The 115,343-nt window shown below is 68.9% G+C and carries 95 protein-coding genes and 2 pseudogenes (1 of these 97 running past the window's edge); 57 read left to right on the forward strand and 40 right to left on the reverse strand.

Annotated elements, in window-relative coordinates:
- On the forward strand, positions 1 to 5,919 hold a 5,919-nt coding region (locus ACI2K4_RS28220; RefSeq protein WP_404515699.1), incomplete at its 5' end, for an amino acid adenylation domain-containing protein.
- Between the two features lie 73 nt (positions 5,920 to 5,992).
- Here the strand turns inward: ACI2K4_RS28220 and ACI2K4_RS28225 are convergent.
- A complete protein-coding gene (locus tag ACI2K4_RS28225; protein WP_404515701.1) occupies positions 5,993 to 7,249 on the reverse strand; it encodes an MFS transporter in 1,257 nt (418 codons plus the stop codon).
- Positions 7,250 to 7,294: 45 nt separating this feature from the next.
- Positions 7,295 to 7,507, reverse strand: coding sequence for an MbtH family protein (locus ACI2K4_RS28230; protein WP_404515703.1), 213 nt, complete (start codon positions 7,505 to 7,507; stop codon positions 7,295 to 7,297).
- 288 nt (positions 7,508 to 7,795) lie between these two features.
- On the opposite strand from ACI2K4_RS28230, the gene ACI2K4_RS28235 reads away from it, so the two are divergent.
- Entirely contained in the window at positions 7,796 to 8,566 is a 771-nt protein-coding gene (locus ACI2K4_RS28235) for a thioesterase II family protein (protein ID WP_404515705.1), read from the forward strand.
- A gap of 96 nt (positions 8,567 to 8,662) precedes the next feature.
- Positions 8,663 to 8,779: a hypothetical protein gene (locus ACI2K4_RS28240; protein ID WP_404515892.1), complete on the forward strand. Its 117-nt coding sequence runs from the start codon at positions 8,663 to 8,665 to the stop codon at positions 8,777 to 8,779.
- An 86-nt stretch (positions 8,780 to 8,865) separates the two neighbouring features.
- Here the strand turns inward: ACI2K4_RS28240 and ACI2K4_RS28245 are convergent, their stop codons facing one another.
- From ACI2K4_RS28245 to ACI2K4_RS28255, 3 genes are all read right to left on the reverse strand, one after another.
- Positions 8,866 to 9,189: a hypothetical protein gene (locus ACI2K4_RS28245; protein WP_404515707.1), complete on the reverse strand. Its 324-nt coding sequence runs from the start codon at positions 9,187 to 9,189 to the stop codon at positions 8,866 to 8,868.
- 160 nt (positions 9,190 to 9,349) lie between these two features.
- A complete protein-coding gene (locus ACI2K4_RS28250; RefSeq protein ID WP_404515709.1) occupies positions 9,350 to 10,054 on the reverse strand; it encodes a hypothetical protein in 705 nt (234 codons plus the stop codon).
- 341 nt (positions 10,055 to 10,395) lie between these two features.
- Complete coding sequence (locus ACI2K4_RS28255; RefSeq protein ID WP_404515711.1) at positions 10,396 to 11,007, reverse strand: TetR/AcrR family transcriptional regulator; 612 nt, start codon at positions 11,005 to 11,007, stop codon at positions 10,396 to 10,398.
- Positions 11,008 to 11,098: 91 nt separating this feature from the next.
- Here ACI2K4_RS28255 and ACI2K4_RS28260 point away from each other — a divergent pair, with 91 nt between their 5' ends.
- On the forward strand, positions 11,099 to 12,148 hold the full coding sequence (locus tag ACI2K4_RS28260) for an aldo/keto reductase (RefSeq protein ID WP_404515713.1): 1,050 nt from the start codon (positions 11,099 to 11,101) through the stop codon (positions 12,146 to 12,148).
- A gap of 79 nt (positions 12,149 to 12,227) precedes the next feature.
- The gene (locus ACI2K4_RS28265) at positions 12,228 to 12,764 is read left to right on the forward strand and encodes a hypothetical protein (RefSeq protein WP_404515715.1); all 537 of its coding nucleotides are present in this window, start codon (positions 12,228 to 12,230) and stop codon (positions 12,762 to 12,764) included.
- 97 nt (positions 12,765 to 12,861) lie between these two features.
- On the opposite strand, the gene ACI2K4_RS28270 is transcribed toward ACI2K4_RS28265, so the two are convergent.
- The 5 genes from ACI2K4_RS28270 to ACI2K4_RS28290 all read right to left on the reverse strand — a co-directional run bounded on the left by ACI2K4_RS28270 (position 12,862) and on the right by ACI2K4_RS28290 (position 17,584).
- Positions 12,862 to 14,196: a DUF6745 domain-containing protein gene (locus tag ACI2K4_RS28270; protein WP_404515717.1), complete on the reverse strand. Its 1,335-nt coding sequence runs from the start codon at positions 14,194 to 14,196 to the stop codon at positions 12,862 to 12,864.
- Position 14,197: 1 nt separating this feature from the next.
- Positions 14,198 to 14,536 carry a hypothetical protein gene (locus ACI2K4_RS28275; RefSeq protein WP_404515719.1) on the reverse strand — a complete coding sequence of 113 codons (339 nt, stop codon included), beginning with the start codon at positions 14,534 to 14,536 and terminating at the stop codon, positions 14,198 to 14,200.
- 228 nt (positions 14,537 to 14,764) lie between these two features.
- Positions 14,765 to 15,223, reverse strand: a complete 459-nt coding sequence (locus ACI2K4_RS28280) for a hypothetical protein (RefSeq protein WP_404515721.1) — start codon at positions 15,221 to 15,223, stop codon at positions 14,765 to 14,767.
- 204 nt (positions 15,224 to 15,427) lie between these two features.
- Entirely contained in the window at positions 15,428 to 15,865 is a 438-nt protein-coding gene (locus ACI2K4_RS28285) for a hypothetical protein (RefSeq protein ID WP_404515723.1), read from the reverse strand.
- A 513-nt stretch (positions 15,866 to 16,378) separates the two neighbouring features.
- Positions 16,379 to 17,584, reverse strand: coding sequence for an MFS transporter (locus ACI2K4_RS28290; protein WP_404515725.1), 1,206 nt, complete (start codon positions 17,582 to 17,584; stop codon positions 16,379 to 16,381).
- Positions 17,585 to 17,880: 296 nt separating this feature from the next.
- On the opposite strand from ACI2K4_RS28290, the gene ACI2K4_RS28295 reads away from it, so the two are divergent.
- Entirely contained in the window at positions 17,881 to 19,128 is a 1,248-nt protein-coding gene (locus ACI2K4_RS28295; protein WP_404515727.1) for a hypothetical protein, read from the forward strand.
- 238 nt (positions 19,129 to 19,366) lie between these two features.
- Here ACI2K4_RS28295 and ACI2K4_RS28300 read toward each other — a convergent pair whose 3' ends face one another.
- Both ACI2K4_RS28300 and ACI2K4_RS28305 read right to left on the reverse strand, forming a co-directional pair.
- Positions 19,367 to 20,221: an alpha/beta fold hydrolase gene (locus ACI2K4_RS28300; RefSeq protein WP_404515729.1), complete on the reverse strand. Its 855-nt coding sequence runs from the start codon at positions 20,219 to 20,221 to the stop codon at positions 19,367 to 19,369.
- Positions 20,222 to 20,233: 12 nt separating this feature from the next.
- On the reverse strand, positions 20,234 to 21,070 hold the full coding sequence (locus ACI2K4_RS28305; RefSeq protein WP_404515730.1) for an alpha/beta fold hydrolase: 837 nt from the start codon (positions 21,068 to 21,070) through the stop codon (positions 20,234 to 20,236).
- Between the two features lie 209 nt (positions 21,071 to 21,279).
- On the opposite strand from ACI2K4_RS28305, the gene ACI2K4_RS28310 reads away from it, so the two are divergent.
- The 3 genes from ACI2K4_RS28310 to ACI2K4_RS28320 all read left to right on the forward strand — a co-directional run bounded on the left by ACI2K4_RS28310 (position 21,280) and on the right by ACI2K4_RS28320 (position 28,404).
- Positions 21,280 to 24,153, forward strand: coding sequence for a BTAD domain-containing putative transcriptional regulator (locus ACI2K4_RS28310; RefSeq protein WP_404515731.1), 2,874 nt, complete (start codon positions 21,280 to 21,282; stop codon positions 24,151 to 24,153).
- 53 nt (positions 24,154 to 24,206) lie between these two features.
- Positions 24,207 to 24,683: a LuxR family transcriptional regulator gene (locus tag ACI2K4_RS28315; RefSeq protein ID WP_404515732.1), complete on the forward strand. Its 477-nt coding sequence runs from the start codon at positions 24,207 to 24,209 to the stop codon at positions 24,681 to 24,683.
- Positions 24,684 to 25,269: 586 nt separating this feature from the next.
- Complete coding sequence (locus ACI2K4_RS28320; RefSeq protein ID WP_404515733.1) at positions 25,270 to 28,404, forward strand: amidase family protein; 3,135 nt, start codon at positions 25,270 to 25,272, stop codon at positions 28,402 to 28,404.
- 235 nt (positions 28,405 to 28,639) lie between these two features.
- Here ACI2K4_RS28320 and ACI2K4_RS28325 read toward each other — a convergent pair whose 3' ends face one another.
- Together ACI2K4_RS28325 and ACI2K4_RS28330 are read right to left on the reverse strand one after the other, a co-directional pair.
- The gene (locus ACI2K4_RS28325; RefSeq protein ID WP_404515734.1) at positions 28,640 to 29,572 is read right to left on the reverse strand and encodes an aldo/keto reductase family oxidoreductase; all 933 of its coding nucleotides are present in this window, start codon (positions 29,570 to 29,572) and stop codon (positions 28,640 to 28,642) included.
- A 691-nt stretch (positions 29,573 to 30,263) separates the two neighbouring features.
- Positions 30,264 to 31,640, reverse strand: a complete 1,377-nt coding sequence (locus ACI2K4_RS28330; protein ID WP_404515736.1) for an FAD-dependent oxidoreductase — start codon at positions 31,638 to 31,640, stop codon at positions 30,264 to 30,266.
- Positions 31,641 to 31,710: 70 nt separating this feature from the next.
- Between ACI2K4_RS28330 and ACI2K4_RS28335 the strand changes: the two genes are divergently transcribed.
- Positions 31,711 to 32,628 (forward strand): cupin domain-containing protein, encoded by a 918-nt coding sequence (locus ACI2K4_RS28335; protein ID WP_404515737.1) that lies wholly within the window; start codon positions 31,711 to 31,713, stop codon positions 32,626 to 32,628.
- Between the two features lie 543 nt (positions 32,629 to 33,171).
- Here the strand turns inward: ACI2K4_RS28335 and ACI2K4_RS28340 are convergent.
- The 3 genes from ACI2K4_RS28340 to ACI2K4_RS28350 form a co-directional block, all read right to left on the reverse strand.
- Entirely contained in the window at positions 33,172 to 35,211 is a 2,040-nt protein-coding gene (locus ACI2K4_RS28340; protein ID WP_404515738.1) for a peptidase M6, read from the reverse strand.
- Entirely contained in the window at positions 35,208 to 37,034 is a 1,827-nt protein-coding gene (locus ACI2K4_RS28345; protein WP_404515739.1) for a S8 family serine peptidase, read from the reverse strand. The genes ACI2K4_RS28340 and ACI2K4_RS28345 overlap by 4 nt, the downstream gene beginning before the upstream one ends.
- Before the next feature lie 273 nt (positions 37,035 to 37,307).
- Complete coding sequence (locus tag ACI2K4_RS28350; RefSeq protein ID WP_404515740.1) at positions 37,308 to 38,219, reverse strand: CDP-diacylglycerol diphosphatase; 912 nt, start codon at positions 38,217 to 38,219, stop codon at positions 37,308 to 37,310.
- A 324-nt stretch (positions 38,220 to 38,543) separates the two neighbouring features.
- Here ACI2K4_RS28350 and ACI2K4_RS28355 point away from each other — a divergent pair, with 324 nt between their 5' ends.
- The gene (locus tag ACI2K4_RS28355) at positions 38,544 to 38,915 is read left to right on the forward strand and encodes a DUF302 domain-containing protein (protein ID WP_404515741.1); all 372 of its coding nucleotides are present in this window, start codon (positions 38,544 to 38,546) and stop codon (positions 38,913 to 38,915) included.
- Positions 38,916 to 39,026: 111 nt separating this feature from the next.
- Here ACI2K4_RS28355 and ACI2K4_RS28360 read toward each other — a convergent pair whose 3' ends face one another.
- The gene (locus tag ACI2K4_RS28360; protein ID WP_404515742.1) at positions 39,027 to 39,515 is read right to left on the reverse strand and encodes an ArsI/CadI family heavy metal resistance metalloenzyme; all 489 of its coding nucleotides are present in this window, start codon (positions 39,513 to 39,515) and stop codon (positions 39,027 to 39,029) included.
- Between the two features lie 76 nt (positions 39,516 to 39,591).
- Here ACI2K4_RS28360 and ACI2K4_RS28365 point away from each other — a divergent pair, with 76 nt between their 5' ends.
- From ACI2K4_RS28365 to ACI2K4_RS28400, 8 genes are all read left to right on the forward strand, one after another.
- On the forward strand, positions 39,592 to 39,972 hold the full coding sequence (locus ACI2K4_RS28365; protein WP_404515743.1) for an ArsR/SmtB family transcription factor: 381 nt from the start codon (positions 39,592 to 39,594) through the stop codon (positions 39,970 to 39,972).
- Positions 39,969 to 40,739, forward strand: coding sequence for an aquaporin (locus ACI2K4_RS28370; protein WP_404515744.1), 771 nt, complete (start codon positions 39,969 to 39,971; stop codon positions 40,737 to 40,739). The genes ACI2K4_RS28365 and ACI2K4_RS28370 overlap by 4 nt, the downstream gene beginning before the upstream one ends.
- Positions 40,740 to 40,824: 85 nt before the next feature.
- Complete coding sequence (locus ACI2K4_RS28375) at positions 40,825 to 41,253, forward strand: arsenate reductase ArsC (protein ID WP_404515893.1); 429 nt, start codon at positions 40,825 to 40,827, stop codon at positions 41,251 to 41,253.
- 208 nt (positions 41,254 to 41,461) lie between these two features.
- On the forward strand, positions 41,462 to 42,964 hold the full coding sequence (locus ACI2K4_RS28380) for an FAD-binding oxidoreductase (RefSeq protein ID WP_404515745.1): 1,503 nt from the start codon (positions 41,462 to 41,464) through the stop codon (positions 42,962 to 42,964).
- A gap of 260 nt (positions 42,965 to 43,224) precedes the next feature.
- Positions 43,225 to 43,974: a hypothetical protein gene (locus tag ACI2K4_RS28385; protein WP_404515747.1), complete on the forward strand. Its 750-nt coding sequence runs from the start codon at positions 43,225 to 43,227 to the stop codon at positions 43,972 to 43,974.
- Between the two features lie 13 nt (positions 43,975 to 43,987).
- Entirely contained in the window at positions 43,988 to 45,334 is a 1,347-nt protein-coding gene (locus ACI2K4_RS28390; RefSeq protein WP_404515749.1) for a 7-cyano-7-deazaguanine synthase, read from the forward strand.
- 212 nt (positions 45,335 to 45,546) lie between these two features.
- Positions 45,547 to 46,482, forward strand: coding sequence for an aldo/keto reductase (locus tag ACI2K4_RS28395; protein ID WP_404515894.1), 936 nt, complete (start codon positions 45,547 to 45,549; stop codon positions 46,480 to 46,482).
- Between the two features lie 68 nt (positions 46,483 to 46,550).
- The gene (locus ACI2K4_RS28400) at positions 46,551 to 47,393 is read left to right on the forward strand and encodes a helix-turn-helix transcriptional regulator (RefSeq protein ID WP_404515750.1); all 843 of its coding nucleotides are present in this window, start codon (positions 46,551 to 46,553) and stop codon (positions 47,391 to 47,393) included.
- Between the two features lie 45 nt (positions 47,394 to 47,438).
- Here the strand turns inward: ACI2K4_RS28400 and ACI2K4_RS28405 are convergent, their stop codons facing one another.
- Both ACI2K4_RS28405 and ACI2K4_RS28410 read right to left on the reverse strand, forming a co-directional pair.
- Positions 47,439 to 48,176 (reverse strand): isocitrate lyase/phosphoenolpyruvate mutase family protein, encoded by a 738-nt coding sequence (locus tag ACI2K4_RS28405; protein ID WP_404515751.1) that lies wholly within the window; start codon positions 48,174 to 48,176, stop codon positions 47,439 to 47,441.
- A complete protein-coding gene (locus ACI2K4_RS28410; protein WP_404515752.1) occupies positions 48,173 to 48,847 on the reverse strand; it encodes a hypothetical protein in 675 nt (224 codons plus the stop codon). The genes ACI2K4_RS28405 and ACI2K4_RS28410 overlap by 4 nt, the downstream gene beginning before the upstream one ends.
- A gap of 64 nt (positions 48,848 to 48,911) precedes the next feature.
- Here ACI2K4_RS28410 and ACI2K4_RS28415 point away from each other — a divergent pair, with 64 nt between their 5' ends.
- The gene (locus ACI2K4_RS28415) at positions 48,912 to 49,610 is read left to right on the forward strand and encodes an ArsR/SmtB family transcription factor (protein WP_404515753.1); all 699 of its coding nucleotides are present in this window, start codon (positions 48,912 to 48,914) and stop codon (positions 49,608 to 49,610) included.
- 14 nt (positions 49,611 to 49,624) lie between these two features.
- Here ACI2K4_RS28415 and ACI2K4_RS28420 read toward each other — a convergent pair whose 3' ends face one another.
- From ACI2K4_RS28420 to asnB, 5 genes are all read right to left on the reverse strand, one after another.
- Positions 49,625 to 50,251, reverse strand: a complete 627-nt coding sequence (locus ACI2K4_RS28420) for a vitamin K epoxide reductase family protein (protein ID WP_404515895.1) — start codon at positions 50,249 to 50,251, stop codon at positions 49,625 to 49,627.
- 20 nt (positions 50,252 to 50,271) lie between these two features.
- On the reverse strand, positions 50,272 to 50,937 hold the full coding sequence (locus ACI2K4_RS28425) for a DsbA family protein (RefSeq protein ID WP_404515754.1): 666 nt from the start codon (positions 50,935 to 50,937) through the stop codon (positions 50,272 to 50,274).
- A 278-nt stretch (positions 50,938 to 51,215) separates the two neighbouring features.
- Positions 51,216 to 51,683, reverse strand: a complete 468-nt coding sequence (locus ACI2K4_RS28430) for a hypothetical protein (RefSeq protein ID WP_404515756.1) — start codon at positions 51,681 to 51,683, stop codon at positions 51,216 to 51,218.
- A gap of 166 nt (positions 51,684 to 51,849) precedes the next feature.
- Entirely contained in the window at positions 51,850 to 53,802 is a 1,953-nt protein-coding gene (locus ACI2K4_RS28435; protein WP_404515757.1) for a LamG-like jellyroll fold domain-containing protein, read from the reverse strand.
- Between the two features lie 336 nt (positions 53,803 to 54,138).
- A complete protein-coding gene (gene asnB, locus ACI2K4_RS28440; RefSeq protein ID WP_404515896.1) occupies positions 54,139 to 56,025 on the reverse strand; it encodes an asparagine synthase (glutamine-hydrolyzing) in 1,887 nt (628 codons plus the stop codon).
- 304 nt (positions 56,026 to 56,329) lie between these two features.
- Here asnB and ACI2K4_RS28445 point away from each other — a divergent pair, with 304 nt between their 5' ends.
- From ACI2K4_RS28445 to ACI2K4_RS28460, 4 genes are all read left to right on the forward strand, one after another.
- Positions 56,330 to 57,619 (forward strand): M20 family metallopeptidase, encoded by a 1,290-nt coding sequence (locus tag ACI2K4_RS28445; RefSeq protein ID WP_404515758.1) that lies wholly within the window; start codon positions 56,330 to 56,332, stop codon positions 57,617 to 57,619.
- 625 nt (positions 57,620 to 58,244) lie between these two features.
- On the forward strand, positions 58,245 to 59,558 hold the full coding sequence (locus ACI2K4_RS28450; RefSeq protein WP_404515759.1) for a hypothetical protein: 1,314 nt from the start codon (positions 58,245 to 58,247) through the stop codon (positions 59,556 to 59,558).
- A gap of 200 nt (positions 59,559 to 59,758) precedes the next feature.
- Positions 59,759 to 61,315 (forward strand): alkaline phosphatase D family protein, encoded by a 1,557-nt coding sequence (locus tag ACI2K4_RS28455; RefSeq protein ID WP_404515760.1) that lies wholly within the window; start codon positions 59,759 to 59,761, stop codon positions 61,313 to 61,315.
- A gap of 61 nt (positions 61,316 to 61,376) precedes the next feature.
- On the forward strand, positions 61,377 to 62,549 hold the full coding sequence (locus ACI2K4_RS28460) for an MFS transporter (protein WP_404515761.1): 1,173 nt from the start codon (positions 61,377 to 61,379) through the stop codon (positions 62,547 to 62,549).
- 43 nt (positions 62,550 to 62,592) lie between these two features.
- On the opposite strand, the gene ACI2K4_RS28465 is transcribed toward ACI2K4_RS28460, so the two are convergent.
- The gene (locus ACI2K4_RS28465; RefSeq protein ID WP_404515762.1) at positions 62,593 to 65,022 is read right to left on the reverse strand and encodes a CehA/McbA family metallohydrolase; all 2,430 of its coding nucleotides are present in this window, start codon (positions 65,020 to 65,022) and stop codon (positions 62,593 to 62,595) included.
- Positions 65,023 to 65,460: 438 nt separating this feature from the next.
- Here ACI2K4_RS28465 and ACI2K4_RS28470 point away from each other — a divergent pair, with 438 nt between their 5' ends.
- A complete protein-coding gene (locus ACI2K4_RS28470; protein ID WP_404515763.1) occupies positions 65,461 to 65,949 on the forward strand; it encodes a hypothetical protein in 489 nt (162 codons plus the stop codon).
- Between the two features lie 104 nt (positions 65,950 to 66,053).
- On the opposite strand, the gene ACI2K4_RS28475 is transcribed toward ACI2K4_RS28470, so the two are convergent.
- Positions 66,054 to 66,749: a TetR/AcrR family transcriptional regulator gene (locus ACI2K4_RS28475; RefSeq protein ID WP_404515765.1), complete on the reverse strand. Its 696-nt coding sequence runs from the start codon at positions 66,747 to 66,749 to the stop codon at positions 66,054 to 66,056.
- Positions 66,750 to 66,837: 88 nt separating this feature from the next.
- On the opposite strand from ACI2K4_RS28475, the gene ACI2K4_RS28480 reads away from it, so the two are divergent.
- Positions 66,838 to 68,226, forward strand: coding sequence for an MFS transporter (locus ACI2K4_RS28480; RefSeq protein WP_404515767.1), 1,389 nt, complete (start codon positions 66,838 to 66,840; stop codon positions 68,224 to 68,226).
- 156 nt (positions 68,227 to 68,382) lie between these two features.
- The gene (locus tag ACI2K4_RS28485) at positions 68,383 to 69,654 is read left to right on the forward strand and encodes an MFS transporter (protein WP_404515768.1); all 1,272 of its coding nucleotides are present in this window, start codon (positions 68,383 to 68,385) and stop codon (positions 69,652 to 69,654) included.
- A gap of 57 nt (positions 69,655 to 69,711) precedes the next feature.
- Here ACI2K4_RS28485 and ACI2K4_RS28490 read toward each other — a convergent pair whose 3' ends face one another.
- Positions 69,712 to 70,638 (reverse strand): NADP-dependent oxidoreductase, encoded by a 927-nt coding sequence (locus ACI2K4_RS28490; RefSeq protein ID WP_404515769.1) that lies wholly within the window; start codon positions 70,636 to 70,638, stop codon positions 69,712 to 69,714.
- Between the two features lie 102 nt (positions 70,639 to 70,740).
- On the opposite strand from ACI2K4_RS28490, the gene ACI2K4_RS28495 reads away from it, so the two are divergent.
- The gene (locus tag ACI2K4_RS28495) at positions 70,741 to 71,718 is read left to right on the forward strand and encodes a GlxA family transcriptional regulator (protein ID WP_404515770.1); all 978 of its coding nucleotides are present in this window, start codon (positions 70,741 to 70,743) and stop codon (positions 71,716 to 71,718) included.
- A gap of 81 nt (positions 71,719 to 71,799) precedes the next feature.
- On the opposite strand, the gene ACI2K4_RS28500 is transcribed toward ACI2K4_RS28495, so the two are convergent.
- Positions 71,800 to 72,063 (reverse strand): hypothetical protein, encoded by a 264-nt coding sequence (locus tag ACI2K4_RS28500; protein WP_404515772.1) that lies wholly within the window; start codon positions 72,061 to 72,063, stop codon positions 71,800 to 71,802.
- A 97-nt stretch (positions 72,064 to 72,160) separates the two neighbouring features.
- On the opposite strand from ACI2K4_RS28500, the pseudogene ACI2K4_RS28505 reads away from it, so the two are divergent.
- Together ACI2K4_RS28505 and ACI2K4_RS28510 are read left to right on the forward strand one after the other, a co-directional pair.
- A pseudogene (locus tag ACI2K4_RS28505) lies at positions 72,161 to 74,170 on the forward strand (hypothetical protein).
- Positions 74,171 to 74,200: 30 nt separating this feature from the next.
- On the forward strand, positions 74,201 to 74,596 hold the full coding sequence (locus tag ACI2K4_RS28510; RefSeq protein WP_404515774.1) for a hypothetical protein: 396 nt from the start codon (positions 74,201 to 74,203) through the stop codon (positions 74,594 to 74,596).
- A gap of 141 nt (positions 74,597 to 74,737) precedes the next feature.
- Here ACI2K4_RS28510 and ACI2K4_RS28515 read toward each other — a convergent pair whose 3' ends face one another.
- Both ACI2K4_RS28515 and ACI2K4_RS28520 read right to left on the reverse strand, forming a co-directional pair.
- Positions 74,738 to 75,361, reverse strand: a complete 624-nt coding sequence (locus ACI2K4_RS28515; protein WP_404515775.1) for a hypothetical protein — start codon at positions 75,359 to 75,361, stop codon at positions 74,738 to 74,740.
- A gap of 337 nt (positions 75,362 to 75,698) precedes the next feature.
- The gene (locus ACI2K4_RS28520) at positions 75,699 to 76,358 is read right to left on the reverse strand and encodes a TetR family transcriptional regulator (protein ID WP_404515776.1); all 660 of its coding nucleotides are present in this window, start codon (positions 76,356 to 76,358) and stop codon (positions 75,699 to 75,701) included.
- Positions 76,359 to 76,710: 352 nt separating this feature from the next.
- Here ACI2K4_RS28520 and ACI2K4_RS28525 point away from each other — a divergent pair, with 352 nt between their 5' ends.
- The gene (locus ACI2K4_RS28525; RefSeq protein ID WP_404515778.1) at positions 76,711 to 77,664 is read left to right on the forward strand and encodes a zinc-binding alcohol dehydrogenase family protein; all 954 of its coding nucleotides are present in this window, start codon (positions 76,711 to 76,713) and stop codon (positions 77,662 to 77,664) included.
- 192 nt (positions 77,665 to 77,856) lie between these two features.
- Here the strand turns inward: ACI2K4_RS28525 and ACI2K4_RS28530 are convergent, their stop codons facing one another.
- Both ACI2K4_RS28530 and ACI2K4_RS28535 read right to left on the reverse strand, forming a co-directional pair.
- Entirely contained in the window at positions 77,857 to 78,249 is a 393-nt protein-coding gene (locus ACI2K4_RS28530; protein WP_404515779.1) for a hypothetical protein, read from the reverse strand.
- A 541-nt stretch (positions 78,250 to 78,790) separates the two neighbouring features.
- Positions 78,791 to 81,037, reverse strand: coding sequence for a penicillin acylase family protein (locus ACI2K4_RS28535; RefSeq protein ID WP_404515780.1), 2,247 nt, complete (start codon positions 81,035 to 81,037; stop codon positions 78,791 to 78,793).
- Between the two features lie 486 nt (positions 81,038 to 81,523).
- On the opposite strand from ACI2K4_RS28535, the gene ACI2K4_RS28540 reads away from it, so the two are divergent.
- The 5 genes from ACI2K4_RS28540 to ACI2K4_RS28560 all read left to right on the forward strand — a co-directional run bounded on the left by ACI2K4_RS28540 (position 81,524) and on the right by ACI2K4_RS28560 (position 86,945).
- Positions 81,524 to 82,522, forward strand: coding sequence for a CHAT domain-containing protein (locus tag ACI2K4_RS28540; RefSeq protein WP_404515781.1), 999 nt, complete (start codon positions 81,524 to 81,526; stop codon positions 82,520 to 82,522).
- A 23-nt stretch (positions 82,523 to 82,545) separates the two neighbouring features.
- Positions 82,546 to 83,256 (forward strand): hypothetical protein, encoded by a 711-nt coding sequence (locus ACI2K4_RS28545; RefSeq protein WP_404515782.1) that lies wholly within the window; start codon positions 82,546 to 82,548, stop codon positions 83,254 to 83,256.
- A 17-nt stretch (positions 83,257 to 83,273) separates the two neighbouring features.
- On the forward strand, positions 83,274 to 83,885 hold the full coding sequence (locus tag ACI2K4_RS28550) for a hypothetical protein (protein ID WP_404515783.1): 612 nt from the start codon (positions 83,274 to 83,276) through the stop codon (positions 83,883 to 83,885).
- The gene (locus tag ACI2K4_RS28555; RefSeq protein WP_404515784.1) at positions 83,882 to 86,269 is read left to right on the forward strand and encodes a hypothetical protein; all 2,388 of its coding nucleotides are present in this window, start codon (positions 83,882 to 83,884) and stop codon (positions 86,267 to 86,269) included. The genes ACI2K4_RS28550 and ACI2K4_RS28555 overlap by 4 nt, the downstream gene beginning before the upstream one ends.
- Before the next feature lie 298 nt (positions 86,270 to 86,567).
- The gene (locus tag ACI2K4_RS28560) at positions 86,568 to 86,945 is read left to right on the forward strand and encodes a hypothetical protein (RefSeq protein WP_404515786.1); all 378 of its coding nucleotides are present in this window, start codon (positions 86,568 to 86,570) and stop codon (positions 86,943 to 86,945) included.
- Positions 86,946 to 87,031: 86 nt separating this feature from the next.
- On the opposite strand, the gene ACI2K4_RS28565 is transcribed toward ACI2K4_RS28560, so the two are convergent.
- From ACI2K4_RS28565 to ACI2K4_RS28575, 3 genes are all read right to left on the reverse strand, one after another.
- Positions 87,032 to 87,226 carry a hypothetical protein gene (locus ACI2K4_RS28565; RefSeq protein ID WP_404515787.1) on the reverse strand — a complete coding sequence of 65 codons (195 nt, stop codon included), beginning with the start codon at positions 87,224 to 87,226 and terminating at the stop codon, positions 87,032 to 87,034.
- Between the two features lie 328 nt (positions 87,227 to 87,554).
- Entirely contained in the window at positions 87,555 to 88,010 is a 456-nt protein-coding gene (locus ACI2K4_RS28570) for an NUDIX domain-containing protein (protein ID WP_404515788.1), read from the reverse strand.
- Between the two features lie 104 nt (positions 88,011 to 88,114).
- Positions 88,115 to 88,606, reverse strand: a complete 492-nt coding sequence (locus tag ACI2K4_RS28575; RefSeq protein WP_404515790.1) for an SRPBCC family protein — start codon at positions 88,604 to 88,606, stop codon at positions 88,115 to 88,117.
- Positions 88,607 to 89,195: 589 nt separating this feature from the next.
- Between ACI2K4_RS28575 and ACI2K4_RS28580 the strand changes: the two genes are divergently transcribed.
- The 9 genes and pseudogenes from ACI2K4_RS28580 to ACI2K4_RS28620 all read left to right on the forward strand — a co-directional run bounded on the left by ACI2K4_RS28580 (position 89,196) and on the right by ACI2K4_RS28620 (position 95,940).
- Positions 89,196 to 89,372, forward strand: a complete 177-nt coding sequence (locus ACI2K4_RS28580) for a hypothetical protein (RefSeq protein WP_404515792.1) — start codon at positions 89,196 to 89,198, stop codon at positions 89,370 to 89,372.
- A gap of 431 nt (positions 89,373 to 89,803) precedes the next feature.
- Complete coding sequence (locus ACI2K4_RS28585; protein ID WP_404515794.1) at positions 89,804 to 90,271, forward strand: hypothetical protein; 468 nt, start codon at positions 89,804 to 89,806, stop codon at positions 90,269 to 90,271.
- A gap of 55 nt (positions 90,272 to 90,326) precedes the next feature.
- On the forward strand, positions 90,327 to 91,214 hold the full coding sequence (locus ACI2K4_RS28590; protein WP_404515795.1) for a fructosamine kinase family protein: 888 nt from the start codon (positions 90,327 to 90,329) through the stop codon (positions 91,212 to 91,214).
- A 219-nt stretch (positions 91,215 to 91,433) separates the two neighbouring features.
- On the forward strand, positions 91,434 to 92,426 hold the full coding sequence (locus ACI2K4_RS28595; RefSeq protein WP_404515897.1) for a DUF1152 domain-containing protein: 993 nt from the start codon (positions 91,434 to 91,436) through the stop codon (positions 92,424 to 92,426).
- 164 nt (positions 92,427 to 92,590) lie between these two features.
- The gene (locus ACI2K4_RS28600) at positions 92,591 to 93,391 is read left to right on the forward strand and encodes a hypothetical protein (protein WP_404515796.1); all 801 of its coding nucleotides are present in this window, start codon (positions 92,591 to 92,593) and stop codon (positions 93,389 to 93,391) included.
- A 177-nt stretch (positions 93,392 to 93,568) separates the two neighbouring features.
- On the forward strand, positions 93,569 to 94,087 hold the full coding sequence (locus tag ACI2K4_RS28605) for a DUF6650 family protein (RefSeq protein WP_404515797.1): 519 nt from the start codon (positions 93,569 to 93,571) through the stop codon (positions 94,085 to 94,087).
- Between the two features lie 87 nt (positions 94,088 to 94,174).
- Positions 94,175 to 94,738, forward strand: a complete 564-nt coding sequence (locus tag ACI2K4_RS28610; protein WP_404515798.1) for a putative immunity protein — start codon at positions 94,175 to 94,177, stop codon at positions 94,736 to 94,738.
- Between the two features lie 27 nt (positions 94,739 to 94,765).
- A pseudogene (locus ACI2K4_RS28615) lies at positions 94,766 to 95,146 on the forward strand (putative immunity protein); the annotation flags it as partial.
- A gap of 92 nt (positions 95,147 to 95,238) precedes the next feature.
- A complete protein-coding gene (locus tag ACI2K4_RS28620) occupies positions 95,239 to 95,940 on the forward strand; it encodes a VOC family protein (RefSeq protein ID WP_404515800.1) in 702 nt (233 codons plus the stop codon).
- Between the two features lie 138 nt (positions 95,941 to 96,078).
- Here ACI2K4_RS28620 and ACI2K4_RS28625 read toward each other — a convergent pair whose 3' ends face one another.
- Positions 96,079 to 97,152, reverse strand: coding sequence for an LD-carboxypeptidase (locus ACI2K4_RS28625; RefSeq protein ID WP_404515802.1), 1,074 nt, complete (start codon positions 97,150 to 97,152; stop codon positions 96,079 to 96,081).
- A gap of 609 nt (positions 97,153 to 97,761) precedes the next feature.
- Here ACI2K4_RS28625 and ACI2K4_RS28630 point away from each other — a divergent pair.
- From ACI2K4_RS28630 to ACI2K4_RS28645, 4 genes are all read left to right on the forward strand, one after another.
- On the forward strand, positions 97,762 to 99,333 hold the full coding sequence (locus ACI2K4_RS28630) for a polysaccharide lyase family 1 protein (RefSeq protein WP_404515803.1): 1,572 nt from the start codon (positions 97,762 to 97,764) through the stop codon (positions 99,331 to 99,333).
- A 291-nt stretch (positions 99,334 to 99,624) separates the two neighbouring features.
- Complete coding sequence (gene soxR / locus ACI2K4_RS28635; RefSeq protein ID WP_404515804.1) at positions 99,625 to 100,110, forward strand: redox-sensitive transcriptional activator SoxR; 486 nt, start codon at positions 99,625 to 99,627, stop codon at positions 100,108 to 100,110.
- 257 nt (positions 100,111 to 100,367) lie between these two features.
- Positions 100,368 to 100,772, forward strand: coding sequence for a superoxide dismutase, Ni (gene sodN, locus ACI2K4_RS28640; RefSeq protein WP_404515805.1), 405 nt, complete (start codon positions 100,368 to 100,370; stop codon positions 100,770 to 100,772).
- A gap of 61 nt (positions 100,773 to 100,833) precedes the next feature.
- On the forward strand, positions 100,834 to 102,138 hold the full coding sequence (locus tag ACI2K4_RS28645; RefSeq protein WP_404515807.1) for a radical SAM protein: 1,305 nt from the start codon (positions 100,834 to 100,836) through the stop codon (positions 102,136 to 102,138).
- A 55-nt stretch (positions 102,139 to 102,193) separates the two neighbouring features.
- Here ACI2K4_RS28645 and ACI2K4_RS28650 read toward each other — a convergent pair whose 3' ends face one another.
- Positions 102,194 to 103,549: an FAD-dependent oxidoreductase gene (locus ACI2K4_RS28650; protein WP_404515809.1), complete on the reverse strand. Its 1,356-nt coding sequence runs from the start codon at positions 103,547 to 103,549 to the stop codon at positions 102,194 to 102,196.
- A gap of 321 nt (positions 103,550 to 103,870) precedes the next feature.
- Here ACI2K4_RS28650 and ACI2K4_RS28655 point away from each other — a divergent pair, with 321 nt between their 5' ends.
- The 5 genes from ACI2K4_RS28655 (at position 103,871) to ACI2K4_RS28675 (ending at position 110,628) form a co-directional block, all read left to right on the forward strand.
- Positions 103,871 to 104,617: a TMEM175 family protein gene (locus tag ACI2K4_RS28655; RefSeq protein WP_404515810.1), complete on the forward strand. Its 747-nt coding sequence runs from the start codon at positions 103,871 to 103,873 to the stop codon at positions 104,615 to 104,617.
- Between the two features lie 552 nt (positions 104,618 to 105,169).
- Complete coding sequence (locus ACI2K4_RS28660) at positions 105,170 to 106,108, forward strand: ABC transporter permease (protein WP_404515811.1); 939 nt, start codon at positions 105,170 to 105,172, stop codon at positions 106,106 to 106,108.
- Positions 106,105 to 107,097 (forward strand): ABC transporter permease, encoded by a 993-nt coding sequence (locus ACI2K4_RS28665; RefSeq protein WP_404515812.1) that lies wholly within the window; start codon positions 106,105 to 106,107, stop codon positions 107,095 to 107,097. Before ACI2K4_RS28660 ends, ACI2K4_RS28665 begins: the two co-directional genes overlap by 4 nt.
- Before the next feature lie 118 nt (positions 107,098 to 107,215).
- Complete coding sequence (locus ACI2K4_RS28670; RefSeq protein ID WP_404515814.1) at positions 107,216 to 108,889, forward strand: ABC transporter substrate-binding protein; 1,674 nt, start codon at positions 107,216 to 107,218, stop codon at positions 108,887 to 108,889.
- Positions 108,886 to 110,628: an ABC transporter ATP-binding protein gene (locus ACI2K4_RS28675; RefSeq protein WP_404515815.1), complete on the forward strand. Its 1,743-nt coding sequence runs from the start codon at positions 108,886 to 108,888 to the stop codon at positions 110,626 to 110,628. The genes ACI2K4_RS28670 and ACI2K4_RS28675 overlap by 4 nt, the downstream gene beginning before the upstream one ends.
- A gap of 26 nt (positions 110,629 to 110,654) precedes the next feature.
- Here the strand turns inward: ACI2K4_RS28675 and ACI2K4_RS28680 are convergent, their stop codons facing one another.
- Together ACI2K4_RS28680 and ACI2K4_RS28685 are read right to left on the reverse strand one after the other, a co-directional pair.
- Positions 110,655 to 111,962 (reverse strand): flavin-containing monooxygenase, encoded by a 1,308-nt coding sequence (locus ACI2K4_RS28680; RefSeq protein WP_404515898.1) that lies wholly within the window; start codon positions 111,960 to 111,962, stop codon positions 110,655 to 110,657.
- The gene (locus tag ACI2K4_RS28685) at positions 111,907 to 112,455 is read right to left on the reverse strand and encodes an OsmC family protein (protein ID WP_404515817.1); all 549 of its coding nucleotides are present in this window, start codon (positions 112,453 to 112,455) and stop codon (positions 111,907 to 111,909) included. The genes ACI2K4_RS28680 and ACI2K4_RS28685 overlap by 56 nt, the downstream gene beginning before the upstream one ends.
- Before the next feature lie 82 nt (positions 112,456 to 112,537).
- Here ACI2K4_RS28685 and ACI2K4_RS28690 point away from each other — a divergent pair, with 82 nt between their 5' ends.
- The 3 genes in view from ACI2K4_RS28690 to ACI2K4_RS28700 are tightly spaced (at most 20 nt apart) and all read left to right on the forward strand, a layout consistent with a single transcriptional unit that may run on beyond the window.
- The gene (locus tag ACI2K4_RS28690; RefSeq protein WP_404515818.1) at positions 112,538 to 113,752 is read left to right on the forward strand and encodes a homoserine O-acetyltransferase; all 1,215 of its coding nucleotides are present in this window, start codon (positions 112,538 to 112,540) and stop codon (positions 113,750 to 113,752) included.
- 20 nt (positions 113,753 to 113,772) lie between these two features.
- Positions 113,773 to 115,098: an O-acetylhomoserine aminocarboxypropyltransferase/cysteine synthase family protein gene (locus tag ACI2K4_RS28695; protein ID WP_404515819.1), complete on the forward strand. Its 1,326-nt coding sequence runs from the start codon at positions 113,773 to 113,775 to the stop codon at positions 115,096 to 115,098.
- 7 nt (positions 115,099 to 115,105) lie between these two features.
- Positions 115,106 to 115,343: the beginning of a CoA-binding protein gene (locus ACI2K4_RS28700; protein ID WP_404515820.1), read on the forward strand. 251 nt of this gene lie beyond the right edge of the window; the window shows 238 of its 489 coding nt (coding positions 1-238); it begins with the start codon at positions 115,106 to 115,108; its stop codon lies beyond the right edge, outside the window.

The raw sequence follows: 115,343 nt of genomic DNA on the forward strand, positions 1-115,343 counted from the left end.
ATCACGTACGCCACCGACCTGTTCGACCACCACACCGCGACCGGGATCGCCGAACGATTCACCCGGGTCCTGCAAACCGTCACCGCACAGCCGTCGGCGCCGGTCAGCCACGTGGAGATACTCGACGCCGCCGAACGCGACCGCATTCTGGGGGAGTGGAACGACACGGCACGCGACGTCCCGGCGGGAACGCTGCCCGATCTGTTTCAGGGGCAGGTGGCTCGTACCCCCGACGCGACCGCCGTCGTGTTCGGCGACGTCGAGGTGTCGTACGCGGATCTGAATGTCCGGGCCAACCAACTTGCCCGTCTGCTGGTCTCGCGCGGTGCCGGGCCGGAGGTCATCGTCGCCCTGGTGCTGCCGCGGTCGGTCGATCTCATCGTCGCCATCCTGGCCACAATTAAGGCGGGAGCCGCCTACCTGCCGATCGATCCGCGTTACCCCGCTGACCGGATCGCCTACATGCTCACCGACGCCCGACCGGCAGTCCTCGTCACCGACGAGGCCGGGCCGGACGAGCTGCCAGGTACCGGCATGATCCGGCTGTCGCGTACGGACTTGGCGGGCTACCCCGACCACGATCTGACCGACACCGAACGCCACAGCCCGTTGCTGGTCGGCCACCCCGCCTACGTCATCTACACCTCCGGCTCCACCGGCCGCCCCAAGGGTGTCATCGTCACCCATCGCGGCGTGCCGAACCTCGCCGCCGACCACATCGAGCGGCTCCGGATCGGACCCGAGAGCAGGCTGCTCCAGTTCGCCTCGCCCAGCTTTGACGCCTCCGTGGCCGACATGTGGCCGGCGTGGCTGGCGGGCGCGGCCGTGGTGCTGGCTTCCGAGGACCAGATGTCGCCCGGTGCGCCCTTGGCGCGGTTTGTTGCCGAGCAGCGCGTCACCCACGCGACCCTGCCGCCCGCGACGCTGCCGCTGCTCGCCGCCGCAGGTGGTCTGCCGCAGGAGATGACCCTGGTGGTCGCTGGTGACGTGTGCCCGCCGGAGACCGCCGAGTGGTGGTCTCGCGGACGGCTCATGCTGAACATCTACGGGCCGACGGAGGCGACGGTCGCCTCGCTGGCCAGCACCCCCCTGTCCGGGGCCGGCGTTCCGCCCATCGGGGCACCGCTGTGGAACATGCGTGCCTACGTGCTGGACTCGGCTCTACGACCGGTGCCGCCCGGCGTCGCCGGCGAGCTTCACCTGGCCGGCGTCCAACTGGCCCGGGGATATCTCGACCGGCCCGCGCTGACCGCGGAGCGGTTCGTCGCCAACCCATACGGCGGGCCGGGTGAGCGGATGTACCGCACCGGTGACCTGGCCCGGTGGACCACCGAGGGGCAGCTCGAATATCTGGGCCGTGCGGATCACCAGGTCAAACTTCGCGGCTTCCGGATCGAACCGGGTGAGGTCGAGGCGGCGCTCGCCTCGCACCCGGCGATCGCCCAGGCCGCCGTCATCGTCCGCGAGGACCAACCCGGCGACAAACGCCTGGTCGGCTACGTCGTCCCCCACAGCGACCTCGAGAGCACCGATCTCCGCACCCACGTTGCCGGTCTGCTGCCCGACTACATGGTGCCCTCGGCCGTGGTGGTCCTCGACGCACTGCCCCTCACGGCCAACCGCAAGCTCGACCGCAAGGCGTTGCCCGCCCCCGAGTACGGTGCCGGTGTCACCGGCCGGGCGCCGGCGAACGCGCGGGAGGAGATCCTCTGCGCGGTCTTCGCCGACGTGCTCGGCCTGCCGTCGGTCGGGGTCGACGACAACTTCTTCGAACTCGGCGGGCACTCCCTGCTCGCGGTGACGCTCGTGGAACGGGCGCGGGAGCTGGGCGTCGCCGTGGACGTCCGTTCGCTGTTCGTCAGCCCGACGGTGGCGCAACTGGCCGCGGCCGTCGAACAGACGGCCGGCCGGGTGGCTGTCCCGCCGAACGGCATCCCGGCCGGCGCCACGGAGATCACGCCGGAGATGGTGACCCTCGCCGACCTCACCGGCGAGGAGATCGATCGGGTCGTCACCGCAGTGCCGGGAGGGGCGGCCAACATCGCCGACATCTACCCGCTGGCCCCGCTGCAGGAGGGGATCCTCTTCCACTCCCTGATGGAGGGCGGACACGGCCGGGACCCCTATGTGCTGCCGATCGTGCTGGGCTTCGACTCACGGGCGCGGTTTGAGGCGTTCCTCGCCGCGGTGCAGCGGGTCGTGGACCGACATGACATCCTGCGGACCTCGTTCGTCTGGGAAGGGCTGCGCCAACCGGTCCAGGTGGTGGCGCGCCGGGCCACACTAACCGTACGGGAGGTGGACCTCCCTGCGGAGACGGCGGACCAGCTCCTCGCGGCCTGCCCGCCGCACATGGACCTCACCCGGGGCCCGCTGCTGCACGCCTACGTGGCCCGGCAACCGGGCGGCGACCGCTGGACGGCGGTCCTCCAGGTTCATCACCTGATCCAGGACCACACCGCGTTGGACGTGGTCCTGGGTGAGGTAGCCGCCATCCTCGACGGGCGGCAGCACACCTTGCCCGAGCCGCTGCCGTTCCGGGAGTTCGTCGGGCAGGCCAGGTTGGGAGTGTCCGCCCAGGAACACGAGGCGTTCTTCGCGGACCTGCTGGGGGACGTGGGTGAGCCGACGGCGCCGTACGGTCTGTTGGATGTGCACGGCGACGGTCGCGGCGTGTCCGAGGTGCGGATGCGCCTCGACGCGGAGGTGGGGTGGCGGCTGAGGGAGCAGGCGCGGCTGCTGGGTGTCAGCTCGGCGACGTTGTTCCATGTCGCCTGGGCGCGCGTCGTGTCGGTCACCTCTGGTCGGGATGACGTGGTGTTCGGCACCGTGCTGTTCGGTCGGATGAACGCCGGAACCGGCGCGGACCGGGTGCCGGGACTGTTCATGAACACCCTTCCCGTACGGGTGAACACGACTGCCGGGGGCGTGTTGGAGGCGGTGCGGGGGATGCAGCGGCAGCTCGCGGAGCTGCTGGTGCACGAGCACGCCCCGTTGGCGGTGGCGCAGCAGGTCAGCGGGGTCTCCGCTCGGGCACCGCTGTTCACCACGCTGCTCAACTACCGCCACAGCGAGGTTGCCGCGACCGGCGCCGGGCTGGACGGTGTCGATCTGGTGCAGGCGCACGAGCGCACCAACTATCCGGTCACCGTCAGCATCGACGACACCGGTGAGGGCTTTGTTGTCAAGGTCCAGACGGTCTCCGCGATCGATCCGCGCGCCCTTGCCTCGATGGTGGCCACTGCGGCCGACGCCGTGGTGTCCGCGCTCGAGACGGCGCCGTCGACCGCACTCGGTCGGGTCGAGGTGCTCGAAGCCGTCTCGCGGGATCGGCTGCTGATTGACTGGAACGGCGCCGTACGTGATGTGGCTGCGGTGACGCTTTCGGAGTTGTTCGAATCGCGGGTGGCTCGGACCCCGGATGTGGACGCGGTGGTGTTCGAGGGCCTGCGGCTCACCTACGCTCAGCTCAACACTCGGGCTAACCGGCTCGCGCGGCTGTTGGTCGGGCGTGGTGTGGGCCCGGAGCGGCGGGTGGCGGTCATGATGGACCGGTCACTGGAGCTTGTCACCACGCTGCTCGCGGTGGTGAAGGCCGGTGCGGCGTATGTGCCGATCGATCCGGAGTACCCGGCCGACCGGGTGGCTTACGTCTTGCAGGACTCTCAGCCCCTGCTGGTGGTGACCACCCGTGGACTCGAGGGCCTGCTGCCTCAACAGGTGGCACGGGTGGTGCTGGACGACGACACCATCCTGGCCGAACTCGACGGGCTGGCGGAGGGGAACCTTGAGCCCCGCGCGGCGTTGCTGCCGAGTCACCCCGCGTACGTGATCTACACGTCCGGCTCGACCGGTCGGCCCAAGGGTGTGATTGTTCCGCATGTCGGGGTGGTGAACCGGCTTGCCTGGATGCAGCACGCCTACCAGCTCACCCCGGACGACCGGGTTGTGCAGAAGACACCGTACGGATTCGATGTGTCGGTCTGGGAGTTCTTCTGGCCCCTTGTGCAGGGTGCGACTTTGGTGGTGGCTCGTCCGGGTGGACATCGTGACCCGGAGTATCTGGCGGAGTTGTTCCAACGTGAGCGGGTGAGTGTCGCTCATTTTGTTCCGTCGATGTTGCGGGTTTTTGTGTCGGTGGCTTCGGGGTGGGTGTTGCCGTCGTTGCGGGCTGTGGTGGCCAGTGGTGAGGCTTTGTCGGCTGAGTTGAGGGATGGGTTCGCCGGGGCGTTCGGTGTTCCGTTGCACAATCTGTACGGGCCGACTGAGGCGTCCATCGACGTTACCGCCCACGCCTGTGAACCGGGTTCCGGGACTGTCGTGCCGATCGGTCGTCCGGTCTGGAACACGCAGGTGTTCGTGTTGGACGCTGCGTTGCGGCTGGTGCCTGCGGGTGTGGCCGGAGAGTTGTATCTGGCCGGTGTGCAGTTGGCTCGGGGTTATTTGGACCGGCCGGGGCTGACCGCTGGGCGGTTTGTCGCGAATCCGTATGGCGGGCCGGGGGAGCGGATGTACCGTACGGGTGATCTGGTTCGGTGGGATGCGGACGGGGAGTTGGAGTATCTGGGTCGTACCGATGACCAGGTCAAGATTCGTGGTTTTCGGATCGAACTCGGTGAGGTCGAGGCTGCTCTGCTCGCTCACCCGGCCGTCGGTCAGGCTGCTGTCATCGTCCGCGAGGACCAGCCCGGTGACCCACGCCTCACCGCCTACGTCGTGCCGGCAGGCCGTCTGGACGTCGCGGAGGTCCGTGCCGGCCTGTCGGCCCTGCTGCCTGAGTACATGGTGCCGTCGGCGATCGTCGAGATGGTGGACGGGTTACCGCTGACGGTGAACGGCAAGCTCGACCGCGCGGCGTTGCCGGCCCCGGGTCACTCCACCACACCCGCGAAGAGGCAGCCGGGAAGCACTCACGAACATCTGCTGTGCGGGGTGTTCGCCGACGTTCTGGGCATTCCGGTGGTCGGGGTGGACGACAACTTCTTCGAGCTCGGCGGGCACTCGCTCCTCGCCGTACGGCTGGTGGGTGAGATAAGCAAGGTCACCGGCACACAACTGTCACTCGGGAGCGTCTTCCAGAACCCGACCGTGGCGGGGCTGGCCTCGCTGCTCGGCACCGGCTCCGAGGAGGACCTCTTCGAGCCGGTGGTCGCGCTGCGCGGACACGGAGACCGGCCGCCGTTGTTCTGCCTGCCCCCAGCCAGCGGTCTCGGCCTGTCCTACATCGGCCTGGTGCGGCACCTGGACGCGAACCAGCCCGTGTACGGACTACAGGCCCCCGGCGTCACCCGTCCGCAGACGGTCCCGCCCGACCTCGGTGAGCTGGTCACCTGGTACGTCGACCACATCACGAGCGTCCAGCCGAGCGGTCCCTACCACCTCCTCGGCTGGTCCATGGGGGGCAACCTGGGGCACGCCGTCGCGGTACGGCTCCAGGAGGCCGGGCAGGAGGTGGCTCTGCTGGCCATGATGGACACCTATCCGCCGGACACCGACGCCCCGTATGAGGAGGCCGACGACAACACCGTCATGGTGCAGCTCCTGCGTGCCCTCGGGCACCCGGTGGACGTCGCGGAAAATGCGCTCGACGTGCCCGGCACGTTGCAGATCATCCGGAGGGACTTCCCGGCTCTGCGGGAGCTGACCGAGGACCACATCCGTGGGGTGATCCAGAACACCCGCGACAACTGGCGGATGGTCCGGCACACCACGCCGGGACACTTCACCGGCGACATCCTCCACTTCCCCGCAACCGGGACCGGGTTCTCGGAAGACGAGATCCTCCAGCGGTGGGCGCCCTACTTCACCGGGCGCCTGCACATCCATCCTGTCGCCGCCGCCCATGGCGACATGACTCAGTCCGAGCCGCTGCGTCAGGTGGGCACGGTACTGGCCGCAGCCTTGGCGGAGCGTCCGTAGTGACGACCCGGCGCACGCGCGAGATCGCGCGTGCGCCGGGTCCTTGTCACACCGATCAGGAAAGGCCGCCTGCTCAGGACGGGAGTGCCGGCACCGCGGCCGCCTCGTCGACCGTGGCGTCAACGCGGGAACCGAAAAGGAAGGCGCCGGCCAGGCACAGCAGGATCGCCCCGGCGAGGAAGGAGAACCGGGGGCCGATGCCGTAGTAGACCAACCCGGTCAGCAGGACGCCCACCGCGCCCGCACTCATGTTGACCATCTGGAAGGTCATCGTTACCCGGCCCAGCAGAGCGGCCGGGACCCGCGTCTGGCGAAGCGAAGCCGCGGTGACGTTCCACACCAGGCTCACCGTTCCGTACGCGGCGACGAAGAACACCGCTGTCGTGGCCGACCCGGCCAGGCCGATGCCGGCGCCGATGACCCCCATGACCAGCGAGCCGAACAACAGCACGCGAACCGGACCGAACCGGGTCTCCAGGTAGGACGCGAGCGGCACTCCGGCGATCCCACCGACCGCGAACGCCGTCACCAACAGGGCGTAGCCGGAACTTCCCAGGTCCAGCGTCTGCCGCGCGTACAGCACCAGGACGGACATCAGGCCGGACACCACGAGATTGACCAAGGCGGAGGTAGCGCACACGCGGCGCAGCAACGTGTGCCGCCACAACCAGCGCAGACCGTCCAGGGCGTCCTGGAGCAGTGACCGCCCCGCAGGTGCAGTGTCACCGGACGCCGCCAGAGGGCTGGCCGGCATCAGCAGAATCAGCCCGGCGGAACAAATGAACGTGAACGCGTCCAGGCTGAGTGGGAAGGCCGGTGCGATCTCGAAGAGGACGGCTCCCAGCGGGGCGCCCACCAGGCTTCCGGCGACCAACCAACTGGCCTGCAGGCGCGCGTTCGCCTTGCTCAGTGATTCGGGCGCCACCAACGACGGCACAAGGCCCGACCAGGAGCCGCTGTAGAGCGTATGGCCGCAACCCAGCAGGAAGGCGACCCCGGCCAGCACGGGGACCGACAGGGCGTGGAACACCGCGAGGACCGCGACACCCACCATGATCGCCGCGCGCGCCAGGTCGACGAACCAGAGGACGCCGCGACGATCGAGCCTGTCCGCGAGGACTCCCGACATCAGGCTGACCAGGAACCAGGGAAGCTGCCCGGCGAGAGCGACCAGGGCGACCTGTCGTGCGTCGTCGGTGAGGTCGGCGGTGAGCAGAGGAAGCGCGACCTGCCGCATGCCGTCACCCAGACTGGAGACGGTTACCGCAGCCCAGACGCCATAGAACTGCCGTGGAAATTGCCGGCGATTGTTTCCCCGCAGGAAGCGCATAGAGATTTCCGTACGTCGGGAAACCTGCCGATTCCCGACGACGAATCAGTTGCCGTCCATGGCTTCGGCGAGGCTCTTCGGCCGCATGTCGGTCCACGTCTGCTCGATGTAGTCCAGGCAGTCCTGCCGCGAAGCCTCGCCGAACACGAGCTGCCAGCCGTCGGGGACCTCGACGAAGACGGGCCATAGTGAGTGCTGCCGCTCCGCGTTGACCAACACGAGGTATCGGGCGTCCTGGTCGTCGAACGGGTTCGTCATGATCGCTTCCTTGTTTCCGTTGTCCGAGCGCGGTTTCCGCCGACGAGAGCATCAGGCAAGGCTCGGCGGTTTGCTCATTTTTCCAACACAAGCAACACTCGGGTGAGCGCAAGATTATCGACAAATTGACGCCGTCCCAACCCTTGCCGCTCGGCTTGGCTCGAACCGTCCCGACCGGACAGAGTGGCGGACGGGCGATGACCCGCGCCGTCGTCGACAAGAGAGAAGAGTAGAAAAGTGATGCACCGTACGGCCAGTGGGACGTCACTTCACCCCTGGTTCCGACAGGTGCGGACCTGCCGCGCCCCACGCCTGCGACTGATCTGCTTCCCGCACGCGGGAGGGTCGGCCGGCTTCTTCCGTTCCTGGGCCGCGCTCGTTCCCGACGATGTCGAACTGCTGGCCGTTCGATACCCGGGGCGCGAGGACCGCTTCGCCGAATCGCCGGCTCGACACATGGCGGACCTCGCCGAGCCGATAGCCCAGGCAAGCATGAAGCTCGACGACACTCCGCTGGCGCTCTTCGGCCACAGCATGGGCGCCACCGTGGCGTTCGAAGTGACGGCACGTCTGGCGGATGCTCCCACCGCGGTCGGACCGGCGGCACTGTTCGTCTCGGGCCGACCCGGGCCGGGAAAAACACGCTCCCGGCATCTCGCCGACGCTACCGACGACAGGTTGGTCGAAGACCTGCTGGCCATGGGCGGGACCAGCGCGGAGGTGCTCGCCAACCCGGAACTTCGGGAACTCTTCCTGCCGGTGATCCGGGCCGATTACCGCCTCCTCGACGCGTATCGGTCGCCGGTCCCGCCGCCGGCTCTGGCCGTACCAGTCGTCGCCTACTACGGCGCCGAGGACGGGCACGTCGACGAGGACGGGGTGAACGCGTGGTCCGCGGTGACCCGGTCGGGCTTCGCCGCTCGTTCCTTCCCCGGCGGCCACTTCTACCTCGAACAGCACGCGGCCGCCCTGGTCACCGACCTGTTCACCCACCTCGACACGAACACATCCACCCCGGGATCAGCTATGCCGGCACCGAAAACGCCTCGCCGCCCTTGAGCGGGAGAGTCGTGAGCTGCGCCGGCGGGGCTGCCGCTGTCGGCTTGACGGTGTCCGCCGCACGGTTGAGCCGCGCGCTGCGATACGGGCTCGGAACTGTTCGACGCGGGCGCGGTCGGGCACCTGGACTCCAAGACCGGGTTCGGCGTGTGGCCCGACGGCCAGCGCCTGGTTCGATCATTGACCCAGCCTGTACAGCCTCAGCACCGCTGACGCCACTGCCGCCCGACGGCTGACACACTCCGACGGCGGCAGATCAGTGCACCTGACCGTGGTGACGTGTCCCGAGCTGCGGCACCTCATTTGGCTGGCCCAGGGTGCGGATCTGGCATGTCGGGCGGTTCCTGGGAACGACCGATGGCGTCGAGTAGGTCGTCCCAGAGGTTCTCTGCAGCCTCGCGAACCTCTGGGTTGAGGTTGCGGTGTACAACCCACTTCGCGTCACTCAAGCCCATGCCAGTCGCGTCGGCAACGGCCTTGATTGCCGAGATAGGGGAATCGGTGCGCCTGAGCAGCTCCTTGGCCACCTGATCCTCGTCCGCGCCGGAGGTCAATATCGCCCGTGCCATCTCCGTCATGACATGGATCCGCGTCGCTCTCTCCGCTCTGTCGGTCTCAGCCACTGAGGGAGCGTATCGCCAGACCATAGCGGGCCTCTATTGCCAAGCCAGGTACAAACACTGTTCTCGGCACGACCGGATGTCCTCACACCTAGATGCGCGGTCACTGACGGCTACTGCGGGTGATGGAACCCTGGCGCTTGCATGCCCGGTCGGCGGCAGATCAGTGCGGCGGGCGAATACGGCCATTCGACGATCGCCAGTGCCCGAGCGCGGAATCGGTGAACCGTCGACGCGCGGATGGCACCAGCACGAACGCGCCCGCGACCACCGTACCGACCGCCAGCAGGCTCACCTGTTCGTAGGGCCAACCATCGGCGAAGATAACGTCGTTGGCGCCGGGCACAGGGTCGTAGACGACCTGAATCCGGTCACCGGCGGCCAGCTGTGGATCGCCCCTACCGGTCTCGAGCACGCCCAACCGAGCGCCATCCCGCAGCGCGACAGCGACCGTGACGAAGCTACCGTCGACCTTCGTCACGACAGCCTCCGCCGTCACGCCATACTGGTCGAACCGCCACGCACTGTAGAAACTGACCGCGGTCCCCACCAGCAGCCAAAGGAAGAGCAGCCAGAGGAACGCCCAACCGGCCCTCAGCAACGCCATGTCCCATTTCCATCGCGTCCTGTCGTTCGCACGACGACCGCGATGCCGGCCTCTGAGCAGCCAGTGCCAGGCGTACGCAGCGCCAATCGTCATGAGTACACCAAACAGCGCAACGCACGCCCCGAGGCCGATGGCTGCCTCCGGGACCGCGAGCGCGGCCACGAGCACGGTCGTCCAGCACGCCACCGCGGCGGTGGTCATGAACACCACGTAGACGTAGGGGTGCTTGCCCCACCACCCGAGGTCCGACCTTCGAGCCATGATGCCATGGTGCTGGACCCGTCAACACGGCGATCGCAGGCCGCGGTAAGGGCATCGCCGCGCACGAGGCCGGCCCACAGCACAAGATCCAATTGGAGGACGCACCATCGGGCCTCGACGGCTGACCCTTGCGCCGCGACGTTTTGTTGGACAACGATGATTCAAAGGGCTGCGCAGGGAAATGGGGGCCGCCGTGAATGATCGCCGAATTTTCGGCGCACTCTCATCGGCAAGACCGGAAGTCCTCGCACCTCGAGGTATCACCGCTGACGCTCACTGAGGGTGACGAAACTTTTGCGCCCTCGCTCACGATCGGCGGCAGATGTGGATGGGCTGTGTCGTCAGTTGGGACCGCTGGCGGACGTGTAGACGCCGGCGTGGGCGGCTGCCGCTGCCGCTTCGGCAGCCCGGTCTGCCGTGGCCTCGTCGATGGGGTCTCCGCTGACGAGCAGGCGGTAGTAGAGCGGTGCCGAGACGGCGCGGATGACCTCGGCCGCGTCCGTGCCCGGAGGAAGCTCCGCCCGCCGTACGGCCTGCTCCACGCAGGGTGCCCACTCGGCGATGCGGACGGCGTAGAAGTTGTGCAGGGCCTCGGCGGCACGTGAGTCGCAGGTCGCGGCGACGATGACTGCCCGGAACAGCGCACCCTGACGTGGGTCGACCAGGGTGCGCTGCACGAGCCGGGCATTGGCGCGCAGGTCCTCGGTCAGCGACCCGGTGTCGGATCGCGGCAGCGACTGCTCCGCCATGTCCGTCAGCAGGTCGGCGACGAGGCCGGCGGCCGTACCCCAGCGGCGGTAGACCGTTGTCTTGCCCACCTCGGCGCGGCGGGCCACGTCGGCGAGGTCGAGACGGTCGAAGCCGTGCTCTACCAGTGCGTCACCGGCAGCTCGGAGCACGGCGGCGCGGACCCGGGCGGTCCGCCCTCCGGGTCGGATCGCACCGACGGCCATAACGGGTCTCCAGTTCCCTTAACTGCGGATGGCTGCTATCGTATCCGACGCCTTAATGAAACTGTAGTACCTTTAAGGAAGGGTTGTCATCGTGGAGTATCGACGACTTGGGGCATCCGGGCTCACCGTGCCCGCCCTCAGCTTCGGCGCCGGCACCTTCGGCGGCTCCGGACCACTGTTCGGAGCCTGGGGCAACACGGATGCAGTCGAGGCAAGACGCCTCGTGGGCATCTGCCTGGAAGCCGGGATCAACATGTTCGACACTGCGGACGTGTACTCCGACGGCGCGTCCGAGACGGTACTGGGACGGGCAATCAAAGGCCGACGCGACGCAGTCCTGATCTCGACCAAGAGTGGCCTGCCGACCGGCGACGGACCGCACGACGCGGGAACCTCACGCGCCCGGCTCATCCGATCGGTCGAAGCGGCGCTGCGCCGACTCGGCACCGACTACATCGACCTGTTCCAGCTACATGCCTTCGACGCCGCCACACCCGTCGAAGAGGTCGTCGCGACACTGGACGACCTGGTACGGGACGGAAAAATCCGCTATCTCGGCGTCTCCAACTTCGCCGGCTGGCAGCTAATGAAGTCCCTCGCCGCCGCCGACCGGGACCACCGCCCCCGGTACGTGGCACACCAGGTCTACTACTCGCTCGTTGGCCGAGACTACGAGTGGGAACTGCTGCCGCTGGGCCTCGATCAAGGCGTCGGAGCCGTAGTGTGGAGCCCACTCGGTTGGGGACGACTCACCGGCAAGATCCGCCGCGATACACCGCTACCGCCCACGAGCCGGCTGCACGCGACCGCCGCCTTCGGCCCGCCGGTCGACGACGAGCACCTGTTCGGCGTCGTGGACGTCCTCGAAGAACTGTCCCGCGAGACCGGCCGAGCAGTGCCGCAGATCGCGGTCAACTGGCTACTGCGACGCCCCACGGTAGCCACCGTCATCGTGGGCGCCCGCGACGAGGCACAACTGCGGCAGAACATCGGCGCTGTCGGCTGGTCACTCACACCCGAACAGGCAGCCCGACTCGACACTGCCAGCACCCGAACCGCGCCCTACCCGTATTTTCCTTACCAGCGGCAGGAAGGCTTCGCCAGGCTCAACCCTTCGCCGGTCGCGAACACCGCACCATGAGCGCGGGACTCACCTGGTGTCGCTGACTGTCAGCGCCGCCGCTCCGATAATTCTGCTGCCCTTCGGTTAGCATCCCGCCGTGTCTCTCACTGACGCTGCCGTCGCGGCGGACCTCGCCCCGGCTGGACTCGTGTTCCTGGTCCGTGTGCGCGAAGACGTCACCCTGCCGCTGCCGCCATCGCCGCCTCACTACTCTCCGGCAAGTTGCGGGCCGGAGCACGGGAGGTTCGACTCCCATCCGGAAGAGGTGGTCGACGTTCACGATCCGGAGATGCCAGCGAAGGTCAACACCGGTTGGTGGCGGATGACCACGGAATACGGCCTGATCGACCACCGGCGAGAATTCCTTCTCGCCGTCAACTACAGCGACCCCGACGAGGTCGAACCCGAGGGAGCCTGGGTGAGGGTCCGCCTATCCGATGAATGGGACCTGGCGGGGAGTGGTTCGACCGCGCTGAGAAGCGGTTTCGCGGGACTTTTCACCGACCGGTTCGTACCTGAATTCTCCATGCTCTCGCTGGACAACCGGGCAATGCTCAACACGACGGTGTGGGGAGACGGAACCATCAGCACCATCGTCATTCGTCCGGATCGGCTCGCCGAACAGGCCAACTGATTGAGGGTCCGTCGTTGTCGCCGCCGGGCTGGGTGCTGTCGACACGATGCCGAGACAGCCTTCATGATCAGGCCGGCACCCCAATCCAAGGCCAGGATTACGTCATCGCGTCCGGGTCGTACATGTCGGGTGGCAGGCCGAAGGTCCAGATCGCGTCGCGGGGAACGGTCTGGTCGGGCGGCACCCGCAGCACGTACCGCTTCGAGGAGCCGTCCGGCTTCGGCCCCGAGTACGTCACGTCGACCAGCGTGATGTCCTCGTCGGCGTGCGGGTCCGGGATCCGCCAGAGCGTGCCGTAGTCGTCGGCGGCGATCCTTCGCGCGCTGCGGGCGTCGAGGAGAATCTCGTACCCCAGCCGCTCGGCTACCACGCGACGAATCTCGGCATCGGGCTCGGCGAGCCACTCCTCGGCGGTCCACGTACCCTCGATAACACTGCGGGGGACGAGGACGCCGCGCCAGGCGAAGAGCCGCCAGCCGTCGCGCCACACCAGCGCCGGTCCGTCGGCGCAGTGCGGGCGGGGCCGGTGCGGAACTGGCCAGTCCACCATCAACCGCACGGGCCGCTCGACCATCGTGCAATGCCGCGCTGACGGCCACCAGGTCCAGCAGGACGAGGCGGCGGCGACGAGCGGGTCCAGGACTGCGGCGAGCCGGTGCGGGTAGCGGACGAGCCCCGCCCGCCGGCACGCGTCGAACTCACCGGCCATCTCGGCCGCACGCTGCCCGTGCCCGTTCAGCATGTCGTACACGGCCTGCGTCGCGAACGGCCCGCCGCCTCGGAAGGGTTCGAAACCCGCCGCGCAGGCGCGCGAGATCACCGCGTTGACGGGGTCGGTGTCCAGCAACGGGAACCCGTGCGGGAACCAGCGGCGGGTGTAGGTGTAGCCCGCCAGCGGGGCGGGGACCGGTTTCACCAACTGGCGTGGGTGAACCCACGACACGCCGAAGACCCGCGCGACCGCGGCCCGCATCCGCAGCCCACCCAGGCCCCGCGTGCCGGGAACACCGTGCAGGCGCTGGCTGACCTCGTCGGTTGTCTCCACCCGCCGCGCGCCTCTTGCGAGGTACCGCGGTAGCTTCCAGAACGGCGGTGGGGCGTTCAGGAGGGCGCCGAGCGATGCGACGACGGAGTCGCCGATCTCCGTCGGTAACCTCGCCCACCATTCCTCGGAGTGGAGTTCGTCAAGAAGGCGCTCACGGTCGCCGGACCAACGCCATTGCGCCCAGTAGCTCACCAGCAGACCACTCAGCGGCGATGAGGTCCAGACGAACACCGGCGGTGGCAGGCCGTGGAGGCGGTACAACTCACCGACCGCCGACTCAGCTACCGCCCGATCCGCCGGCTCGGTGGAGAGCAGGCCGGACCGCCGCCTCGCCACCGCCTCCTCCCGCCACGGGGCCGGCGGTTGCCGCTCTCGCCGCAGCGCCACCTCAGCCCGCCACAACCCGTGGCCGGGCGGCCGGTTGGTACTTCCGCTGGTGGATCACCTGGCACCTGCCGGTGGGCAGCACGATCCGGTCGTGCTCCCCGTGCTCCCCATGCTCCCCGTCCACCAACCGGGCTGGCGTGCCGAGGACGTGTAGGAACCGCTCGCCGAGATCCTCCAGCAACCCGGCGTGCGGCTCCAGGATCGCGAGCCGGTGCCCGGTCGCCTCGCCGAGCGCCGGCACGACCGTGCCGTCCTCACGCGCCACCAGCTCCAACCGCTCGGGCAACCGCTCCACCGCGACCACAAGCACATCCCCTTGCCGGAACCGGGAGTCAGCCATGCCACCAGTATGCGGGCCGGTCCTGACCGGCCCCTAGCTTGATCTTGCGCCTGCGCGGCGTGGGTGGGGATTGGCAGACTTCGTCTGGCGGTCTGTGCGGTCAGACGCCGGCTAGGGTGCGTAGTCGTCGAGCAGTTCGGTCGGCGGGCGGTCGTCCTGCTGGACCCGGTCAGGGCGCTCGGGGCGCTCGGAACGCGGCGGATTTGGATGCCCAAGGTGCATCAGCCTTCAACTGGCGACCGGTCTCACAGCAACTGCCGGGACTGTCTCGATGACGTACTCCATTGCCAGCTCCGCTTGCACGTCGACCGTCCCGTCGTCTCCGACGTAGCGGACGACGTAGGTAACCTCGTCCCACCGGGACACACCGTCGCGCGCCTGATGTGGCAGGAGTTCTTGGACAAGGTGGACCTCGTCGCCCGCTCGAATGGCGGTGTCTCCTCCGGCTGCGGACCGTTGCACGTCCGACATGAGCTTGATGAGCCTTGCGATCGGTTTGGCGTCCGGATCGTAATGGACGAGATGGCCTGCGGCTCCGAAGATCAAACGGGCTTCGGCTCTGGTCAAGTCGGCCAACGCCGCGACTGCTCCCGGCGCGAGCGCGTGGCCCTCGGCGACTTCGACCTGCGCCGCCAGCGCTTCGACGAATCGGTCCAAGACCCGCTCCGGCATCTCGTCGTCGATCACGATGTGAGCGTATGGCAACCACGCCCGATGCCCTGCCGGGCGCCCCGGAGCGAACGGGACGACGGCGGCACCAACCTGGTATCCGCGTCTCGGTAGTTCAGGATGCCGCGCGAGCTAACGACCCGTCACCGAGCGTGGCGGCTTCGGATCGCGGGCACGCCCGGTCGGCGGCAGATCCGGACATCCGACCTTGATGCCCGCGGGTCAGCGTTCTGCCTCCTCCACGTACAGCGCGCCGTTGCGCAGGTATGCCGTCCAACTGTGCGACTTGTCGAGCCAGGTCGGGTTCGCGTGCTCAGCGCCCGCCAGCCACGCGCAGGCGCGCTGAAGGCCGCTTTCGGTGGTGAGTGCCGTCCGGGCCTCGGCGCGAACTCCGCTGGGAACGGCGTAGAGCATGAGGACGCAGCGCGGACGTTTGGGCGTTCCCCGTGGCAGGTAGTAGGTGTTGCCGACCGCCGCGTACCGAGTGGCGCGCAGCAACACCGGGTCGACCTGACTACCGCCGCTCAAGTTGAAGTCCAGCGAGAGGAGGTGCACGCCAACCGCGCGAAGCGAGGCCTCCACGATCGACCGCCCGACAGGATAGGACCAGCCGGACCGGAGCGGGCCCCGGTCGTAGCTCTCCCACGGTTCGTCTGGCACCTACGCGACTGTACCGGCATCCACCGCGTCGTCATCTGGCCTGCGGGAGATCACGGGCCGTCCCGGCGCACTGCGGCAGCCGATCCTGGCCGACACCAGCCGTCACGGTCCCGCACCCAGCCGACGGACCGTAACGCGCTGAGCTCGGATGCGCCTCCGTTGCCAGCACAACGGTGTGACTACGAGTAGCACCTGGTGGCACACGTCGGCCCGTACGCCGGCAGATGCTGCCTGTGCATTGTCGGGAGGCGGCTTGACCGCTCCCGGGCAATACCCGCGCCGGCAGCTCAGGTGCCCACCGGATGTGGGAAGTGTGGTGCACCGATCCGGGACAGGGTCACAACGGGGCGAGGACACCGAGCCGCTGGTCGAGACCGGCGTGGCCCCGGCCAAGCCTGCCCGATCGGGAGCAGCGAGGCGCCCGTCACCGGGGCGGTCGACGCAGCCGGGCTGCGTGTCCTGCCGGCGACTCGTGGCGGTTGCCAGGTGAACCGGAGCGGGCGACGTTGATGTTCACCCGAGGCGCCGATAGCGGTTGCCTGGGCGGTGTTTCAGCAGCACCGCTACGGTTGCGACCGCCAGTCCGGCGGTCGCCAGGAAGGCGCCGCTGACCGAGGTCGCGGCCTGGACCGGGCCGAGGAGGAGGGGTGAGGCGAACTGGCCGGCGAAGGTTGCGGTGGCCAGCAGGGCGGTGGCTTGCCCACGGCGGTGAACGGGTGCGTGTTCGGCGGTCAGGACGGTCAGGGCCGGAACCGCGACTCCCATGCCCACGCCGAAGACGGCGGACGCGACCAGCATCAGGATGGGAGTGTCGGACACGGCCAGCGTCGTGAGTGCGAGGCTCCACACGCCGAAGGCGAGGATCACCAGCATTCGCTGACCGAGCTGAGCGGTGAGCCGGGCGTAACAGAGACCAACCATGCTCATGGTGAGGGAGAGCGTCGCGGTGAAGACCGCAACCAGGAAGGTGTTGTCCACACCGGCCTCGGCCAGGCGTAGCGGCAGGAAAACGAGGACGCCGTAGAGCAGCACGGTGGCCATGGCCTGCAGGCCGTAGATTCCCAGCAGCGGGGACCCGCCGGTGATCAGGGTCGACAGTCTCGGTTGCCGCCGATCGGCCGGTGGGTCGGGCGCTCGCCGGATGGTGGGCGGCAGCGCGTACAGCGTGGCCAGGGCAAGCGGTACGCCCAGGAGGTAGACGGCGAACGGGGCGTGCCAGGAGATCGTCCCCAGTGCGCCGCCGGCCAGCGGCCACAGGACGCCGCCGAGGCTGATCGCGGTGGTGCGCCAGCCCATCAACCGGTCACGCGCCACACCGTCGGCGCGTTCGAGTAGACCGAGGGTCGTTGCGGCGAAGACGACCGCCGCGCCGACGCCGAAGGCGAGCCGACTGGCGATCAGCAGGGGATAGGAGGTGGTGATCAGCCCGGCGCCGCCGGCCGTACCGTAGACGAGCAGGCCGGCGGTGAGCGGCCCACGGATCCCCCAGCGGTCGATGGTCCAGCCGACGACAGGGCCGGCGAGAGCCAGAGAGAGGCCGTGGGCAGTGAGGATGAGTCCGGCGGCGGCGACGGTGAGGTCCAGGTCGGTCTGCACCAGCCTGACCACCGGGGTCAGCACGGCTCCGGCCATCACCGTGAGAGTCGAGCCGAGCAACAGAACGGACAGCGTGATCGGGGTACGGGCTTGTCTCGGCTGGTCGTCGGTCGCGGTCCTCACCCGGACAGCATCAGACCTCGACCTTGGATGAGGTCAAGCGGATCGCGTTTGTCATTTGAGAATTCGCCTGGTCCTACCGTTACTGCCTTCTTGGCGTCGGGCCGGTCCGCCTCGGCTGAGTCGGCGGTGGGCGGTCCGCCAGGGTCCGTTCGGCCACCCGGCGCCCGCACCCATCGATTGCGGGACGAGTCGATTTCGGAGAGTGCGCAACGGTGCACCCATGTGCTTCAATGCCGCTACCGAATAGTTGATCGAGGCCTCAATACCTGAGGCTCGCAGGACAACGAGGAGCGTGCATGAGACAACGGATCCCCGCACTGCTGGCGGCAACCGTCCTCGGCCTGGGACTGACCCCGGGACCCGTTCACGCGGCGCCCCCCGCGAGCGTCAGTGCGGGCGGGGGCATCGTCGCCCCGCCGCAGTTCGACTTCGCGACCGCCCGCGCCGCCGCAGACCCGGAGACCCAGGCACGCATCGCCGCCATCGCCGCGCTGCTACCGGAAAACTGGCAGGCCATGCTCGCCGACAAGCGGGAGAGGTTGGGCCTGCAACCGTCCCTCGCGCAGGAGCTGGTCGCGGAGGCGATCGACCCGTCGCTCTACCAGTGCCAGGATACCCAGTTCACCGCGTACACCCAGGGCCTGATCGAAGGCGTCGACCTCAACACCCTGCTGGTCCTGGTTATCTTCGGCGTCCTGGACTACGCGGCCTACGACGCGCTCCTCCACGGCCAGCCCAACAACGAGGCGGACTACGGCCTGCCCGCCAGCCACAAGAGCACATTGAAGCGGACCTTCAAGGACGCGCAGCAGTTCTGGGACGTCAACCTGTTCGACGTCAAGTTCATGGCCATGCAGAACGACATGCTGCAGGAGCCCGCTCGGGTGGCTCGCATGGTCTCCTTCATCTGGGGCATGGACGAGGATCAGGCGGCAGCCGTCGCAGCCGAGATCATCGCCATCATCAACTCCGTCCCCGCGCTCGACGCAGGACGCAACCCGATCTTCACCCTGAACGCCTTCGCCTTCACCGCCGAGGGTGAGACCGACCCGCTGCTGCGTGACATCCCGGACAAGGTCGTCTTCGGCGAGGGCATGCTCACCGCGATCGACGCGCTCGGCCTGGGAACAGCAGGCTCGCGCGCGGTCCTCGCCCACGAGATGGCCCACCACGTCCAATTCGAACAGGGCCTGTTCGACAGCCCGTTGACCGGCGCCGAGGCGACCCGCCGCACCGAACTGATGGCCGACGGCTTCGGCACCTACTTCGTCACCCACCCGCGCGGGCTCAACTTCAACGGCGTCCAGATCCACCAGGCGCAACAAGCCTTCTACGAGGTCGGCGACTGCTCCTTCGACAGCCCCGGCCACCACGGCACCCCGAACCAGCGACTGCGGGCCTCGGTCTGGGGCGCCCAGATCGCCCAGCAGGCCACGGGCAGCCAGCCCGTCCTGCCGTCGATGAATCTCTTCAACCGATTCGAGCGCAAGCTCCCGGCGCTGGTCAAGCCAGACGCGCGCCCGGAACCGGACGGCCGCCGCTGACCCGTCGTAACCCGGTGGGCCGTCCGAATCCGGACGGCCCACCGGGTTACGGGCCAGGCACCCACCAGACCGACGGCGCGACGCCGCAATCGAGTACGTCAACGCCCAAATTCATCGTGTCGTCCGTGTCGTCGGAAGGGCTGGGACGAATCGGGTGGTTGATTGGTCCGCTCGGAGGCGGCCCGGCCGGCTCGCGTTCCGTGGCACCGCGTGAGCGATGCCACGGCCGGTCGTCGTGTCAGTCAGTCGCCTTGGCAGCGGCCTCGATCTGATTGGTGACCGCGCCCGGATCGGTGACCATGGACAGGTGGGGTGCATTGATCTCGATGGTGTGTGCCTTGGCCCTCTTGGACATGGCGATCTGCTGTGCGGCAGGGATGACGGCGTCCTGCTTGCCGACCACCGACCATGAGGGAATGGTGCGCCAGGCCGGTTCGCCGGACTCCTCGGTGAGGGCGTTCGACGCCAGTGGGCGCTGCCGAGCGGCCAGCACCGCCACCTCCTTGGCGGAAATGGTCTTGTCGGCGAACGCCCTGCCGAAGACCGACGGCTTCACGTAGAGATTGGCAGTCCCTGGGGCAGAGGGGATCGCAACCTGGTCGAAGACGGTGGACGCTTCTGCCGCGAACACCGAGCCCGGCACGGCCGAGGTCAGCGAGAACACGGTGTCGTGCTCGTCCGGGAGGTACGCGTCGACGTACACCAGGGCCTTGACCTGCTCGTCGCCCAGAGCGGCGTTCGTGATGACCATGCCGCCGTACGAGTGCCCGACGAGGACGATCGGTCCGGTAATGCTGTCCAGGTACGCGCGGAGACTCTCGGCGTCCTTGGTCACGCTCGACAGGAGATTCGGCGGCGTGACCACCCGGTAGCCGTCGTGCTGGAGCTTGGCCGCCACCTTGTCCCAGCTCGACCCGTCGGCCCACGCGCCGTGCACGAGCACGACGGTTGGTTTGACCGGTGCGGGGCGCGAAGGGAAGTGCGCGACGTGACTCGTCGAGGCCTGCGCGGTGCCGATGCCGGCACCAACCAGGGTGAGGGAACCGATGGCCACGCCTACGTAGATGAGGCGGCGCCGCAAGGAGAGCTTCATGGTGTTTCCTTTTCAGTTCTGAATAAAGTCGAGCAGGGCGGCGTTGACCTGATCGGCATGGGTCCAGGCAATGGCGTGCGGCCCGCCTTCGATGACGAGCAGCCGCATATCTCCGATGAAGGCGGACAGCCGCTGGCCGGTCACCCCGATGGGCAGGACCCGGTCCTGATCGCCCTGCACCACGAGTACCGGCACGTCAATCTTGGACAGGTCTGCACGGAAGTCGGTGAGCCAGGTCGGGATACAGGCCACCGCGGCGAGGGGAGATCCGGCCTCGGCCACGTTCAAACTGGCCTGGAACGCCTCGTCGCTGACCAGTGATCCGCCGTAGACGTCGAGGTTGTAGAAGTTCTCCAGGAACTGCTTGAGCCACGCTTTCCGGTCTGCCCGCGCGGCCTGGATGAATCCATCGAACAACGACTGGGGTGCACCTTCGGGATTGTCGTCAGTGCGCAGGAGGAACGGCGGGATCGGCGACAGCAGCACGGCCTTCGCGACCCGCCCGGTGCCATAGCGACCCAGGTAACGGGCAACGTCACCGGTTCCCATCGAGTGCCCCACGAGGATGGCGTCGCGTACGTCCAGTTCCGTGAGCAGCTCGTTCACATCGCTGGCGAACGTGTCGTAGTCGTACCCACCAGCGGGCTGGCTGGAAGTGCCCCAACCCCGCCGGTCGTACGTGATGACGCGGTAACCGGCCGCGAGCAGTGCGGAGACCTGCTTCTCCCAGGCCCGCCCGCTGAGCGGGTAGCCATGACTGAGGACCACTGGCGTACCGGCGCCGTGATCTTCGTAATAGATTTCGATGATCGGGTCGGCTCCCTCTGAGCCAACGGTGACATGGGGCATGCGCACTCCTTGGGCTTGCGTTCCGTGCTGGGAACCATGCCGAAGGTACGGATATGGCACCGTTTCGCGAATCACCCGAATCACGTAGTCCCGTGTCTGTCGGCCGACCGGACGGACAACGTGAGATGGGGGATGTGGGAGACCCGGGGCGAGCCGCAGGCTGGGACGAAAAGCGAAGCCGCAACCCTTTCATCACTAGGATGTCAATCGTGACGACGCCCGACCGCAAGCTCCCGGACGGGCCGCCGTCCCACTGCGAGTTCAAGGTCTTCGGCGGTCTTGGCTGCCGGCGGGACGGCTCGGACGTTGATCTCGGCCCGGTTCGCCAGCGGATCATCCTCGCCAAGCTCCTGGCCGCCGGGGGTGACGCGGTCAGCCTCGACAACATCATCGACAGCGTGTGGGACGAACGACCGCCGGCCAGCGCCGCCAACCAGATCCACCGGCACGTCGGGCACCTCCGGCGGATTCTCGAACCGGACCTGGACGTCCGCGAGACCGGTCGGTACCTCCTACCGGCCGGTACGGGCTACCGGCTGACCCTCGCAACCGAGGATTCCGATCTGGCCATGTATCGCGAGTTGGTCCGGCGGGCCCGCGAGGCGCTCGACGGCGGGGACGTGGTGGCCGGCGTACGGGCGTACCTGACCGCTCTGGAGCTTGGCCGCAGCCCCGCGTTCACCGACCTTCCGGCAAGTGCGTTGAGTGCGGCGGATTTTGTCGCCATCGAACGGGAGCGCGTCGCGGTGGCGCTCGCGGCCAGCGAAGTCGCGATCGCCCACGGCATGGCCGGCACCGTGTTGACCCCACTCCTGAGCGTGGCTGCCGCGGCGCCGTTGGACGAGGCGCTACAGGCGTGCCTGATGCGCGCGTACGTGGCCACCGGTCACCGGGCGGAAGGGGTGCGAGTCTTTGAGCGGACCCGTCAACGCCTCGCGGAGGAACTGGGGGTGGACCCGGGGCCGGAACTACGGGAGGCGTATCGGGAACTGCTCGCCAGCGGCTGGACCCTGCAGGACGAGCCGCGCCCGTCGGACGCTCCCCGGCCTGCGCAACTGCCGCCGCCGGTCGCGGGCTTCGTCCGACGAAACGACGTGGCCGCCGTACTCGACGACCAACTGTCCGACGCGCTCAGTGATGCGACCACCATGATCACCGTGCTCGGTGGCATGGCTGGCATCGGCAAGACCGCCCTCGCCGTGCACTGGGCCCACCAGATCGCCGAAAGGTATCCCGATGGCCAGTTGTTCCTGAACCTCAGGGGCCTGGATCCGGACGGACGCGCCATGTCATCGGAGGACGCACTCGCCACGTTGCTCGCGTCACTGGGCGAGCCGGCGGTTTCGTCCCTGCACAAGGACGTCGACGCGCAGACGGCTCGTTACCGCAGTCGACTCTCCGGTCGCCGCGTCCTGGTTCTCCTGGACAACGCACGCGACTCCGACCAAGTCCGCCCGTTGCTGCCAGCCGCACGAGGCTGCCTGGTCATCGTGACGAGCCGCAACCGGATGACAAGTCTGGTCACCCGGGAGGGAGCACGTTACCTGCAAGTCGATCGGCTGACCGGGGCCGAGTCCAGACAGCTTTTGATCAACCGCCTCGGCACCCGCCGCGCCACCGGGGACCCGGACTCGTTGGACAAGATCGTCACGCTCTGTGCCGGGTTGCCGCTCGCGCTGGCGATCGTCGCTGCTCGCGTGGCCCTCAATCCGGCCCTGCCGTTGAGCGCGGTTGTCAGTGCGGTCTCCGCGCCGTCCGCCAGACTCGACGCTTTGTCCAGCGTGGACTCGTCCGACGATGTCCGGTCGGTGTTTTCGTGGTCGTACCATGCTCTCAATCCCTCGACGGCACAGGTGTTTCGTGCCCTCGCCGTCCATCCGGGTCCAGGGATCTCGCTGGAGTCGGTGGCCAGTGTCGCCGGAGTCGGTCGCCAACAGGCGCGCAGACTACTCATGGAATTGGTGACCGCGAATCTGCTCGACGAGTCGCAGTCCGGGCGGTACGTTCTGCACGACCTGTTGCGGGCCTACGCGGCCGAGCTTCTCGACGAGGATCGAGAAAGACCGGAGTATGAGCGGCGTCTCATCGCGCATTACCTGCACTCTGTCCGTGCCGCGTACGCGAGGCACCACCGACAACCGGTCGGCACCGTCGACGAACCACCGTCGGATGTGACGCCTGAATCGTTCGACGGCGTGTCACAGGCTGCCGCCTGGTATGCACGGGAACGATCCGCGCTGTGGGCGGCGATCGATCTGACCCTCACGCACGGTCTGGGTCGCGACGCGGCGGCTATGGTCCTCGCCGCCTCAGCACCGGGCAGCAACTCCATACCCGCGGGCCGGACACAGACCGTGCTCACGATCCTCGATATGGTCAGTGTGCTCGGTGAGCCGCTGACGGAGGCCGAACTTCTTCGCACGATTGGTGAGGTCTTCGCCCCGCTGCCACAGGCCGACGAATATCTACGTCGAGCCTTGTCCATCTTCGAAGGCGCCGGAGACCTCGCCGGACAAGCCGACGTTCTGCGAAACCTCGCCGTGCTGTCGTTGTCGCGCGGCGACCACGACGACGCCAACGCGTACGGTGAACGCTCGGTGATTCTTGCCCGGCAGACGGGGCGCCAGGAACTGCTCGCCGTCTCGCTGCTGACACTCACGAGCGCGCGCCTGAGGTCGGATCGGTTCGAGGCTGGCACGCAGGCCGCGGACGAAGGGCTGGCCATTGCGATCGCAAAGCAACTCGATCACCTGAAGATCTCCTACGCACAGCTCATCGCGGAGTCCTCCTGGAGACATGGCCGGCTCGAACGAGCGGTGAAGATGTCGGAGTGGGGATTGGCGGAAGGCGTCTCCGAGTCGAATGGTCCCCGGTGCGCCGTCGCGGCGATCCTCGCACGGTCCGCATTCGATCTCGGCGACCAGTTTCGCGCGGAACGGGGCTGCCAGCAGTTCGAGAACCTGATCGCCGACAACGGCTTCCCGGAACTTGTCGAGTTCTCCGGCGTCGAGGAGGCCGAGGCATACCGGACCATGGTCGCGTACGTCCGGGCCCGACTGAGCTTGATGAGCGGCGCGTCGTGAGCGGGTAGGGCAAGCACTCAGTCTGCACTCGTCGTGCACCGCGGTGCGGTCGGATGGTCGTCGAGACCCCGAACCCTCGCCCGAGGAGCACCATGCACTGCGCCGTAGCCGAACCCGCCCGAATCGTTCCCCGTGCGGTACTGACCCCACGACAGGAACAGATCGCCCTACTGGTGGCGGCGGGCTCCACCAACGTCGAGGTCGCCACGCAACTGCTCATCAGCGCCCATACCGTCAAACATCACCTCCGCGGGGTGTTCCACAGGCTGGGCGTCGCATCCCGTCGCGAACTGCGCAGGACGCTGGCCCACCACGACACGACCAACTACTTCGCCCAGAGTTGCCGCCTGACCAGCCAGGAGCGCGACATCGCATGGCGGGTATCGAACGGCGCGTCCAACCGCGAAGTGGCGGCACAGCTGTTCATCAGCCCCAGCACGGTGGACTATCACCTACGCAAGATCTTTCGCAAGCTCGACATAACCTCACGTCGAGAACTGGCGAGACCGAGACGCACTTGCCGCACCTAGAAACAGCCGCCTGGCGTTGACGGGTGTCCGCCGCTCGGCGTCCCGCCATGACGGCTCGACCGTGGCCGGCGCGGACAGGGCGGGGATCGGATCGGTGTGTATCCGTAGGCATGTGCCAGAGCCAGTTTTCAGGCGGAGCCGACAGGGGGCGGCGGTGTACCCTCCCGTGCCGCACCGCGCGGGGCAGGCGCCGGGCCAGCGCGGACAGGATCGCCCGGTCCGGCCAGGACAGTCGTGGTCGGCCGTGGACCTGACGGCGCAGCACCACGACCTCGTGGCGCGGGGCCAGCAGCTCCGCGAGCCCCGCGCGGTCGCTGCGAGCCGCGCGGAGCAGAGGGTCGAACACGCGGATCGCGACCAGGCAGATCAGTTGGAAGGCAATGGCCACGAAGGTGCCCATTGCCGCGAAGCCCCAGCTCACAGCAGGTGCGCCAGGTATTGGAAAGGTACCGGCCCGGGGACGTCGCGGCGGATGCGACAGCTGCGGGAGACGGCGGCCGGCAGTTTCAGTCAGTTGTGCGTGTCCGCTCGCTCCGTGCGGGCGTACCGTTTCGCCGCAGCGGACCGGAAGCGGACGGGAGTGGGCATGCGTGCACATCGTCTGGCGCTGATCGTGGCGGTCGTGGCCTTGGCCTTGGGAACCGGTCCGGTCCCGGCGCAAGCCGGTAAAGATCGGCCATTGGACCTCGAGACGACCTCGGCGACGCAACTCAGGGCGATGATGGCCTCCGGGCGGCTCAGCAGCTACGAGCTCACCCGCGACTACCTCGAGCGGATCGCGGCGGTCAACCAGCGGGGTCCGGCGCTCAACGCTGTCCGCTCGCTCAACCCGGACGCGCTGAAGGAGGCGCGCGAGTCGGACCGCGTCCGGCGCCGGTCGGGGCCGCGCGGCCCGCTCGAAGGGCTGCCCGTGCTGCTCAAGGACAACGTCGACGTGGCCGGGACGCCGACGACGGCGGGCTCGATCGCGCTCGAACACTCGGTGCCGGCCAAGGATGCGACCGTTGTGGGCAAGCTGCGCGCCGGCGGCGCCGTGATCCTGGGCAAGGTGAACCTGACGGAGTTTGCCGCCTACGTGTCCAACAACCAGCAGAGCGGCAACAGCTCGCTGGGCGGGCAGGTCCTGAACCCCTACGACACGGCCGCCGATCCCGGCGGCTCGTCGAGCGGCTCCGGCGTCGCCGCCGCTGCGGGCCTTGCCGCGCTGACGATCGGCTCCGACAGCGAGGGCTCGATCATCTCGCCGGCGAGCCAGAACGGCGTCGTGGGCATCCGCCCGTCGACCGGGCTGTGGAGCCGCCACGGCGTCGTGCCGATCTCCGACACGCAAGACACGCTCGGCCCGCTCACCCAGACGGTCTCCGACGCGGCGCTGCTGCTCGGGCCGCTGACCGGAGTCGATCCCAAGGACCCCAAGACCGCCGCCAGCGCCGGCGTGGCCGGCACCAACTACACGAAGGCACTCAACGCGAATGCGCTGCAGGGAGCGCGGATCGGCGTCATGGGCTCCAACAACGCCCAGTACAACGCCGCCCGCGCCGAGGTGGAGCGCCTCGGCGCGACCGTCGTGCAGATCCCGGTGCCCAACTTCCCGACCACCGACCCGATCCTGCCGCGCGAGTTCCGCCGCGACCTCACCAAGTACCTCACGCAGCTGCCGCCCAGCGTGCCGATCAAGAGCTTCGACGAGGCCTACGACTACCTGAAGACGCACCCCGAGGAGGGACTCAAGTACGGCGACTCGCGGATGAGGCCGTCATCGATGTTCCATCTCGAGATTCCGGCGGAGAACGCCGAGTACGAGGCGACGCGTGACGCCGAGATTGCCCGTGCGACGGCCTACCTCGACGGCCTGCTGGATCAGAGCCCCGGCCCCGACGACGACCTGGACGCCGTGCTGCAGCTACAGCTCGGGTTGATCAGCCCGGCTTCGTTCGCCGGCTACCCGATCGTCAGTGTCCCCGGCGGCTACTCCGCCACCACGAACGACCCGGTGAACGTCACGTTCGTCGGGCGGCGCTTCTCCGAGTTCAACCTGATCGGCTACGCCTACGCGTACGAGCAGGCCACGCACCACCGACGGCCGCCCTCCGAGCTCAACCCGGCGAGCTGGCGCTGCGTGCCCGGGCCGCGCTTCGACCCGCATTCGTGCCCACCGTTCAGCGGCTCCACCAAACCGCTGAGCGACGCGCTCGTCCCGCCGCCGTTGGACCTTCAGCGGCTGACCATCACCGAGGTCCAGCGTCGCTTCGCCGCAGGTACGCTGACGAGCGCGCAGCTCGTGCAGGCCTACCTCGATCGCATCCGCTTCGTCAATGCACAGGGGCCGGCGATCAACGCCGTGCGGGCGATCGACCCGACCGCGACCGCCCAAGCTGCGGCGGTTGACAAGAAGCGGCGCCGCGGCTCGGCGGGCGGGCCGCTGGCTGGGATCCCGGTACTGGTGAGCGACACCATCGACGTGGCGGGGATGCCGACCACCGCTGGCTCGCTCGCACTCGAGCACAACGTGGCTCGCCACGACGCGGAGCTCGTGCAGCGGCTGCGCGGGGCGGGCGCGATCATTCTCGGCAAGGCCAACGTCACCGAGTTGTCGGGGATGATGAGCACGAACATGCCCGCCGGCTACGGCGGGCTCAGCGGGCAGGTACTCAACCCGTACGACGTACGCTCGTCGCTCAACGGCTCCAGCGCCGGGGCCGTCGCCGCGGCGGCGGCCGGCCTCGCAGCGGTGACGGTCGGCGTCGAGGCCGACGCGAGCACGACCGGTAGCGGCGGCAACGCGAGCAACCGCGCCTCGCCGTCGATCGTCGTACCCGCGACCGCCGGTGGCGTCGTGGGAATGCGGCCGACGCTCGGGCTGATCGGCCGCACGGGCGTCCTGCCCGTGGCGCGAAGCCAGGAGACGCCGGGGCCGATCGGTCGCACGGTGGACGACGTAGCCACGCTGCTCACCGCGCTGGTCGGGCACGACCCCGACGACGACGCCACGGCCGGCGCGCAGCCGGCCGACTACACCGCGGCGCTCGACAGAACCGCGCTGGCCGGCAAGCGGATCGGCGTGATCGCGCCCACGAGTGGCGACTCAGTGCAGCCGTTCGCGAACGCGGTGGCGCTCGTGACGAGCCTCGGTGCGACGCCGGTCCCGCTCACCGCGCCGGCGCGGCCGACGACGCCGAGCGTGGTGGACCGCGAGTTCGGCCGCGACGTCGCCGGCTACCTCGCGAACCACCGTGGGCCCGCGCGCTCACTGGCCGACATCGTGGCGTTCAACGACGCGCACGCGGCGGACGAGCTGAAGTTCGGCCAGGGGCGGCTCGAGGCAAACGCATTGATCGACCTGTCCGATCCCGCCACCGCCGCCGGCTACCAGGCCGATCTCACCGCCGGCCGGGCAGCCGCGCGCGCCTACATCGACGATCTTCTGGCCAACGGCGGCGAGCCGGTCGACGCGATCCTCGCGCCGACCGGGACGTTCGCCGAGGTCGGCACGCGCGCCGGCTACCCGCAGATCGCGGTGCCTGCGGGCTACGACCCCACGCGGCGTCGCCCGGTGGCGATCTCGTTCACCGGTACCGGCGGCGACGACGCGAAGCTGATCGGCCTTGCCTACGCCTACGAGCGCGCGGCCCAGATCCGTCAGTCGCCGTCCGCGATCAACCCGCAGACGTGGCACTGCGTCGCCCCGACCGTCTACCTCCCGCGCACCTGCGGACCCTGAGCGACCGCGCTCTTCCCGAACTGCAACGTCAGCCCTCGTCGAGGCCGTAACCGCCGATACCTACCTCGCCCTCGACGTGTAAACCGTCGCCGGTTGGGTTGGGTAGGACCGGCAGCGGCTTGCGCACTCCGGTCTTCGCCGTTTGCCGCGCTGCTCTCGCCCGGACCACGTACGACGGTCGGGCGCCGCCGTTGGGGCGGGGCCGCGCCCCAACGGCGTCAGCGGAGGCGACCGGTCACGGCACGGTGTAGCCGGCGGTGCGGAACAGCTCGTACCACTCGGGGCGGGTGAGCGGGATGTCCGAGCCGAGGGCGGCGGCGGTCACGCGCTCGGGCGTGGTGGTACCGAGCACGACCTGCATCTGCGCCGGGTGGCGTGTGATCCACGCGACGGCGATCGCCTCGCCGGGCACGCCGTATTTCTCCGACAGGCGGTCGATCACGACGTTCAGCTCGGGGTAGCGGTCGGAGCCAAGGAACGGGCCGTCGAAGAAACCGGCCTGGAACGGTGACCACGCCTGCACCGTGATGTCGTTGAGCCGGCAGTAGTCGACGATTCCGCCGTCGCGGACGATCGACTGGTCCAGGCCCTGCATGTTGGTCGCGACGCCCTGGGCGATGATCGGCGAGTGCGTGATCGACAGCTGTAGCTGGTTCGCGACGATCGGCTGCGTCACGTACTTGCGCAGCAGGTCGATCTGGTGCGGCGTCTGGTTCGAGACGCCGAACGCGCGTACCTTGCCGGCGGCCGACAGCTCGTCGAAGGCGCGGGCGACCTCCTCGGGCTCGACGAGCGCGTCCGGGCGGTGCAGCAGCAGGATGTCGAGGTAGTCGGTGCCGAGCGCCTCGAGCGAGCCGTTCACCGACTCGACGATGTGCTCGTACGAGAAGTCGAAGGACGCCCCGTCCTTGATGATGCCGGCCTTGGACTGGATCACGAACTGCTCGCGCTCGGAGGACGTGAGCTTCAGCGCCTCGGCAAAGCGACGTTCGCAGCCGTGCACGCTCGTGCCGTAAATGTCGGCGTGGTCGAGGAAGTTGATGCCGGCGTCGCGGGCGGCGCCGACGAGGGTGCGCACCTCCTCGTCGGTCTTGTCCTGGATGCGCATCAGGCCGAGGACGACGTTTGGCACCAGCATGTCGGTGCCGGGCAGGGTGAAGGTCTTCATGGGTCTCTCTCGATCGGATCGGCGAGCAGCCGGGCCACGTGGTCGGCCGTGCACTCGAGGAACGAGGCTACGCCTTGGGTACCGGCACGAGGCGAAGGGTGGCGGCTGCGGCGAGAGGACTCACCATGAGGCCGGCGCCGGACGCGCCCAATCGGCCGTACTTCGCGTAATACGCCGTATCGACCAGGACGTCCAGTTTGATTCTCGGGCTGATCATCGGGAAGACCCCCGCGCGGGCGGGGACGACGAGTTCGAGCCGGCCAACGTGCACCAGTCCGACGGGACCCTCCCGCGCGTGCGGGGACGACTGGGACTGCCAGCGAAACGCAGAAGGTTACGAGTTGCCTGCCGGAGTAGAGTCCTCGTGCAGAGCCAATGCGAGGGCGTTGTCTGACTGACGACTTGATTGGGTCGGCAAAAGACCTCGACCATGGGAAGACAGGGGTGCAATCAAACTCACCCCATCCCACCGTCGGTGAGCGGCCACCGACGGCCCCGCACAGGCGGCCTCGATTGCATAGCCTCGACCGCTATTCGACGACTACCCCTGCCGCACTCCCGAACCCGGGACAAACTCCCTGTCGGCGACGGGTTGGGCGTACCACACCTACGAGCATTCGGTGGTCGACGTTGGCGAGGTGTGCCTTCCGCTGTCCCATCGGGCCGTCAGTCTGAGGTGAGGCGACGCTAGTCAACGGATCACGGTAGCGAGGACTTCGTTGAAGGCCTCTGTGGAACTTGGGTGGGTCCAGATCGCATCTCGCAGGCTGGCGGCCGTCGCGCCGCTACGCATCGCCAACGCGACGGTGTTGATCAGTTCCTGCGCGTCGACGCTGAGTAGGGCCGCGCCGAGGATCCGGTCGGTTTCGGCGTCGATGACGAACTTCATCAGCCCACGAGTATCGTCCAGGATTCGGGCACGGGGCATCGCGGCGATGGCCGCGATCGGCTTGGACGCCACGCGCACCGGGCGGCCCGCAGCGCGTGCCTGTCGCTCCGTCATGCCGACGCGGGCCAGCGGCGGTGTCATGAACAACGTGTACGGGACCGCCTGGCGGTCGGTTGTTGCGCGTTTACCCTCGCCCAGTAGTTGGTCGGCCACGATCCGATAGTCGTCGAGGGAGATGTAGGTGAACTGGGGTCCGCCGTTCACGTCGCCCACGGCGAAGATGTGCGGACGGTTCGTCCGCAGGTGCTCGTCAACCTCGATAGCGCCACGCTCGGTGGTGCGTACGCCTGCGGCGTCAAGTCGCAGGTCGGCGGTGCGTGGAGCACGTCCGGTAGCGGCAAGCACAGCATCTGCTTCGATCGTGCTGGTGGCGCCGTTCACCTCGTAGGTGATCATCGTTGTGCTGGGGGTATCGGTGACACGGGTGATGTGAGCGCCGGTGCGGAACGTGATGCCCTCGTCGCGCAGGATTTGCTCTGCGGCCTGTGCGACGTCGCTGTCCTCGGCGGGCAGGAGTTGCTCGGCGCGATCCAGGACCGTGACTTCGGCGCCGTACCGACGCAGCATCGCCGCGAATTCGATTCCCTGGTAACCGGCGCCGACAACAGCGAGGCGACGTGGCAGGTTGGGCGAGCCCAGCAGGTCGGTGCCCGTGATCAGGTGTTTGCTGGCTCGGAGTCCTGGGATGTCCGGGATCATGGTCTGGGCACCGGTGTTGATGACGATGATGTCAGCGGTGACTTCCAGCCGGTCGCTGCCTGCGGTTACCTCCACCCGCTTCTCGTCGAAAAAGGCTGCGGTGCCGGTGATCACCGTTACCGAGTCGAGCAGGTCCAGCATCTGGAAGTTCTTGCTGCGCAGTGTGGAGGTCAGCGATGCCGTCCAGGCCACGGAGTTGGCGTACCACGACGCGCCGTCCGTGTCCCCCGGCTGGGTGGAGGCCCTGTGGATGAGGGCCTTACTCGGTACGCAGCCGATGTTGATGCAGGTGCCGCCGTACATCTGGTCAGACTGCTCCACCAATATCACCCGTCGGCCTCGGCGGCCCATCGTCGCGGCAAGCGTCTTTCCGCCCTTGCCGAAGCCAATGACCAGCAGGTCTGCGTGCAATCTGTCCATCGGTCTAGGCTCTACCGCAACGACTGATCTAACAAGACCAGACCGAATCAATTTTCGTCGGGATCGGCTCATGGACTCGCTCAGTACCCTCATCCGCATGGCCCGGCTGGGAGCCAGGGTCGATGTGCGCTGCCTGCTGGCAGGCAGCCATGTTCTGGACAATCCGCCAAGGCCGGGGCAAGTGCCTTTTCATCTGCTGTTGGAAGGTCGCTGCGAGGTCGAGGTGGGCGACCGGACGATCGATCTGCGCGCCGGCGACGTCCTCGTGCTGCCGGGCGCCGGACGGCACCGGGTACAGGTCGTTGCGCAGGCACCGCCGGCACCTTTTGCACGACATACGGGTCGGGCGGTGGAAATCCTTCGTAGTGAGACTCCTCCGGCGATCGATCTCTTCTGCGGCCATTACACCTATCAAGGGAGCGTGGGAGAACTTCTGTTCGCCGGGCTGCCCGACGTCTTGCACGCATCGTTCGGCGTCGAGGCCGGCTCGCCGCTGTATCTGCTCAGCGAGCTTGTCCGCAGCGAGGCAACTCTCGACGCGCCTGGCGGCGGTGCTCTGCTCGCGTCGCTCTGCGAGGCGCTCCTCGTGCTCGTCCTACGCGGCGACGGTCGTGCCCGTCCGGCGACCTTGAACCTCGCCGCACCCTGGACCGCCGTCGCGGATGCTGGCCTACGGGCCGTCGTCGACGCGGTCGTGCGCGAGCCCGGGAAGCCGTGGACGATCGCCGGCCTGGCCCACGTAGCAGGAGTTTCGCGAGCCACGCTGGTACGACACTTCGCGGCAGCGACGGGCACGAGCGTTGCTGACTTCGTGACCCGGACACGCATGATGTTCGCCGCCGAACTGTTGACCACCACGAACCGTAGCCTCGACGACATCTCCACCAGCGTCGGCTACCGCTCGACCTCCGCGTTCGGCAAGGCCTTCCGGGCAATGACCGGAACCACCCCCGCCCGCCTACGTCGCACCGCTCGGTCCGCGACGTAGCCACCACGACCGGCACCTCACCACCAAATCAACGCCACCGCTGCCGGGATCGTGGTTGACGACCCCGGTCCTGTCGAAGCGCGTGAGGTGCGCCATGCCGGCGGGATGAGCGGCGTTGGGGAACAGATGGGGAAGCGCCGGGCGCGCCCAACGGCGCTCGACCGGAGCGGTCCGCGACGCCATGATCAGCACCTGACGCCAACGCCCTGATGGACGCCGGACATTTCAGCCGGTCGGTACCGACATCTGGATCGCCCTGGCCTGGTGCGTCGGCATCCTGGTCGTCACGTACGTCCTGGCCATGTTCATCTACCGCCGCAGGATGGGCTGACCGGACGGAGAGTGCCCGCGACGGGTCGGAGCCCGCCCACCCGGTTTCCGCGCGACCGGTCGCGTACCTGGCCGGCCAGCCCGACGACCACCGCCCGAACCGCGACCCGCCCGCCGGGTCACCGCCCTTCCACCGGGTCACCGCCCTTCCACCGGGTCACCGCCCTTCCACGGGGTCCGGCAGTGCCGGGTGGAAGGGCGGTGACGAACGGATCAGCGGGCGACGGTGCAGGTGGCGGTGGCGGTACGGTTCGGGTCGCTGACCGAGGTGGCGGTGAGTCGTACCACGCCGGTTGCCGCCGCGGTGGCGGTCGCGGCCACCCAGGCCCGCGCCGACACCGAGCCGCCGAACGGGGCACTGGTCAGTTCGGTGGGCAGTTCGACCCGCCAGCCCTGGCCGGTGACCGCTGCGGAGAGCCGGTAGACGTCCGCCCGCAGGTACTGGTTGACGTCCTCGGGGTGGGACGCGCCGCCGGCCACGTACCGGCCGTTGTTGGTCAGGTTGAAGTTACAGGTGGCTCCGGTCCCCTGCGGGCTGCCCGACGGTGTGCCCTGGGCCAGGGCCACGCCCCGCACGTGCGGGCCGGCCCCGTCCAGCGAGCGGACCGCCAGGGTGTAGGAGAGCACCCCGTCGGCGTCGGTCTTGCGGTCCAGGACGTAGAAGTGCAGCCGGTTGGCCTGGTCGACGTACTCGTCCTGGCTGCCGGAGTTGGTGCCGGCGTGGAACAGGGCGTCGTTGAGCTGCCGGGAGTCGGCGATGGTCCGCTTGACCGGGGTGCCGTCCGGCTTGTAGTAGTCGACCAGGTTGATGTCCTGCGGGTTGGCGTCGACGACCCAGGTGAAGCAGAGGTACCCGCAGGTGTTCGTCTCGGCGGTCTTGTTCTTGGCGATCAGCACCCCGCTGTCCGGGGTGAACGAGTCCGCGCCGATCCGCTGCACGGTCTCCACGGTGTAGAAGTCGTAGGCCGGCGTGCCGGCGCAGAGCGGATCCGTGTTGGTGTTGCAGCTCGGGGTGCGGTCGGAGTTCATGCCGATCCGGATCCCCTGCACCCCGCCGGCGAGCGCCGAGCGGGCTCGCACGTCGAGCACGACCAGGCCGGAGGAGGCAAGCGCCTCCCGGGAGAGTCGGATCACCTGCGCCTCGGCGATGTGGCCGAGCTTCAGCTTGCTGCGCAGGGTCTGCCCGGCCGGCATCGCCGCACCCTGCGCGGCCGGCACCACCCACCGCTGGTGCGGTCCGCCGGGGCCGTTGAACGACCCCCGGTCCATCACGTCCCACGGCCCCGAACCAACCCGACGGTACGGTGTCGCGTAGGGATTGTTGTTGTTGTCGGCGATGCCGAAGGTGTGCGCGATCTCGTGCGTGATCGTGCCCGAGCTCTCGCCCTGGCGCATGCTCGACGAGCCCCAGAGCTGCGCCCCGGCCCGCCACGACGTCCACGGCACGTAGCGGGAGCGGACCCAGTTCGGCAGGTTCGGGTCCGGCGGCCCCCACGCGTCCGGGATGTCCTCCTTGGTCTGGAACATCATCTCGCCGAACTCCTGCCAGACCGACGTCTCGTCGTACCCGGCGTAGACGCGCAGCACCAGGTCGAACCGGGACCGGATGTCCGACCCCTCGGCCGCCCGCCAGAGCGCGTCCACGTCCGGGTCGAGGTTGCCGTTGCAGGTGTACCCGGACGGGCAGCCGGCGCGCTCCTGACCGATGTCGTTCAGGCCGTACTCGAACAGGTTGCGGCCGATCCGGTACGGGCCGAACGGGGTGAACTCGACCCCGAGCCGCCCGGCGGTCTGTTCCATCCAGTACTCGTTGACGGTGTGGCCCCGGTTGAACTCGTTCGGCGTACCCCAGAAGTTGGCGTAGAAGCGGGGCACCTCGGCCCGGGGCACCGGCGCCACCTGCGGGTTGCCGAACCTGTCCGAGTTACGTGGCTGGGTGATGACAAACGGCTGGTCCGGGAAGTCCGCGGCGACCAGCGCGATCCGCAGCTTGCGCTGGCTCGGCTGGCGGGCCGGGTTGGCCCAGTCCGCGCGGGGCACCGGTCGGTAGTCGGACCAGGTCATCGTCTGCTGGTCCTGCCACCGCTGCGGGTCGATCGGCTGGAACGGGTCGCCCGGCGCGGCGACCGACCGGCCGGGTAGGCCGATCGCGCCGACCAGGGTGGCCAACAAGGCGATCACCGCCACCCCCGCCCTGGCCCGACCGCCGCCGCGCCGGACGCCGGCCGGACGATCCGGGCTCACGGCGCTCATCCCGTCACCCCGGTCGGGGCCGACACGGCGGCCGGGACCTGCACCTGCGCCAGCGCCGCGCGCAGGTTCGGCAGCGGGCCGATCCGCTGGGCGGTGTTGCCGCCCTGCGGGGTGCCGGTGTTCTTCAGCAGGGTGGAGATCTGGCTGGCGGTCCAGACCGGCCGACCGGTGGCCTTGAGGTACGACTGCACGGCCGCTACCGCGCCGGTGACGATCGGCCCGGCACCGGAGGTGCCGCCGAACGACCGGGTGTAGCGGATGTTCAGGTTGGCCGGGGTGGTGCCGCCCTGGAGGTTGCCGTTGCTGCCGGTGGTGGTGATGTTCTGCCCCCAGCCCTGCAGGTCGACCCGGGAGCCGTAGACGGAGAAGTTGAGCCGGGCCCGGGTGGTGTCCGAGCCGGCGCCGACCATGATGGCGCCGGAGTCGCGGACCGAGCGGGTGAATCGCCCCTGGAACTCGGGGGCGTCCAGGTTCTCGCCGCCGTTCCCGCCGGTCGCGACCACGATCACGCCGAGTTGGGTGAGCATCCGGGTGGCGTCGAAGACGGACTGCGTCCACTCCAGCGGGACGTAGCGGGTGCCGCCGTTCGGGCCCACCGTCTGCTGCTCGATCAGCAGCACGTCACCGGCCCGGAGGAACTGGGCCACGTGGGTCATCGACGCCGCCGGGCGGTAGCTGACCTGACCGCTGCTGAGCCGCTGCATCGGCGATATGCCGTACATTGTGGCGTCCGGTACGCCGCCGGTGACCCCGTACCCGTTCTCGTCGGCGACCAGTTCGCCGAAGACGGCGGTGCCGTGCTCGTCGGCGAAACTGGTGTTGCGCGGGTACTGGGTGCCGCCGAGGTCGCTGGTCCAGTCGAGGTTCAGGTCCTCGTGGAACGGGTTCCAGTCGTACTCCAGGTCGGTGATCCGGATGTTCGCGCCCCGGGCGCGTGGGTCCTGGCGGGAGTAGTCCGCGTCCACCCCCTGCGGGGCCGGCCGCTGGTAGCCCTGCCGGCTGGTGAAGTCCGGTGTGGCCGGTGGCGGGGCGGGCTCCGGTGCCGGGTAGACGTACGCGATCTCGGGTTGTGCCTGGATGTCCTCGAGCGCCGCCGCCACGTCGGCACCGGCCGGCAGGGTCACCTGGTACCAGGAGGCCAGGTCCGGTGCCGTCTGACCGGAGCGGGCCGTCGCCTGCGCGGTGAGCTGGGACAGGCGCGCCACCGCCGTGGCCGGAACCAGTGGTGAGAGCTGCTCGGCCCGGTGCCGCTCCAGCGTCGCCTGGATTCCCGCCAGGCCCGAGCCCCGGGTGCTGCGCAGGTCGCGGTCGGCGCCCCGGACGGCGAGGGCCTCCTGGAACTTGAGTTCCAGTACGACGACCGGGGCGACCCGGTCGGTGCCCTGGATCTCGCGGCCGTCGACCGTACGGCCGGAGAGGGTCAGCGTGGTGCTGGCGGCGGTCAGTTGACCGTCGACGCGCAACGCCTCCTTGTCGAAGTAGAGCCGCAGGTCGTTGCGGCCGTCGGCGTTCGCGTCGGTGACCGTGCCCAGCGGGCCGGCGCCGACCACCTGGGCGATTCCGGTGCCGGTGCCGGTGGCGCGGCCCAGCCGCACGGTGGCCAGGTCGACCCGGTCGACGTCGAGCTGGGCGGTGCCGAACAGGGTCACCCCGAGCTGGCCGAGACCGGCGAGGTTGGGTGCTTCCGGCGCGTCGACCGGCACCACGAGGGCGCCGGCCGAACCCGCGGCCTGTGCCGGCCCGACGCCGGCTGCTGTGCTCAGGGCGGTGCTCGACGCGACCAGCGCCCCGAGCGCGAATAGGGATGTGAGCCGTCTGGACATGCGGCCTCCCGGAGATCGAGGGGATCAACGCAGGATGGTGCAAGCCAGCAAGTTACTCACTTCATCGAAGGGCATCCATGGTCATGTGTTGCGAGATTTACCCACATGGATCTACTTTTGTTCTAACATGAATTAACATCATGTTTCCGGGGTTGGTGGTGGCGTTCGACGTCCGGGACGGTGCCGGTTGCCCGCGCAAACGTTTCGCAGTCGGCGAGTACGACCGTCACGGCGACCGGCTCGCCCCTGTTCAGACCTCGACAGGCGATGAGGTCAGCGGTAGGCGAGCAACAGATCGACGGTACCCGTACCACCCGGTTGACCGGGCGGGACGGGAAGGCCGGGCTCGCTGTTCAGGACGTAGAAGCCACCGTTGCCCACCAGGCGCGGTGTCACCGCCATCGTCTGCATTCCCATCGCCGCTCCGGTTGGTGCCACGACAAAATCGCGCAGGAGCGTGAAGAGATTGTCGTTCAGGTTCGCGACGTGCAGCACCCGATAGGAGCGCGGGGCCGGCGAGCCGGTACTCGTCAGGCCCCAGATCGGCACGATCTGATTTCGCCACCTGGTCGGATCGTTGGTGATCGCGCTGTCGTGCGTGTTGAGCTGTGTCTGTACGCCCGAATGAATCCCGGCCATGTGGATGTGAAGCTGGTCCTGCTGCCGAATCGCCGGATCGGCCGAGTTGATTCCCAGTCCGACGTGCGGATACACCACGTGTCCGGGTTGCCCTGGCTGGGCATTGATCCACGCCTGCAGCCAGTAGTTCGGCGCGTTCGAGGTCGCGACGAACGGGCACTCGATTCCGCTGACACGGCAGCCGGGGACAAGCAGGAAGTCGTGATTTGTCCCCGAGCCACCGCGCAACACCACATAGGTGGTAGTCGTGCGCAGACAATCGGGAAAGGGTGGCCCGCTTCTCGTACCCTCGCAGACCTGCACCCGGTCCCAGAGGTCGAACCGGCCGCCGGTGTCGCTGGGAAAGCCGCAGAGGCTGGAGGGCTGCGGACAGGCGGCGCCGCCAGGGTTGCCCGGGTCGGGGGGCGGCGACTCGGGGGGAAGCCCCGCGTGGGCGATTCCCGTACCCATCCCGGTCAGGCCCAGGATTCCGGTGGCACCGGCGGCCCCGGAGAATCTGACGAACTGGCGACGACGTATCTGGTTGCCTGCCTTGTTGCCGCTCATGAAACAGCCTCCGAGTCGCGGTTAACGGGATGCGCTGCGCGGTACCCGTCCTCAAGGTGCCGGCAGGGAACAACGCGGAGAGGAACGTCAACCGCGTCGACTCTAGGTGGCACCGATGGGTGGTGCGCCGCCGCCGGAACGGAATCACCTGATGGGGGCGGCGTCGCGCGACCCGGGTGACCCGTGCGTCGGTCGAGGCCCGGTAGGGCGGTTTCCGGTAGGGCGGTTTTCCGGTAAATCACGCCGGCCGGGTTCGAGTTCTGGGCAGGATGGGACGGATTCGAGCAGGGGTGGCGATCGGGGGCGGCCGTGAACGACGGATTGGTGACCAGACGTAGTGTCCGCGCCGTCGGCGAGACGGTGTCCGCGTTGCGGGCCGAGGCGGAACGTTCGGGTGCGGCGGTGGCGGTGGTGGTGGACCACGCGGCGGCTGCCCGCAAGGCTGGACTGGAGATGCCCGACACGCAGGTGCTGATTTTCGGCAATCCGCAGGTGGGCACCCCACTGATGCAGACGTGTCCCGAGATCGCCATCGACCTGCCGATCCGGGTCATGGTGCGTGACGACGGCCAGGACGGTTCGCTGATCACCTGGCAGGATCCCGCGTACCTCGCCCAGCGGTACGGACTGCCTGAGGACCAGTTGGCACCCCTGGGCGCCCCGGCCAAGATCGCTTCTACGCTCGAAGACCACTGAGTCGCCGGCCGACACCTGTCACAGCCGGTCCAAAGCCGAAGCGGTCACGGCATCCAATGACTCGTCACCCCCTCGAATGTGAAAGCTGGCTGCTGCTCCGACAGCGGCCCCTCATGAGCAGCAGTCGCCGGTGGTGCTCGAAGTGACGACCAGCGGCTCCGGGCCCGTGGACCCACCGCATTTGCCGGTGTCGTCGGCACCGGGCTGGGCCTGAGTGGACTTGCCGTACTGGTCGGAGTCGCCCTTGACGACGTACACCTCCCAGCGCTCGTCGCCGGGGCCGCTGACCCAGACTTTGTCCTGAACGGCGTAGCAGCAGGAGGTGTCGTTCTCGGTGAGGGTGATCAGGCCGGCTTCGGTGAGTCGGTTGGTGGCGGCGGTGACCTGTGCGCCGTCGAACACCTCGATGCCGAGGTGGTCGACAGCGGTGGGCTGGTCGGGGGTGCCCTCGAGAAGGACCAGCTTGAGAGGCGGTTCCTCGATGGCGAAGTTGGCGTAGCCGGGGCGGCGCTTGGTTGGCTCGGTGTTGAACAGCTTCGAGTAGAACGCGACCGACCCTTCCAGGTCGGAGACACGTAGGGCGAGCTGGACGCGGGACATCCCACACCTCCGGTTGTTTAGATGACCGTCTAGACAGAGAGTTGCACTCTGTCTAGACGGTTGTCAAACTAGATGGGTGTCTAGACAAGAGTTGCCGATCCTCGCCGACCCGTCGACCTGCTGCACCCCGATGGTCAGCGAAGCCCTGACCGAGGACGCCGCCGCCGGACTGGCGCGTGGGTTCAAGGCTCTCGGTGACCCGGTGCGTCTGCGTCTGCTGTCGCTGATTGCCGCCCGAGCGGGTGGTGAGGTGTGCGTGTGCGAGCTGACCGACGCGTTCACCCTGACCGGGCCGACGATCTCGCACCACCTGAAGGTGCTGCGTGAAGCGGGGTTGATCGACTGCGAGCGTCGGGGAACCTGGGTCTACTACTGGATTGTCCCGGCCCGCCTTGCCGCCCTGTCCCAGCTCCTCGACGTCTCGGCTGCCGCTGGTGCGGTCGAGACAAACCGGTGACTTCCGACTCGCGCCGGGTCGTGTTGCGTCGGGCGTCGGCGGAACTGGTCGGGACCGGGCTGCTCGTCGCGGCCGTGGTCGGCTCGGGGATCACCGCCGCCCGCCTGTCCCCGGACGACGTGGGGCTCCAGTTGTTGGAGAACAGCATCGCCACCGCGTTCGCCCTCGGCGCGTTGAGCCTCATTTTCGGTCCGGTCTCCGGCGCTCACTTCAGTCCTGTCGTGTCGATCGCCGACTGGTGGCAGGGCCGGCGCACCCGGACCGGCCTGTCGTCCCGTTATCTCGGTGCGTACGCGGTAGCTCAGATCCTCGGCGCGATCGGCGGCACGGTGCTGGCTCATTTGATGTACGGACTACCCGCCGTCAGCGTCTCGACCCGCGTGCGCGGCGGCGGCGGAATGTGGTTGGCCGAGGTCGTCGCGACCGCCGGCCTTCTGCTGCTGATCGCCGCACTCGCTCACGCCCGCCGGACCGTGCTTGCCCCGGTGGCGGTCGCGGCCTGGATTGGCGGCGCGTACTGGTTCACGGCCTCCACCTCGTTCGCGAACCCGGCGGTCACCATCGGCCGCATGTTCACCGACACCTTTGCCGGCATCGCCCCCGCCTCTGCGGCCGGCTTCATCGTCGCGCAACTCGCCGCCATCGTCATCGCGCTCGCCGCGATCACCTGGTGGTACCCAGAAGCCCGAGGGCAAGGCGGCGTGACGGTTGAGGAAACACGTGCGGACGGTGCTCGATACCTACCGACACGGGATCGCCGCCGGTGACGCCACCTTCGAGACCGGACCGACGGCCTGGGCGCGTCGCACCGCAACTCGCTACGTCCACTTCACTGCAAAGAGGTTCGCCAGCATGAGCACCCCTACACGGCGCGCCAAAGCGTCGGTGCTGTTCGTCTGCGTTCACAACGCCGGCCGTTCGCAAATGGCCGCCGGGTGGCTGCGCCATCTCGCCGGAGACACCGTCGAGGTCCGGTCCGCCGGCTCCGAACCCGTTGACCACATCAATCCGGTCGCGGTCGAGGCCATGCGGGAGGTCGGCATCGACATCACCGGCGAACAGCCGAAGGTTCTCGACTGGGACGCTGCCCAGGCCAGTGATGTCATCATCACCATGGGCTGCGGCGACACCTGCCCGGTCTTTCCCGGCAAACGCTATGAGGACTGGCAACTCACCGACCCCGCCGGGCAACCCCTACCCGTTGTCCGCGAGGTCCGCGACCAGATTCGCGAGTATGTCACCCGACTTCTCGACGACCTCGTGACCCATCCGCAGAGTTGATCACCGGCTGGCTTCGCGTCGGCCGGTGGCACGAATCAGTCGTCGATCGTGAGCCAGTTCGACGCCGGACGTCACCCGACCGGGTTTCCGAGCAGATTTCCAGATATCCGAACAAGTCTCCGGTATTACCGTGAGTTCGCGCGCCAGATGAAGGGCGGAAGCTTTCCCTAGTCGAATGCTGGCGTAACCCGATCGAGAGGCTACGACCATGCATGACCTTTCGCGCCGCAACCTACTCAGAGCGACGGCGGCCGTTGGCGCTGGAGCGCTCGTCGCCCCGGCCATCGTCACCGCTGGAGCCCAGGACGTCGCCGCCGACGGCGGTTGGTCGCCGTACCCGGGCGCGGAGGACGAGACGGCCGAACTGACCGGCCGCATCGTCCGCCCGGGGGACCCCGACTACCCGAGCGCGAGCCTCGGCTGGGACGAACTGTTCGAACGCTACCCACTGGTCATCGTCTTCGCCCAGGAGACCCAGGACGTGGTCAACGCCCTGACCTGGGCGCGGCAGAACAACGTCGCCCTGCGCGTACGCAGCGGCCGGCACAGCCTGGAGGGCTGGTCGAACGTCGACAACGGCATCGTGATCGACGTCAGCGAACTGAAGTCGACCGACATCGACGCCAGCACCCTCATCGCAAAGGTCGGTGCCGGGCTCAACCAACTGGAGGCGGTCACCGCCCTCGGGCAGCAAGACCTGGCTGTGACGACGGGAACAGAGGGGAGCGTTGGACTGTCCGGCGCCACCCTCGGCGGTGGCTTCGGCTTCCTCACCCGCTACCTCGGCATGGCCTGCGACAACCTCATCGGGGCGGAGATCGTCGTCGCGTCCGGCGTCAACGGCGCCAAGGCGATCGAGGTCGACCTGAGGAATCGTCCGAACCTGCTCTGGGCGCTGCGTGGGGCGGGAAACGGCAACTTCGGGATCGTCACCTCCCTCACCTACAAGGTCACCCGACTCAGGGGTGTCGCCTATCTCCAGGCGACCTGGGAGGGCCTCGACGACCTGCACGGTGTTTTCGACACCTGGCAACGCAGCGCACCGTTCGCCGACCACCGCCTCGGTACCCAGGTCGAAATCCACAAATCCCAGATCCTGCTCTTCGCGGTCCTCGCCGAGGGATCGGAGGCGGAGGTGCGGGAGTTGCTGGAGCCGATTCTGTCGATCGGCAACCCCGAGGTCACGGTGCAGACCGGAGGGTGGGGCGACATCTACGCCGGTTTCCAGATTCCGACCGAGGACGAGCCCGCGAACTGGAAGTTCTTCTCGCAGTTCACCCGCGATCCGTTCCCCACCGAGGCGATCGACCTGATCCGCGCGTTCATGGCGGATGCCCCCACGGAGGACAGCAACTTCTTCACCCAGGCATTCGGCACCGGGGCTCAGGCACACGAGCCACGCGGCGGCTCGGCGTTCCCGCACCGCGACGCGCTCTTCTACTCCGAGCCCGGTGCCGGTTGGGGCACCCGTGGAGTGCCCAACAGCGGCGACGCCCTCACCCCGATCGCGCAGGCGTGGATCGCCGAGTTCAGCCAGGCACTGCGCCCGTACGTGAACGGTGCCTACGTCAACGTGCCGAACATCGGGATGCAGGAATGGGAGAAAGCCTACTGGGGCGACAACTTCGACCGGCTACGCAAGATCAAGGCAAAGTACGACCCCAACAACGTCTTCCAGTACGAGCAGAGCATTCCACCCGCGACGTGCTGAGCCACCCGTTCCGACCCGCGCACCCGACCGGCTGTTCCCAGCCGGTCGGGTGCGTTCAGGAGGGGGCGGGTCAGGCATCGAGCTGACGCGGAGGTGCGTCAGGGGACGTGAGTCAACGGTGCGGGTTGGTTCACGAGGTGCCAGCGCGCGGGCCGCGGGATCCTTGCTGCCCCGACGGATGAGCTACAACGGGTGATGGATCGACTACTCATATTCATATACGCTTGCCGATGTCCTGCTTCCGCTGCCGGGGAGGGCCTGTGGGGACGTCGGCTGCACTGCCCGGCCCAAGCGGCGAGATCTGGACATCCGCGTGGCGCGCCGGACGGCGGTGGGCGCGGTCCCCCGAGAAGCCGGACGAGTTTGGCGAGGAGTGCCTGCGGTCGCTGCGGGCTGCGCTCAAGACGAACCCGGATGCCTTCGGGCTACTACGCGCGACAACCCACGGGGGGATCGAACTGGTCGACGCGCTGGACGGACTACGGCGCGCCGGGCTGGCCTCGCTTGTCGACCTGGAGACAGTCGAGGCCGAGCAGCGTCCGGCGCGCTTCGTCCAGGCGTTCACCGATCGCGTTGCCGGCGATGCGGCCAGGGTGGGGGAGTTCGCGGTCAGACGGAGCGTTGTCGACTGTGCCGAGGCGCTGTTGACGCAGCCGGATATCCGACGTCGTGTCCAGACGGCCGACAGCGGACCCGAGCCCCTGATCTCGGACGAGACCTTCTGCCGCATCTACACGCTTTTCTTTGGCCAGGTCGTGGCGGAGTTTCTCGGTTCGCTCCTCATGGCCAAGGTGGCGCTCGTGGCGTCGCTGCCGCTCGGACCGTTCGCCCTACTGGTGGGCTGGGTGGTCAGGCGCGTCACGGCCGGGATTTTGAGCCCGTGCGAGGTTCAGGGTGAATTTGGGCGCCAGGGAGAGTCGATCACCGAGGTCGCTCGCGAGCTGGTGACGCAGACGGCACGCGAGGCTTTTGGCCTCGGCGTGGAGGAGTCCGTGGCTGTTGCGACGTGAGAGGTGGCCGAAGGTGTACCGGTACGACTTCCGCGAACGCCCGGACAGGGCTGATCAGCCGCGTACCTGGCTGTCGCCGGGCTACATCAACGAGACCAGCCAGATGATCGAGCGGATTGCCGGTCTGCGACCCCATCCGCCCGCATGGGCCCACGATCTCATGCAGATCGCCCGAGCCGTCTACCTGACGGACAAGGTGTCGCTGCGAGCACCATCGGTCGACGGTTGGACGAGGGACATCGACCTGGCCGTGGAGTTGTACGACCCTGAACCCTGGCAACCGCTCACCTCGGCGATCGGCACCTTGCTCGGCGTTCTCACCTCGGACCGATGGCAGATCTCCGTGAAACGAGGCGGTCCCGGGTGGCAGGAGTCCTTTGACTCCTCGTCCTTCCGACCTGACGAGGTGGCACTCTTCTCCGGAGGGCTCGACTCGACCGCGTACCTCGCGGACGTAGCCCAGCGGTCGTCTGGCGGGCCGACGTTGCTGGCGGTCTCACACTGCCACAACCACGACAAGCATGCTCAGGACCGGGTGTGGCCGGCGATTGTGGCTCTGGCGTCGCCGGGAAGGCTCGATCGGGTCACCTTTCGGCAGCTCCCGCACGTGCCACCCGAGGTACGCCGGCAGCACCGCCTCGGATATGAGGGCACAACCCGGTCTCGTGGATTTCTTCTTGTCGCTGCGGCGGTCTACGCGGCTGCGGCCAATGGCGTGACGAAAGTCGCCATACCCGAGAACGGGCAACTTGCGGTGAATCCTCCTCTCTCACCAGACCGCGTTGGTGGCTGCTCGACGAGGACGGTCCATCCGCTGAGTCTGCGGATGATGAACGACATCATCCGCCGGGTAGGCGGCGACGTGGAGGTCTACAACCCGCTCTGGAGCTACACCAAGGTCGAGGTGTGCGAGATCGCGTTGCGGAGCGGACTCGGTGGGACTGATCTCGCCACGACCCTGAGTTGCAGCCGGGCATCGGCCTCACAACGTAGCCGAGGCAGGCACTGCGGATGTTGCTGGGCCTGCCTGGTCCGACGCGCCGCCCTGACCGCGGTCCTCGACGGGAACGACCCAACGACCTACCAGTCAGAGCCCTGGACGGATCAACGCGCCGAGCGCCAGGCGGAACTTCGAGCCTTGTTCTCCTGGCTGGAAACGCCCTTCACGTCGAGCGATCTGACCAAGGACCTGCGGCTACCGAGTGGGGCGCCGACACAGGCGTTGTTGGGGGTCATCAGCAGGGGGCGTACCGACCTGCTGCGAATGCTCGACTTGCTCATCCCGCCAGGAGCGACCCGCTACCGAGCCGCCGTAGAGCGCCTGGGTGACCAACTCGCGGCGGTGGGAGGCCCCGTCTGAGGTCCGGGGGAGTGCGGACCGCCAGCCGTATGGTGGCAGTGGCGGGGCTAGGTTGATCAGGGCGACGATAGTGCTCAATGCCCGCAGTAACTTGTATTCGTAGCCGGGCTCGTTACGGCGACGAACAACAGGAGCGGGAGACAGCAATGACTATGCCAATTCACTCGATCGGGCGTCAGGGTCTCACGGCGTCGATCGAGGGACTCGGTACCATGGGCATGACTGCCATGTACGGCACGCCCGACGACGCGGAATCCGTATCGACCGTGCATCGCGCCCTGGAATTAGGCGTGACGTTGTTCGACACCTCTGATTTCTACGGCCCCTTCACCGGGGAGGAACTACTCGGTCGCGCCCTGCGGGGCCGCCGCGACCAGGCGATCATCGCCACCAAATTCGGCGGCGGGACCCTCGACGACGCCGGAAACATCGTCGGCGGACCGAATGGGCGCCCCGACTACCTGCGCAAGAGCCTCGAAAGGTCGCTCACCCGATTCGGCACCGATCACATCGACCTGTACTACCAGCACCGGGTCGACCCGACCGTACCGGTGGCGGAGACGTTCGGTGCGCTCGGTGAGCTTGTCCGCGAGGGCAAGGTCCGCTACCTGGGCATCAGCGAGGCGTCGGCGGCGACGATCCGCGCCGCACACGCCGCCGCACCGCTGTCGGCGGTGCAGACGGAATACTCGCTCTTCACCCGCAACGTCGAGACCAACGGCGTGCTCGAAACGGTACGCGAGCTCGGCATCGGCTTCGTGGCCTACGCGCCACTGGGCCGGGGCTTTCTCACCGGCAACGTCCGCGTCCTCGATGGCTTGCCCGAGAGCGACTTTCGCCGCACCTGGCCGCGACTCGCCGGTGACAACCTGCGGCACAACCTGAACCTCGTCGACCGCCTGCGCGTCATCGCCGAACAGCAGGGTGTGACGCCCGGCCAGCTCGCCCTCGCCTGGGTCCTGCACCAGGGTGATCACGTCACGGCGCTCGCCGGCACCAAACGCCGGACGTACCTCGAGGAGAATGTCGCCGCCGCTAACATCAAACTCGACGCCGATGTGCTCGAGCGACTCAACCTGGCCATTCCGATCGGCGCCGCCGTCGGCGAACGATACGTTCCGTCGTCGATGGCCAGGATCGAGGAGTAGTCGCACCGTCGCCTGGTTGTCGTGGCGCCGTCCGCTCGGGCGGCGCCACGATGAACGAGAGGAAGTCCGTGTCATCCACCGAACTCGGCGATTTCCTGCGAACACGCCGGCAGGCGCTACGGCCGGCCGATGTCGGGCTCGCTCCGGGCACCCGTCGGCGGACCCCCGGACTACGCCGAGCGGAGATCGCGCTGCTGGCCGACATGTCGGTCGACTACTACTCGCGACTCGAACAGTCCCGGGAGACCAACCCCTCGGAATCGATTCTCGCCAGCCTCGCCCGCGCGCTGCGGCTCTCCATCGACGAGCGGGACTACGTCTACCGTCTCGCGGGATACCCCCCACCCGTGGTCAGCGGCGTCAGCGGTTACGTCGAGCCCTCGATGATGTATCTCCTCGACGCGCTGACCCACGTACCCGCGCACGTCATGGACGATCTCACCACCATCCTTGCCCAGAACGCGCTCAGCCGTGCCCTCGTCGGTCAGTGGGCCGATGCCGGTGGACGACGCGCGAACGTGACGTGGCGTTGGTTCACCGATCCCGGCTCCAGGGAACTCAACGTGCCCGAGGAGCACGAGTCCATCGGTCGGGGTTACGTCGCGGACCTGCGTGCCGCGGCGGTCCGGCGCGGCAGCGACCGGATCGCGGAGCAGTTGATCGCCGATCTCAGATCGGTGAGCGGCGAATTTGCCCGATTCTGGGACGACATGCAGGTCGCTCCCCTCCAAAGCACCCGCAAAATTCTCGAGCATTCGCAGGCCGGACGCCTGGACGTGCAGTGTGACTTTGTTCTGAGTAGTACGAGCGGTCAACGCCTGGTTATCTTCAGGCCACAACCCGGCTCCAACACCTCGGACAGCTTCGACTTCCTCCGGGTCCTCGGCCAGCAGTCTTTCGGAGCCCAATAAGAATATTCTGGGCCGAGGACGCAGAACGAATCCGCGCCAGCGGCGTCAACGTACCCGGGACTCGGGGTTGACCTCGCCGTACGAGGGAAGGTCCACCCGTACCGGGCCGCCGTCACGGACGGCTCTGGCCGTCTCCACCGACGCGGCCAGCGTGGCCCGGAAAAGCAGCGAGCCGGTGCTGATCCGCCGCACCCCGAGGCTCGCCAACGCCGTGGCCGTGTGGAGGCCGGGCAGGAACAGGATGTTGACCGGCACGTCGACCGCCGCCACGACGGCGGCGATGTCGGCCGGTTGGGCCAGCCCGGGAACGAACACCCCGTCGGCGCCGGCCTCGGCGTAGAGCCGTACCCGACGCAGGGTCTCCGGCAGGTCGCCGGGGCGCTGCCAGTAGGTGTCGGTCCGGGCGTTGACGAACAGTCGCGGTACCCGCCGCTTCACCGACCGGATCAGCGCCGCGTGGACCTCGGCCGGACGCATCGCGTCCTCCAGGTTGACCCCGGCGGCACCGCAGGCAGCCACGGCTGCGGCGTCGTCGACCGAACCGGTCTCCAGGTCCACGGTGAGGTGGACCGGGAGCGTCGCCAGGCTACGGGCGAGGCGCAGCGTGTCGGCGCCGGTGGCGCCGACACCGTCGGGCAGACCGTTGGCGGCCGCGACCCCGAGGCTCGTGGTGCCGAGCGCGGGGAAGCCGGCCTCGACCAGGCGGCGGGCGGAGGCGACGTCCCACACGTTCGGCAGGATGAGCGGGTCGCCGGCGCGGTGCAGAGCGGCGAAGCCCCTCACGCCGAGGTCCTTCCGGCCCGGGCTCCTTCGAGCAGGGCGAGGGCGTGGGCGCGACCGGGACAGCGGCGTGGACCGGCGCCGAACGCCAGGTCGCCGGCCAGTAGCACCTGCACCACCTCGCCGGCTTCGATCACGAGATCACCGACGGTGGTGGTCACGGACGCGCACCGCCTGGTCGCCGGCACCGGCGGATCGTCCCGCAGCACGTCCTCGACGGGGCGTTCCCGGGCCCGCTCGATCAGCGCGGCCGTGGCCGTACACGCCTGCACGAGCACCCCGATCCGGGCCGCGGTCGGCTCGTCGTGGCCGCCGAAGACCGCGACCAGACGGGCGACCGCCGCGTCGGCGCGGGCTTCGTCACCCGTACCCGGTTGGTACGCCTGCGCGACCTCCCGCACCAGGTCGACGACTGCCACGTCGGTGCCCATCGCACGGGCGAGGACCGCCACCGGGGGTTCTGCGGCACCCGCCCGCAGAGAATCGACCGGGATCGCGTCCAGGATCGCGACCGACAGTGCGCGACGGCGCTCGTGGGCCTCGCCATTGCTGAACCGGCCGACCGTGGCGCGCAGCCAGGCGACGCCGACCCGCGCGGGTGGCACCGGCGGCACCACGAAGCCACGGTCGCCCAGTACGGCGAGAGCGGCATCACGGCCGCTGATCTGCTGCATGCGGCCAACGCTATGGCCGCGATCGTTCGGCACCGGCCGAAACGACCGGACCGATAATGGGGCGATGACCTCGGCCTCGGACCTGGCCTCGCTCGCGGCGCTCCTGGCCGACGAGACACGGGCGGCCATCTGCCTCGCGCTGCTCGACGGCCGCGCATGGAGCGCGGGGGAGCTCGCAGCCCATGCGGGGGTCGCGCCCTCCACCGCGACCGAGCACCTCCACCGCCTCATCGGCGGCGGCCTCCTCGTCGAGCGGCGTCAGGGTCGTCACCGATACGTGCAGCTTGCCGGCCCCTCGGTCGCGCACCTGATCGAAGACCTGTCGGCCCGGACCGAACCCCGACCGAGCCCGGCGCGCGGGCTGCGAGCGGTGACCGCCAACGCCGCCCTGCGACGCGGCCGGACCTGCTACGACCACCTCGCCGGACGGCTCGGCGTCGCCGTGACCGATGCGATGACCCGGGCGGAGCTGCTGGACCAGACCAACGGTTTTGCTCTCACGAAGGCCGGTTTGGCCTGGCTGACCGACACCCTCGGGGTGAGTCCGGAGGAACTACGGCCCGGCAAACGACCCCTCGCACGGGGATGCCTCGACTGGACCGAGCGGCGCCAGCACCTCGCCGGCCTGGCCGGGGCGAAGCTCTGCGAGACCTTTCTCGGCAACGGTTGGGTCGCCCGGATCGGAGCCGGCAGGGCGGTACGGCTCACCTCGAACGGCAAGGCAGCCCTCCGGCAACTCCTGGACCTGCCCGAAGACGAGTGAGTCGCGGTCGCCGGTCAGAGCAGGCTGCTCCAGTAGTCCCAGAACCGGTGCGCGACGGCGAGCACGACGAGGGTGAGCCAGACGGTCGGCACGACGGAGTGGTAACGGGCGAGCGCGTGGCCGATCCGCCGCCAACCGGGAGCCCTCGACAGCATGCCGCCACAGAGGTTGTGCACCGTGACGTACCAGAAGATCGGTATGGTCACGGCCCAGACAATCATGCAGTACGGGCAGAGCGCGTTGATTCGGTAGAGGCTCTGGAAGATCAACCAGTGGATCAGGATGAGCCCGAGCGCGGCGCCGGTCTGGAGGCCGAGCCAGAACCAGCGCGGCAGGACCGCGCGGGCGAGCACCGCCACGCCGATCGTCGTGACGACGGCGAAGCCGGCCACGCCGAGCAGCGGATTTGGCAGACCGAGTGCTTCGGCCTGCCAACTGTTCATCACCGACCCGCAGGACATGATCGGGTTGATGCTGCAGGTCGGGACGTAGCCCGGCCGGGACAGCAGCCGGATCTTTTCGATGATGAGGATGGCGGAGGAGGCCAGCCCGATCAGTCCGCCGAGGGTCAGGACCCAGGGCAGGATTCGGGACACTGAGGTCGGCCCGGTGGCGGGGCGCGGTTCGGCTGCCCGGACCACCGTCGTACGTCTGCTGGTGTTCAACGCGCCAGCTCCCGGTCCAGCAGGGCGCTGAAGGTGGTGTAGTCGGGCAGGCCGTTGACGGGGCTCCCGTTGACGAAGAAGGTCGGGGTGCCTCGGACACCAAGGGTGGTTCCGTCGCGCTGGTCCGCGCGGACGCGCTCGGCCACGGCCGGGTCGTGCAGGTCCCGCGCGTACCGGTCGAGGTCCAAGCCCAGCTCCCGCGCGTAGCCCACGAAGGTGTCGGTCTGGGGCTTGTTGTCCTGATGACCCCACTGGGTCTGTCGCTGGAACATGACCCGGTACATGGCCTCGAACCTGCCCTGCCGGGCCGCGGCCTCGACGGCACGGGCGGCGAGTACGGCATTGGGGTGGCTCGCGATGGGGAAGTAGCGGACCACGAACGTGATCCGGTCGGCGTACGTCTCGCGGATCTTCTCGACCGTCGGGTAGGTCGCCCCGCACGCCTCACACTCGAAATCCAGGAACTCGACGACCGTGACCTTGCCGTCGGCCGCGGTGGACAGGCGGTGGCTGTCCGGTCGGACCAGAACGGCGTTGGCCGTGCCGGTGGCCTGGGGAGTCGGCCCTCCCCGGGGTGCCGGTCCGTCGACGAGTGCGGCCGTCACGATCACGGCCGCGACGACGGCCACGATGGCCAGGGAGGTCTTCAGGTTGCGGGTCATGTTCTGTCGATCCGATCTACGTCTGAGCTGACGTCTCGTTCGCCAAAGTCCTGCTTCGGCGTTGGTGAAAGACACGGTCTTGCCGGCAACGGGGGCCGGGACTAGCCCGAGGAGCGCCGTCGCGCCACCGGTACGACCGGATGGCACACCCGGGCCTACCGCGACATGGCGGCGTCACGCTGATGCGGATGCCACTTGGTGGGTCGTCAGACCCGGTCGGGCGCGACCATCCGGCACGGCACCGGCGGTGGGATGCGGACCAGCCCGTCGGCTGGGACCTATGTGCGAGACACGCAGAGGCAGGCAAGGTGCGGTCGAAGCGACCGCTGTGCGGCTGTGGCGGCAGCTCGACCGGCCGTCAGCACGCCTTCCCGCCAGCCGAGGACGGGACGCGACAGGAGAACGGCAGCCGCTGCCGCCAGCAACGCCAGACACAGGCTGGCCGATCCGGCCGTGGAATGCCGATCGTGGTGGCCGGCGTGCAATGCCACGTCGGTCAGCGCGAGCATCTCGACCGCCGGCCGGACGGACATCGAAGGATCCGCCGCCGCCACCATCGTGGTGGCGTTCTGCTCAGAAGCGCATGCGTGGGATTGGGCGAATCCGGCGGGTGCGAGCGCGGCGGTGACGGCCCCGCTGGTGCACTCCGTACCGTGTAGCAGCGCCACCGCAGCAAGGGCGACGACCGCGACCAGCCGCTGCATCCACACCACTGCCGTGGTGGGGCGCGGGTTTCTGCCGGTCATGCCGGACAGGCTACGACACCACCCGGACGGCGGAGCACCGGGAGCGGTTGTGCGGGCAGACAAGCCGTCGCCGTTTGCCGTCCGAGCCTTACCTGGGTGAACTTGAGAAAGGGTCCCGCCTCCACGGGTGCGACCGACGTGGAGACGGGATCCCTAGATGAAAGTCTTACTTGGCGGTCAGGAAGTCCTTGAAGTCCAGGGCCCGGTTCACGATGCGGATGTCGCCGACGTTGCCGTGGAAGACGACGTCGACCTTACCGGCGTTCTCGTGGGCACCGAGCAACCACTCGAGCCCCAGCGAGGTGACGCCGATCGACTCCCGGGACGGGTTGTCCGCCACCGGGGAGCTGTCGACGTACAGCTTGCTCAGCCGGCCGTCGTTCACCACCGCGATGTGCCACCACCGCAGCTCGACGAGGCCGTGGCTCCAGTTGGTCGTGGGGTAGGTGGTGTTCAGCGGGTAGTGGTTCCACTGCACCTCACGGCCGTTGTTCGTGATGTTGAGCTGGGCCAGCGGCTCGTTCGGGTTGGTGTTCCTGCCCTGCTTGCCGGCGTCCTTGGCCGAGCCCCGGCGGCTGAGGATCGACGCGTTGCCGTTGTTGCCGGAGTTCCAGTCGAGCGGCATCATCACGAACGCTTCGATGGTGTACCCGCTGTTGAACGTCTCGGTGTTCAGCGGAGCGTTCGGCCCGGTGGTCAGGTACGCGCCGTGCACCGGGTTACGGCCGCCGGCGAACTTGAGGCTGGCGTGGCCGGGCTGGTCGGGGTGATGGTCGGCGGACCAGGTGAGCGCGTCGGCGGCGGCGCCGGGCAGGGTGACCAGGGTGAGATCATTGCCCTTGCCGGACAGGTCCCGGACGGTCTGCGCCGAGGTGACCGGCGTGCCGTCCGCGCCACCGCCGTCGAAGCGCCAGTACGCCAGCGTGCCCTTCACCAGCACCTTGCTGGCCGGTCGGGCCGGTCGGACCGGCAGCGGGATGAAGCTGGCGAACCGTTCGGCGAAGTTGATCGGCACCGAGAAGTTGTCGACCGGGCCGGTGATCCGGGAGTGCTCCTGGGCGAGCTGACTGCGCGCTGCCGGGTCCTGAGCCAGGATCCACGGGTTCTTGGTCTCCACGTCGATGGTGTTGCGGGCCAGGTCGAAGTGGTAGAGCCGCAGCATCGCGCCGCCGCCCATGAACCGGTTCTGGTAGTTCGTGATGTGCATGTGCACGTCGTTGCCGTGCTCGTTCTTCCTCGTCATGCGCCCGTTGGGCCAGAAGTGGCCGTTGAGGGTGAGGAAGATCTGGTCGTTGTCCTTGATCAGCTTGTCCCAGAGCTTCTGACCGTACGAGGTCAGCACGGCGTTGTTCTCCGGGTCGCCCGACTCGTACGGGAACACGGTGTCGCCGTACGTCGGGGTGACGAGCTCGTGGGTGGTGACGATGACCGGCATCTTCGGGTGGGCCTTGATCATGTCGTTGGCCCAGGCGAGGCCGGCGTCCGTGGTCCGCCAGTCGAGCGCCAGGAGCAGCCAGGAGCGGCCCGCCGCCTGGAAGATGTGCGCGGTGTTGTAGCCGGACGGGTCGGACGCGGCGAACGTCTTGGCGCCCTTGAACCGCTTCGGGCCCAGGGTCTGCAGGTAGACCGAGTCGCCACGGCTGTCGTCGCCGGTCACGTCGTGGTTGCCGGCCAGCACGCTGTACGCGACATCGTGGTTGTCCAGCACCTTGAACGCCTTGCCGACCGCCTTGAACGAGGTCGAGTCACCGTCCTGGGTGATGTCGCCGAGCCCGGCGAGGAACACGATGTTGTCGCCGTCGGCGTCGCCGCTGTTGTTGATGACGTAGCGGAACGACTCTTCCAGCGGCTCGGTGTTGATGCTGTCCTGGCTACCCCAGGCGAGATACTGCGTGTCGGGCATGACGGCCAGGGTGAACTGGAGGGACGTCGGGTTCGGCGTCCAGGTGCCGGTCTTGCCTGCCTTGTTGGGCTCCGCGGCGAACGCCGGCATCGCGCCAGCCGTGCTCAGCGCGGCGGCGCCGGCCCCGGCCAGCGCCGCGTTGCGTAGAAAACCGCGCCGGTTCTGCCCGGTCGAGGGCTGCGACGTAGAGTTGTTGTCATCCTCATGAATGGACATGCGTGTTCCTTTGCGCGTCGATCAGATGAGCGAGTCAGACGCTACGGCGAAGCCGACCGATCTGGGCGTACAGGGCATTGCGCAAAATGATCAACTGATCGACGGGTGCCCCAACGAAGCATCGATTCCTTCCGCGATCGAACATCCACATGAGCAAGGGGTGAGCTACAGACGTCCGTGCGGGCGTCGGCCGATCGTGCGTTCGGCGTCAGCCGGTCGTGCGTTCTCCTGAATCGCTGCCGCCGCACCGTTGGCGACTACGAACGGCTACCCGAGCACCAGCGCCCAAACGCGGTAGGGGCCCCCGAGGGAGCCCCTACCGCGTGCGTGAGAGTCCTACTCCCGGTCGAGCACCAGCCGGACCGGGAAGCGGCGCATCCACTCGTCGAGGCTCAGCACCAGCTCGACACCACGGCGGGCGGTCGTGGCGAACGGGCTGTACTCGTACGGCACCTGGGTCAGCATGGTCAGCGATCCGGCGTTCAGCAGCGGCACCAGCGGCGACGACGTGTCGGCGAGCACCTCGCTGAGCCGCTCGCGCAGCATCGGGTCGTACGCCGGGTCCTGGATGCTCGGGTACGCGCTCTTGCGCCGTTCGAGGATCGACTGCGGCAGCAGGTCGGCCACCGCCGCGCGCAGCAGGCTCTTCTCCACCCCGCCAGCCGCCTTCATCGCCCACGGCACGTTGTAGACGTACTGGACCAGACGGTGGTCGGCGAACGGCACCCGCACCTCGAGCCCGGTGGCCATGCTGGTGCGGTCCTTACGGTCGAGCAGCACCGGCAGGAACCGGGTGAGGTTCAGGTAGGAGATCTCGCGCATCCGGCGTTCGGTCGCATCGGCGTCGTCCAGGTGCTTCACCTCGGCCAGCGCGTCGCGGTAGGCGGCGTTGCGGTACTCCGTGAGACCCAGCGTGGCGGTCAGGTCGGCGTTCCACAGGCTCATCGAGTTGTTGTCCTCGGACGACTGCGGGCCGAGGGCCGCCATCCACGGGAACGTGTCGGCGTTGATCAGGTCGGGCTCGTGGAACCAGCGGTAACCGCCGAACACCTCGTCGGCCGCCTCACCGGAGAGCGCCACCGTGACGTGGTCCCGGATGCCCCGGAACAGCAGGTGCAGCGAGACGTTCATGTCGCCGATCGGCGACGGCATCTCGGTGGCGAGCAGCGTACCCGTGCGGTTGAGCCGGTCCAGCGCGTCGGCGGCGGCCAACTGGACGGTCTCGTGCGTGGTGCCGGCGTGCTCGACCATCGCGGCGATGTAGGGCGCGTCGTGGGTCGAGCGCAGGTCGTCGGGGCGGAAGTTCTCGGCCTGCCCGGTGAAGTCCACGGAGAAGGAACGGATCGGCTCGCCGGCGGCCCGCTGCGCGAGGGCGGTCAGCGCCGAGGAGTCCAGGCCGCCGGAGAGCAGCACACCCAGCGGTACGTCGGCCACGAGCTGGTCGGTGACGATCCGGTCGAGCAGCTCCCGTACGTGCGCGACGGTGGCGTCCAGGTCGTCGGTGTGCGCCTCGGTGGTGACCGTCCAGTACCGGCGGCGGTGCAGGCCGTCCCGGTCGACCCGGACGATCTCGCCCGGCAGCACCTGGTGGACGTCGCGGTAGACGCTGTGGCCCGGGGTGGCGGCGAAGGAGAGCAGCTCACGCAGGCCACCGAGGGTGATCTCGGCGGTCACGCCCGGGTGGGCCAGCAGGCCCTTGAGCTCGGAGGCGAACAGTACGCCGTCGGAGGTGGGCTTGTAGAACAACGGCTTGATGCCCATCCGGTCGCGGACCAGCAGTAGCTGCCGCCGCCGCGCGTCCCACAGGCCGAAGGCGAACATGCCCTCGATGCGGTCGACGAAGTCCTCACCCCACTCGAGGTAGGCGTGCAGCAGCACCTCGGTGTCGCCGGTCGTACGGAACTTGTGCCCCGACGCCTGCAACTCGTCCCGCAGCCGGGCGAAGTTGTAGATCTCGCCGCTGAACGTGACCGCCGCGACGACCTCGCCATCGTGCTCGGCGGTCATCGGCTGGACGCTGTGTTCCGGGTCGACCACGGCGAGACGACGGTGCCCGAGGCCGCAGTGCGGATCGAGCCAGACCCCCTCGTCGTCCGGTCCGCGCAGGGACACCGCCGCGGCCATGGCGAGCACGGCTGCCCGCTCGCGGCGGAGGTCTCGTGTGAAATCAACCCATCCGACAATGCCGCACATGCCAAGCCCTCTTCTTCGGCGGTGTTTCATGGTCACGGATCACCGGCCAGAGTAGGTTCCCCGGACGGACCCTGAACCCCACAACAACCCCTACCCGGATACCCTCCGCGACTGCGTCCAGCGGCACCTGGACGTCGCTTGGAGCAGTCGGGGCCACGAGCACCCGGCGGATCGACAGGGTCGGATCGTGGCCGGTCCCGGTAGGGGTGACCCACGATCAAGGCCGGTCCCGGTAGGGGTGACCCCACGATCAAGACGGGGGCCAACGTCAGTGTGTTCCACGGGCGAGCACGACAAGCTCAGTGCAGTTGTCGCACTCTTGTCGGAGGATTCCATGTCGAGTTCAACAGGTCGCAACGTCAGTCGACGCGCTGTGCTTCGTGGCGCGGCCGTGGGGGTGGTGGGAGCCGGGCTGGTATCGGCCGGGACGGCGTACGCCACCAGCGGCTCAGCGGCCGGGCCGGTCGGCGGGCACGCGATCGACGCGTACGCCTCCGAACTGGACCGGGACCTGATCGAGTTGCGCCGCGACCTCCACCGGCACCCGGAGAGCCCGGGCCAGGAGCGGCGGACCGCCGAGGTGGTGGCCCAGCGACTGCGCGCCGCCGGCCTCGACGTCACCACGGGCGTCGGGGGCCACGGGGTCGTCGGGGTGCTCACCGCCGCTCGGCACGGTCGAACGGTCGGCTACCGGGCGGACATGGACGCGGTGCCCCCGGGAGATCAGGTCGGGGGCGGCACGCAAGCGTCCCACCTGTGTGGGCACGACGTGCACACGACCGTGGGGGTGGGTGTCGCGGAGGTGCTCGCACGCCTGCGCGACCGGCTCGCCGGCACCGTCGTGTTCGTCTTCCAACCCGCCGAGGAGACGCTCGCCGGTGCCGCCGCGATGCTCGACGACGGCGTGTTCGCCCGCGTCCGCCCGGCGGAGATCCACGCCCTGCACTGCGGTCCTTTCCCGGTTGGCCAGTTTGTTGTCACGCCCGGGTTCGGACTCCCCGGCCAGGACCGAGGCGTCATCACGCTCACCGGAGGCGACGCGACCGCCCGGGCGCGCTGGCTCGCTGACAAGATCGGCGCGCTGAGCACCGTCTCCCGCCCCGCCACCGCCGCCGACCTCGAACAGCTCGTGGCCGACGTCCAGACCCCGGACGGACCATTGGCCGAGTTCGTCTTCATGCAGGCACAGGTCGCCGAGGCCGCAGGCCGAGCCGAGGTACGGGCGACCTACCGTTGCTGGCCCGAGCGGCGGTACGTCGCCATCCGGGAAACCATCCGCCGACTCGCCAGCTCCGCTGGCGCGGCATCGGTGACCTTCCCGAACGACCCGTTCCCCGCGATGGTCTGTCCCGAACGGGAGGGCCGGGCCATGCAGCGGTACCTGAACCACGCGGTCGGCCGCGACCGGGTACGGGAACTCCACGCCACGATCCCGTTCAGTGGTGAGGATTTCGCGCTCTTCCTCGACCGACTTCCCGGCACGTACACCTTCCTCGGGGTGCGTACGCCCGGCGCCGCTATCGAGACCAGTTACCCGCATTTTGCCGCCTTCGACCCGGACGAGCGGGCCATCGGCCACGGCGTCCGCGCGATGGCGGGTTGGCTCGCCCAACGCACCCGCTGACCGGCGAACCGCAGCGATTGTCCAGCCGCGACACCGAGGCGGCGTACGGCGACCGAACCTGTCGTTCTCAGTCGGCGGCGGCAGCGCGCCGGTCATGGCGGTCCTCGAACAGGTGCAGGAACCGCGCCGGGTCGACGTCCGGGATTGCCGCGCCTGGTCGAACGAGGCGCGCCGATCTCGGACCCGGCGCCGGCCGCCGACCTGCTCTCGTTCCTGATCTCGCCTGAGGGCTACGAGCAGCTCGTGCTGCGCCGGCTGGTCGCACGATGCCTACGCGAGCTGGCTCGACCAGGCGATCGCCGCGTTGCGCTGACCGCCCACGGCTGTCGGAAGTCGCGGTTCTCCCAGCGGCGCCGGTCCAGGTGGTCCTTGACCAGGGCGGTGTAGTCGCCGGCGCACCCACTTGCGTGAAGCGTCTCCGTCCGGGTCGAACGTCTCCTCCCACCGTGTCGTAGGGGCGTGATGAATGCGGCGGTGCTCGCGATCGGTAACGGCGCCAGGCTGCTCGTCTCGGCTGTCCCGGCCACCGAACCCGTGCCGCCCAGCCGTCCAACTGCGACGTACGCGGCTGCCCGTGCTGGCACGGGGCAGCGCCGACGTGAGATCTTGATTACAGTGTGTGCCCATGTGTGACACCCGTCTCCTGTTCCACCGTGTCGGAGCCGCGATGCTGCTCCTCGCCGGACTGGTCGCCGGACCTGCGGGCGCCGCCTCGGCGGCCCCTGGCTCCGCGCCCGGCGTACCGGCGGACTCCACGCCGGTCGAGGCGCCTGCGGCCGAGTCCACCAGCAGCGCCACAGCGGGCACCGCACCCCCGGCTGAAACGACCGCCAACGCGCCCGCCGTGGCGAGCAGCTCCGCCGACCTGTCGCTCAGCGTTCGCGGCACCAGCATCATCGGCACCGTGGACCAGAAGGTCGCCACCCTGAAAGTCACCAACCACGGCCCGGCTGCCGCCACCGACATCCGGCTGCGGCTGGTCGGCTGGGTCGACGGCGAGTCCACCGACGGGGGCGACATCACCTGGTGCGAGCGGCCCGAGCCGCCGGCCCCGCCCGGTCACCGTCTGGTGGCCGTCGGCTCGGAGTGCGACCTGCCGGACCTGCCGCCGGGCCGGTCACTCAACCTAGACATGGAGTACGACATCTTCGGCGGAGGCGTGATCGGCACGTTCGGCGAGTTCACCACGTCCGTGGCGCACGCGGAGACTGATCCGGTCCCGGCCAACAACAGCGTACTCAGTCAACTGATCGGCATCAGTGAGGTCGTCGGGGTGGACGTGTACGCGTTCGCCTGGGACGTACCGGCCAACGCCTCCGGCCAGGTCGGCGCGATCGTGCCGGGGGAGCGGGGGGACCTGCGGTTCGAGATTGGCAACCAGGGCCGGACGGTGATCCGCGAGATCGAGCTGACGGTCCGGCTGCCCGAGCACGTCAGCTTCGAGGGCGACCTGTCCGGGTGCGAGTACGACGCCGGCCGCCGCGAGGCCACCTGTGTCTACCGTGGCCTGTCGCTCATCCCGGCGCAGGACGACACCGACCCGAACGACGAAGAGTATTCCGGCCTGCGGTTCCAGGTCCCGGTACGGGTGGCGGAGTCCGCGCCCGCCCCGGCGTACCTGACCGACGGGCAGGTGGAGGTGCGGTCACTGGCCGACGAGCCGACCGCCCGGAGCGCCTCCACCGAGCTGCCTCCACAGGTGAGCCTCGTGCGGGCCGATCCGGAGGCTGCGCCGGACCGGGATCCGAGCGACAACACCGACACGTTCACCGTGTTCACCGCCGTGGAGTCCGGTGGCGCCGGCGGTGGCCTGCCGGTAGCCGGCGCACCGGCCGCGCGGATGGCCGCCATCGGCGCCGGAGTGGTGCTACTCGGCGCCATCCTGCTGCTCACTTTCCGCCGCCGCCGCTCGTCGGCGACCCTGCCCGACGAGGGCTGATCCGGCATCGGCCCGCCGCCGCACCGGCGGCGGGCCGACCACGACCAGGCGTTGTCCCCGGGCGGGCCCCGCGACGGTACGACGGCAAATGTTCACCTGCCCGGATCTGGAACGGGTTGGCGTGAACGATCATCCTGCTGGTTGACCCCTCCAGCCGGGTACGGCGTCGCGCGCCGGCCCGGACCGGCAGAAGGAGCACCATGTCCCCGGTCAACCGTCGGCAGCTACTCGCGGCGACCGCCGGCGGCGTGGCCGCCGCGCTGCTGCCCGGCCAGGCGGCACTGGCCGCCCTGCCCAGCACACCCTTCGCGATGGGCGTCGCCTCCGGCGACCCGACCGAGCGTAGTGTCGTGCTCTGGACCCGGCTGGCCCCCGATCCGATCGCCACGGATTCCGGGATGTCGGGGCAGCCGGACACGATCAGCGTGCACTGGCGGCTGGCCACCAGCGCGGCCGGCCTGAGTAGCGACGGGACCAGCCTTCACCACGGCAACGTCGACGCGATCGCCACCGACGCCTGGTCCGTCCACGTCGACGTGGACCAGGCCGCCGGTGGTGGAGCCCTCGCCGCCGACAGCCGGTACTTCTACCAGTTCACCGTCCCGGGTTGGGCCAGCCCGGTCGGGCAGACCCGCACCGCACCCGCGCCGGGCACGGCCAGGCCGCTGCGGTTCGCCGTGGTCAGCTGCCAGAACGCCGCGCCACCGCCCGGCGGATCGTTGTACTACAACGGGTACGGCGACATGCTCACCCGGGCGGGGGAGCTGGACTTCGTCGTCCACCTCGGTGACTACATCTACGAGTTCGGCAGCCCGGAACACGTCCCGGACGTGGCCTGCACCGAGATCAACCACTACCGGCGCCGGTACGGGCAGTACCGGATGCGGTCCAGCCTCCAGTCGGTGCACCAGCGCATCCCGTTCTTCTCCGTGCCGGACGACCACGAGTACTGGAACAACGTCGCCGGTGGTGACCTCCCGGCGGCCCGCAACGGCACCGCCGACGACGCGAAGGTCGACCGGTTCAACTACGCCCTGCGGGCGTACTGGGAAAACATGCCGATCCGGGGCGGCCGGCCGGTGCCGGCGCCGGACAAGCGGGTGCTGCCCCTGCACCGCACCATCCGCTGGGGCTCGCTGCTCGACATGTACCTGCTGGACACCCGCCAGTACCGCCGCACGACCGGCGGCCGGACGATCCTCGGCGCCGCACAGCGCGCCGAACTGCTCGACTCGATCGCCACCAGCACCGCCACCTGGACCAGCCTGGCCACCTCGTCCCCGATGACGTACTTCCCGGAGGCCAGCTCCCCGGACACCTGGATGGGTTACGACGCCGACCGGTCCGCACTGACCGACGCACTGGCCGCACGCAGACGCAGCCGGCCGTCGTTCAACCCCGTGGTCCTCAGCGGCGACGTGCACTGCGGCGTCGTCGGTCAGGTACGGGCCCGGCAGAACACCACCTCGGCCCTGGTCGCGACCGAGTTCATCGGTCCGCCGATGACCAGCGGCAGCGACCGGAACTGGCAGGCGCTGGCCAACCGCGACCCGCAGGGCCTACAGGCCTTCTTCAGCGGGGTGGTGGGTGGCACCTGGACGCCACAACGTGGCTACCTTGCCTGCTCGGTCACTGCCAACGCCTGGGAGTCGACCTACTTCGTCGGCCGGCAGATGGACGACCCGAACGGCAAGGTCACGCCGCAGGGAACATACCGGGTGACCAGCGGCACCATCGGCGCCAGGAAGGTCGCCTAGGGCGGGTGCCGAAGTGCCCCGGTCAGGGTGACCCAGAGACGCGCAGGTATCGGCGGAGGTGATGAGCAGCCGGCTGACATTCCTGTTCGCCGTGGCGGCCGGAGCGGCCATCGGCAACCTCTACTGGACCCAGCCACTGATCGGGTTCATCGCGAACGATCTGCGTGCCGCGACCGCGACGGCCGGCTGGCTCGTCACCGCGACCCAGGTCGGATACGCCGCCGGTGTGCTGCTGCTCGGGCCACTCGGCGACGTCCTCGACCGCCGCCGGTTCGTCCCGGTGATGCTGCTGACCTCGGCCGCCGCGCTGCTGCTGTGCGCGCTGGCGCCGTCGATCGGCGTACTCCTGCTCGCGCTCGGACTACTCGGCGTGACCACGATCTGCGGACAGCTTCTCACGCCGCTGGCCGGGGACCTTGCCGACGACATCCACCGTGGTCAGGTCGTCGGCGCCATCGGGTCGGGGACCCTCGCCGGTATCCTCGTCTCCCGCACGATCAGCGGGTTCGTCGCCGGCACCGCAGGGTGGCGGGCGACCTTCGTACTCGCCGCAGGCGTCGCCGTTGTGCTCGCGGTCCTGCTCTACCGCGCGATCCCACCGCTGGCACCGCGAACACGGATGCCGTACCCGGCGCTCATCGCCTCGGTCGGCGCGGTGGTCGTGCGGGAACGGGCGGCCCGGTGGACACTGGTCCTCGCCGCCACCGGGTTCGCCGTGTTCTCGCTGCTCTGGACGGCGCTGACGTTCCTGCTCAGCGCCGCGCCGTTCGAGTACCCGGTACCGGTGATCGGGTTGTTCGGGCTGACCGGCCTCGTCGGCGTGCTCGCCGTCCAGTACGCCGGTCGGCTGCACGACCGAGGTTGGTCGCTTCCGGCCACCGGCGCGGCATGGGTGGTGGCTCTCGCCGCCTTCATCGGCGCGGCGTTCGCCGGCCGGTCGGTCGTGCTCGTCGTCATGGTGATCGTCATGGTCGACGTCGCTCTCCAGGCGCAGGCCCTGCTCAACCGGGCCCGGCTGTTCGCCGTCTCGCACGACGCCCGGAGCCGGCTCAACACGGCGCTGGGCACCGGCAACTTCATCGGTGGCGCGATCGGCTCCGCCGCCGCGACCGCACTCTGGCCAGTGGGCGGCTGGACAGCGGTCACGATCGCGGGGGCGACGCTCTGCTGCTGCGCGCTCGCCGTGTGGGCGCTGGGACGGCGGGGGCCACTCGTGATCCAAGCCTTGCCGTGAACCGACCGGCCGGGCCATGTCAGCCCGACCGGCCGGGAGGGCGTCAGTGCGACACGCGGACGAGGAAGACCTGCTGCGTCCAGTCCCGCTGGGTTCGCTCGGCCCGACGGTCACTCGTGAAGACCACCGCCGAGCCGGAGACGGCTGGCCAGGTGCCGTTGCCGGCGACGGAGAGCCGCGTCGGCGCCGTCCACCGCCCGGCGTGGTCGAGCTTCGCGGTGAACACCTGCCAGCGCCAGTCGGTCGAGCGGCTGTCATACCAGACCGCGCGTACCCTGCCGTCCTGGTCCTGGCCCAGCCTCGGGCGCTGGCTCATCGCGGCGGGTTCGACCGCGAACGACTCGGCCGTCGACCAGGTCCGGCCACCGTCGGTGGACCGGCTCGCCCGCAGGGACAGGTTCGCCCCGGAACTGTTCAGCGTCTTCGTCTCCCAGACGACGACAAACGTCCCGTCCCGGTCGGCGGCGACGCTGGGGTGGCGATCGGCGGCGACCGCGCTCGCGCTCACCCGCGCCGGCTCGGTCCAGGAGCGTCCACCCGGTACCCGCACGCTGGCCAGGATCTGCCAGTTGTCAGGGTCGGTGCCGCCGGGTGTCTCGTCGGCCGCGGGGGTGTGCCCGGTCCACAACGGGTCCGGGTCGAAACGGTTGTCCTGCCAGGTCACCACCACCCGTCGGTCCCGCCCGACGGTCACCGACGGGAACAGCGAGGCGGGGAAGCGCGGCGACCGGGCGTCGTCGGCGGTGCCACCGTCGGTGGTCTTGCCGGCGCCGGAGAGGTTGACCGGCACCCGGTCGACACCGACCACGCGGGCGTACACGTCGAACGGCCCGGTGCTGTTGTCCGCCCACACCACCACCGGGTGCTCGGCGTCGACCAGCGCCAACGCCGGATGCTCGGCCCGCCCGGCGCCGTCGGTCAGGCGCACGGCCGACTCGAACGAGCGCCCGCCGTCGCGGCTGTGCCGCAGGTAGATGTCCGGCTGGTGCGGCTGCTCCCGACCTCGCTCGTCCTGCCACACCACCCAGACGTGGTTGCCGGAGACCGCGATCCGGGGGAAGCGGGCGGTCGGCGAGTTGCCGGACAGCTCCACGGTCCGCTGCGGGTCGCCGTGCGCGCCCATTCGGGTGTATCCGATCGTGGTCCGGCCGTCGCGGTGCAGCTCAGCCACGACGTGCGACACGTCGCCCTGCACGGCCACGTCGGCGAAGCCGGTGAACTCGCCCTCCTCGCCGAGCGCGAGCGCCGCGTGGTCGGCGCCGTTCGCCTGCGTCGGCAGCGCGATCTCCGGGGTCGGTTCGGCCGGCACGCGTACGGAGACGAACACGGGCGAGGCGATGGCCCGCAGTTGGTCCGGCAGGTTCGGGTCGGAGTCCTGGCCGGACGGGTCGCCGGGGGCGCGCAACTCGGCCCGGAACCAGGTCTGGTCGGCGTCGAGCGTGACCGGAACGAGGAACGTCTGGTCATCCTTGGTCGGGCTGACCGTGGTGACCGGGGTCACCGAGCGTCCCGGTGCCCGGTAGACGATCACCCGGCTGCCGGCGCCGTTGCGTACCCGCACCCGCAGGGCGGCACGCTTGGGGAGCCGCCGGTCCCGCAGCACGACCTCGTCGCCGCCGAGGGCCTCGAAGACGCCGTCGCCGTCGAGGTCGGCCTCGATGGTCAGGAACGCGCCGGTCGGCTTGTAGGAGACGGTCGTACGACCGGCGCGTAGCGCGTCGAGCACTCCGCGTACCGAGCGTTCGGCGGCGAACACCCAGGTGGTGGGCTCGCCAGGGCCCGCGACGCCCCACAGTTCGCGGAAGTGGCAGTCGCTGGCCGCCGCCACGCCGAAGCGGAAGCCCCGGTTCCAACGGTTCTCCGCGTAGTCGATCTGGGCGTCCGGGTCACTCGCCGGGTTCCACACCTCGACCAGGTTGACGCCCTGCACGCTGGCGTTGTCGTTGGGGCCGGTCGCCGGCGTGTACTCGCCGTTGTCCGGGTGCGCGGTCGACCACACCGCGTCCTGCGCGTGGGCGTCCCAGACCGACTGCTGCACGTGCCGGAAGGCGGCCGACCCGGGCGGGTTCGCGCCGTCCACCACCGTGTCGACCGCGCCGAGGACGATCGCGTGCGGCGAGCCGTTTGCCTCCTCGCCGGGTACCAGCAGCAGCTCGGACGACTTCCACTGCGGATCCCAGTGCTGGTCGTAGGTGCGGTGGTCGGTGAGCGGCAGGAAGTCGAGTCCCATCCGCTCGGCCTGACCGATCTGGTCGGCGACGGGCAGGTTTCCGGGCAGGCGCTGCTTCGAGGTCTGCCGGGGCAGGCTGCCGTCGGACGAGTGGTCGTTGTGCACGTGGGTGTCACCGGCCAGCCACTCGCCCTTGGGCGCCTTCGAGTCGGACGAGTGGGCGTACGCCGCCGACGGCGCCAGCCCGGTCGCCGCGACCACCCCGCCTCCCAGCACCATGAGTTTTCTGCGGCTGAGTTCCATCGGTGCCTCTCTCACAAATCCTCCGGACGGTGCCGGAGCCTCTCCGGGCATGCCGTCACCGGGTCACGATGCCGGTACGTCCGGGGTCAGTTTCTGATCAACTCCGTCGGAAGCTAGCCACGCCAAACACCTGACCAGGCAAATCGTGGGTGGAGCGGACGTTGCCGGGCCGTGAAACAACCATGCGTCAGGCAGCATGGGTACGACGTGACCACGCTGGGTAACCTTCAGTCGAGCCAACGCGGTGCTGTACCCCACCGACGCGGAGGAGTTCGAAACCAGCGTTGGGTGCGTTTTGCCGATCCGGCAGGTGAAGACGACGGCCATGGGCACCGGGTGTGGGGTGGCAATCAGGTTGCTGTCGCGGCGCCACGTTACGCCGGGTCAGCAGCCCGCAGCCGTGGCCACCGTCGCTCGGTCCAGGCCGCGGTGACGCTGGTGGGGATCCCGTTCGACTGGGTCGGCATGAAGCTGCACTGCATGTCCGACGGGGGCTGCCAGTTCGCGCGCCGGGGCGTCCTGTACTACTGGCCGCCGGCGCTGCTGCTGGCGTACGCGGTCATCGCCGTCTGCTACGTGCGGGCCGCACGGGTGCGGGGGTTGGGTGCCAGGATCCTGCCGTACGTGACCACCAGTGCCGCGACCACGGCAGTGTCCACCGCCGCGTGGGTGGCCGCCGCCCTCTACTTCCCGAGCCACCTGGTGCCGATGAGTCCGCTCCCGTACCGGTGGTTCGTGCTGGACCGGCTGATCGCACCGTGGGGCATGATCGGGCTCGCGTTGCTGGTGCTGGCCCGGCTGGAGCGCAACCTCGGGCTGCTCCAGCGCGGGCGGGCGGACCGGGGGCGCTTTCCAGGTAGCGCCACAGGGCGTCGCCGCCGTTGTACAGACTGCGGTCCTGCTTGTCTGCCTCGAACCGAGCGGTGAAGCCGGGCGAGGCGTTCTTGGCGAAGAAGTTGTTCGGCAGGGTGGCGACCCGGTACGTCGACTTGAGCTTCAGCGGCTTGCCGCCGACTCGCACGCTGCCGGGATCAACCCGACGACGTGCCGCTGGGCGGAGCGGGTTGTTCTTCGCCGGCCCGGTGTCGGACCAGGCCGGAGTCCTTCGAAGAGCAGGGCGAGCGTGGCGCGCGCGGGTCGCGGCTCGGTGGTGTAGCGAGGACCGACTGCACCGTGGCGGTGACGACCTCAGCCGTGCTCGCGGGGTCGAGGCGGCCGAGGCGGGTCTCCTCCGCGGCTCCGTTGAGGAGGTAGTGCACCGCGTTGACCAGCCAGGTGATCGGTAGGTCCGTCCGGAACAGGCCCTGTTCCTGACCACGGCGGATGAGTTGTTCCACCCGGTCGGCCGCGCCGCTGTGCAGCTCCCGCAGACGTCCGGCGGGCAGCACCGCCTGTGCCGCGGCCAGTAGTGCCGCGGACTCGGCGACCAGCGACCAGCTGGATGCCAGCAACCGGTCCATCGCCTGCCGGGCGTCACCGTCCAGACCGACGCCGACGAGCATCTGCTCACCGGCCCGCAAGGCGTCGACCAGGGCAGCCTCGACCAGCTCGGGCCGGGTCCGGAAGTGACCGTAGACGGTCATGCGGCCCACGCCGGCTGCCCTGGCGATGTCGTCGACGGTGGCGTCCGGATCGCGGCTGAGGCATTCGCGGGCGGCGGAGACGATGCGCGCGATGCTGCGCTCGGCGTCGGCACGCCGTCTCGGACGCGTGTCGGCAGGAACCATGCCACCACTCTAGCTCGTACGTGGATATACGAGTTAGCCTTCCCGGTGCAAGTCGTACAGCCGTATACGAGTTTCGGTGGAGGGTGTCATGACCACACACGACGTACGCGAGACGACCGCGCAACATCCGCTGCGCTGGCGCATCCTCGCCTTCCTCGGCGTCGCCCAGCTGATGCTCATCCTGGACGTCACCGTGGTCGCGATCGCGTTGCCGCAGATGGAGACCGACCTCGACCTGAGCCGGGCGGCCGTGACGTGGACGGTGAGCGCCTACACCCTCACCTTCGGCGGGCTGATGCTGCTCGGTGGACGCATCGCCGACCTGTTCGGCGCCAAACGGGTGGTGCTCACCGGTCTGCTGATCTTCACCACGGCGTCCCTGCTGACCGGCCTGGCCAGCTCCGCCGGGATGGTGGTGGGCGGCCGAGTCGCCCAGGGCATCGGCGCGGCACTGCTGTCGCCGGCGGCGCTGTCACTGGTGGTGAACCTGTTCTCCGGCGACGAGCGCAACAAGGCCCTCGGCGTGTGGGCCGCGCTCGGCGGCGGTGGTGCGGCGCTGGGCGTACTCCTCGGCGGCCTGATCACCGGCGGCCCCGGCTGGCCCTGGGTCTTCTTCGTCAACGTCCCCATCGGCCTGCTGATCGTCGCCGCGCTCGCCGTCATGCTGCCCGCCACCACAGGGATGCGACCGCGCCCGCGCCTGGACGGCCTGGGCGCGCTCCTGGTCACCGGCTCGACGGCCGCCCTGATCTACGCCCTCATCCGGGCCGGCGACCACGGCTGGCTCACCGCCGTCACCGGCTCGCTCGTGCTGCTCGCACTGATCGGCTACGCGGCCTTCACGGCATGGCAGAAACACTCGCGATCACCGCTGATGGACGTCACGCTGCTCGCCCGGCGCCCGGTCACGACCGGCGCGTTCCTCATCCTGATGGCAACGGCACTGATGGTGGCCGTCTTCTTCCTCGGCACCTTCTACTTCCAGCACGCCCGTGGATACGGCGCCCTGCGAACCGGGCTGCTCTTCCTGCCTGTCGCGCTGGCGACGATGCTGGGCGCCAACCTGACCGGACGGACCATCGCCCGTTTCGGGGCCCGCCCGCTCGCCGTCGCGGCGCTGCTGATCGCGGCGATCGGCATGGCGGTCCCCGCCCTGACGATGCAACCCGTCGCCGTCACCGTCGGCATCGCGGTCGCCGGCGCCGGGACCGGCGCGCTGTTTGTCATCGCCTCGGCCACCGCCCTGGGACAGGTCGCCCCGCAGGAAGCCGGCATCGCCTCGGGCATCGTGAGCACCTTCCACGAGTTCGGCGCCTCGGTGGGAGCCGCCGTCGTCTCCAGCGTCGCGGCCGCCAGCCTCGTGGGTGACAGCACCGACGGCTTCCACGACGGGTTCGTCGTGGCGGCGCTCGCCGCAGTCGGCGCCGCCGTCATCGGCGGCCTGCTGACTCCCGGCCGCCCGGCACGTGCCGGCTGATCACCCCCGACCAGACCGGCCCGGTCGCCGCGGATCTCCCCGGTGGCCGGGCCGGAGAGCCGGTCTCCGCACCACCGGCCCAACAAACACGACGCTGCGCCACGACACCGAGACATCCGGTACCCAACCGGTACCGGGAAGGGACACCACAGCGCGATGACTTTCACCACGACCGCAACGCCCCTGCCGGTGCTCGCTCGAGTGCTGATTGCCGGCGCCGCAATCATGAGCCTCGCCAACTCGGTCACCATCCCGTTCCTGGCCGTTTTCCTGCGCAGGGACCTCGACCTGGAACCGGGCCTGATCGGCTTCATCATCGGCTCGTCGGTGTTCTTCTCGATCTTCGCCGGGTTCGTCGGCGGTTCCCTGTCCGACGTCCTCGGACGTGCCCGGCTGCTGCTGGTATCGCTGTTCGGTGTGATCGGCTCCTTCATCGGCCTTCACTTCAGCGACGGTGCGACAACGGTGTTCGTCTTCAACGCCACGCTGGCCCTGAGCAGCGGCGTCTTCGCCCCGGTGGGCAAGGCGCTGCTCGGCGACCTGCTCCCGCCTGAGCGCCGGGCAAAGACGTTCTCCTACCAGTACGTGGCCACCAACATCGGCTACGCCGCCGGACCGGTCGCCGGCACCGCGGTCGGTCTGGCCGGCGGGCGGCTGGCGTTCCTCGTCGGCGCACTGGGGTACGGCATCTACCTGATCGGCTTGGCCGTGGTCCTGCTGCTGACTCCTGCCGCCACCACCGGCGCGACGGACACCGGCGGCGCGCAGAAGCAGCATTTCGGCAGCGTGCTACGAGGACTGGCGGGCAGCGCGCGAATCGTGGCGGTCGACCGGCGACTGCTGTTTCTCATCCTCGCCGGACTACTGCTGGAGGCGGTGCACGGCCGGATCTCGTCCCTGCTCGCCCAGCATCTCTCCGTCGGGGTCGTCAACGGCGTCACGATCCTGGGCTACGTACTCGCCACCAACGCGACAACCGTGGTGGTCCTGCAGGTGTTCGCCTCCCGGTTCACGGAGAAACGCAATCCCGTCACGTCGATCACCGTCGGGGGACTGCTGACCGTCGCGGGTATGGTCGGCTTCGCCGTGGCGGACGGGATCTGGCAGTTCGTCGCCGCGATGGTGGTGTTCTCCCTGGGGGAGATCCTCATCTACCCGGCCGAGTTCGCCATCATCGACCGCATCGCGCCGGAGGACAACCGTGGCGCCTACTTCGGCGCACAGACCTTCGCCCAGATCGGCGTCTTCATCGGCCCGCTCACCGGCGGCCTGCTCCTCGGTGCTTACGGCGGCGCCACCATGTTCCTCGGGGTCGGCTCGTTCGCCCTGGCCGGCGTTGTCATCTACCTGCTCGTCGGCAGACGGATTCCCGGGCTCGCCGCGCCCGTGCCGGACCGCGTCCTGTCGCCCTCGAACACAGAGCGGTGACACACCAGCCAGCGTTCTTCCGATCCAACCGGGCTGCCGCCCGAACGAAACGCCAGGTCAGAGCGTCAGAATGATCTTTCCTTTGGCGTGGCCGGCTTGACCGATCCGGTGGGCCTTGGCGACCTGTTCGAGCGGCAGTACCGTGTCCACCTCGACGCGGAGTTGACCCCTGTCGACCAGACCCGCGAGGGATGTGAGGCCGCCCCGGTCCGGCTCGACGATCATGAACCGGGCTCGCCTGCCCTGCCGGGCTGCCTCCTCCTCCAGGTACGTCTCGGCCGGCGAGGCAAGGGCGACCAAGATGCCACCCTGGCGCAACGTCCGCAGCGAGCGCGGCCCGTACTCGCCGCCAATCGAGTCGATGACTACGTCGAGGTCGCGCAGGCGTTCGGCGAAGTCCGTCGTGGCATAGTCGATGACCTCGTCGGCGCCCAACCCGCGAACGAAGCGATGCTTCGCGGCACTGGCGGTGCCGATGACGTACGCGCCGCGCGCCTTGGCGATCTGCACGGCGAGATGACCGACACCTCCTGCGGCCGCATGGACCAGTACCCGCTGGCCCGACCGGACGTCGGCGACGTCAACCAGGGCCTGCCACGCGGTAAGCCCGGCGAGTCCCAGCCCGGCCGCCTCGACGTGGGACAGCCCAGCGGGTTTGCGGGCGAGGTGACGCGACGGTGCCGTGACGTACTCGGCGTAGGCGCCGGCCGCCTGCGGTAGCCGTGGCACTCCGAAGACCTCGTCACCGGGCCGGAACAGCGCGACGCCGACACCGACGGCCTCGACCACGCCGGACAGGTCCCAGCCCAGCCGCACCGGCCGGCCCAGCAGGCCGCCCGTCGTACGGTGCCAGAAGTCGGTCGGGTTGACCCCGGCCGCGTGCACCCGGACGAGTACCTCCGCCGGACCGGGCTCGGGACGGTCGACCTCCACCAGTTCGAGAACCTCGGGACCACCGAATCGTTTCTGTGTGATCGCACGCATCGCAGGCCTTTCTGTTCGTCCTCAAGTGCGCCGGTCCACCGTGCCGGTGGGGCAGGCCCGAGTTCGAGTGGCCATATCGCCAATATGTGCAAGGATCTGGCCATGCACCGCGTGGTCGTCCTGGCGCTCGACGGCGTGTACCCGTTCGAGCTGAGCATCCCCGTCCGCATCTTCGGTACCGCCGCCGGAGACGACGGCGAGCCGCTGTACGAGGTCGTCACCTGCACTGTCGACGGCGGACCGGTCGCCACGAGCGCCGACTTCGCCGTCGCCGTCCAGCAGGGCCCCGAGGCGATCGACGCGGCCGAAACGCTGGTGCTGCCACCGTTCGTCTGCGAGCCGACCGGCGACCAGGACTGGCTACCCGAGCCGGTCGCGGCGGCACTGCGCCGGCTGCGACCGAGCGCACGGATCGTCTCCATCTGTACGGCCTCGTACGTGCTGGCCGCCGCCGGGCTACTCGACGGCCGGACGGCGACGACGCACTGGAACAACGCCGAGCACCTCCAACGCACATTCCCGAACGTGAAGGTCGATGCGGACGTGCTCTTCGTCGACGACGGGCAGGTGCTCACCGCGGCAGGCGTCGCCTCCGGCATCGACCTGTGCCTGCACCTCGTCCGCCGCGACCACGGCAGTGCCGTCGCCAACCGGGTGGCCCGGCTGTGCGTCGTGCCGCCGTGGCGTGAAGGCGGCCAAGCACAGTTCATCGACCGTCCGGTGCCCGAGTCGACAACCGCCACGACGTCCGATACCCGGCAGTGGGCCCTCGGCCAGTTACACCGCCCGATCAGCCTCGCCGACCTGGCTCGGCACGCGCGGATGAGCGTACGCAGCTTCTCACGCCGCTTCCGCGCCGAGGTCGGCATCACACCCGGGCAATGGTTGACGCGGCAGCGAATCGAACACGCCCGGCGCCTGCTGGAGACAACCGACCTACCGATAGACCGGGTCGCCGCCGAGGCCGGCTTCGGCACCGCCACCTCGCTGCGCCAGCACCTGTCCGACACAATCGGGGTCTCACCGACGGCATACCGGCAGACGTTCCGCCCCACAATGTCGACGACCCACGCGTCGTGACGCGCACCGATAGCCACTTCCGCTGTCGCCCGAATGTGCTCGCTGATCTAAGCGGCCACGCTCCGTCACGGGCTGCTGGGTTCAGTAACCGCCTCTCGGGGTGGTGGCGATCCAGGTGGCCCGCTGCGGGGTGACGAGAGTGTTCAGTACCGGATCGGTGAGCAGCGCCAACGGTGCGATGCTCAGTGGGTCGTCGCTGTGCCATCGTGGCACCGCCTCGGCCACGACCTCCCATGCCGTTTCGGCGTCGCCCCGGCGCACCAGTTCGCGGGCCCGGTCGAGCGTGGCGGCGAACTCGGGCTGGTCGGGCGCCACCGCCGTGTCAATGGCCTCACCGCCGGCCACCGACGCCCGTCCGGGACCGTGCGGACAGCCGGAAATGCGTTTCCCCGACCGCAGGCACGCCATAGGATCTCCGGTGATCAAGGAGGATGAGACAGTGGTGGACGACTTCCAGCAGTTCGTTACGGATGTGACGATGCGTCTGTCCGCGATGTCCAAGGGCGAGTTGTACGTCGTCGGCGACGCTCTCGACCGGGACTCACTCTGGCTCATCTTTCTCGATTCCTTCCCAGCCGGCACCAATCTCCGGTTCCGTGAACGGTCCGAGTACGACTGCTCGACCTGCCGTGGGTTCATCAAAAACTTCGGTAACATCGTCGAGATTCATAATGGACATGTTCGCTCCGTCTGGTCCGGGGTGTCTGCATCCGACCCGGTCTTCTCGGTCGTCGCCGCCGCGATGGACAAATTCGTCAGCACGCTGCCGTTGTCCACCGTTTTCCGGTCCACCGAGGCGCAGTACGGGACGAGGACGACCCGGACGCTGCGCGACGGCCAGATCGAGGTGTGGCACCACCTGCACGGCCGGGTGGAGAAGCGGCATCGCATCAAAGACGTCGGTGCGGCACGGGGCACCTTCGACGCTGCGGTGCAGGTGTTCCAGCGTGGCCTGGCCGAGCTGACCCAGCACGCCCTGGACACCGTCGTCGACCTCATCGACGACAACGCCCTCTACCGGGGCGCGGAGCATCGTCGGGCGGTGGCCGAGTTCCGGTCGTTGCAGAACCGGTGGACGAAGGCGACCGACGGACAGGCCTTCATCTTCGCCAACGCCATGAACCCGGCAGCCCGGTTCCGCAACACGGTGATCGGCACCCTCGTCCAGGATCTCTCCGCGGGCGTCGACCTGGAGCAGGCGGTCCGGTCGTTCGAGACGAAGGTGGCACCGCAGAATTACCAGCGCCCCACGGCGTTGATCACCCCGGCCATGGTCAAGGCTGCCATGAAGACCATCGACGAGTTGGGGATCGAGGAGTCGTTGCAGCGACGGTTCGCCCGGCTGTCCGACGTGTCGGTCACCAACGTGCTCTGGGTCGACAACGACACACAGTCGCGGCTGAAGGACGGCATCGAAGGGCTGCTCATGCACGCCGCCACCACGAGGTCGGCAGGTGCGCGCCTTCGTGACGCGAAGCCGGAGGAGATTCCCGTGGTCACCTTCATGAAAGACATCCTGCCCGGCGCAGCCACCATCGACCTGTGGGTCGCCAACAGCCACGAACCGCGCTTCGTCAGCCTCACCACCGGCCGGCACCCGGCTGCCCCGCGGCTGTTCACCTGGGACAACGATTTCGGCTGGTCCTACAACGGCAACGTCACCGACTCGATCAAGGAGAGGGTCAAGCGGGCCGGCGGCAACGTCACCGGCAAGCTGCGGGTGAGCCTGTCCTGGTTCAACCACGACGACCTCGACCTGCACGTGTTCGAACCCAACGGCGACCACATCTGGTACAGGGACAAGCGCAACAAGCTGGACGTCGACATGAACGCGGCCGGGGCGTTCTCGCGTGAGCCGGTGGAGAACGTCACCTGGACCGACAACGTTCCCGACGGCGAGTACCGAATCGAGGTGAACCAGTTCCACAAGCGGGAAAGCACCGAGGTCGGCTTCGTCATCGAGACCGAGAGCAACGGGAAGATCGAGCATTACAGCCACGAGCGGGCGATCGGCCACAAGGAGACCGTGGAGGTGGGCCGGATGACGGTCGCCGGCGAGCTGATCACCGCTTTCCGGCCGGGTAAGGACATGTAGCCGGGCAGCGCGGGCAAGGACCTGTGGGGAATCACCACCGAGCAGTTCGTACCGGTGTCCACCATCATGTACTCGCCGAACTACTTCGACGGCAGCGAGGTCGGCAACCGCCACTACTTCTTCATCCTCAAAGGGTGCGTGAACGACCAGCCGACCCGGGGAATCTACAACGAGTTCCTCCGCGGCGACCTGCAACCGCACCGCAAGGTGTTCGAGGTTCTCGGCGATCGCACCAAGTGTGAGCCGTCCCCGGATCAGCTCTCTGGCCTCGGCTTCAGCTCCACCGTCCGCAGCTCTGTGGTCGCCAAGGTGACCATGACCGGCGGCCGGCGCCACCTCATCAGTATCCAGTTCTGACCTCCTACCCAGAAACTCGGAGAGGCCATCGTGACCATTTTTGAGCAGGCCACGCGGAAGAAATTCCGCTACCCGTCGGCCAAGGGATTGCTGACCACGGAACAGCTGTGGGAGCTTCCGCTGACCGCCAAGTCCGGCTTCAGCCTGGATGACGTGGCCAAGGCGGTCAACGCCGAACTCAAGGCCGTCGACACCGAGTCGTTCGTGGCCACCGAGACCAATCCGGCCAAGGCCACCTTGGAGACCAAGCTGGAGGTCGTCAAGCACGTCATCGCCATCCGCCTCGCGGAGGACCAGGCGGCGAAGGCGGCGGCAGCCAAGAAGCTGGAGAAGGAGAAGCTGCTGGCAGTCCTGGGCCGCAAGCAGGACGCGGTCTTGGAAAATCTGACCGAGGCAGAGCTGCTGGCCCGGATCAACAACCTGTAGCCCACCGACAATCAGCGTCTGCCAGCAGGCCCGCACATCGCGGCAACACCAGTTGGACTCGAACTCCTGCCCACCGGAGCCACAGGCCAGTGCCGGAAGAGGGCGGGGCGCCCCTCGGGCCGTCCTGCGGGAGCCGCACGGTCAGAGAGCACTTCGGATCCGGTCGACGATGGTGTTGTCGGGATGGGCGCGGGCGATACGGAGCACCTCGGAGATTAGTGGGCGCAGCTCGGGTGGGCTTTTGTCGGCGCGAAGGTTAAGCAACGAGATGATGCGGCGTCGGACTCCCGGGTCGTCGTTGGCCAGGAATATCCGCAGACCGGTTTCTTGGAAGTCGTGCCGGAGGTCGGTGCAGGGATCGTCCTCGGTGTCGTTGCCCGCGACGCGTAGGTACGTGCAGTACCAGGCGTCGGCCGCGCCGATGATCTCGTAGTCGGTTCCCGTTCGGAGGTGTTCGAGCAGCCTGGTTTGGACGCGTCGGCGGCCGAAGGCAGCGAGCGCTGGTCTGATGTGTCGTTGGGTGTGACTCGGGTCAGGTTCGTAGACGGCGGCGAGCATCAGCGGTTCGAACAGTTCCTCGGGCTGCGGCGGCACTGCCTCCCGCATGATCAGCAGGGCTACATCGCATTGCCAGCGCCGCCGGGCCTGCGGGTCGTTCCGCGCGTCGCCCGCAGGTGCGGGTGGCGCCGCGAGGTCGAGAAGATCGAGTACGTCACCGAGACACCGTTCGTACCGGTCGTAGCGCTCGAAGCGACCCTCAACCATGACGGGACTCTACGTGGGCCATCCCATCAGTGCACCATCACCTGGCTCAAAGCGGTCCCGTCCTGCCGATCGAAACCCGTCAGCGCACGCTCAGGCGGTCACCTCGGGTCGGGTGTGCAGGTTGATGTTGGCTTGAGCCTGTCAGGCCACAACCTCGCCGACCAGCGACCGCTTGTCGCCGAAGGAGTACGTCATCTGTGGTCCGCTCACCCCGTAGTCCTGTGCACATCGTCGAGCTGAGTTCCGGCTACTCCCTTGGCCACCACCACGCCGGCTGCCACCTGCACGATCCGCTCCTTCGTGGCCCGGCCCTTGCGGGTCAGCCGAGTCCGAACCGCTAACCTTCCTGTCGCTGAAGCTCGACGAGCCCTATCGCCGTCGCGCGGAGCAGCAGGCTGAGTCTTGGCTCGAAGTCGAGCGCGGCATGTCGCCAGGCGGGCACTTGTTCGTAGAGCGCGGCCAGTGTGGGTGTGGGGTGGGAGGCTTGCCAGAGGCCCGCCGCGAGCGTGGCTGTGTTGGCCAGAAGATTCTGGAGTTGCTCGACAGTCATGCTGCTGGCCTGTGCCAGGGCGGTCACGATCTCGCCGGCGGCGGCGGTGGCGTTCGTCTTGTATCTACGGGCGCGTTCGATGTCGACATCGCCTTCGAGGCTCATCGCCACGTGCGAGAGCAGGTCACAGAACACCGACAGTGACGCGATCGTCTGCGCGACCACGGCCGCGACCTGCTCGGGACCGAGCCCGGCTCGATCACCGATGGCTGCTTTGACCGCGTCGCGCCATTGCCGCCACCCCTGCTCGGCGAGTTCGAGGAGCAGTTCCTCCTTGTTCGCGTAGTACCGCCGTGCGCCCGTGCGATGCAGGCCCGCGCGGTGAGCGACTGCGGGGACCGTGACGAACCGGACACCGCCGAGTTCCAGGGCGAGGGCTTCGGCGGCAGCCAGGAGGTCTTCGGCCCGGCGCACCTTGTCTTCGGCTGATCGTGCTCGCTCACGCATGTCACCGATTTTAATGCACCTCGGGATGCATTACGCGCCCTCGTCGTGATACCGTCAAGTTAATGCATCACGGGATGCGTTAACGGGTCCGTTTGGGACGGGAGGAACGCTTCCGCGCGAGGCACCCAAACCGCACCCAGGAACCTGGCCGAGCCCCAACTGCTGGGCGCGGCAGCGTCGGACTGGTCGAGCTTCCGGGGTCGAGCGGCACATCGCGGTGTGCCGCCGTGTCCTCATCCGGAGGGCTCTCGCGCACGTCCACGTAACGCGTCATCTGTGCGCCACGCACTTCTTGGACAGGAAGAGGAATCCGATGCACGTAGTGCAAGCCACCTCGTTCGGAGCCCCGTCGGTGCTGACGGTAAGCGAGTTCCCGGATCCGACTCCCGGGCCGGGCGAGATCGCCGTCGACGTCACCCACTCCGCTGTCGGGCTGATCGACGTCCTGATGCGGCGAGGAGTGTTCAAGGACCAGCCAGGGATGCCGCAGGCGCCGTACGTGCCGGGACTTGAGGTCGCCGGAACGGTACGTGAGCTGGGCGAAGGTGTCACCGGACTCACCGTGGGCGAGAGCGTCGTCTCCATGTCCGCCACCGGTACGGGCGGCTACGCCTCCGTCTACATCGCCCCGGCCGATCTCGTCGTCTCGACCGAGGGCTACGGCATCGACCCGGCCCTGGCCGTCTCCGTCGTGCCGAACGCGGCGATGGCGCACGTCGCGCTTACGCGGGTCGCGCATCTCGCCGAGGGCGAAAGCGTTCTCGTGCACGGTGCGCTCGGCGGTTTCTCGGCCGCCTTCCCGGGCATCGCGAGGCAACTCGGCGCCTCCCGTGTCGTGGGCACGGTCCGGGCCAGCAAGCTGGAGGCGGCGGCGGATACGCGGCTGCCCTACGACAAGATCGTGGACTCGGCCGAACTCTCCAACGCGCTGACGGATGAGAAGTTCGACGTCGTCATTGACCCGGTCGGCGGCCAGGTACGCACGGGGAGCTTGTCTCTCTTGAAACCCGGTGGCCGCCTGATCGCGGCGGGCAACGCCAGCGACGACTGGACGCACCAGATCGGAAGCAACCAGCTCTGGCTCGGCGGCATCACCATCGCTGGCTTCAACGCCGGCGCCTACCTGCCCACCCACCCCCAGTACATTCGTCCCGCTCTTCAGGCCGCGTTGACGGCCGTCGCCGCGGGTCTGGGAGAGACCGTTGTCGACGTCCTTCCCTTCGGTGAGGCAGCCGCCGCGCACCAACGCATGGAGGACCGCGCACTACGCGGTCGCATTGTGCTGACACCGCAGCCCCGTTCATAACCGTCACGGGGCGTCTCGTCGAACGCATGGCCGAGCTCCGCCGCATCGCTGGTCGGCCTGTTACCGCCGAACGGCACACCGTGGTCACGACCGTACCGGTCGAGCTTCATCCGCAGGCGTGGGTCGCGCAGGTGGGCGCGGCCCACACCTGCGGTGACGGGCGTCGGGAACCTCGGCGCCCGCACGGTGCTGCTAAGCGCCGCGAACGGTGTATCCGCCGATGAGGATCGGGTACCGGGGTCGCTGGGGGGATCCCGGGGGGAGGTCCGTCTCGGGGTCGAGGCAGTGGGTGGGCGGCCGCTCCGTCCCGTTCTGCGCCTGAGCATCGACGATCTGGTCCGGCCCGCTTCCGCCATCGATGATCTTCACGTAGTAGCCATGGTTCTTCACGGTGCCCCGGCCCTCGGGGACGATCGCGCTAAACAGCGCCACGTTTCCAATGACCTCCAGACACGTCACGTCGGCTCGCCCCTGCCCGACCACGGTGCCGTCGGGCAGCTCGTGCCGGTACAGGAACCGCCCGTACGTCGATCCGTCGGCGGCCGTCACCGCCTGGACGCCGAACCAGATCCGGTGCCCGATCACGCCGGGCTCGTCGTACACAAAACGTCCCACCCCGGCGACAACCGACCGCCCGGTTGCGACGCCCGTCGCCTCGGGCTGCTGGGCCTGCGCGACAGCGGGCGACGCGGCAACCGCCGCGGCCGCAACCGCTGCCAGTGTCGTCGCACGCAGACTGGACCTGAACATGTCGCTCCTCCTGGCTGTCCCGTCGGCTGACGTGGTCCAGCATCAGCGCACGACGATGGGAGCGAATCCCTCCACCGAGCCACCCGCATCCCCCTGCCGGGGGAAGAGGTGCCCTGTGCGCGGCCAGGGTCAGGTCGCGGCGGCAGCGCTCCGGGTGACGCTGACGGGACCCAGCCGGCGTCGTGGGCCCTGTTCGGTGATGAGGGCTGTCACGGATCGGTGACAGCGGCGCGGACCAACCGTAGGAGACGGAGGAGGGCCCCGAGGTACGCCGAGACCGAGGCGCGTATCGACCGGATCGACCGGTGTGACGCGCCTCGGCATCGGCGAACCGCCCTGTGCAGGGGCCGGCGTTGCCGCCCGCTCCGGCGGCAGGTTACCTGCCCGGTTGGTAAATCCGCTCGATGTGGCCCTTGAGCTGGTCGGGGTAGAAATAGACCGGACGGAGGTCACCATTGGCATAGCGTTCGGCCTGGTCGTTGAAGTGCGGCGAGCTGGGGTGCCCGCTCGCGCCGCCCGCCGTCACCGCCCAGGCGCGCACCTTCGGTCCGAACTCCACGATCGCCACGAAGCTGTTGCCGCTGGTGCCGTAGTAGCGCTTTGTCCCCGGGTAGCGTCGTGCCCCGAAGGACGCCAGGGAGCCCCACTGCGCCGAGGTGAAAGGCACCGGGCTGCTCGGCTTGGCGTCGTCGAAGGTCTGGACGATCGCGCCGTCGTTGCGCTGGAACCGATTGATCTCGCCCCAGGGCACCTGCCAGCTACCGAAGTCCAGCACCAGCCGGTCCATGCCCACGTCGAGAGCCGCGATCCGCTGCGCGTCGGTTGCGCGTTCGGCCACCCAGTCCCACACCGCCATGCCCGCGTCTCTCGCCGGCTGCGACGCGGTCGCCCAGATCGCCTCACCCCAGAAGACCGCCAGCGATGTCGCGGTCGAATCGGCCGCCCAGCGGTAGTCCCAGCCACGGAACAGGCCGATCGGCCCAGCGAGCTTCGTCTTCTGCTGGTCGCCGTCGGGGAGCTTGTCCCAGGCGGTGACCAGACCGGGGATCAGCCGGGCGAAGGCGGTGAGGTAGGTGTCGAAGGCAGCCGTGAGCAGCGTCTGCGGGGTGAAGTCCTTCCGTGCGGTCAGGACCCGGATCGCCTGCGGACCGCGCGGGTTCTCGCCAGCCTGGTCGAAATAGCGCGGGTAGTCGACGGCCCTGGGACTGTTCGCGCCGGCCGCGGTCCAGGGCCAGTTGTTGGTGTTGAACACCCAGCCGTTTCGGGGATCGACCGCCTGGGGCAGGCTACGGAGGCTGTGCAACCCACGCCAGTCGGTGGCCGGGTCGCTGCCGTCGACGGGTCTGCGGTAGTCGAAGCGGTCGTCCCGGATCGGCATGAACTGCGGCATGAGGAAGGCGATGTGGCCCTTCGAGTCCGCGAACAGTGTGTTGTTCGAGCTGTTGGCCTTGAAGTCGGCGACCTTCATGAAGGCCGCGTAGTCGCGCGCCTTGGTACGCAGGAAGCTCTGTTGCAGCGCCTCGACGGGCTTGTTCATCAGCGCGAAGGCGATCCACTTGCCGTCGGCCTCACGGACGATCGGGCCGTGATGGGTGGCGAAGGTGGTGAAGGTGCGCTGGGCCCGCGCACCGTCGGTGGTGCGGTACGACAACGTGATCTTCTTTGTTGTCACCGGCCGTATCTTGCTGCCGTAGCGGTAGGAGCGGCTGCCGTCGGCCCTGGTCACGATCGTCTCGGCGAACTCGTCGACGTTGTCGACGCCACTGGAGGTGTGCATCCAGCCGGCGTTCGCATTGAACCCCTGGTAGATGAAGAACTGTCCCCAGGTCGCGGCGCCGTAGACGTTGAGCCCCTCGCCGCTGGTCACGTGCTGCTCGGAGCGGAAGAAGAAGCTGGTGTGTGGGTTGATCAGCAGCAGCGCGTGGCCGTCGCGGGTGTTGCGCGGCCCGATCGCGAAGCCGTTGGAGCCCCTCGGCTCGCGGAACAGCAGACCGCGCTCCTCGTCGGTCATCTCGACCTCGCGTTGGTCGTAGAACGCCTGGAGTTGGGTGAGTGGAACCCGCTCGATGTCGCCACCGATGCTGCCTTCGGAGAAGCTCAGCGTCATCCACGGCTCGAAACGCGTGAGCACGCGAGGGCGGACCTCGGGGTGCGTCGCGAGGTAGTAGTTCAGTCCGTCAGCCCAGGACTGGGCCAGCTTGCGCAACCAGACGGGGCTGTTCGCGTAGTCACGCTTGAGAACCTCGGGATCGACGAACAGTCGTTGGCGCAGATCCTGCCAGATCGCGCCTTCGCCGTTGGCTTCCGCGAGGCGGCCAAGGCTGGTGAGGTAGTTGTTCTCGATTCGGTTGAAGTCGTCCTCGGCCTGCGCGTAGATCATGCCGAACACGGCGTCGGCGTCGGTCTTGCCCGTCACATGCGGGATGCCCCAGTCATCGCGCGTGATGGTCACGTTCGCCGCCTGCTTGCGCCAGCGGACGAGGTCGGGCGCCGTGTGCGTCGAGGAGGCGGACGCGGGCCCGGACGGTAGGCCCGCCGCGACGGCTGCGGCTCCGGCGGCCAGCCCGGCCGCTCCACTCAGGATTCGACGTCGGCTGAGCCCATCGCTTTCTGTTTGCTTCATGAGTTGGTGCACCTTCCTCGGGGGTCCAGGGATCGTGCGGGTCGACGCCTTCCGGGTGGTGGTGGCACGCTCGCCATGACGGACCCGACGCCGTTCGATGCTGCTACGACGTGGCCCCGACGCCCTGACCAGCGATCTCGGCGCAGGTGGGAATGCCGAAGCCGTCGGCCGGACCGTCGCGGCGACCTAGAAGACGATCATGCTCGTCACCATAGGGCAAAGTGGTCCGTTTCGGAACAGCTTCGATCGATCTTGGGCTGTCAGCACCCGCGAACGTAACCGGACAACCGCCCCCGCCCGCCGCGCCCCTCCGCGAGGCCGTTGGCTGGCGGCAGCTCCCGAATGTGAGTGATGTTGACCGCACGGCGGAGGTAGATGATCACCGTTCTGCACCACGATGGCTTCGGCCCGACGGGTGAGCCCGCTCCCGGCGGCGCGTCGGCGCAGAGGCCACCGAAGTCGAGCGGGTACCCAGGGGAGGCGGGTGTGGTGACCGTTGACCGGCGGGTGGTGCTGACGGAGTACGTCGCCGTCGGCGACCGGATCGCCGTCTTCGGCGCACGGGCCGACTGGGCCGCGCCGCAGGTGGCGGTCGTCGACGTCGACCCCGCCGAACTGGCGCTCTTCGTCACCGCGAACTTCGACTCCTACCGGAGCATTCGGGAGCTGGCCGAAATGCCCGAGCTGTGGCACGGGTACGACCGTCTGGTGGCACCGCTGACCGGCTGGAGCGATCCCGGCGATGTCGTCTGCCTCGTCCCGTACGGCGCCCTGCACAGCCTGCCGCTGCACGCCCTGCGGGTCGACGGCCGGTACCTGATCGAGCGCAACCCGCTGGTCTACGTCCCCAGCGCGGCCGCGCTGCGGCACAGCCAGTCCGGCCGGCGCCCACCCGTGGCGGGCGAACGCCGACGTGCGGCGGTGTTCGGCGACTCCCGACAGAACCTGCCGTACGCCGAGTCCGAGGCGCTGATGCTCGGTGAGCTGTTCGGCGTCGAGCCGAGGCTCGGTGACGCGGTCACCCGTAAGGACGTGCTGGCGGCGCTGGCGGAGGTGGACATCGTGCACGTCGCCGGCCACGCCGGCTTCGACGCCGCCGACCCGCTCCGGTCCGGCGTCCAGCTCGCCGGCACCGACGTACTCACCGCCGCCGACGTATTCGGCGCGGCGGGCCTGCGGGCATCCCTGGTCACGCTCAGCGGCTGTGAGACCGGGGTCAGCCATCGCCAGCCGGGCGACGAGCTGATCGGCCTCACCAGAGCGTTCCTGTCCGCCCGCGCCACGTCGGTGCTGGTCAGCCTCTGGTCGGTGGCGGACGACTCGACGGCGTACTTCATGCGTCGGTTCTACGAGCACCTGCTGCGGGCCCCCGACACCTGGAAGGCCGACGCGTTCCGTACCGCGGTGCTGGACACGATGTCGGTCTCCGGCTGGGACTCGATCTACCACTGGGCGCCGTTCGTGCTGGTCGGCGACTGGCGATGACCGCTGTCGAAACTGGAGGGGCGATGCGGGCGGAGACGGCGTACGAGCCACTGTTCGACTCGGCGCTGGAGGTCGACGAGGCCGACCTGCGGACGCTGGTACGCCGTGGCGAGGTGGTGATCGACGACCGGGACGTGGCGCTGTTCCAGCACCGCAACCGGGTGGCGCTCGCCCTCGGCCCGGTGCTGCGGATGGCCGACGGCGGCCCGGCGGCACCGGACGGCTCGGCGGCGGAGGCGGTGGCCCACTACGACATCTCGCTGCTCTGCGTCCTGCACCCGAGCGCCGGTTGTGCCTTCCGGACCGCCCGGCTCACCGTCGACCTGCGACCGACCGACGGGGCTGTGGTCCGGGACATGTCACCGCGCGAGGTCCTCGGCGACAACCCGGTCGAGATCACCACGACGGTCGGAGCCGGTCTGCGGTTCAACGTCGTCCCCGCCGTGCTGGAGGTCGACGCGCGCCGCGAACAGGCCAGCACCCGCAGCTTCCACCGGCCGACCATCGTCACCTCCGGCCGGGGATTCGCCCGTGCCTTCTGGGACTTCCGCTCCCGTCCCGGCGACCAGCTCCAGCCGGACCGCCAGCTCCGGCTGCTGGTGGAGGCGCCCGCCGGGGCGCCGCTGCTGGCCCGGTTCAACCTGACCGCCAGGGTCAGCATGGGCGGCGCGGCGCAGCTCATCCCGCTGCTGCGCCGACGCACCGAGATCGATCAGACATATCGGCTGGCCTAGACCCTTCAGGAGCCCAGGTGCAGGCTATTCGCCACCAACTGCTGGTACTCGCCGGACTCGTCGTGCTCGCCTTTGTCGTCGGCGTGACATCGGCCCTCTGGGTCGGGTTCGCCCTGGCCGTCTGCGTCGGGCTCAACCGCTCCGCCGCGCTCTTCCACGACACCCGGCACGCCATGGCGGTCATCACGACGCTCACCGTGCTGAGCATCGTCGCCGGTGCCGCCGGTGCGGTGCTGCTGTTCGTACTCCAGGGCTGGCCGGCCGGGGTGGGCTACCTCGTTCTGCAACTCGGCTACTTCGCCGCCGCCGAGTCGCCGCTGGACCGCTCCCGCCGCCGGGCCCAGGCACTGCGGGACGGGTTGGTCGACCTGGTCCGGGCCCGGGCGGCGCGGACCATCAGCGAGGACCAGCTCACCGCTCGGGCGGGCCGGCTTCTCCGTACCCGGTTGCGCGGCCCCGACTTCCACGGCGACACCGCGCGGACGACCCTGACCGGGGGCGACGGCCTGTCGACGGAGGAGCACCGGCAGCTCCTGCGGGTTCTCGACCACTACCTGGGCGTTACCCGGCGCGACGGTGTCACCTCCCGGCTGCACGCCGTCGTGCGACAGCGTAGGGGCAGCGTATGACGCGGCGGCGCGGCGGCGTACGGGGCTGGCTGAAACAGCGCTGGACCGAGGGCGTACTGCGGACCCTCGAACGCGCCCCCGACCGTGCCGCGGCCCTGGAGAGATTGCGGGACAGCGTCGACGACGCCGTGCTGGAAGGCATGCTCGGGCTCAGCTACCTGGCGGAGAAACGCGACGACGACGCCGACCGCCTCGGCTGGGCCGACCTCGCCGTCGAAGCCAGCGTGCACGGCGGGACCAGCCGAGGACGCGCCGACGCGCTGAGCTGGCACGCCCGGATGTATCTCAACCACTACCCGAAGCAGTTGTCGGAACGGGTCACGGCGCTGCGGACCGCGCACCACAGCATCGAGGCGGCGCTGGAGATCCTCGCCGAGATCGGCCCGCCCGACGAGGTCGTCATCGCCCTCTCGCTCAGGGCGCAGATCCGGTCGGCGCTCGGCGCCCGCCGGGACGCCTTCACCGACCGCCTCACCGCCGCCGGGATCACCCTGGACGGTACGGACGAGGAACAGTTCGTCAGCGCGGCACGACTGCTCGCCGAGGCGTTCTGGCGGGTTGGCGGCGAGAACGGGAAACTCGCGGCCACCGAACTCCTCGCCATCGGCGACCGCCTCCTGCACCGACTAGGCGACCGTCCAGTCTCGGCGGCGCTGCGTACCGCCCTCGGCGATGCCCACCGGCAACTCGGCGACGAGGAGGCCGCCCTGGCAACCTGGGCCACCGCCCGACGCCAGTACGTCGACCGCGACGACTCCGCCGGCATCTTCGAGGTCGACGGACACCTCTTCGAGTACGCGGTCGAGCGGGAACGGTACGAGGAAGCCGTCGGCCTCGGCGAGCGGTGTGTCGCCGACGCCCCGGCTGACGCCGCGCCGCTCCGGCTCGCCGAGCACCACCACCTGCTCGGTTCCGTGTATCGGGAACTCGGCCGGGTCGACCGGAGTGTCCCCGCGTACGAGCGGGCGATCGCGCTGGTCGAATCGGAGCCGAGTCCGGCGTCCGCCGACTCGTACCGGCTCGAACTGGCGTTCCACCGGATCGAACTGGGCGACCCGGGCACCGCGCTCGAACACCTGGAACCGGTACGGAGAGCGGCCGGGCCGACGTTCCGATGGCTGGCCACCACCGTCATGACCGACCTCCAGCTCCGCCGGGGCGACGCCGCCGCCGCGGTGCGATTGGCGGAGGCGGCGCTCAATACCCTGATCCTGGAGGCGCACAACTCCGACCAGGGCCGGCTCGGCGATCCCACCCTCCGGGCGCACTGCCTGCACCGCTGCGGCGTCGCCTCGTACGGCGCGGGGGACGCCGAGACCGCCTACCGTCGGTTCGCACAACTGCTGCCGCTGCTCACCGAGGACCTCTCGACGGCGGTCTTCGAGGTCAGCCGGACCGACGGCCATGCCATCACGCCGCCGTCCCGGACCGACAGCGCCTGGCGGGCGTACCTGGCCTGCCGGGACACCGGGCGGCCCGACGAGGCCGCGACCCACCTCGCCCGGTACGCCGAACTGGCCGCGGCCGGCGAACCGATCCCGCTGCTCGACTCCGACTACTTCTCGGACGCCGACCCAGCGGAACTGACCGAACTGCGACCGATGGTCGACATGGTGACGGCGATGACCCGGGGCATCACCCTCGCCCGGAGCGACCCCCGGCAGGCTCTCGACCAGCTCCAGCTCGCCCGCGACCTTGGCGCCGCCACGGCCGGGCCGGACGTCTTCGGCACCCAGCTCCACACGTTCATCGGCAACTGCCATCGCCGTCTCGGCGAGCACGACGCCGCGAAGGTCGCCTACCGGGCGGGGCTGGCCGCCAGCGGCCCGGGGACGGAAACCGAGTTCGGCTGTCGAGCCGGGCTGGCGGCGGTCGCCATCGCCGAGCGCGACCTCGGCTCGGCCGAGGGGCATCTGTGGCGCTGCGTGGAGATCCAGGAGCAGTCGCGGGCCTCGTTCACCGGCGTCGACGACCGGATCCGGTTCCTGACGAGTCGGCTGCCCCTGTACGAGCAGCTCATTCTCGTACGTCTCGGGCTCGGCCAGGCGGCGCAGGCGTACGCGGCGACCCAGCTCGTCAAGTCACGGACTCTCGGTGAACTACTCGCCGAGCCCGAACACCGCCCCATCGACTACAGTCTCGAAGACGACCTCGTCGCCGTCCGACAAGGCTGGGACGAGTGGATCAGCACCTACCTGCGTCCCGAACCCCACCACAACAGCCAGCGGACTCTCGACATGCTGCTGGCCGAGAAGGACCGGCGGGACCGGCTCAAGGCGGCAACCACGACCCGGCGCGATCGCGGCCTGTTCGACGGTCTCTCCGGTGCCGAGCCCGTACTGTCCTACCAGGATGTACGGGCGATGCTCACCCCGGAAGGGTGAGCTTCGAAGTCGTGTGAGCCGAAGCCGCGACAACGACTCGAACTTGTATCATCGCGATTCATTGACGCCGACAGGGATGGGCCCTCGCACATCTGCTACCGCGCGGTTTGGGAACCTTGTCGAAATGGTCCACCCCGGCGGTCATCAAGTTCACCTCCCTTGTGGATGAACTCGGCAAGGATGGGATAACGCTCCATCGGCCGGGGGTGGGTAAAAGTTATGTTGTCGCCGCCACGGGAGAGACGTGGAGATGTCTGCGGGGAGGATAGGTGAAATCGTTGACAATGCGATTGCGAGTATGCTTGTCTCCTTCTGGTTGGACTCGGAATTTCCTGTCGCGTGTCGCTTCTCTTGCGAAGGAAAGCTCCGGCAACGCCTGGACTTCTGGACGGACGGTCTGCCTCGTCGGTATTTCGACAAGCTTGCCGAAGCTGTACTCAGAATAGCCGGCCGTGGCATCGATGGACGAAGTGCGGTGATTGTCGACAAAAATGGGCGGAGTGCCGGGTTCGACTGGGATACGGTGGTCTGGCGCTCGGCGGTCGCAGTTCCGATAGTGCCGGACGTCATGTTGTTGCCGACCACCACCATGGACCGGATCGCGCCCGGGCTCGGTGACGTCCGCTTTCGCGAATACGCGTCGGGATTCACGCTCTGTACCAAGGATTGCGGGTAAGGACGGGTAGAAGATGGCGTTTGAGAGAACGCGCGACCGCTCGGGGGCGGGCCGACGACGGAGTTCGCCGGCCCGCCCCCGAGGGCTCAGCCGATGGTCAGGTCGAGCTGCTTGCGGCCGTTGGCGGGCACTCGCACCGGGTTGCCGTCCGGACTCGTCCACCGGGCGATCAACGCGCCGTGGTTTTCCACCGGGGGAGAGGAAACCACGGTCGCGATCGTGTTGACCGTGGCCTCTCCAATCGCCATTGCGACGGCGCTGTTGGCGATCGGCCTCAACATCGCACGACCTTCGGCCTCGACTAGCGGCCCACTTCGCCGCAGCCGGCCCCACCGGCACCCACCTCGGCATCCGACGCCAACTTCGGTGCCCGCAACACTGGGTCGCGTCTCCCGTCTGCCGACGCGGTGGCGGCCGTGCACAGCGACCCGGTTGACCCGCTGCCGCTCTACGAGCACGCGCCGCTGCTGCGCGAACTGCCGGCCGAGGCCGTCGCCACCATCATGCGTTTCGCGGGACCGGACGCGCAGTCGCCGTTCGGGGCGGGTTGCGGCAGCCAGGTCCGAAGCGTCGACCTCCGCGAGCTGACCAGTGGACTCGGTGAGACTCTCAGGAACGGCTCGGCGACGCGGTTGTCCGTGCCTTATCGCGACGAGCCAGCCGGTCAGGCTCGGGCAGGGCATGAAGCAACGCCGGTAGGGCGTCAAACACGAGGGGAAGGCTGCCCAGCTCGCTGATCCCAACCCACGCGATATCGTCATGCTCCTCAGGAGCACGGTTGATCGGAGAGCCAACCCAGTCGCCGATCAGCCAGACGCCCACGTGAACGGCGTCCGCACCACTGCCGGCATGCCAGTCGCCCAACCGTGACGAGGACTCCGCCACGATCTGAACGCCCAGCTCCTCGCGCATCTCACGGGCGAGGGCTTGTAGTTCCGGCTCGCCCGCCTTGACATGCCCGCCGGGCAAATCCCAGAGATCCGGGTATGCCTGGCGGGTCGGGCTGCGGTGTACCAGCAGGACCGCGCCGTTCTCCACGAGTGCGCCACAGACGACGATATGCACGACGGGATTAGAGCACAGGGGTAGGACAAGTTCGCTCCAGCCAAAGGGCACGGCAGACGTCCGGACGATCGCCGTGGGTGACTCTCGCCGCTGGTCCCGGCAGATCAGTCCCTCTCCTCGCGAACATCCTTCCCCTGTTCGGCGAACGCCTTGAAATCCTGCATGTGCTGCTGCGACTGTTTGTGGAAGGCACCGGGCATCAACAGCCCCACCAGCCGCATCAGCAGGCCACTGAACCGGTATTCGCTCTCGCTCTCCCAGAGCGTCGTCTCCGGATCGACCTCGGTCAGCCGTTCGCGTACGACGCTCCACATGCCCGCGCCGACGATCTCGCGGTCGAAGTGAACGACACTCTCTTCCGGGATCCCGTGCAGGTCTGACGGATCCCGGCGCGTGATCGTTTCGGTGCATTCGAACTTCCGATTCCCCGACTGCATCACGACCCGCGATCTGGTACCGAGCTGCCCGTGTATCCCACTCACCGGCTCGTGCAGCACCATGCCCCGCAGCCACTTCGGTAGGTACACCGGGTCGGCGAGCATCTGGGCCACGCGCTCCCGCGGCAGAGCAATCTCGATCGTGTTGGTGTATTTCATCACACATTCTTCCTAGGTGTGGGGCCATCTGCTGTTGTCCTGCTCGTCCTACTCCTCGACGGAGCGGCCTGACATCCGTCCCGCGATTGACAACTCTCGTCAGGGTACGAGCGGCATGGATGCGGCCAGCCCACCGCAGCGGGGATGTCAGGTCGGGTCGGATGCGTAGAACTTCTTCGGTGTCGCCGGTCGGGCCCCGGGGCCAGGCGCACTTCCACCTCGCTCGTGCCCGGCCAAGCGTCTGCGTCCGGCCCGTGGGGCCAGGACACCTCGAGCAGACGCGGCGGCTCGCACCGGAGGATCTCGCCGTACTCACCACCGTCCAACTCGAACTTTCCACCAAACCGCAGGTCCCCGGTGACCGCGGTTGCCGGACTCGGCCGGTCGGCTGGGCTCCCCACTGCCGCGATCCGCGCTCCGCGACGTGATACCAGCGCACGGCGTACCGTAGGTGCCCGGACCTGCCAGGACCAGCGCGCAGGTTTGGTTGCGAGTCGTCGCTCTCCGCGCGAGTACAGACCGGATCGTTGTGGTGTCTGCCCGCACGAGCCGTAGCCGACCATTTCCGGGACGCCGCTAACATCGCAAGATGACCTTGGTTGACGATTTGCGTCGGCACGCCGCTGCGGCACCGGACCGGCTGGAAGGGCTCCACTCCGGCCAGGACCGCTACGGTCCTGTCGCGGCGGTCCTGTTCGCCTCGGGCAGTTCGGTCAGCGTCCGCGAACGCGCGGCGTCGGCAGCCGTATCTGCCACAGCCTGGTGATTGGGTACGTCCGGATCTGCCGCGATGTACGGGGCGGCTCGGCCAACCGGCCCACCATTTGATGCCTCGCCCCGGACGCACGCCCTGCTCGATATCTGCCTGTTTCCGCTCCTGTGCGGTAACAGGCGGGGGCCGTTCGCCATCCACCAGTGGCCGGGCCGCCGTCGCCTGCCCACCAGAGGTGACATAGCCCTACTACAGCCTCGATCTCGGTTCGGCTAAGCAACGGGAGCAGCCGCTGGCACACGTCCGCCCCGTGCCGGAGTTCGGCCACCGCTAAGACACCCGGACTCAATCACCCACGGACAGCTTGCCGTTACTCGCGCGGAGATCGACCTCATGAAGCGGAGACGCGTTGCGGCGTCGGCGAGGACTGCGGGGCAAGTACGATCCGTGCCATCGTCGTGAGATGAGCCGTGCAGGAGCTGCCGATGATCACCGATGAAACGCTCACCCGCATCAACCAAGGGGTGCAGTTGCATCATCATCAAGGGCAGCGTGAGGCCGCCCGGGACCTGTTCGCGCAGATCTGGGACGAGATCGGCGGAGAACAAGGCGACCCCCTGCACGTCTGCGTTCTCGCGCACTCGATGGCCGATGTGCAGGACGACGTCCACCAGGAGTTGATCTGGGATCAGCGTGCGCTGTCGGCGGCCGACCTGCTCACCGACGCCCGGGTCGCCCAGGCCGGGGTGACCTTGCCAGTGGCCGGTCCGTACCCGTCGTTGCACCTGAACATGAGCGACTGCTACCGCAAGCTCGGCCATCTCGACCGTGCTCGCGAGCACCTCCAGCTCGCGCAGGCGGGCATCGACGCGCTGGGCGATGACGAGTACGCGCGGCTGATCAGGACCGGCCTGGATCGATTGACGCAGCAGCTCGCCTCCGAGCCCGGGTGACGATCGGTCGATCACCTGAGATTCGGCGAACAAGCACCCGGATACGGAGGGGCCCGTGGCGCTGCGGTCGGCGGAGTTTCTGATGAACTGCCTGCTCCGGGCCGGGATGCGTGATGTCGTCGCGGTGGAGCCGGTGACGGGTGGGATCGCGGCCCTCGCGGGCGTCGCCACGCGCCGGGACGTACCGTCGGTGTTCGTCAAGGCTTTTGCCGACCCGCCGGCCGACGATGTCTTCGTGGCGGAGGCCGAGGGGTTGGCCGCTCTGCGTGAGCTCGGCGGTGTGGCAACACCCGACGTGATCCTGGCGGACCGGGAACTGCTCGTGCTGTCGGTACTGCGGCCGAGGCCGCGCACCGAGGTCTTCTGGGAGCAGTTCGCGCGCATGCTCGCCCGCCTGCACACGAGTACCACCCACTCTCGCTTCGGTTGGCACCGCGACAACTGGCTGGGCCGACGCCGGCAGGTCAACACCTGGGATGACGACGGCTTCTCGTTCTTCGTGCAGCACCGGTTGCTGCGCTGGCTCGGTGAGCCCCGCGTCGAGGCGGCGCTCGATCCGGAGGACCGGGCGGCGGTGGAGCGGCTCTGTCATCGGCTGCCGGAGCTGCTCCCGGACCGGCCCGCGTGCCTGACGCACGGCGACCTGTGGGCACAGAACGTGATGGCGGCTCCGGATTGGCGCCCCGCACTGGTCGACCCGGCTGTGTCCTACATGTGGGCCGAGGTCGATCTCGCTCATGTCTGGTCGACCGCGCCCCCGCCCGAAGCGCGACGGTTCTTCGAGGTCTATGCCGACCTGACCTCGCTCGACAATGACTGGCAGTCCCGCATGCCGATTGTCCAACTGCGACAACACCTCGCCGTGCTGGCCCAGTTCGATGACGAATGGGGCACGGCTGACCGGATCCGTGCCACCGTTGCCCCATTCCGGAAACGACCCTGACCGAAGGGCGACCCGCTACCACGACCATTTCGCGGGGATGCGCTCCGCAGCGGCGTGCGGCAAGAGGCCCAACCGGTCTGCTGACTCGACACCACCCTAAACCGGCGCACACCGCATGCACCTCACCCACACCGGCAGGTAAACCGGCCCGATCGCTGCTGTCGGCTGACGGTGGACCCGAGCGCCCGAAGGCGTGGTGTAGTTGATCATTGCTGAGTGATGAACCCCGCCGTGCTGCCGTCCGATCCCGGTCTGTTCTCGTTGGCCGTTCCGCCACTGTTCGCCGCGCTGGCTCCGGCGCGGAACATCCTCATCGCCGGAGCCGGCGGGGGATTCGACGTGTACGCGGGCCTGCCGTTGGCACTGGCCCTCCGGCGCGGTGGCGCGAAGGTGCACCTGGCGAGCCTGTCCTTCTCCGAGCTCGAGTTGATGGACCGGAAGGCGTGGGTAGCGGAGCACGTCGCCGCGGTGCGGGCGGACACCGTCAGCCCGGACTGGTACTTCCCGGAACGAACACTGGCCCGATGGCTGGCGGCCCAGGAACTGCCGTCAACCGTGTACGCCTTCCCGCCGCTCGGCGTCCAGACGCTACGGGCGGCCTACCGGCACCTGGTCGAACAACTCGACATCGACGCGGTGGTGCTGGTCGACGGTGGCACCGACGTCCTGCTCCGGGGCGACGAAACCGATCTCGGCACCCCGGTCGAGGACATCACCAGCCTGGCCGCCGTAACCGCGCTGGACGTGCCGATCAAGCTGGTGACCAGTCTCGGTTTTGGCATCGACGCCCACGACGGCGTCAATCACGTCCAGGTGCTGGAGAACCTTGCCGCACTGGACCGTGAGGGCGGCTACCTCGGGGCGCTGTCCATCCCCGGATCCAGTCCGGAGGCGGCGTTGTACCGCGATGCCGTCGCCGACGCCCAGGCCGCAACCCCGGACCGCCCGAGCATCGTCCAAGGTCAGATCGCCGCCGCCACCAGCGGTGCCTTCGGCGACGTCCGGTTCACCCGGCGCACCGGCGGCAACAGCCTGTTCGTCAACCCGCTCATGGCGATCTACTTCACCGTCGACCTCGACAAACTCGCCGCTCGATGTCTGTACCTCGACCGCATCGAGAACACCGTCGGTAGGCGACAGGTGATCACCCGCATCCAGACGTTCCGCGACGAACGCCTCAACGCGCGCATCCCGCGCGCGTTCCCACACTGAACATCCGGACGACAGCGGCAGCGGTGCACTTCATGACGGAGCGAGGAGTGTGGCGACGAGCAGCGAGGGCGGCGACAGCGCCGACGCCTGCGATGATCGGTGGCGTGGCGCCGGAGGTACGGATGATCGAATGGCTTGACGGTGTCTGGTCCCGTACCCGGACGGTGCAGATCGTCGAAGGTGGCGAGGACGCCGGTCCTCTCGCCGGCCGTGCCGTTCTGGTGGAGTTGCCGGACGTTGTGTCGGTCGACGCGGCGCGGATGTTGACCACGGCGGGCCGCCTTACCGGTGACACCTGTCGTTGTCAGGGTGGGCCGACGATCGTACTCCGGGACACAGCGGGTGACGTGCTCGCCAGCGCTGGTCTTCACGGCCACGGCACGGTCGGCTGGGAACGGTCGCGGTTCCGCGACAACCTTGTCTTGGCGGATCCCACGGCGCTCCACCTGTTTCTGGCCGAGCACGGGATACCGAACCAGTTCGTCCCGTTCCTGGCACCGTTGGCCGACCTGCTCAACCTGCACGAAGGCCACCCACAGTTCCGCCCCGCCGGGAGAGCGGGCGAGCGCAGCCTGAGCGAGCGCGGGGTTCCCGAGGTGCTGCACCCTGTGCTGGCCGCCGTCACCGGTCAGCAAGCCGGCCAACTGTCCGATGCGCAAGTCGACGACATACGTCGACGGCTCGCCGCCGCCACGCCCTCGGCGGTCGGTAGAGCAGCGATCCTACTGTCCTGGCTGGGCCGGCTTTCCATCCCCGCAGAAGCCCTCTGGGGCGAAGGTGCCCTGATCCGGCGGCTACTCGCCGATCTCGCGCTGCCCGATCTCGCGACCGCAGCCGCCGAAACGCGCACCGGACACGTCGCGATGGGAGTGGTCAACCTGGTCATGCACTCCGGCGACGACGGCACGCTGGCCATGGCCGTCGGTCCGACGCTGCGTCATCTGCTCCCACCGGCAATCGACTGAGTGCTGACAGGGTGTCGGGCGGCGGGTCTAGGCGTGGCGATACCGCGCAAACCGCATCCGTCGACCCAAAGCTGAAGGCCATCGAGGGTGCGACGTGCTGGAACCTGTTCTCGCAGTCCCGCTCTGAGAGTCTCGCCGGGCGTGGTGTCCCATGGACCCTGTCGATAACATTGTGGGATGGCACGGTGGCGTCTGCCCTGGCGACTGACCGGATTTTCCACACCGATTGCTGGCCTACAGTGGGAACACAAAGACGGTGACCGCGAGATTGTCCGCCGAGTACTCAACGCCTTGGAGGACCGTCGGGTCCTCTTCGCGCAGTACGGCGCCGAGGTCAGTGAGCACTGCGTCCTGTCGGTCATCCAGATCAGGCAGATACTCACCGACGAAATGAACACGCGCGGAATCAGCAGCGGCCTGGAGCAGGCGCTGAAGGATCTCCGCGCGGTGTTCACGGCATTTCTGGACGCGATGTACAGCGAGGATGCCGAACGTGAGGGACTCAACCAGTTCGGTTTCACCGCCGCGCTCGCCGCGCTCCGCTCACTCGTCGGAGAGCGCCTTGCCGTGCTCTGTGCGGACTACGACATCGAGGTTGCCGGCACGCTGCGGCAGATCGTTCCGGACAGCTCGAACTGGTTCTTCCTGAACTTCAACCACGGTCGCGACGCGTACGCCTACGTGCGCGAGGAATAGCGCCACGCCCGCGACGTCACCGCGCTCGAGGCGGTCGTACTCGGCTGCAAAGCCTCAACCGAGAGTTCAACGATACGATTCATGGACATGGCACAGAACAGGCACACCGTGTCCGGGGACTTCGACCTGACCATGGACGAGCTGCGTGTCGTGACGCGTTACGTCGTCCGGCACGCCGAGGATGTCCTGCCGGTCTACGAACGGGCCGTACCCGACGATCCCCGCCCTCGTGAGGCTATCGACGCGGCCTGGGTGTTCATCAACGGCGCGAACAGGACAAGGTTGCAGCGTGTGACCTCCCTGGAGGCCCATCGAGCCGCCCGGTCCGCGCCCGGCGAGGCCGTGAAACTGGCAGCGCGATCCGCCGGTGACGCCGCCTCGGCCGCGTACCTGCATCCCATTGCCAGGGCCAGCCAGGTCGGCCACATCCTGCGGGCCTCCGCGAGCGCCGCGCGCATCGGGGAGATCGAGGCCGGCGGCGACCCCACGATCGGCGACGCCCTGCTGGAACGGTCCCGGCGCCGTGCTACCCCGGTGCTCGTCGACGTGCTCCGCCGCTATCCGCTTGCCGCCATCGGCACCAGTCGGGTCGCCCAACTGATGAGCGCACTTGACCGTTCCCTGCGGCAGAGAGCCGACCGCCTGACGTGATCGGCCTCCTCGAGTCGGCCCGGCCCGGCCCGGCCCGGGGACCTTCGACCACGTCACACGATCGAGCATGCCCGGGCCTGGGTCCGGGGTGAGGTCACGATGATGCTGGCCCGCGCGGCGGGCGGAGACGCGATGGGATCGGCCCGAGACCTCCTGGGGGCGGCACGGCATGCCGCGTACGCCGCCGGCCAGGCCGGGGTCGTCGCCCACGTCGCCGCCCACGAACTCGGCGCCGCCGCCTACGCGATCAAGGCCGTACGTGCCGCGGCACCGGAGGGTTCGGGTGAGGCCGCGGGACGAGTCGAGTGCCAGTGGCAACGCGACCAGCTTCCGGAGGCGATTCGCGAACTCGTCCTCGATGACCGACGGTTACGCGACGACATCTGCTGGTCGGTCTTCCGCTGCTGAGGCCGGGCCTTGGCGAAGACGTTCCGGGTCCGGCCAGTCCGTCGAAGCGTTAATGCCTTGATGCGTCGCGGGCAGGTACCTACGGTGCGGTGATGCACTCACGACTGCTGACGGTGACCTTCGACGCGTACGACGCCGGCCGTCTGGCGCGGTTCTGGTCCGCCGTGCTGGGCAGGGAGGTCATCGAGGATGTCGGCGGTGCGTTCCTGCCCGGCGAGGACGGCCAGCCAGGTCTCCGGTTCGTCCCCGGCGCGACGCCGAAGGCGGGTCAGAACCTCATGCACCTTCATCTGACCAGCGTCAGCCTCTCCGACCAGGAACACATGGTGGCACAAGCGCTGGCGCTCGGCGCCAGCCATCTCGATGTCGGACAGCTCCCCGAAGAGGAGCACGTCGTCCTGGCCGACCCCGAGGGCAACGAGTTCTGCGTGATCCCACCTGGTAATGCCTTCCTCGCCGGTTGTGGTCTGCTCGGGGAAATCGCCTGCGACGGCACCCGGGAGGTTGGTCTCTTCTGGAGTGAGGCGCTGGGCTGGCCGCTGGTGTGGGACCAGGACCAGGAGACCGCGATCCAGTCACCGCAAGGCGGCACGAAGGTCGCGTGGGGAGGGCCGCCCCTGGCTCCGAAGGAGGCGAGGAGTCGGCAGCACTTCGACGTCACTGCCGACGGCGACCGGCAAGCGCAGGTCGAACGGATGATCAGCCTCGGAGCCACTGTGCTGGGGATCGGCAGTGATGGCACCGTCCTGCTGGCCGATCCCGACGGCAACAACTTCCGGGTCCGGGGGGACTGACGAATGCCGCGTCCGCCAGCCGATGTCACTCGTACGGTCTGTGTTTCCCAAGCTCGGCGCCGTCGGCTGCGCACACCGACGACGCGGCCCCAAGCCTGTGGTCCTGCTGTCCGGCCGCTGACCGCGGCCTGGGTCGGACTACCGGACGCCGGCCTCGGCGGTCAGCGTCCCAGCCTCGGCGTCGATCGTCGCCCGAGCCCCCAGGGGTACGGTGAGCTGACCGTTGCCGTGCCCGAGCCGGAGTCCACCCAGCACCGGTACACCGAGGTCATAGAGGCGGTCCTTGAGTACGGCCGCGGCGTCCCACTCGCCGGGCGCGCCGACGCTGTTGGTTATCTGGCCGACCACCACCCCGGCGACCCGACCGAGTACGCCGACCCGGCGCAGTTCGGTCAGCATCCTGTCGTAGCTGTACGGAGGCTCGTCCACATCCTCGAAGAACAGGATCGCGTCGTCGAAGTCCGGGGCGTCGTCGGCACCCAGCGAGGTTGAGATCAGGGTCAGGCACCCGCCGAGCAGCGGGCCGGTCGCCCGACCCGGCACCATGACCGAGGCGGCGGTCTCGGCCGGATCCCGGGTGACGGTGATCGGGTCGGTGGTCATCACCGCCCGTCGCAGCGCCTCGGCCGATTCCGGACCGGTCCGGCTGTCCGTCCAGTTGACCATCGGACCGTAGAAGCCGACCAGGCCGGTCTCGCGCCACAGCCGACCGTGGATGCTGGTGATGTCGCTGAATCCGACCACCACCTTCGGGTCGCGACGCAGCGTCGACAGGTCTATCTGGTCGACGATCCGTTGGGTGCCGTAGCCGCCGCGAGCGGCGAAGACGGCCCGCACACCCGGGTCGGCGAACGCGGAGTTCAGGTCGGCCAACCGCTGCGCGTCGGTGCCGGCCAGGTAGCCGTACCGGGCGAAGACGTGTTCACCCAGCTCCACCTCCAGCCCCCAGCCGCGAAGGATCTCGATGCCACGGTTCATCAGGGCCGGGGTCGGGGTGCGGCCCGGCGCCACCACCCGAACCCGGTCACCGGGAGCCAGGGCACGGGCGCGGAGCGGAGACCGCCGGCCGCGTGACGACGCCTGAGCTGCCCCGGCGGTGCCTACCAGCAACGCGCCACCGGTGGCCGCCGCCCCGGCGTGCAGCAGGCGTCGCCGGGACAAGCCCGCGGTGCCGGGCCCCGTCGTGCCTGGGCCCTTGTCGAAGTTCCGCATCGGTGTCCTCTCCGTTGTGCCGGGACCCGTGTTCCGGGCCGGGCAGCCCATCAGGTGACATCGATGCTATTGATCGCCAACGTCGGCGCAAGGGTGTCGGCGGAGGCGAACGATGGTCGGGCCATGGCGCCGGCTCGGGGTTGGCGTGAACGTACCGGGGTCGGTTGCCCGTGCCCGGCAAGTCATGACGTTGGTCGATGCGTTGCGGATACTCCGTGATCGAGGGCGATGCAACAAACCTGCACGTGGCGCCCCATTGACTTCCTCGGGCTCGGCCGGCACCTTGTTAAGGAATGCGCTTTCCTGCAACGTCGGCGTAGTGGCGGTCGGCGGATAGGAGCGGGTCGGCGCGTGGGTCGAGGCCGCGTCCGAACGTTCCCGGTAGGACGTTCCGGGCTGGACGGGGAAACCCGGTTCGGCGCCCCGGAGCGGGTCGGGAGCCGACGCCTCGAAGGCCGGGCGGAAGTGGGACCGCCGACCCGATCCACACCGGGGAAGAGCCGGCGCGGGTTGCTCCGTGGCCCGTCCGGCAACAGGTCGACGGGCCACGGCGACTCCCGACCCGATCACGGCACGAAGCGCCACCATCGACGACGAAGGCGAGGCAGGATGAGACGACCAGGCGCACGGCGACTCCAGGCGGTGCTGGCGACGGCGACCATGGCAGCCGCGATCGGGGTGACGGCTCTACCGGTACCCCGGGCGGCGGCAGCGGTCGGCAGTGCCACCGGCTATGCCACCCAGAACGGTGGGACCACCGGCGGCGCGGGCGGACAGACGGTACGGGCCACCACGGGAACCGCGATCCACGCTGCCCTGTGTGGTCGGGCCAGCAGCAGCACCCCGATCATCATCGAGGTGTCGGGCACGATCAACCACGGCAACACCAGCAAGGTGTCGGGCGACAGCTGCAACACCGCCGCCGGCGTGATCGAACTCAAGCAGATCAGCAACGTCACGATCATCGGAGTCGGCGGCGGGGCCCTCTTCGACCAGCTCGGCATCCATGTCCGCGACGCCAGCAACATCATCATCCGGAACGTGACCGTCCGGAACGTCAAGAAGTCGGGTTCACCCACGTCCAACGGCGGTGACGCCATCGGCATGGAGAGCACCGTACGCAACGTCTGGGTCGACCACGTCACCCTGGAAGCCTCGGGTGGGGAGTCGGAGGGATTCGACGGCCTCTTCGACATGAAGGACAACACCCAGTACGTGACCCTGTCCTACAGCATCCTGCGTAACTCCGGCCGTGGGGGACTCGTCGGGTCCAGCGAGAGCGACCGCTCGAACGGCTTCATCACCTACCACCACAACCTGTACGAGAACATCGACTCCCGTACGCCGCTGCTGCGTGGCGGCATCGCGCACATCTACAACAACTCGTACGTGAACCTCTACGAGTCCGGTATCAACTCCCGCGCCGGGGCCCGTGCCAAGGTGGACAACAACCACTTCCGCAACGCCAAGGACGTCCTTGGCACCTTCTACACCAGTGAGGCCGGCTACTGGCAGGTCAGCGGCAACATCTTCGACAACGTGACCTGGTCCGCCCCCGGCAGCGAGAACAACCCCGCCGGCCCCAACCCGCAGTCGAACACCACCGTCAGCATCCCGTACTCCTACAGCCTCGACGGGGCGAGCTGCGTGCCGGACATCGTCCGCCAGACGGCCGGCGCGAACACCGGTCTGAGGGAGTCGAACGGCAACTGCTCGCCGCAGACCCCGACGCCCACCCCGACCCGCCCCACGCCGACCCCGACCACTCCCACGCCCACCCCGACCGGCCCGACGCCGACGCCGACACAGCCGGGCGGGACCAACCTCAGCATCGGCGCCGGCTCCGACGGCTCCAGCAAGGCGAGCGGGACCGGCTACGGCGACGTACGGGACGGCAACATGAGCACCTACTGGTCGCCGGTCGGGTCGACCGGTGACATCTCGATCAAGTGGGGTTCCGCGACCACGGTGTCCAGGATCGTCATCCGTGAGGCGTCGGGCGCCACCGGCAACATCGGCTCCTGGCAGGTGATCAATCACGGCACCGGTGCCGTCCTGGCCTCCGGCAGCGGGGCTGGCGCGATCACCTTCCCGTCGACCTCGCTGAGCAAGATCACATTCAGGATCACCGGTGCGACCGCCACCCCGAGGGTCGCCGAGTTCGAGACCTACGCCGGGTAGCGATCCGGGAGCGCGGGCGGGGTCCGTCAGATTCGACGACCCCGCCCCTCGGCCCTACAGGAACGCCGCCCGACGCCGACAGACCTCGCCCACGCTCGTTCCTCGTTCCTCGTTCCTCGTTCCTCGTTCCTCGTTCCTCGTTGGTCGCTGTCGCTGTCGCTGTCGCTGTCGCTGTCGCTGTCGCTGTCGCTGTCGCTGTCGCTGTCGCGCGGCTCGCTGTCGCGCGACTCGCCTTGATGTCAACCCGGGTTGAAGTCCTACCTTCGGCGCAGGTCTTGACGAGGAGCGGTGATGCAGATGCCGGCGGAGCGGTCCGTGCCCGAGTCGGCGAGCCCGGAGGACCGGCTGACCCTCGGCGAGGTCGTCGCCCGCACCGGAGTGCCCGCGTCCGCGCTGTACTTCTACGAGCGGGAGGGGCTCATCTTCGCCGAACGGAGTGCGGGCAACCAGCGCCTCTACCGGCGGTACATGCTTCGTCGCGTCGCGCTCATCCTGGTCGCCAAGCGGCTCGGTATCCGCCTGGGTGACGTCGCCGCGATCTTCGCCACGCTGCCCACCGACCGGGCCCCGAGCCACCTGGACTGGGAGCGCGTCTCGCGGTCCTGGAAGCGGGAGCTGGAGGGGCGGCGGCGTTACATCGAGAACCTCGAACACCAGCTCGTCGGCTGTATCGGTTGCGGGTGCCTCTCGATGAGGGCATGCGGCCTGCTCAATCCCGGCGACGGCCTCGGCAAGCGCGGCCAGGGGCCGGTACGCCTCGACGAGGCGAGCCGATGACGGCATCGGATTTGACATGAAGTCCGGTTGAGGTTCTACCGTGCGGTTGTGGATCAAGCTGCGGCTCGGGAGCCGATGACCGAGGCCATGGTGGCGTATGAGTGGCGCTGCCGGCCGCTATCGAGTGGGGCCTCGACGTCATCCGGGTAACCGGCCGTGAGGGGCCGATCGACACCCGCCCCGCGCGACGCCGAGCTTCGCCGCCCAACTTCGCCGTCGCAGCTCGCCACCTCTTCACCGATGTCGGAAGGAATCTGATGCACCTGCCACGCCTTCTCCGCCCCCGTACCGTCGTGAGCGCCCACTGTGACCTGCCGTGCGGCGTCTACGACCCGGCGCAGGCCCGGATCGAGGCTGAGTCGATCAAGGCGATCTCCGAGAAGTACCAGGCCAGCGACGACCCGGAGTTCCGTACCCGCTCGCTGATCCTGAAGGAGCAGCGGGCCGAGCTGGTCAAGCACCACCTCTGGGTCCTGTGGACCGACTACTTCAAGGCGCCGCACTTCGAGAAGTACCCTCGGCTGCACGGGCTGTTCAACGAGGCCACCAAGTTGGCGGGTGCCGGCGGTGCGAAGGGTTCCGCGGACCCGGCCGTCGCGGAGCAGCTCCTGGCGAAGATCGAGGAGATCTCGAAGATCTTCTGGGAGACCAAGCAGAGCTGATTCACCGGAACCGGGTGGCGCCCGGCCACCCGGTTCCGTACAACCCGTTCAGGAGGACCACGTGGCGTCGCGTACCGACCTTGTCGAAGAGCTGATGAGCCGTTTCCCGCAGGTGCCGCGAGAGGCGGTCATCAAGGAGGACCTGCTGCGCGGCGGACTGGCCTTCGACGACTCGGCACTGACCGACAACGAGAGCGGCGACGTCAAGCCGAAGTCGTACTTCATCTTCTCCTTCGACCACCGGACACTGCCGGAGCTCGGTACGGCCGCGCTGCGCCGCCCACCGGAGGAGATCGTGCTCACCGGTGGCCCGTACGGGCTGCGCCGCACCGTCGTCTCGGTGCGTACCAATCCGGGGTCGCCGTACCGGGTTCGGACCGACGGCGACGGGCGGCTGCGGCTGTTCCTCGACGACCGGCCGATCGCCGACGTCGGACTGCCCCCGATGCCGGCCTACTACCGCGAGACGCTGACCAACGGCAAGTCGGTGATGGAGGTCGCCCCGACCATCCAGTGGGGCTACCTGATCTACCTGACCGCGTTCCGGGTCTGCCAGTACTTCGGCGCGAAGGAGGAGTGCCAGTACTGCGACATCAACCACAACTGGCGGCAGCACAAGCAGGCCGGACGCCCCTACACCGGCGTCAAGCCCGTCGACGAGGTGCTCCAGGCTCTCGAGATCATCGACCGGCACGACACCGAGCGGGCGTCGCAGGCGTACACCCTCACCGGTGGCAGCATCACCTCCCAGGTCGGCGGGCTGGGCGAGGCGGACTTCTACGGCCAGTACGCACAGGCGATCGAGGAACGGTTCCCGGGACGCTGGATCGGCAAGGTGGTCGCCCAGGCGCTGCCCCGGGCCGACGTCCAGCGCTTCCACGACTACGGCATCCGCATCTACCACCCCAACTACGAGGTGTGGGACAAGCGGCTGTTCGAGCTCTACTGCCCTGGCAAGGAGCGGTACGTCGGCCGGGAGGAGTGGCACCGCCGCATCCTCGACTCCGCCGAGGTGTTCGGTCCACGTAACGTCATCCCGAACTTCGTGGCGGGCGTCGAGATGGCCGCCCCGCACGGCTTCACCAACGTCGACCAGGCCATCGAGTCCACCGCCGAGGGACTGCACTACTTCATGTCGCGGGGGATCACACCTCGGTTCACCACCTGGTGCCCGGAGCCGACCACCCCGCTCGGCCGGGCCAACCCCGAAGGGGCACCGCTCGAATACCACGTCCGGCTGCTCGAGGTCTACCGCGCGACCATGGAGGCCCACGGCCTGTCGAGCCCACCCGGGTACGGCCCGGCCGGACCCGGCCGGGCGGTGTTCTCGGTCAGCTCCTTCATGGACACCATGCCGGCGGCGTGACCACCGCCTCGCGCCCGTGGACCACTCGTGCCGTCCACGGGCGCGACCGTCGCGGCTACGGCGCGTCGGCTCTGTTGCTGATCTCGATCATCTCGTCGCGGGGCACGACCTTGACCCGCTTACGGCCGTGCGGGCGGCCCAGGTCGATCTCGTGCCGGTCCAGCCGCTGCCAACCCGCCCAGGTGGTGTGGGCGAGGTTTCGCCGGTCAAGATAGGTGAGCACGTCGGCCGGGTCGGCGTGTGCGGCCGCCGGCAGGGTCCGCAGGTCGGCCAGCAGACTGGCGACCGTCTCGTTCGCGTCCTTCTTGGTGTGGCCGATCAGACCGACCGGGCCGCGCTTGATCCAGCCGGTCACGTACCGGCCGGGGATCTGGTTGCCGTCGAGATCCAGCACCCGGCCGGCGTCGTGTGGGATGGTCCCGGTGACCGGGTCGAACGGCAGGTCCGCGACCGGGCGGCTGAGGTAGCCGATCGCCCGGTAGACCGCCTGCACGTCCCAGTCGGTGAAGTCACCGGTGCCGCGTACCCAACCGTCGCCGGTCAGCGCCTGCGTCTCGGTACGTAGGCCGGTGACCCGGTCCGTGCCGGCGATCGCCACCGGCGCCTGCAGGAAGTGCAGGTGCAGGCGGCGGGTACGCCCGCGCGGCTCACGCGCCGCCCAGTTCTGCAGGATGTCCACGCACATCTTGACCGTCCGCCGGGCACGGATCGTGGCCAGGCTCGCGTCGTCGAACTCGATGCCCTCGGGATGGACGACGACCTCGACGTTCGGCGACTCGTCGAGCTCCCGAAGCTCCTGCGGGGTGAACTTGACCTGCGCCGGGCCGCGCCGGGAGAACACGTGCACGTCGGTCACCGGGCTGGTCAGCAGCCGCCGGTGGACGTTGTCCGGGATCTCGGTCTCCAGCAGCTCGCCCGCGGTCTTGGCGAGCATCCGGGCGACGTCCACCGCGACGTTGCCCGCTCCGATGACGGCGACGCTGGAGGCGGTCAACGGCCAGTCGCGCGGGGCGTCGGGGTGCCCGTCGTACCAGGAGACAAAGTCGGCGGCGCCGAAGCTACCGGGCAGCTCGATCCCGGGGATGTCCAGGTCGCGGTCGAGGTCGGCGCCGGTGGCGATGACGATCGCGTCGTAGAACGGGTCGAGCTCGTCCGGCTTCACGTCCACGCCGTAGTCGACGTTGCCGATGAACCGGATCCGTGGATCGTCGAGCACGTGGTGCAGCGCGGTGACGATCTCCTTGATCCTGGGATGGTCGGGTGCCACGCCGTACCGGATCAGACCGTACGGGGTCGGCAACCGGTCGAAGATGTCGACCGTGGCCGCCGGGGCGGCCTTGGTGAGGATGTCGGCGGCGTAGATGCCAGCCGGCCCAGCACCGACGACGGCGACCCGTACGGGGCGATCCATGGCTTGTTCCCCTGTTCCTCGGGCGCTGCCGGCACCGGCCAGCCGTGCCACGTTGATCGATGTCGGGTCCGGAGCCCGATGTCCTCGTCGGCCCGGTTCGCGTCGCGTGCCGGATCCGACCAGGGTTGTCGTGACCCACCCTCGGAACGTTAAAACCTCAATCCCACTTCAGGTCAAGGCAAGATCCGGCGACCGTGGTCACAGGGGGCTGGGTTGCCGGCGGCTCGGTGTCCGGGTCGGCGGGCGCTGTCCGGTTTGAAGCGGGCGAGCGCGGGAAGACCCGCCCGTACGCCTCCTTGATCCATCGATGGGGGAGAGCCGGTGCGTTGGTTTCGCGTGACTCGTGGCACCTCCGCGAACCACGCGAGCGGATCCAGCGCACCGAGCGGATCCAGCGCACCGAGCGGATCCAGCACGCCGATCGGTCCGGCGCGGGACCCGACGCGGCTCGTCGCGTTCAGTGACGCCGTCATAGCCATCGCCGTCACCCTGCTCATCCTGGAGATCCGCCCACCGGAGGACACCCGTCACCTGCTGCGCGGCCTGGTCGACCTGTGGCCGTCCTACCTGGTCTACGTCACCACCTTCCTGTTGATCGGTCAGATGTGGGCGAACCACCACGTCATGCTCGATCACCTCCACTCCGCCGACCGCCTGGTGATCCTGCTCAACACGCTGCTGCTGATGGTGATCGCGTTCCTGCCGTTCGCGTCGTCCGTCCTGACCCGCGCGTTCGAGTCCGGTCACGGGCAGCGGGTCGCCCTGGTCTTCTACGGGGCCGCCTACCTGGCGGCAGCCGTACTCTTCAACGTGATCTGGGAGTACGCGAGGTACGGCGGCCGTCTGTTGACGGACACCACCGACGACATCGCGGCGAGGGCGATCAGCAGGCGGTTCCGCCCCGCGCCGCTCTGGATCGCCGCCGGCATCGCGCTGGGCGCGGTCCACCCGATCGTCGGGTTGGCGGTGGTGGGTGCGTTTGTCCCGTTCTACTGGTTGCCGATCGGCGGCGAGGCGGCCAGCCTGAGGCGCGCCCGCGAGCGCGGTCGCGGCGACTCCCGGCCGTGACGGCCGGTGGGCCGCCAGGGGACCTGGTGACACGACCCGTCTGCCGGAACGTGGCGGGACCGCTCGGCGAGTTCCACCCACCTCTCCCCGCGCACCCGGTTTCCCGGGTGGCTGGAGGTCGTGCCGGCCCGGGGGCGGGGGAGTTGTTGCGTCGAACCTGCAGGGTGATTAATTCCTATTAACCATATGGGCTTTGTGGGTCTAGGGGTGGGGCGCCAGACATCGTCATCAATCACTGTCCACGTAGTCCTGTCGACAGCTTCGACGGACCGGCTGAGCTGCGGAAACGTCGAGTATCCCGGTGTGCTCGTCGGGTGCCAAGGCGGCCGGTTCGGCCCGGGACGAGGTGGCGGACAGGGTTTACGGGCCCTCCCGATCGGCTCGGAAAGGCCATACGATCGGCGCCGTCGACCGCCGGATGGGTTCGACAGCGAGGGCGTACGTCCACCCGCTCGTCACCCGTACCCGAAGGAGTGGCCCGTGCCCGAGCAGTGTTGCCGCCCGCGAACCACGCGCTGACCGGCATCCCGCTTCACACCCGAAGAAGGCCACGTGTCCGTCGACATCTCGCCAGCCCTGCCTGACATCCCGCTGTCGCGGACCACGCGGCACCCGCTGCGCCGGCTCCTGGGCGACCGCTGGGCGGTAGCCGGCGGGGCGGTCATCCTGGTCTTCCTGCTCGTCGCCCTCGCCGCGCCGCTGCTCTCCGCGATCGGCGGCCACGACCCCTACACCTACGACCTGACCGCCGTAACCGACGCGGGGGCACCGATCGGCTTCGGCGGCGGGATCAGCGCCGACCACTGGTTCGGCGTCGAGCCGATGACCGGACGCGACCTGTTCGCCGTCGTGGTGCACGGCGCCCGTACGTCGTTCCTGGTCGGCTTCGGCGCCACCGCGCTCTCGGTGCTCATCGGGGTTCTCGTCGGAATCACCTCGGGCTACTTCGGCGGATGGTACGACCGGGTGGCGAGCCGGCTCATCGACGTCCTGCTCGGCTTCCCCTGGCTCGTCTTCGTCATCGCGCTCGGGGCGATCGCACCCGCCCGGTTCCCCAAGCAACTCCTGGTCATCCTGGTCATCGGACTGTTCGGCTGGCCGTCGATCGCCCGGGTCATCCGGGGTCAGACCCTCGCCCTGAAAAAACGGACGTTCGTGATCGCCGCCACCGCGCTCGGCGCCGGCCCCGCGCACCTGCTCCGGCACCAGTACCTGCCGAACCTCTGGTCGACCATCATCGTCTACGCCACCATGACGGTCCCCGGCATGATCGGCGCGGAGGCCGCCCTGTCCTTCCTCGGCGTCGGCGTGCCGCCACCGACCCCGGCCTGGGGCCGGACGATCGGCGACGCCATCTCCTGGGTGCAGACCGACCCGATGTTCCTGGTCTTCCCCGGCGCGGCACTCTTCCTCGCCACCCTCGCCTTCAACCTGTTCGGCGACGGACTGCGCGACGCGCTCGACCCACGCACCCGGGAGACACGCCGATGAGCGCCCTCCGGTACGTCGCACTACGCCTGCTCGGCATGGTCGGCACCCTGCTGGTGATCAGCGTGCTGACGTACGCGGTCTTCTACCTGCTACCGGCCGACCCCGCCCAGCTCTCCTGTGGCCGTCCCTGCACCCCGCAACGGCTCGCCGAGGCAAGCGCGTTCATGGGATACGACAAGCCCTGGGCGCGGCAGTACCTCGACTTCCTCGGTGGCATCGTCGCCGGCCGGCACTTCGGGTCCGGGCTCGCCGCGGTGGAGTGCGCCGCCCCCTGCTTCGGCTACTCGTTCCGGTTGAACGAACCGGTCACCCAGCTCATCGTGGAACGCGCGCCGGTCACCTTCTCCATCGCACTCGGCGCCGCCGCGCTCTGGCTGGTCGTCGGTGTCGGTGCCGGAGTGCTCGCCGCGGTCCGGCGGGGGACAGCGGTCGACCGTACGGCGATGCTGCTGTCCACCGTCGGCGTCTCCGCCCCGAGCTACCTGGTGGCGCTGCTGGGCATCCTGCTGTTCGGCTTCACCCTCGACATGGTGCCGGTCGGCGGCTACGTGCCGTTGACCGAGGACCCGGTCCGGTGGGCCTGGCACCTGGTCCTGCCGTGGTCCGTGCTCGCCCTGCTCTCCGCCGCGGTCTACGCCCGGCTGACCCGGGGCCAGATGCTCGAGGTGCTCGGCGAGGACTACATCCGGACCGCCAGGGCCAAGGGGCTGCGGGAGCGTCGGGTGATCGGCCGTCACGGGCTGCGCAACGTCCTCATCCCGGTCGTCACCGTCTTCGGACTCGACCTCGGCACGCTGCTCGGCGGTGCGGTGATCAGCGAGAAGGTGTTCAGCATGCAGGGGCTGGGCGCGCTGCTGCTGGACGCGGTCGGCACCGTCGACCTGCCCCTGATCGTCGGAGTGACGCTCTGCTCCGCGTTCCTGGTCATCTTCGCCAACTTCCTCGTGGACCTGGCCTACGGCGTCCTCGACCCGAGGGTGTCGCGGTAACGCCCGCGGACGAACCAGACGGTCCCGAAGACGGTGACCGAACGACAACCGGGGAGCGGTCCGCGACCCCGGCGGCTCCGGGCCCGGCAGCGTGCCCGACAAGGAAAGGAATCCCCTCGTGAGAAGACCCGGAACGCTCGGCGCACTGGCGCTGACCGCGCTGCTGGCACTGACCGGCTGCAACGCGAACTCCCAGGACGGGTCGGACGGCGGCAGCACCGCCACCGGCACCACCCCGGGCGGCACGCTGAACATCCTGAGCGCGTCCACCGACATCAACTTCGACCCGGCCAAGAGCCAGAACCTGGCCGTCACCACACTGGGCCTGGTACTGCGCCGGCTCACCACCTGGGACGTCCAGCCAGGCAAACCGGCGCAGGTCGTGCCGGACCTGGCCACCGACACCGGGCAGAGCAGCGACGGCGGCAAGACCTGGACCTACACGCTCAAGGACGGACTCAGCTACGCCGACGGCGCCCCCATCACCTCGGCCGACATCAAGTACGGCGTCGAACGCTCCTTCGCGCCCGAACTCTCCGGCGGCCTCGGCTACCACAAGGGCCTCCTGGTCGGCGGGGCCGAGTACAAGGGGCCGTACGCGGGTGCCGGCCTCGCCTCGATCGAGACCCCGGACGCCAAGACGGTTGTGTTCCGGCTGAAGACCGCCTACGGCGACTGGCCGTGGATCGTGTCGATGCCCGCGTTCGCACCGGTGCCGAAGGCGAAGGACGACCCGAAGACGTACACCCAGAACCCGGTCGCCTCCGGCCCGTACCAGGTTGACTCCTACCAGCAGGGCACCGCGGTGAAGCTCAAGCGCAACCCGCGGTGGGACCCCAGGACCGACCAGGTGCGCACCGCCGGCCCCGATCAGATCGTCTTCCAACTCGGCCAGGACACCACGGTCGCCGCGCAGCGGTTGATCGCCGACTCCGGCGACGACAGGTTCGCCTTCGGCGCCGGGTTCGTGCCGCCGGCCCAGCTCGTGCAGATCCAGCAGAACGCGGCGGCGAAGCAGCGGCTGGTCACCTCGGACGCGGGTGCCCTCGCCTACCTGGCGATCAACAACCAGCGGGGTCCGCTGAAGGACGTCAAGGTGCGCCAGGCCATCGGATACGCCGTGGACAAGAAGGCGTTCCAGGTCGCCGCGGGCGGCGCCACCGGCGGGGACCTGGCCAGCACACTGATCACGCCGGGCATCGCCGGCCGGGTCGAGTACGACCTCTACCCGGCCGACCCGTCGGGTGACGTGGCCAAGGCCAGGCAGTTGCTGACCGAAGCCGGCCAGACCAGCCTGGCGCTCGTCCTGCTGTCCAAGAACGACCAGGTGAGCCTGGCCCAGGCACAGGCGATCCAGCAGGGACTGCAACGGGTCGGGATCACGGTGACCATCAAGCCGGCGGACGCGACCACGGTGGTCGACGAGATCACCGGAGACAAGGGCGACTTCGACCTGACGATCAGCAGTTGGCAGCCGGACTTCCCCAGTGCGAACGGCAACATCCAACCGCTGTTCGCCAGCACCGAGATCGGCGGCGGAGGCTACAACATCTCCCGCTACTCGCAACCCGAGGTGGACACGCTGATCGACCAGGCCACCACCGAGACCGACCCGACCAAGGCACAGGCACTCTGGGCGCAGGCGGACAAGCGGATCCTGGGCGACGCCCCCGTCGTACCGCTGATCTACACGAAGAACTCGTTCCTGCACGGTTCGAGCGTGCAGAACTTCTTCGTCGCGGCGTTTCCCGCGTACCCGAACTACCTGAAGGTATCGCTGAAGCAGGGATGACCGTACCCGTCGTGTCGCCGCTGCTGGCGGTGGAAGACCTCGCCATCTCGTTCGACGTGGACGGTGTGGTGCACGAGGCGACCCGCGGCGTGACTTTCGAGTTGCGTCGCGGGCACGTCCTGGCCCTTGTCGGCGAATCCGGCTCGGGCAAGAGCGTCACCGCCATGTCCACCCTGGGACTGCTGCCCGCCAACGCGAAGGTCAGCGGCAGCATCCGGCTCGACGGCGAGCAACTCGTGGGTGCCGGTCCGAGCCGGCTACGCGAACTACGCGGCGGCCGGATCGGCACCATCTTCCAGGAGCCGATGACCGCGCTGAACCCGGTCTTCACCATCGGTGACCAGATCGGCGAGGCGATCCGCGCCCACCGCCCACTTGGCCGCGCGGCGCTCCGCGACCGGGTACGGCGACTGCTCGAACTCGTCGGACTGGACGCCCCGGTACGGGTGGCGCGTTCCTACCCGCACGAACTCTCCGGCGGGCAGTTGCAGCGGGCGATGATCGCCATGGCGATCAGCTCCGACCCGATGCTGCTGATCGCCGACGAGCCGACCACCGCCCTCGACGTGACCGTCCAGGCGGGCATCCTCGAACTGCTCCGGGACCTGCGCGACCGGCTCGCCATGTCGATCCTGCTGATCACCCACGACATGGGTGTGGTGGCCGACCTCGCCGACGACGCCGTGGTGCTCGACCGAGGCCGGGTGGTCGAGCGGGCGCGGGTGTCGCGGCTGTTCGCCGCGCCGGCACACCCGTACACCCGGGCCCTGCTGCGGGCGGTGCCCGAGCTGGCCGAACTGCGGCTGCCGGACCCCACGACCGACTCACCGGGGGTGGCCGACGTCATCGCCGTCGAGCCGGGGCGGGCGTCCAGGGACGACGACACCGGGGCGGGGCCGGGCGCGGTGCGGTTGTCCGACGTCGTGGTGGAGTATCCGGGGCGCCACGGCGTACGGGTGCGTGCGGTGGACCGGGTGTCCCTGTGCGTCGACCGCGCGGAGGTCCTGGGTCTGGTCGGGGAGTCCGGTTCCGGCAAGTCGACCATCGGGCGGGTGCTCGCCGGTCTGGTCCCGGTGGCGGCCGGCACGGTGCTGGTCGACGGTACGGACGTCGGCGACCTTGCCCGCCGTCCGTGGCGCAACGCCCGGCCGCTGCGCCGCGTACGGTCCGAGACAGGCATCGTCTTCCAGGATCCGGCATCCTCGCTGAACCCGCGACGCACCGTCGCGGAGAGTATCGCCGAGCCGCTCCTGCTGCACCGCGACCTCGACCCGGCGGCGGTGCGCGAGCGGGTGGACGACCTCCTCGAAGCGGTCCAGTTGGCGCCGGGGTTTCGTGACCGTTACCCGCATGAGATGTCCGGCGGTCAACGCCAGCGGGTGGCGATCGCCCGCGCCATCGCCCTCGAACCGGCGCTGCTGATCGCGGACGAACCGACCAGTGCCCTCGACGTGTCGGTGCAGGCCCGCATCCTCGAACTGTTCCGGTCGCTACAGAGCCGGTTCGGCTTCGCCTGTCTGTTCATCAGCCACGACCTCGCCGTGGTGCGGCAACTGGCTCACCGGGTGGCCGTCATGCACCAAGGGCGGATCGTGGAGCAGGGCCCGGCCTCGGAGGTACTGCACGCCCCGCGACATCCCTACACCCAGCGCCTCCTCTCGGCGGCGCCGATCGCGGACCCCCGGCGCCAGGCCGACCGGCGGGCGATCTGGCGGCGCGCGCTCGCCGATCTTGGCTGACCAGGATCGCCCGCCGGTCGTCGCGCTCAGCGGCGCGTGGCCAGGTGGCGGGAGAGGGTGGCGATCACCTCGCGGGCGTCGTCCTCGATGCCGTGGATGAAGGTGGACTTGCGTCTGCGCAGCACCGGAAGCCCGAGGGCGTACATGCCGGGGCTGTCGACCGTGCCCCCGTCGTGACGCAGCCGGCCCTTCCCGTCGACCACGGGCACGTCGAGCCAGCGGTAGTCGGGCCGGAAGCCGGTCGCCCACACGATCGTCCGGATCTCGCCACCTCGCAGGTCGAGCCGCAACCGTGGCGATTCGGGAGGGCGGGTGGGGACGAACCGCTCGGGCGGGCCGAACTCGTCGTCGTGCCCGTTCGTCCGCGCCCACTCGTCGAACGTCTCCAGCAGCCGTTCCAGCTTCAGGTCCGCCAGCGAGAACACGTTGCGCAGGCCCCCGGAGAACAGCGCGTGGCCGTCGCGCAGGGCCGACCACCGGCCCACCAGTTCGACACCCGCCGTGGCCAGCGCGTTGAGATCGAGGGTACGCCGCTCGGGTGTCCCGACCAGTTGCGGCGAGGGTAGGCGTCGTGCCCGTACGAGGTCGTCGATGTTGTCGTACCGTTGGTCCCAGACGCCGGAGGCGTCCATCCAACCCAGTACGTCCCGTCCACGGTAGGTGCGCGGCAACCGTACGTGTTCACCGACCGAGAGGATCACCGGTCGCCCCGATCGCCTCAGCTCGTCGGCGAGTTGTACGCCGGTCGCCGACGCTCCGACCACGAGGACGCCGCCGTCGGGGAGTTTGCCCGGACTGTGGTAGCCGAACGGGGTCACCTGCTCGACGTGGGCCGGAACGGCGTCGCGCAACGGCGGCACCACCGGCTGGTTGCACGCGCCGCTCGCGATGACCACCGACCGGCAGCGGATCTCACCACGGCTCGTGGCGACGTGGTAGCCGTCGTCGGTCCGCCGCACCGACGTGACGTTCGTGCCGGCCCGGACCGGGGCGCGGGTGAGCGCGGCGAAGCGCTCGATGAACTCGACCACCTCGCCGTTGGTCATGTAGCCGTCGGGGTCCGGCCCCTGGTAGCGGTGACCCGGAAGGCGGCTCTGCCGGTTCGGGGTGAGCAGTCGCAGCGACTCCCAGCGTTCGGACCGCCAGGAGTTGGCCACCTCGCCGCGTTCGAGCACGAGGTGATCGATCGACCGCTCGGTGAGGAAGTGACTCGCGGCGAGACCCGCGTGCCCCGCCCCGATGACGACCGCGGTGGTGTGCTCGATGGCGCGATCCCCCTCAGGCGACCTCGACGGTGACGTTCGTCGGGTTGGTGAGGGCGTCGAAGACGGCAGAGCGTTTCTGGGACTGGGCCACCAGCGCCGCGATCTCCTGTTCCGACGCGTCCGCGTCGATGGCGAAGGTCACCTTGACGTCGTTGAAGCCGTTGCGGACGTCGCTGTCGACGCCGAGGATCCCACGGATGTCGTGCTGACCCTCGACGGTCGCCCGGACCGAGCGCAACTGGATGCCCCGGTTCTGGGCGACCGACGCCACGCCCGCCGTCAGGCAGCTTGCCAGGCCGACGAGGAGGTACTCGATCGGGGTGATCCCGTTGTCCTGCGCCGCGAAGACCTCGGGGTGGTCGGCGTCGAACACCGTCTCGGACTTGTGTGCCTGCTCCTGCCCGAGGCCGAAGAAGTTTTGCACCGTTGTGGTGCTGTGCACACCGTTCTGCCAGGTCGAGGAGGCCCGCCAGGTGAACTGGGCGGCCTCGGGCGCGCCCTTGAGCGCCTCTCGTGCGTCGAGCAGTGCCTGGACGTTCACGCCGTTGTCGACAGTCGTCATGCCGCGGGTCCCGCCTTCCATCCAGCTCGCGGAATTACCTATTAAGGTGGTAGACAATAGCACCGGGGGGAGGTGATTGGCTATGATCACGTTCGTGCTGCCAGCCCAGACCGCCTCGATCGGCATGGTCGAGACGCGTTACCTCGACCTGCCCGACCCGCTCAAACTCGACTCCGGACGGGAACTCGGCCCGATCCGGGTGGCGTACGAGACCTACGGCGTCCTCTCACCCGAGCGGGACAACGTCATCCTGGTCTGCCACGCACTCAGCGGTGACGCCCACGCGGCCGGGCTGTCGGCCACACCGCCCGAGGTCAGCACCCGCGACGGATTCGCGGCGACCGACCGCGACGGCTCGGCCGGACGAGGACTCGGCTGGTGGGACGGGATGATCGGCCCCGGCAAGGCGTTCGACACCGACCACTACTACGTCATCGCCACCAACCTGCTCGGCGGCTGTCGCGGCACCACCGGGCCGTCGTCGACCAACCCGGCGACCGGCAAGCCGTACGGGGCGGACTTCCCCGTCGTCACCGTCGCGGACATGGTCCGGACCCAGCGCGCGCTCCTGGACGCCCTCGGCATCGAACGGCTCGCCGCGGTGGCCGGCGGATCACTCGGCGGCATGCAGGCCCTCGAATGGGCGGTCCTGTACCCCGACCAGGTCGACGCCGTCGTGGCGATCGCCAGCACGCACGCCCTCCACCCGCAGGGCCTGGCCTGGAACGCCATCGCACGAGACGCGATCATGCGCGACCCCGCCTGGCAGCGCGGCCACTACTACGGCACCGGCCGCGCGCCCGACGGCGGCACCGGAGTGGGGCGGATGGTCGGTCACGTCACCTACCTGTCCGGACCGGCACTCGACGACAAGTTCGGCCGGCGACTGCAGTTCGCCGACGACATCCGCTACACCATCACCGAGCCCGAGTTCGAGGTCGAGAGCTACCTCCGCCACCAGGCCGACTCGTTCGTCCGGCGGTTCGACGCGAACACCTACCTCTACCTGTCCCGTGCGCTCACCTACTTCGACCTCGCACGGCAGCACGGCGGCGGATCACTCGCCCGGGCCCTCGAAGGCGTCTCGGCGCGGACGCTGCTGATCGCGTTCAGCTCCGACTGGCTCTACCCGCCGTCGGCGTCCCAGGAGATCGAGCAGGCGCTGCGCAGCCTCGGCAAGCCGGTCGAGTCGCACCTGATCGACGCGCCGTACGGCCACGACTGCTTCCTGCTCGAGGAAGCGCGTCAGACGCCCATCATCCGTCACTTCCTGGCCGACGGCCGGGCTGCCGGCTGACGCCGAGGAAAGAGGCCTTCGTGACCGACCAGCCCCCCAGGGCCGAGCAAGCCCGCGATTTCGGATTCGAGACCCGGCAGTTGCACGCCGGGCAACGACCCGACCCGAACACGGGCGCCCGCGCGGTGCCGATCTTCCAGACGACCAGCTACGTGTTCGAGGACCCGGAATCGGCGGCGGCGTACTTCAACCTCCAGGAGTACGGCAACACGTACTCGCGGATCATGAACCCGACCGTGGCGGTGTTCGAGGAGCGGATGGCCAACCTCGAGGGCGGAACGGGTGCGGTGGCGTTCGCCAGCGGCATCGCCGCCCAGGCCGCCGCGCTGTTCACCCTGCTGGAACCGGGTGACCACGTCGTGTCCTCCACCGCCCTCTACGGCGGTACGGTCAACCAGCTCAAGCACCTGCTGCGCAAGATGAGCGTCGAGCTGAGCTGGGTCGACCCCGACGACCCGGACGCCTGGCGGCAGGCGGTCCGCCCGAACACAAAGGCGTTCTTCGGCGAGACGATCGGCAACCCCTCCGGGAACGTACTCGACATCGAGACCGTGGCCGCGATCGCCCACGAGCACGACCTGCCGTTGGTCGTCGACAACACGTTCGCGACACCGTACCTGTGCCGCCCGATCGAGTGGGGCGCCGACATCGTCGTCCACTCGGCCACCAAGTTCATCGGCGGCCACGGCACCAGCATCGGCGGCGTGGTTGTCGAGGCGGGCACCTTCAACTGGTCCAACGGCCGCTTCCCGGTGGTCGCGGACCCGTCTCCCGCCTACCACGGCCTGCAGTTCCACGAGACGTTCGGCTCGTACGGCTACTTGATGAAGCTGCGGGCCGAGACGCTGCGCGACCTCGGCGGGGCACTCTCGCCGTTCAACGCGTTCCTGTTCCTCCAGGGGCTCGAAACGCTGTCGCTGCGGATGCGGCGCCACGTCGACAACGCCCGCGCGGTCGCGGCGTTCCTCGAGTCGCACGAGCTGGCGACCAACGTGACCTACCCCGACCTGCCGACCGGCAGGTACCGGCCGTTGGTGGAGAAGTACCTGCCCGGCGGGGCGGGAGCGGTGTTCTCGTTCGAGTGCGCCGGCGGTCGGGCCGGCGGCCAGGACCTCATCCGTGGCGTGACCCTCTGGTCCCACCTGGCCAACGTCGGCGACGCGAAGAGCCTGATCATCCACCCCGCCAGCACGACCCACCGCCAGCTCAGCGACGACGAACTGCGCGCCGCCGGGGTCGCACCGGGGACGGTACGCCTCTCCGTCGGCACCGAATCCGTCGAAGACCTGATCTGGGACCTCGAACAGGGGTTCGCCAAGGTCGCCGCCACGGTGGGGGAGAGGTAACGCCAGCATGAGCCCTGACGAACTCGGCCAGTACCAGGACCCGTCGACGATCCAGCGGGTGCTGCACACCGGGCGGACCATCGCGGTCGTCGGTCTGTCGAACAACGAGCTGCGCGCCAGCTACTTTGTCGGCTACTACCTCAAACGACACGGCTACCAGGTCATCCCGGTGAACCCCCGGGAGAAGACGATCCTCGGCGAGACCAGCTACCCGAGCCTGCTCGACGTACCGGTTCCGGTGGACA

This window comes from Micromonospora sp. NPDC050397 (genome assembly GCF_044901685.1).
Classification (GTDB): Bacteria; Actinomycetota; Actinomycetes; order Mycobacteriales; family Micromonosporaceae; genus Micromonospora_G.

What these genes read in the sequence shown, in the direction of transcription:
- ACI2K4_RS28395 (WP_404515894.1), top strand. Translation starts at nt 45,547, where the DNA reads ATGGGCATGACTGCCATGTACGGCACGCCCGACGACGCGGAATCCGTA.
- ACI2K4_RS28675 (WP_404515815.1), top strand. Translation starts at nt 108,886, where the DNA reads ATGACCGTACCCGTCGTGTCGCCGCTGCTGGCGGTGGAAGACCTCGCC.
- ACI2K4_RS28460 (WP_404515761.1), top strand. Translation starts at nt 61,377, where the DNA reads ATGAGCAGCCGGCTGACATTCCTGTTCGCCGTGGCGGCCGGAGCGGCC.
- ACI2K4_RS28465 (WP_404515762.1), bottom strand. Translation starts at nt 65,022, where the DNA reads ATGGAACTCAGCCGCAGAAAACTCATGGTGCTGGGAGGCGGGGTGGTC.
- ACI2K4_RS28650 (WP_404515809.1), bottom strand. Translation starts at nt 103,549, where the DNA reads ATGGATCGCCCCGTACGGGTCGCCGTCGTCGGTGCTGGGCCGGCTGGC.
- ACI2K4_RS28485 (WP_404515768.1), top strand. Translation starts at nt 68,383, where the DNA reads ATGACTTTCACCACGACCGCAACGCCCCTGCCGGTGCTCGCTCGAGTG.
- ACI2K4_RS28340 (WP_404515738.1), bottom strand. Translation starts at nt 35,211, where the DNA reads ATGAGCGCCGTGAGCCCGGATCGTCCGGCCGGCGTCCGGCGCGGCGGC.
- ACI2K4_RS28450 (WP_404515759.1), top strand. Translation starts at nt 58,245, where the DNA reads ATGTGTGACACCCGTCTCCTGTTCCACCGTGTCGGAGCCGCGATGCTG.
- ACI2K4_RS28430 (WP_404515756.1), bottom strand. Translation starts at nt 51,683, where the DNA reads ATGACCGGCAGAAACCCGCGCCCCACCACGGCAGTGGTGTGGATGCAG.
- ACI2K4_RS28545 (WP_404515782.1), top strand. Translation starts at nt 82,546, where the DNA reads ATGCGGGCGGAGACGGCGTACGAGCCACTGTTCGACTCGGCGCTGGAG.
- ACI2K4_RS28335 (WP_404515737.1), top strand. Translation starts at nt 31,711, where the DNA reads ATGGACTCGCTCAGTACCCTCATCCGCATGGCCCGGCTGGGAGCCAGG.
- ACI2K4_RS28225 (WP_404515701.1), bottom strand. Translation starts at nt 7,249, where the DNA reads ATGCGCTTCCTGCGGGGAAACAATCGCCGGCAATTTCCACGGCAGTTC.
- sodN (WP_404515805.1), top strand. Translation starts at nt 100,368, where the DNA reads ATGCACCTGCCACGCCTTCTCCGCCCCCGTACCGTCGTGAGCGCCCAC.
- ACI2K4_RS28295 (WP_404515727.1), top strand. Translation starts at nt 17,881, where the DNA reads ATGAGACAACGGATCCCCGCACTGCTGGCGGCAACCGTCCTCGGCCTG.
- ACI2K4_RS28490 (WP_404515769.1), bottom strand. Translation starts at nt 70,638, where the DNA reads ATGCGTGCGATCACACAGAAACGATTCGGTGGTCCCGAGGTTCTCGAA.
- ACI2K4_RS28560 (WP_404515786.1), top strand. Translation starts at nt 86,568, where the DNA reads ATGCTTGTCTCCTTCTGGTTGGACTCGGAATTTCCTGTCGCGTGTCGC.
- ACI2K4_RS28445 (WP_404515758.1), top strand. Translation starts at nt 56,330, where the DNA reads ATGTCGAGTTCAACAGGTCGCAACGTCAGTCGACGCGCTGTGCTTCGT.
- ACI2K4_RS28575 (WP_404515790.1), bottom strand. Translation starts at nt 88,606, where the DNA reads ATGAAATACACCAACACGATCGAGATTGCTCTGCCGCGGGAGCGCGTG.
- ACI2K4_RS28360 (WP_404515742.1), bottom strand. Translation starts at nt 39,515, where the DNA reads ATGTCCCGCGTCCAGCTCGCCCTACGTGTCTCCGACCTGGAAGGGTCG.
- ACI2K4_RS28685 (WP_404515817.1), bottom strand. Translation starts at nt 112,455, where the DNA reads ATGACGACTGTCGACAACGGCGTGAACGTCCAGGCACTGCTCGACGCA.
- ACI2K4_RS28345 (WP_404515739.1), bottom strand. Translation starts at nt 37,034, where the DNA reads ATGTCCAGACGGCTCACATCCCTATTCGCGCTCGGGGCGCTGGTCGCG.
- ACI2K4_RS28315 (WP_404515732.1), top strand. Translation starts at nt 24,207, where the DNA reads ATGGTCGTCGAGACCCCGAACCCTCGCCCGAGGAGCACCATGCACTGC.
- ACI2K4_RS28275 (WP_404515719.1), bottom strand. Translation starts at nt 14,536, where the DNA reads ATGGCTGACTCCCGGTTCCGGCAAGGGGATGTGCTTGTGGTCGCGGTG.
- ACI2K4_RS28565 (WP_404515787.1), bottom strand. Translation starts at nt 87,226, where the DNA reads ATGTTGAGGCCGATCGCCAACAGCGCCGTCGCAATGGCGATTGGAGAG.
- ACI2K4_RS28410 (WP_404515752.1), bottom strand. Translation starts at nt 48,847, where the DNA reads ATGCAGCAGATCAGCGGCCGTGATGCCGCTCTCGCCGTACTGGGCGAC.
- ACI2K4_RS28350 (WP_404515740.1), bottom strand. Translation starts at nt 38,219, where the DNA reads ATGAGCGGCAACAAGGCAGGCAACCAGATACGTCGTCGCCAGTTCGTC.
- ACI2K4_RS28555 (WP_404515784.1), top strand. Translation starts at nt 83,882, where the DNA reads ATGACGCGGCGGCGCGGCGGCGTACGGGGCTGGCTGAAACAGCGCTGG.
- ACI2K4_RS28665 (WP_404515812.1), top strand. Translation starts at nt 106,105, where the DNA reads ATGAGCGCCCTCCGGTACGTCGCACTACGCCTGCTCGGCATGGTCGGC.
- ACI2K4_RS28495 (WP_404515770.1), top strand. Translation starts at nt 70,741, where the DNA reads ATGCACCGCGTGGTCGTCCTGGCGCTCGACGGCGTGTACCCGTTCGAG.
- ACI2K4_RS28305 (WP_404515730.1), bottom strand. Translation starts at nt 21,070, where the DNA reads ATGCCCCATGTCACCGTTGGCTCAGAGGGAGCCGACCCGATCATCGAA.
- ACI2K4_RS28595 (WP_404515897.1), top strand. Translation starts at nt 91,434, where the DNA reads ATGAACCCCGCCGTGCTGCCGTCCGATCCCGGTCTGTTCTCGTTGGCC.
- ACI2K4_RS28415 (WP_404515753.1), top strand. Translation starts at nt 48,912, where the DNA reads ATGACCTCGGCCTCGGACCTGGCCTCGCTCGCGGCGCTCCTGGCCGAC.
- ACI2K4_RS28535 (WP_404515780.1), bottom strand. Translation starts at nt 81,037, where the DNA reads ATGAAGCAAACAGAAAGCGATGGGCTCAGCCGACGTCGAATCCTGAGT.
- ACI2K4_RS28610 (WP_404515798.1), top strand. Translation starts at nt 94,175, where the DNA reads ATGGCACAGAACAGGCACACCGTGTCCGGGGACTTCGACCTGACCATG.
- ACI2K4_RS28480 (WP_404515767.1), top strand. Translation starts at nt 66,838, where the DNA reads ATGACCACACACGACGTACGCGAGACGACCGCGCAACATCCGCTGCGC.
- ACI2K4_RS28630 (WP_404515803.1), top strand. Translation starts at nt 97,762, where the DNA reads ATGAGACGACCAGGCGCACGGCGACTCCAGGCGGTGCTGGCGACGGCG.
- ACI2K4_RS28475 (WP_404515765.1), bottom strand. Translation starts at nt 66,749, where the DNA reads ATGGTTCCTGCCGACACGCGTCCGAGACGGCGTGCCGACGCCGAGCGC.
- ACI2K4_RS28455 (WP_404515760.1), top strand. Translation starts at nt 59,759, where the DNA reads ATGTCCCCGGTCAACCGTCGGCAGCTACTCGCGGCGACCGCCGGCGGC.
- ACI2K4_RS28380 (WP_404515745.1), top strand. Translation starts at nt 41,462, where the DNA reads ATGCATGACCTTTCGCGCCGCAACCTACTCAGAGCGACGGCGGCCGTT.
- soxR (WP_404515804.1), top strand. Translation starts at nt 99,625, where the DNA reads ATGCAGATGCCGGCGGAGCGGTCCGTGCCCGAGTCGGCGAGCCCGGAG.
- ACI2K4_RS28300 (WP_404515729.1), bottom strand. Translation starts at nt 20,221, where the DNA reads ATGAAGCTCTCCTTGCGGCGCCGCCTCATCTACGTAGGCGTGGCCATC.
- ACI2K4_RS28580 (WP_404515792.1), top strand. Translation starts at nt 89,196, where the DNA reads ATGACCTTGGTTGACGATTTGCGTCGGCACGCCGCTGCGGCACCGGAC.
- ACI2K4_RS28250 (WP_404515709.1), bottom strand. Translation starts at nt 10,054, where the DNA reads ATGGCTCGAAGGTCGGACCTCGGGTGGTGGGGCAAGCACCCCTACGTC.
- ACI2K4_RS28320 (WP_404515733.1), top strand. Translation starts at nt 25,270, where the DNA reads ATGCGTGCACATCGTCTGGCGCTGATCGTGGCGGTCGTGGCCTTGGCC.
- ACI2K4_RS28325 (WP_404515734.1), bottom strand. Translation starts at nt 29,572, where the DNA reads ATGAAGACCTTCACCCTGCCCGGCACCGACATGCTGGTGCCAAACGTC.
- asnB (WP_404515896.1), bottom strand. Translation starts at nt 56,025, where the DNA reads ATGAAACACCGCCGAAGAAGAGGGCTTGGCATGTGCGGCATTGTCGGA.
- ACI2K4_RS28330 (WP_404515736.1), bottom strand. Translation starts at nt 31,640, where the DNA reads ATGGACAGATTGCACGCAGACCTGCTGGTCATTGGCTTCGGCAAGGGC.
- ACI2K4_RS28435 (WP_404515757.1), bottom strand. Translation starts at nt 53,802, where the DNA reads ATGTCCATTCATGAGGATGACAACAACTCTACGTCGCAGCCCTCGACC.
- ACI2K4_RS28690 (WP_404515818.1), top strand. Translation starts at nt 112,538, where the DNA reads ATGATCACGTTCGTGCTGCCAGCCCAGACCGCCTCGATCGGCATGGTC.
- ACI2K4_RS28255 (WP_404515711.1), bottom strand. Translation starts at nt 11,007, where the DNA reads ATGGCCGTCGGTGCGATCCGACCCGGAGGGCGGACCGCCCGGGTCCGC.
- ACI2K4_RS28625 (WP_404515802.1), bottom strand. Translation starts at nt 97,152, where the DNA reads ATGCGGAACTTCGACAAGGGCCCAGGCACGACGGGGCCCGGCACCGCG.
- ACI2K4_RS28520 (WP_404515776.1), bottom strand. Translation starts at nt 76,358, where the DNA reads ATGCGTGAGCGAGCACGATCAGCCGAAGACAAGGTGCGCCGGGCCGAA.
- ACI2K4_RS28230 (WP_404515703.1), bottom strand. Translation starts at nt 7,507, where the DNA reads ATGACGAACCCGTTCGACGACCAGGACGCCCGATACCTCGTGTTGGTC.
- ACI2K4_RS28620 (WP_404515800.1), top strand. Translation starts at nt 95,239, where the DNA reads ATGCACTCACGACTGCTGACGGTGACCTTCGACGCGTACGACGCCGGC.
- ACI2K4_RS28585 (WP_404515794.1), top strand. Translation starts at nt 89,804, where the DNA reads ATGATCACCGATGAAACGCTCACCCGCATCAACCAAGGGGTGCAGTTG.
- ACI2K4_RS28515 (WP_404515775.1), bottom strand. Translation starts at nt 75,361, where the DNA reads ATGGTTGAGGGTCGCTTCGAGCGCTACGACCGGTACGAACGGTGTCTC.
- ACI2K4_RS28425 (WP_404515754.1), bottom strand. Translation starts at nt 50,937, where the DNA reads ATGACCCGCAACCTGAAGACCTCCCTGGCCATCGTGGCCGTCGTCGCG.
- ACI2K4_RS28605 (WP_404515797.1), top strand. Translation starts at nt 93,569, where the DNA reads ATGGCACGGTGGCGTCTGCCCTGGCGACTGACCGGATTTTCCACACCG.
- ACI2K4_RS28375 (WP_404515893.1), top strand. Translation starts at nt 40,825, where the DNA reads ATGAGCACCCCTACACGGCGCGCCAAAGCGTCGGTGCTGTTCGTCTGC.